This is a genomic window from Bacteroides sp. 3_1_13 (assembly GCF_001185845.1).
GTDB lineage: Bacteria > Bacteroidota > Bacteroidia > Bacteroidales > Bacteroidaceae > Bacteroides > Bacteroides xylanisolvens.
On record NZ_KQ236955.1, the window covers coordinates 1,433,063 to 1,548,405 of the forward strand.

At 41.0% G+C, this 115,343-nt stretch carries 72 protein-coding genes, 1 tRNA gene and 2 pseudogenes (2 of these 75 running past the window's edge); 24 read left to right on the forward strand and 51 right to left on the reverse strand.

All coding sequences use genetic code 11. The annotated features are described in order from the left end of the window. Positions 1-61: the final stretch of an aminotransferase class V-fold PLP-dependent enzyme gene (locus HMPREF9009_RS05220; RefSeq protein ID WP_049701630.1), read on the forward strand. The gene continues 1,151 nt to the left of window position 1, outside the view; the window shows 61 of its 1,212 coding nt (coding positions 1,152-1,212); its start codon lies beyond the left edge, outside the window; the stop codon is at positions 59-61. A 291-nt stretch (positions 62-352) separates the two neighbouring features. Continuing rightward, positions 353-679, forward strand: a complete 327-nt coding sequence (locus HMPREF9009_RS05225) for a heavy metal-binding domain-containing protein (protein ID WP_004315412.1) — start codon at positions 353-355, stop codon at positions 677-679. 107 nt (positions 680-786) lie between these two features. On the opposite strand, the gene HMPREF9009_RS05230 is transcribed toward HMPREF9009_RS05225, so the two are convergent. Further along, complete coding sequence (locus tag HMPREF9009_RS05230) at positions 787-2,976, reverse strand: alpha-galactosidase (RefSeq protein ID WP_049701631.1); 2,190 nt, start codon at positions 2,974-2,976, stop codon at positions 787-789. Positions 2,977-3,058: 82 nt separating this feature from the next. Next, a complete protein-coding gene (locus HMPREF9009_RS05235; protein WP_049701632.1) occupies positions 3,059-5,449 on the reverse strand; it encodes a TonB-dependent receptor in 2,391 nt (796 codons plus the stop codon). Positions 5,450-5,693: 244 nt separating this feature from the next. Here HMPREF9009_RS05235 and HMPREF9009_RS05240 point away from each other — a divergent pair, with 244 nt between their 5' ends. The 4 genes from HMPREF9009_RS05240 to HMPREF9009_RS05255 all read left to right on the forward strand — a co-directional run bounded on the left by HMPREF9009_RS05240 (position 5,694) and on the right by HMPREF9009_RS05255 (position 14,261). Next, entirely contained in the window at positions 5,694-8,645 is a 2,952-nt protein-coding gene (locus HMPREF9009_RS05240) for a two-component regulator propeller domain-containing protein (protein WP_049701633.1), read from the forward strand. Between the two features lie 996 nt (positions 8,646-9,641). Then, the gene (locus HMPREF9009_RS05245; protein ID WP_032812021.1) at positions 9,642-11,846 is read left to right on the forward strand and encodes a sodium-translocating pyrophosphatase; all 2,205 of its coding nucleotides are present in this window, start codon (positions 9,642-9,644) and stop codon (positions 11,844-11,846) included. 90 nt (positions 11,847-11,936) lie between these two features. After that, a complete protein-coding gene (locus HMPREF9009_RS05250; RefSeq protein ID WP_008024096.1) occupies positions 11,937-12,539 on the forward strand; it encodes a ribonuclease HII in 603 nt (200 codons plus the stop codon). A gap of 180 nt (positions 12,540-12,719) precedes the next feature. Next, entirely contained in the window at positions 12,720-14,261 is a 1,542-nt protein-coding gene (locus HMPREF9009_RS05255; RefSeq protein ID WP_049701634.1) for a DUF5723 family protein, read from the forward strand. 139 nt (positions 14,262-14,400) lie between these two features. On the opposite strand, the gene HMPREF9009_RS05260 is transcribed toward HMPREF9009_RS05255, so the two are convergent. Beyond that, positions 14,401-15,330, reverse strand: coding sequence for a magnesium transporter CorA family protein (locus tag HMPREF9009_RS05260; RefSeq protein WP_008770430.1), 930 nt, complete (start codon positions 15,328-15,330; stop codon positions 14,401-14,403). A 347-nt stretch (positions 15,331-15,677) separates the two neighbouring features. Between HMPREF9009_RS05260 and gpmI the strand changes: the two genes are divergently transcribed. Both gpmI and HMPREF9009_RS05270 read left to right on the forward strand, forming a co-directional pair. Next, positions 15,678-17,192, forward strand: a complete 1,515-nt coding sequence (gene gpmI, locus HMPREF9009_RS05265; protein WP_049701635.1) for a 2,3-bisphosphoglycerate-independent phosphoglycerate mutase — start codon at positions 15,678-15,680, stop codon at positions 17,190-17,192. A 66-nt stretch (positions 17,193-17,258) separates the two neighbouring features. Beyond that, the gene (locus HMPREF9009_RS05270) at positions 17,259-17,840 is read left to right on the forward strand and encodes a DUF3109 family protein (RefSeq protein WP_049701636.1); all 582 of its coding nucleotides are present in this window, start codon (positions 17,259-17,261) and stop codon (positions 17,838-17,840) included. Positions 17,841-18,258: 418 nt separating this feature from the next. Here HMPREF9009_RS05270 and gyrB read toward each other — a convergent pair whose 3' ends face one another. From gyrB to HMPREF9009_RS05290, 3 genes are all read right to left on the reverse strand, one after another. Further along, positions 18,259-20,217 (reverse strand): DNA topoisomerase (ATP-hydrolyzing) subunit B, encoded by a 1,959-nt coding sequence (gene gyrB, locus HMPREF9009_RS05280; protein ID WP_049701638.1) that lies wholly within the window; start codon positions 20,215-20,217, stop codon positions 18,259-18,261. 198 nt (positions 20,218-20,415) lie between these two features. Then, positions 20,416-20,670 (reverse strand): 30S ribosomal protein S20, encoded by a 255-nt coding sequence (rpsT, locus tag HMPREF9009_RS05285; RefSeq protein WP_004309474.1) that lies wholly within the window; start codon positions 20,668-20,670, stop codon positions 20,416-20,418. A gap of 42 nt (positions 20,671-20,712) precedes the next feature. Further along, a tRNA-Glu gene (locus HMPREF9009_RS05290) sits at positions 20,713-20,784 on the reverse strand. A gap of 521 nt (positions 20,785-21,305) precedes the next feature. On the opposite strand from HMPREF9009_RS05290, the gene recO reads away from it, so the two are divergent. The 3 genes from recO to HMPREF9009_RS05305 all read left to right on the forward strand — a co-directional run bounded on the left by recO (position 21,306) and on the right by HMPREF9009_RS05305 (position 24,328). After that, the gene (gene recO, locus HMPREF9009_RS05295) at positions 21,306-22,034 is read left to right on the forward strand and encodes a DNA repair protein RecO (RefSeq protein WP_004309477.1); all 729 of its coding nucleotides are present in this window, start codon (positions 21,306-21,308) and stop codon (positions 22,032-22,034) included. A 94-nt stretch (positions 22,035-22,128) separates the two neighbouring features. Beyond that, positions 22,129-23,076: a hypothetical protein gene (locus HMPREF9009_RS05300; protein WP_049701639.1), complete on the forward strand. Its 948-nt coding sequence runs from the start codon at positions 22,129-22,131 to the stop codon at positions 23,074-23,076. A gap of 22 nt (positions 23,077-23,098) precedes the next feature. Next, positions 23,099-24,328, forward strand: coding sequence for an acyloxyacyl hydrolase (locus HMPREF9009_RS05305; RefSeq protein WP_049701640.1), 1,230 nt, complete (start codon positions 23,099-23,101; stop codon positions 24,326-24,328). Between the two features lie 35 nt (positions 24,329-24,363). Here HMPREF9009_RS05305 and HMPREF9009_RS05310 read toward each other — a convergent pair whose 3' ends face one another. The 22 genes from HMPREF9009_RS05310 to HMPREF9009_RS05415 form a co-directional block, all read right to left on the reverse strand. After that, complete coding sequence (locus HMPREF9009_RS05310) at positions 24,364-26,103, reverse strand: ATP-binding protein (protein ID WP_049701641.1); 1,740 nt, start codon at positions 26,101-26,103, stop codon at positions 24,364-24,366. Positions 26,104-26,339: 236 nt separating this feature from the next. Next, on the reverse strand, positions 26,340-27,587 hold the full coding sequence (locus HMPREF9009_RS05315; protein WP_049701642.1) for a C10 family peptidase: 1,248 nt from the start codon (positions 27,585-27,587) through the stop codon (positions 26,340-26,342). Between the two features lie 19 nt (positions 27,588-27,606). Further along, positions 27,607-28,323 carry a hypothetical protein gene (locus HMPREF9009_RS05320; protein ID WP_049702258.1) on the reverse strand — a complete coding sequence of 239 codons (717 nt, stop codon included), beginning with the start codon at positions 28,321-28,323 and terminating at the stop codon, positions 27,607-27,609. Between the two features lie 23 nt (positions 28,324-28,346). Beyond that, a complete protein-coding gene (locus HMPREF9009_RS05325; RefSeq protein ID WP_049701643.1) occupies positions 28,347-29,096 on the reverse strand; it encodes a hypothetical protein in 750 nt (249 codons plus the stop codon). Positions 29,097-29,176: 80 nt separating this feature from the next. Next, on the reverse strand, positions 29,177-29,902 hold the full coding sequence (locus tag HMPREF9009_RS05330; RefSeq protein WP_008024106.1) for a DUF5036 family protein: 726 nt from the start codon (positions 29,900-29,902) through the stop codon (positions 29,177-29,179). 28 nt (positions 29,903-29,930) lie between these two features. Continuing rightward, positions 29,931-30,518, reverse strand: coding sequence for a hypothetical protein (locus HMPREF9009_RS05335; protein WP_008024107.1), 588 nt, complete (start codon positions 30,516-30,518; stop codon positions 29,931-29,933). A gap of 375 nt (positions 30,519-30,893) precedes the next feature. Beyond that, entirely contained in the window at positions 30,894-32,591 is a 1,698-nt protein-coding gene (locus HMPREF9009_RS05340) for a tetratricopeptide repeat protein (protein ID WP_008024110.1), read from the reverse strand. Positions 32,592-33,345: 754 nt separating this feature from the next. Then, positions 33,346-33,795, reverse strand: a complete 450-nt coding sequence (locus tag HMPREF9009_RS05345; RefSeq protein WP_004315398.1) for a GatB/YqeY domain-containing protein — start codon at positions 33,793-33,795, stop codon at positions 33,346-33,348. 86 nt (positions 33,796-33,881) lie between these two features. Beyond that, a complete protein-coding gene (gene ftsZ, locus HMPREF9009_RS05350) occupies positions 33,882-35,192 on the reverse strand; it encodes a cell division protein FtsZ (RefSeq protein WP_004309506.1) in 1,311 nt (436 codons plus the stop codon). A gap of 132 nt (positions 35,193-35,324) precedes the next feature. After that, positions 35,325-36,782 (reverse strand): cell division protein FtsA, encoded by a 1,458-nt coding sequence (gene ftsA, locus HMPREF9009_RS05355; protein ID WP_049701644.1) that lies wholly within the window; start codon positions 36,780-36,782, stop codon positions 35,325-35,327. Positions 36,783-36,881: 99 nt separating this feature from the next. Then, positions 36,882-37,619: a cell division protein FtsQ/DivIB gene (locus HMPREF9009_RS05360; RefSeq protein WP_049701645.1), complete on the reverse strand. Its 738-nt coding sequence runs from the start codon at positions 37,617-37,619 to the stop codon at positions 36,882-36,884. 75 nt (positions 37,620-37,694) lie between these two features. Then, positions 37,695-39,095, reverse strand: a complete 1,401-nt coding sequence (gene murC / locus HMPREF9009_RS05365) for a UDP-N-acetylmuramate--L-alanine ligase (RefSeq protein WP_004315394.1) — start codon at positions 39,093-39,095, stop codon at positions 37,695-37,697. A gap of 113 nt (positions 39,096-39,208) precedes the next feature. After that, the gene (gene murG, locus HMPREF9009_RS05370; RefSeq protein WP_049701646.1) at positions 39,209-40,327 is read right to left on the reverse strand and encodes an undecaprenyldiphospho-muramoylpentapeptide beta-N-acetylglucosaminyltransferase; all 1,119 of its coding nucleotides are present in this window, start codon (positions 40,325-40,327) and stop codon (positions 39,209-39,211) included. 59 nt (positions 40,328-40,386) lie between these two features. After that, positions 40,387-41,709, reverse strand: coding sequence for an FtsW/RodA/SpoVE family cell cycle protein (locus tag HMPREF9009_RS05375; RefSeq protein ID WP_008024120.1), 1,323 nt, complete (start codon positions 41,707-41,709; stop codon positions 40,387-40,389). Positions 41,710-41,741: 32 nt separating this feature from the next. Then, positions 41,742-43,076 (reverse strand): UDP-N-acetylmuramoyl-L-alanine--D-glutamate ligase, encoded by a 1,335-nt coding sequence (gene murD, locus HMPREF9009_RS05380; RefSeq protein ID WP_049701647.1) that lies wholly within the window; start codon positions 43,074-43,076, stop codon positions 41,742-41,744. Between the two features lie 139 nt (positions 43,077-43,215). Next, on the reverse strand, positions 43,216-44,484 hold the full coding sequence (locus HMPREF9009_RS05385; protein ID WP_049701648.1) for a phospho-N-acetylmuramoyl-pentapeptide-transferase: 1,269 nt from the start codon (positions 44,482-44,484) through the stop codon (positions 43,216-43,218). Positions 44,485-44,573: 89 nt separating this feature from the next. Further along, the gene (locus HMPREF9009_RS05390) at positions 44,574-46,022 is read right to left on the reverse strand and encodes a UDP-N-acetylmuramoyl-L-alanyl-D-glutamate--2,6-diaminopimelate ligase (RefSeq protein ID WP_009039160.1); all 1,449 of its coding nucleotides are present in this window, start codon (positions 46,020-46,022) and stop codon (positions 44,574-44,576) included. A 29-nt stretch (positions 46,023-46,051) separates the two neighbouring features. Then, on the reverse strand, positions 46,052-48,178 hold the full coding sequence (locus HMPREF9009_RS05395) for a penicillin-binding protein (protein WP_004315385.1): 2,127 nt from the start codon (positions 48,176-48,178) through the stop codon (positions 46,052-46,054). A gap of 72 nt (positions 48,179-48,250) precedes the next feature. After that, positions 48,251-48,607, reverse strand: coding sequence for an FtsL-like putative cell division protein (locus tag HMPREF9009_RS05400; RefSeq protein WP_004315383.1), 357 nt, complete (start codon positions 48,605-48,607; stop codon positions 48,251-48,253). Positions 48,608-48,613: 6 nt separating this feature from the next. Next, a complete protein-coding gene (gene rsmH / locus HMPREF9009_RS05405; RefSeq protein ID WP_049702259.1) occupies positions 48,614-49,528 on the reverse strand; it encodes a 16S rRNA (cytosine(1402)-N(4))-methyltransferase RsmH in 915 nt (304 codons plus the stop codon). After that, positions 49,515-49,985 (reverse strand): division/cell wall cluster transcriptional repressor MraZ, encoded by a 471-nt coding sequence (gene mraZ / locus HMPREF9009_RS05410; RefSeq protein ID WP_004315379.1) that lies wholly within the window; start codon positions 49,983-49,985, stop codon positions 49,515-49,517. Before mraZ ends, rsmH begins: the two co-directional genes overlap by 14 nt. A gap of 462 nt (positions 49,986-50,447) precedes the next feature. After that, on the reverse strand, positions 50,448-50,951 hold the full coding sequence (locus HMPREF9009_RS05415; protein ID WP_004315377.1) for an RNA polymerase sigma factor: 504 nt from the start codon (positions 50,949-50,951) through the stop codon (positions 50,448-50,450). A 258-nt stretch (positions 50,952-51,209) separates the two neighbouring features. On the opposite strand from HMPREF9009_RS05415, the gene HMPREF9009_RS05420 reads away from it, so the two are divergent. Together HMPREF9009_RS05420 and HMPREF9009_RS05425 are read left to right on the forward strand one after the other, a co-directional pair. Then, positions 51,210-52,028: a 1-acyl-sn-glycerol-3-phosphate acyltransferase gene (locus HMPREF9009_RS05420; protein WP_049701649.1), complete on the forward strand. Its 819-nt coding sequence runs from the start codon at positions 51,210-51,212 to the stop codon at positions 52,026-52,028. A gap of 26 nt (positions 52,029-52,054) precedes the next feature. Then, complete coding sequence (locus HMPREF9009_RS05425) at positions 52,055-53,071, forward strand: GNAT family N-acetyltransferase (RefSeq protein WP_004315373.1); 1,017 nt, start codon at positions 52,055-52,057, stop codon at positions 53,069-53,071. Here the strand turns inward: HMPREF9009_RS05425 and HMPREF9009_RS05430 are convergent. Continuing rightward, on the reverse strand, positions 53,043-54,389 hold the full coding sequence (locus HMPREF9009_RS05430) for a deoxyguanosinetriphosphate triphosphohydrolase (protein ID WP_008642786.1): 1,347 nt from the start codon (positions 54,387-54,389) through the stop codon (positions 53,043-53,045). The two genes, HMPREF9009_RS05425 and HMPREF9009_RS05430, sit on opposite strands and share 29 nt — an antisense overlap. 124 nt (positions 54,390-54,513) lie before the next feature. Here HMPREF9009_RS05430 and dut point away from each other — a divergent pair, with 124 nt between their 5' ends. The 5 genes from dut to HMPREF9009_RS05455 are packed head-to-tail and all read left to right on the forward strand — an operon-like array spanning position 54,514 to position 62,651. Further along, on the forward strand, positions 54,514-54,945 hold the full coding sequence (dut, locus tag HMPREF9009_RS05435; protein ID WP_004309527.1) for a dUTP diphosphatase: 432 nt from the start codon (positions 54,514-54,516) through the stop codon (positions 54,943-54,945). 23 nt (positions 54,946-54,968) lie between these two features. Next, complete coding sequence (locus HMPREF9009_RS05440) at positions 54,969-56,741, forward strand: tetratricopeptide repeat protein (protein ID WP_049701650.1); 1,773 nt, start codon at positions 54,969-54,971, stop codon at positions 56,739-56,741. After that, positions 56,738-57,316: a lipoprotein insertase outer membrane protein LolB1 gene (locus tag HMPREF9009_RS05445; protein WP_049701651.1), complete on the forward strand. Its 579-nt coding sequence runs from the start codon at positions 56,738-56,740 to the stop codon at positions 57,314-57,316. Before HMPREF9009_RS05440 ends, HMPREF9009_RS05445 begins: the two co-directional genes overlap by 4 nt. Further along, positions 57,313-58,614, forward strand: a complete 1,302-nt coding sequence (locus HMPREF9009_RS05450) for a murein hydrolase activator EnvC family protein (protein WP_049701652.1) — start codon at positions 57,313-57,315, stop codon at positions 58,612-58,614. Before HMPREF9009_RS05445 ends, HMPREF9009_RS05450 begins: the two co-directional genes overlap by 4 nt. Before the next feature lie 20 nt (positions 58,615-58,634). After that, positions 58,635-62,651 carry a hybrid sensor histidine kinase/response regulator transcription factor gene (locus HMPREF9009_RS05455; RefSeq protein ID WP_049701653.1) on the forward strand — a complete coding sequence of 1,339 codons (4,017 nt, stop codon included), beginning with the start codon at positions 58,635-58,637 and terminating at the stop codon, positions 62,649-62,651. Between the two features lie 120 nt (positions 62,652-62,771). Here HMPREF9009_RS05455 and HMPREF9009_RS05460 read toward each other — a convergent pair whose 3' ends face one another. The 22 genes and pseudogenes from HMPREF9009_RS05460 to HMPREF9009_RS05565 form a co-directional block, all read right to left on the reverse strand. Further along, positions 62,772-64,457, reverse strand: coding sequence for an arylsulfatase (locus HMPREF9009_RS05460; RefSeq protein WP_049701654.1), 1,686 nt, complete (start codon positions 64,455-64,457; stop codon positions 62,772-62,774). A gap of 37 nt (positions 64,458-64,494) precedes the next feature. Continuing rightward, entirely contained in the window at positions 64,495-65,847 is a 1,353-nt protein-coding gene (locus HMPREF9009_RS05465) for a sulfatase family protein (RefSeq protein ID WP_049701655.1), read from the reverse strand. Between the two features lie 240 nt (positions 65,848-66,087). Continuing rightward, positions 66,088-67,029 (reverse strand): hypothetical protein, encoded by a 942-nt coding sequence (locus tag HMPREF9009_RS05470; protein WP_049701656.1) that lies wholly within the window; start codon positions 67,027-67,029, stop codon positions 66,088-66,090. Positions 67,030-67,063: 34 nt separating this feature from the next. After that, positions 67,064-68,773, reverse strand: a complete 1,710-nt coding sequence (locus tag HMPREF9009_RS05475; protein WP_049701657.1) for a RagB/SusD family nutrient uptake outer membrane protein — start codon at positions 68,771-68,773, stop codon at positions 67,064-67,066. Positions 68,774-68,792: 19 nt separating this feature from the next. Next, complete coding sequence (locus HMPREF9009_RS05480) at positions 68,793-71,909, reverse strand: SusC/RagA family TonB-linked outer membrane protein (RefSeq protein WP_008024150.1); 3,117 nt, start codon at positions 71,907-71,909, stop codon at positions 68,793-68,795. Between the two features lie 32 nt (positions 71,910-71,941). Further along, positions 71,942-73,696 carry a RagB/SusD family nutrient uptake outer membrane protein gene (locus HMPREF9009_RS05485; protein ID WP_049701658.1) on the reverse strand — a complete coding sequence of 585 codons (1,755 nt, stop codon included), beginning with the start codon at positions 73,694-73,696 and terminating at the stop codon, positions 71,942-71,944. Between the two features lie 4 nt (positions 73,697-73,700). Beyond that, positions 73,701-76,508, reverse strand: coding sequence for a SusC/RagA family TonB-linked outer membrane protein (locus HMPREF9009_RS05490; protein WP_049701659.1), 2,808 nt, complete (start codon positions 76,506-76,508; stop codon positions 73,701-73,703). Between the two features lie 170 nt (positions 76,509-76,678). After that, positions 76,679-77,617: a DUF1735 domain-containing protein gene (locus HMPREF9009_RS05495; RefSeq protein ID WP_049701660.1), complete on the reverse strand. Its 939-nt coding sequence runs from the start codon at positions 77,615-77,617 to the stop codon at positions 76,679-76,681. Between the two features lie 14 nt (positions 77,618-77,631). After that, on the reverse strand, positions 77,632-79,428 hold the full coding sequence (locus HMPREF9009_RS05500; protein ID WP_049701661.1) for a RagB/SusD family nutrient uptake outer membrane protein: 1,797 nt from the start codon (positions 79,426-79,428) through the stop codon (positions 77,632-77,634). 19 nt (positions 79,429-79,447) lie between these two features. Continuing rightward, positions 79,448-82,519: a SusC/RagA family TonB-linked outer membrane protein gene (locus HMPREF9009_RS05505; protein WP_049701662.1), complete on the reverse strand. Its 3,072-nt coding sequence runs from the start codon at positions 82,517-82,519 to the stop codon at positions 79,448-79,450. A gap of 18 nt (positions 82,520-82,537) precedes the next feature. Beyond that, the gene (locus HMPREF9009_RS05510) at positions 82,538-84,418 is read right to left on the reverse strand and encodes a RagB/SusD family nutrient uptake outer membrane protein (protein WP_004298172.1); all 1,881 of its coding nucleotides are present in this window, start codon (positions 84,416-84,418) and stop codon (positions 82,538-82,540) included. A gap of 21 nt (positions 84,419-84,439) precedes the next feature. After that, complete coding sequence (locus tag HMPREF9009_RS05515; RefSeq protein WP_049701663.1) at positions 84,440-87,592, reverse strand: SusC/RagA family TonB-linked outer membrane protein; 3,153 nt, start codon at positions 87,590-87,592, stop codon at positions 84,440-84,442. Between the two features lie 243 nt (positions 87,593-87,835). Continuing rightward, a pseudogene (locus HMPREF9009_RS05520) lies at positions 87,836-88,444 on the reverse strand (glutaminase domain-containing protein); the annotation flags it as partial. A 274-nt stretch (positions 88,445-88,718) separates the two neighbouring features. Beyond that, positions 88,719-89,876, reverse strand: coding sequence for an ATP-binding protein (locus HMPREF9009_RS05525; protein WP_049701665.1), 1,158 nt, complete (start codon positions 89,874-89,876; stop codon positions 88,719-88,721). 362 nt (positions 89,877-90,238) lie between these two features. Further along, positions 90,239-91,711, reverse strand: coding sequence for a glycoside hydrolase family 76 protein (locus HMPREF9009_RS05530; RefSeq protein WP_049701666.1), 1,473 nt, complete (start codon positions 91,709-91,711; stop codon positions 90,239-90,241). Between the two features lie 98 nt (positions 91,712-91,809). After that, on the reverse strand, positions 91,810-92,835 hold the full coding sequence (locus tag HMPREF9009_RS05535; protein ID WP_008024164.1) for a DUF4973 domain-containing protein: 1,026 nt from the start codon (positions 92,833-92,835) through the stop codon (positions 91,810-91,812). Between the two features lie 17 nt (positions 92,836-92,852). Then, positions 92,853-94,904, reverse strand: coding sequence for a RagB/SusD family nutrient uptake outer membrane protein (locus tag HMPREF9009_RS05540; RefSeq protein ID WP_049702260.1), 2,052 nt, complete (start codon positions 94,902-94,904; stop codon positions 92,853-92,855). Between the two features lie 12 nt (positions 94,905-94,916). Next, positions 94,917-98,042, reverse strand: a complete 3,126-nt coding sequence (locus HMPREF9009_RS05545) for a SusC/RagA family TonB-linked outer membrane protein (protein ID WP_008024168.1) — start codon at positions 98,040-98,042, stop codon at positions 94,917-94,919. A 13-nt stretch (positions 98,043-98,055) separates the two neighbouring features. Beyond that, entirely contained in the window at positions 98,056-99,606 is a 1,551-nt protein-coding gene (locus HMPREF9009_RS05550; RefSeq protein ID WP_008024170.1) for an IPT/TIG domain-containing protein, read from the reverse strand. Between the two features lie 72 nt (positions 99,607-99,678). Further along, a complete protein-coding gene (locus HMPREF9009_RS24805) occupies positions 99,679-101,481 on the reverse strand; it encodes a family 43 glycosylhydrolase (protein ID WP_232313582.1) in 1,803 nt (600 codons plus the stop codon). Positions 101,482-101,548: 67 nt separating this feature from the next. Then, positions 101,549-102,160, reverse strand: a pseudogene (locus HMPREF9009_RS05560) (glutaminase domain-containing protein); the annotation flags it as partial. A 713-nt stretch (positions 102,161-102,873) separates the two neighbouring features. Next, positions 102,874-104,157 carry a site-specific integrase gene (locus tag HMPREF9009_RS05565; protein ID WP_008024175.1) on the reverse strand — a complete coding sequence of 428 codons (1,284 nt, stop codon included), beginning with the start codon at positions 104,155-104,157 and terminating at the stop codon, positions 102,874-102,876. Between the two features lie 535 nt (positions 104,158-104,692). Between HMPREF9009_RS05565 and HMPREF9009_RS05570 the strand changes: the two genes are divergently transcribed. The 6 genes from HMPREF9009_RS05570 to HMPREF9009_RS05595 form a co-directional block, all read left to right on the forward strand. Next, positions 104,693-107,215, forward strand: a complete 2,523-nt coding sequence (locus HMPREF9009_RS05570) for a glutaminase family protein (RefSeq protein ID WP_049701668.1) — start codon at positions 104,693-104,695, stop codon at positions 107,213-107,215. A gap of 18 nt (positions 107,216-107,233) precedes the next feature. After that, the gene (locus tag HMPREF9009_RS05575; RefSeq protein WP_004298154.1) at positions 107,234-108,718 is read left to right on the forward strand and encodes an IPT/TIG domain-containing protein; all 1,485 of its coding nucleotides are present in this window, start codon (positions 107,234-107,236) and stop codon (positions 108,716-108,718) included. 21 nt (positions 108,719-108,739) lie between these two features. Beyond that, positions 108,740-111,862 carry a SusC/RagA family TonB-linked outer membrane protein gene (locus HMPREF9009_RS05580; RefSeq protein WP_049702262.1) on the forward strand — a complete coding sequence of 1,041 codons (3,123 nt, stop codon included), beginning with the start codon at positions 108,740-108,742 and terminating at the stop codon, positions 111,860-111,862. 15 nt (positions 111,863-111,877) lie between these two features. Continuing rightward, positions 111,878-113,926 (forward strand): RagB/SusD family nutrient uptake outer membrane protein, encoded by a 2,049-nt coding sequence (locus tag HMPREF9009_RS05585; protein WP_004298159.1) that lies wholly within the window; start codon positions 111,878-111,880, stop codon positions 113,924-113,926. 16 nt (positions 113,927-113,942) lie between these two features. Further along, positions 113,943-114,941 (forward strand): DUF4973 domain-containing protein, encoded by a 999-nt coding sequence (locus HMPREF9009_RS05590; RefSeq protein ID WP_049702263.1) that lies wholly within the window; start codon positions 113,943-113,945, stop codon positions 114,939-114,941. Between the two features lie 238 nt (positions 114,942-115,179). Then, positions 115,180-115,343: the 5' portion of a type IV toxin-antitoxin system AbiEi family antitoxin domain-containing protein gene (locus HMPREF9009_RS05595; RefSeq protein WP_049702264.1), read on the forward strand. 643 nt of this gene lie beyond the right edge of the window; 164 of the gene's 807 nt are visible here — the first part of the coding sequence; it begins with the start codon at positions 115,180-115,182; its stop codon lies off the right edge, out of view.

Below are 115,343 nucleotides of genomic sequence, written 5' to 3' on the forward strand. Positions count from 1 at the left end.
TACGAAATCGGAAATAGATACATTGGTGGCGGGAATTGAACGCGTCAGCAAGATGTTCTAACAATATAAGCCGCTATTCCTGTGGGATGGCGGCTTTTTTTATTCTTTAACTAAAAAAAGATGCCTTCAAGTGCAGTGATTTGCACTTTTGTGCGTCTAATAGGTAAAGAAACAAAATGTTCATTGAATATTAGGAGGGTCGTGAGACCATGCTCATATTATATAAATTCTCTCTCTTTAACATTAATCGCAGCTATATCGTAAGAAATTACGGTGTAGCTGCAACTTTTTTAGGGGGACTTGCGTCTAACTAAATACATATAACTTACAGATAACTAATAAAGAAAAAACTATGCTGATGACAACCACTCCCATCATTGAGGGAAAACGAATAGTGAAATATTATGGAATAGTTTCCGGAGAGACAATCATAGGTGCCAATGTATTCCGTGACTTGTTTGCAAGTATTCGGGATATTGTGGGTGGTCGTTCCGGTTCTTATGAAGAAGTGCTGCGTATGGCAAAAGATACAGCATTGAAGGAAATGGAGGCACAAGCAGCTCAAATGGGAGCTAATGCCGTGATAGGTGTTGATTTGGATTATGAGACAGTTGGAGGTAGTGGCAGTATGCTGATGGTGACTGCTAACGGCACAGCCGTAAAGATTGAAGAGGATTAATTGATTATTGTTTTTTTACTACAGAGAACACGGAAGACGCAGCGCATATAATTTGTTTATTATCAATGATATAAAACGCTGTGTCCTCCGTACTTCTGTGGTGAATATTATTCGGCAGTCAGCTCAATCACACGGCTGAAAGCCTGATTGGTAGTGAAAGCATTGATTCCTACTTTCATCAGATAATCTCCTGAATAAGTCTTCTCATTAGCAGCAAGATTCGATTTAGAGTTCGGCATCAGGTTGATTTCTTTCACCTTATACATTTTCTTCGCATCCAATCCCTGAAGTTTAACCGGGAGCAGCTTCTCACCGAAACGTGGGTGGATATCGTAGGTATAAAGCACTGCTTTGTTCTTGTCCGGTGCGGCGTACATGACAGACATGTGATTACCATCGTATGGAGAAACCAGTCTGTACTGGTCACCATCCAGAATCACTTTCTTCAGACGCGTCCAGTTGGCAACTGCGTTTTGGCAAAAAGTCTGTTCGTCCGCATTCAGCTCTTTCAGTCCGAGGTCGAAGCCCAGTTTACACATACTTGCTACATCGGTACGGAATTTCACGCTTGTCTTCTTGTTCCAGCTGGTTACGTGTGCGTCCATTGCTTTGGCAGGGAAGATTTGTGAGAATCCCCATTGGATAAACAGACGCTCTATCGGGTCTGTATTGTCACTGCACCAGAATTCTGTGAAGTATTTCAATGCTTCGTAGTCGCAACGGGCGCCACCGCCGGAGCAAAGCATCATCGGTACGTTCGGATATTTGTCTTTGATACGTTCCAATACATTATATATACCACGTACATGGTCGATATAAAGTTGTCCTTGTTTATTCTTCAAATAGGGAGAATAAATATTTGTGATGGGAGAGTTGCAGTCCCATTTAAAGAAAGCCACTTCCGGGTTCGCTGTCAGGATGTTATCCACTACGCCAAACACAAAATCCTGTACTTTCGGATTGCTAAGATCGAGCACCAGTTGGTTACGGTAATAGTATGTTTCGCGATTGGGCAGTGTGATAGCCCAGTCAGGATGCTTCTCGAACAATTCACTTTTGGGGTTTATCATCTCCGGTTCGATCCAGATACCGAATTTCACTCCGGCTTCTTTGGCAGACTTCACGAGTGCGGGAATACCGCCCGGCAGTTTGGATTTCATCACTTCCCAGTCACCCAGTCCGGCATTGTCGCTGTTGCGAGGATGCTTGTTGCCGAACCAGCCATCATCCAACAAGAACATATCTACACCCAGATGTTTGGCTTCTTTCATCAGTTCGGCAAGCAGTTTCTCATCGAATTTGAAGTACGTATTTTCCCAGTTATTCAATAAAGTCATGCGGTCGCCTTGTCCGTCTTTCAGTTGGTGGTTGCGTGCCCATGCGTGGAGGTTGCGGCTGGCTTCGCCCGTACCGTTGTTGCTGAAAGTAAAGATGAATTCGGGAGTGGTAAATACTTCGTTCGGTTTTAGTTCATAATCAGATGCGTACGGGTTAATGGCGGGGATGACGCGGAGATTGCCTACGTTGTCCACTTCAAAGGTAAACTGGAAGTTGCCTGTCCATCCGATAGTCCCTAACATGGCACGTCCTTGTGTTTCCTGTGCCGGTTGTTCAAAACCAAGTTCGAAGAACGGGTGGGTATGCATGGCGGCACGGCTTCCCAGTTTGGTGTCGATCACCTTTTTGCCGAACAATAGAGGTTGCGTGCTCATTTGTGCTTCTTTAGCCCAGTCGCTGCTGAATTCAGTCAGATAATACTCGTTTCCCGAGAAATAAAGCATGGTCGAAGCATAACGCCAGATGGTGACAGGTTTCTTTTCAGCATGTTTGATTTCACTCCACGTCTTGATGACGTTTTCTTTCGGATAAGCGATGTAATGCAGCGTGACTTCCACCGGGTACTGATCGTCTTTCAGTTGGATGACTGTCTCCGTTCCGCCTGCCACTGCTTTTTGTTCGGAAGATACATAACGGAGAATCGTGCTCGGGTTTCCATCATTGTGCGTGATTGCTACAGCCGGTTCAAAATAATCCTCGGCGCCGGAGCCCGGATATACTTCCCATCCACGGGTGGATACGCTGCCGTCACTTCCTCCTTTCACGTATGGAGAAAAGTTGTTGATGTCTTTCTCGTTCAGTAACTTATCGCCCAGATAAGCCTGATAAAGTCGTCCGTTGGGAGCTACTTGGAGAATTAAGTCTGTGTTGTCCGTTGCGATGCGGATAACGTTCTTTTCCTGGGCATTCACTTGTGCCAGGGTAAACAATGCCGTAAGTAATACGAAAAGTTTCTTCATGGTTTTTTAATAATTAATTAGGTATTAGTTAGTTCGTGGGCATATAATGCCACAAAGATAATTATAATTCGTTTGGTATGAACTAGAATTTGATGCTTGCGCTAAATTCTACGGTGAATGGGCGTAAATAATTTCCACTCATATAATTTCCGGCGTACTGGGCAGCTTCTTCTTTCGTAATCAGTTCCGAACCGTTGATGGTTCCGCTGGCTCCTTTCTGATTCAGGAAGTTGATGACTGTTGCACCTAGAGACAGATGTTTGTTTACGTTCCAGTTGATTCCTCCGAACGTTTCCCAGCGACCGTTGAAGTAGAGCGCTTCCTGAAGATTGGCGTACGTCTTGCCGAAATAGCGGAAACTAAGCCAGAGGCGTAAGTCTTTCGTGATGTTGTAGCTTGGGTCGAGTTCGACAAGTATCTGCGGGATCTCTTTTACGATCATTCCGTTGGCATTGACAGACATCTCCGAGCCATCGTTGAAAGTGACACTTGCGTTATAGTTCTTGTAAACAGGCTTCTGATACGTGAACAGGGCATGCAGATGGAAACCTTTGAACGGGTCGATCTCGGCAGAAGTGGTCCATCCCAGTGTTTTGATATTATAGATAAGCAAAACGGTCTTTCCTTCTTCCGTTCCCGGTTTCGTGAGGTTTTGCTGGTCGATGTTATTGGATTTAGAGATATAGGTCACCATAGAGGTGAGGTTGATCCAATGGTTCTTGTAGAACAGACCGCCACGGATTAACGGTATGGTGACCCGTTTGTATTGTTCTTCCGTAGGACCTGTTCCGGCGTATTCGTTGATACGGGGGAAGCGGGTGGCTACTGTTCCGTCGGCAGTCAGCCCGAATTGCCGGGTTACGTTGTAAGTGGCGCGGAGCGTGGCGGCGTAGTTCAGTTTGTCTTTTATCACTTTGGCAGGATGAACACTGCGCGGGGTGGTGATGATATTTCCTGTTTCTTTCTCTTTATGATAAGTGGTAAAGTCGCCGATGTGGAAGTTCGGGAAACGGGAAGCGGATATCTGGTCGGCACTCATCCGGTAATATTCGAGGCGTCCGCCATAATAGATGTTGAATTTGGGAGTTACCTGCCAGTTGTCTGTAAGGTAGAGGGCGAGTTTGTTTTCATATCCCATTGTATATTCGGGGCTAAGCTCGTTGTAGCCGTATGTCTGCACGTGTTGACCGGTCAGTGTGGGATCTAGGGAACTTGTTGCGGTGGAAGTGAGCAGTTGTGGATAGTTCTCTACGGTAGCCATCCATTGCAGAGAAGAGGAGTGGTAGTCAAGATGATAATACCATTCGTTCAATCCCAGGCGCAAATCATGGTTGCCGAAAGTCTTGTTTAGTTCGGAAGTAATCAGGAAGTTTTTCACTTTACCTACGTGCAACCAGGTGCGGCGGCCTTCTGCGAGTCCTTCATACGGATGGCCGTTGGATAATGTAAAACCAGCGTCGGCAGTTACTTCGCTGATGGTGCTTCCTCCGAAATCCACATAGTTGGCGCGTGGGGCATCCATATATTTCAGGTTGAATTTCCACAGCAGGTCGTTTTGGAAACGATAATCAGCAATCAGTGCTATTTCATTGGCACGGTTTTCCGAGCCGTCGCCTAAATTCCATGTTTTCATTTTCCCGTCTCTCACGTCCATGTATTCAAAAGAACCGTTTTGCGGGACATACGAATTCGTTCCCAGTTTGAAGCCGTCTATCTCTTTCACCGAGCCGTCGCCGACATAGATAAAAGGAGCGGCATTGGCATAACTGCCCGGATTCTCACTGCGGGAATGTTTGTAGAGCAGGGATATTTTGCCCCGTCCGTTGTTGAAGAGGCGGGTCAGGCCGGCATGATAGATCTCGGTGCGGTCTGTGTAGTTTGTGAATTTGAGGTCGAAGCTTCCCGGATCGAAGTTCTGATAGATGCTTGCGGTGTAGAGCCAATGGTCGTTGATGGCTCCTGAAACATTGAAATCGAAGTTCTGCATTCCGAAATGATTGGTCCGGTAGTTGAAGATACCTTGAAAATCCTTTTGTCCCAGTTTGCTGAAGGAGTTGACGGAGTAAGCGATGTTACCGGTGGTGATGGCCGACTCGGAAGGAGATAAAAGTCCTACTTCTCCCAGGCTGCTGTCGCTGCGCCAATGGGCGGCGAGCTTGTGAACGGCCGAGGAATAGACGGCGGGAAGCCCATTCTCATATACATTAACGTCCTCGCTGGGAAGCCCGATTTGAATTTCGCGGGGTTTGTTGGCGTCGGAAGCATTCAGCATCACATTGCGTTCGCCTTCTTCTGCTTCTTTTTTAGAAGGGTTGGCAGGTTCTTTTGAGAGATTGGCAGGGATTGTGTCCTGCTTCATTTCGGTTCGGTTCGTCTTTTTCTTTTGATCCTGAATGTTCGCTGCATTCCCGTTGGAGGGAATCAGTTGCAACAGGGTTGCTAGAGCAAGGCAACTAAAGGTTACTTTTTTCATTACTTGTATTCATTTTAAGATTTTGGAAGTTCACGTCGGTTGTGTCATTTTGACGAAGGCAAAGATAGGGGGAGGAGAAACAGGTGGCTATACTCTCTTTTGTCAAGATGTGCAAGAGATGTTTCAAATGTATGATAGCGCCCTTGTGGTGCGACATTTATTGCCATCCTTGCAACAAATGTTTCATCCTTCCTATGCATTTAGCGTAAAAAAAACTATATTTGTCGCTATCTAATATCTGTGTATGAAAAGGAATCTGCTGCTTTTTCTTCTTTCTGTTTGTTTCTTCCTTCCGGACTTTGCCGCGACGGGGCAGTATAACTTTATCCGTGTAGATGGTGGAAGCGGTCTTTCGAACAGTCATGTCAAGTCTATTATTCAAGATAGTTACGGTTTTATCTGGTTGGGTACCCGCAATGGACTTAACCGCTACGACGGAGTGTCGATGAAGCTTTATAATTGTTATGACGAGACTTTGCAACATGGCAATCAGGTCATATCCGCTCTTTTTGAAGATAATCATCGGCAGTTGTGGATAGGCACGGACGATGGTGTCTATATTCAAGACCTTGCCACCGGGAAGTTTTCTTTTTTTGATGCCCGTACAGAGAGCGGAGAACAAATCAGATACAACTGGATTGAGGATATACTGGCAGACCATTCGGGAAATATATGGGTGAATGCGCCCAATCAGGGAGTTTTCCGCTATCAGGTGGAGACGGGGAAGCTGTTCCGCTACATTCCTTGTCCCGGTAAAGATAAAAGTAAGGACTTTCCGCAATCCATCTGTGTGGATAAAGACGGTACGATTTGGGTCGGTACGTACGGAGCGGGAATCTACCGTTATAGCCCGGAACAGGATAAATTTGTGGCGTATGCCACAGAGGCGCTTAAAGGAGATTTCATATTTACTCTGTGTGATTATGGCGATGAACTGATTGTCGGTGTGCATGAAGAGGAATTGAAACGGTTCAATAAGAAGACAGGGGAGGTGAGCGTGTTCCCTGCGCCAGAAGTGCATCGAAAGATTATTCGTTACGCAGTTTGCTTTGGAGACGAATTATGGGTGGGAACTCAAAATGGTGTTTATGTGATTAATGAGAAACAGAATAGTGTGCAACATATCCCTGCCGATGCCGGAGGAAAGTATGGGCTTGGTGATGCTATCGTGGATAAGATTTATCGCGATCGTGAAGGAGGAACTTGGATCTGTACGCAATTTGGAGGAGCCAGTTATCTGCCTGTACGCTCACTCGACTTTTCTGTTTATCTTCCGGGGGCGCCCGGTACGGTCTGCGGACGTCGCATCAGTGAATTGGCGGAAGGAAAAGACGGGACAGTGTGGATTAGTACGCAGGATGGCGGGGTTTGTTATTGGAATCCAAAGGCGCAGACTTTCGTAAAAGTTCCCGAATCACCGGACCGTCAGAATGTATTGAGCTTGTTTGCTTCGGATGATTTAGTCGGGGCGGGTTACTTTAAAGGAGGTATTGATCTGATAATTCCGGGGACAGCCTCTTCCGCTTCTTCTTCCATTTCTTCTTCGACTTTTTCATCTTTGACTTCTTCTTCTACTACTGTATCTCCTGTTTCTGTTGCCTCCTCTGCCATTTCTACCACAAACATTTTTCGAGGGCAGGTTCATACATTCTATCCCGCACAACTCGGCATCAGTGAAGGTTCGGTGTTTGCCCTTTATCGTGACCGTGGGGGAGTCATCTGGCTGGGCGATGGTTGGAACATCTTCCGTTCGGCCGACAAAGGGCGGACTTTTGAGAAGATGGAACAATTCGGTTATGCTTATATGCGTGACATCCTCGAAGATAAATCCGGCAATATATGGGTCGCAACAATGGGTAATGGCATATTCCGGTATAATCCGCAGACGGATCAGATGGTCAAGTATCAATGTGTACCGGGAGACAGCACTTCTATCGGAACGAATGAAGTGACAGGCATTTCGGAGGATAGCAAAGGTCTTCTCTGGTTTTCTACGGATCGGGGAGGGTTATTGTGTTTTAACCCCGAAACGGGCAGGTTCCGGACATACACTAAAGCGAACGGTCTTCCGGACAACGTGACCTATAAAGTGGTGGAAGACGCACAACATCGCATCTGGTTCGGAACAGACCGTGGACTGGTTTGCCTTCATCCGGAAACAGACAGCCTGCAAATCTTTACCCGAAACGATGGGCTGCCTGATAATCAGTTTAATTATAAATCGGCTTTGGCTGCCTCTGATGGGACTATCTGGATGGGGACCATCAACGGACTTGTCTCTTTTAATCCGCAGATTGTCCGCCGGAACACATTTGTCCCTCCGGTCTACATCACCGGAATGTATGTACAAGGACGTGAAACTCCTTTCCCGGCAGATGGCGTGCAATTGCCTTACCGTTCTAATGTCGGCTTTGATTTCGTTGCTTTAAGTTATACATCGCCGGGCGCAAACCGTTATGCTTATAAAATGGAAGGTATAGACAACGACTGGAACTATACGTCTGCTGCACATACTGCGTCTTATGCCCAGCTTCCGCCGGGAGACTATCTGTTTCGTGTGCGTGGCAGTAATAATGATGGTGTCTGGAATCAGGAAGAAGCCACTTTGTCGGTACGTATTCTTCCACCCTGGTGGCGTACAGTGTGGGCGTACCTTATCTATATTATTGTTGTATCCGGTAGTTTTGTACTGACCCTTCGTGCTTATCGCCGCCGTGAAGTGCAGAAGATACGTGAACAGCAATTATTGGCGGAACTGGCGCGTGAGCGCGAATCCCACCGTACGCATGAGATGTTTATTAATCAGATCACTTACGGCGCCTGCACTCCGCAAGGGGATGCCATGTCACGGGCGGACGAGCAACTGATGTCTCAATTGATAGCCAAAGTGCGTGAGAATCTTTCCGATGCCAACTATAATGTGGAAGCATTAGCTGCTGCTATGAATATGTCCCGCTCCAGCCTTCACCGTAAAATTAAGGCATTGACCGACCTTTCTTCACTCGATTTTATCCGTATCATCCGGCTAAAACATGCTGCGGAATTGTTGCAGGAGGGAGAACTGCGCATCAATGAAATTTGTGACAGGGTAGGATTTCAGTCACCTTCTTACTTCGCCAAAGTATTTCAGAAACAATTTGGAGTCACTCCTACAGAGTTTGCCCAGCAGAATAAGCAGAGAATAACAGATAGTTAGTAGTTATTGACTATTATTCGTTGTCTCTTTGTTTGAATTTGAACTGAAATTAGTTCATTTCCGTACAGTTTTGATTCTTTTCACCACAGAGGACATGGAGGACACAGAGGTGAATTTGTTTTATGACTTACGGTTGTGACCCTAATTTTGATGCGTAATCCTCCTACTATAAAGTTGAAAAAACATGAAAACATCTGCCACCTGCAACGAAAAGCGTGTAATGCACTAGTTGATAAATAGTTGGAGCGTTGCAGATACCTGCGGCAGATAGGTTGCAGATACTTTATCTGCAACACAGTATAAACCTTACATAAGCTAATTCTCCATGAGTGCAAAAGTTTATTGTATACATTAACTTCCCGTTTCCAGGCGGGGAACTGTCGTTTCCGGCGTTAGAAATTACAGTTTCTACGGTAGGAAACGAGAGTTTCTAAGGCGGGACACTACAGTTTCTACGTAAGGATACTGTCGTTTCCCCGTAGAGATACCAAAATTTCTCCATAGAGTCACCCCAATTATCCCATAGCTTTGCATAAAGGAATCAAGGCTTTTTCTTTGATTATATAACGTGTTGCAGATACTTTATCTGCAACCTATCTGCCACAGGTATCTGCAACGCTACAACTACCTATCAACTAGTGCATTACACGCGTTTCGTTGCAGATGGCAGATGTTTTTATGTTTTTCAACTTTATAGTAGGAAAAACTTTCATTCATTTCCGTATCGTTTCTGGTTAAATGGGAATTTAATTCAGACAGAAGAACATAAGAACAAAAAATAGAATAGCCGTTCAATAAGCAACAGAAATAATTTTCAAAGCGCAGCTTTTATGTTCTTTTGTTCTTATGTCTAAAAATAACTACCATCTGCTCATTTGTCCAAAGAGACGTATAAAAAATAGAATGATTCAACTCTGTAAATTCTTTCTTTTTTACTTGCTTATTTCGATTGATTTCCATACTTTTAGCCTCCGTAATCCTTTAAAAATTGACCCTATGGACAACATTCTTTTCTGGCTCGTTCCAGTCGCTTCCGTGTTAGCCCTCTGCTTTGCTTATTACTTTCATAAGCAAATGATGAAAGAGAGTGAAGGTACACCCCAAATGATAAAAATAGCTGCTGCTGTACGCAAAGGAGCTATGTCTTATCTAAAGCAACAATACAAAATAGTAGGTTGGGTATTCTTGGGGCTGGTTATTTTGTTTTCAATTATGGCTTATGGCTTTCATGTACAGAATGCATGGGTTCCCATTGCTTTCCTTACAGGTGGATTCTTCTCCGGGCTTTCCGGATTTCTGGGGATGAAGACGGCGACATACGCGTCCGCTCGTACCGCTAATGCTGCCCGTACTTCTCTGAATGCAGGATTAAGAATTGCTTTCCGAAGTGGTGCCGTGATGGGACTGGTGGTCGTTGGCCTGGGACTGCTCGATATATCTTTTTGGTATCTGTTGCTAAATGCAGTGATTCCTGCTGATGCACTGACACCTACTCATAAACTCTGTGTAATCACTACCACCATGCTGACATTTGGTATGGGAGCTTCTACCCAGGCGCTCTTTGCCCGTGTAGGCGGTGGTATCTATACAAAGGCAGCCGATGTCGGAGCCGACTTGGTAGGCAAAGTAGAAGCCGGAATCCCGGAAGATGACCCTCGTAATCCTGCCACTATTGCCGATAATGTGGGTGATAATGTAGGCGACGTGGCTGGTATGGGAGCCGATTTATACGAATCTTACTGTGGCTCGATTCTGGCAACAGCCGCACTGGGTGCTGCTGCTTTTATCCATTCGGCAGATACAGTGATGCAATTCAAGGCAGTGATCGCCCCGATGCTGATTGCGGCTGTTGGTATTATCCTTTCTATTATAGGTATATTCGCTGTCCGTACCAAGGAGAATGCGACAATGAAGGACCTGCTCGGTTCGTTGGCTTTCGGTACGAATCTTAGTTCCGTATTAATTGTTGCTGCTACATTCCTTATTCTGTGGCTTCTGCAACTTGATAACTGGATTTGGATTTCTTGTGCCGTAGTAGTCGGACTATTGGTAGGTATTATCATCGGACGTTCTACAGAATATTATACTTCCCAATCCTATCGCCCTACCCAGAAACTAAGTGAAAGCGGTAAGACCGGACCCGCCACCGTAATTATCTCCGGTATCGGTTTAGGTATGCTTTCTACGGCTATTCCGGTAATTGCAGTCGTGATTGGTATCATTGCTTCTTATCTGTTGGCTTCCGCCGGCGATTTTGCCAATGTCGGTATGGGACTGTATGGAATCGGTATTGCGGCTGTCGGCATGCTTTCTACTTTAGGTATCACTCTGGCAACGGATGCTTACGGCCCGATTGCGGATAATGCAGGAGGTAACGCGGAAATGTCCGGCTTGGGTGCCGAAGTCCGCAAACGTACCGATGCGCTCGATTCATTGGGGAATACAACTGCTGCCACCGGAAAAGGTTTTGCAATCGGTTCCGCTGCATTGACAGGGTTGGCTTTGCTGGCTTCTTATATTGAAGAAATCCGAATCGGCCTTACACGGCTTGGTAATGTAGATCTGACCTTTGCGGATGGTAGCTCCATCAGTGTGGCGAATGCTACTTTTATCGACTTCATGGATTATTATGAAGTACATCTGATGAATCCGAAAGTTCTTTCGGGTATGTTCCTCGGTTCCATGATGGCTTTCCTGTTCTGTGGATTGACAATGAATGCCGTAGGACGTGCAGCAGGGCACATGGTAGATGAAGTACGTCGCCAATTCCGTGAAATAAAGGGTATTTTGACAGGAGAAGCGGAGCCGGATTACGAACGTTGTGTTGCAATATCAACAAAAGGTGCGCAACGTGAAATGGTTGTGCCTTCCTTAATCGCTATTATTGCCCCTATCCTTACAGGTCTTATTTTCGGTGTTCCCGGTGTGCTCGGTTTGCTGATTGGTGGCTTGAGCAGTGGCTTCGTACTGGCTATCTTTATGGCTAATGCCGGTGGTGCATGGGATAATGCAAAGAAATATGTAGAAGAAGGAAACTTTGGAGGAAAAGGCGGTGAAGTTCATAAAGCAACCGTAGTAGGAGATACCGTGGGCGATCCGTTTAAAGATACATCCGGGCCGAGCTTGAATATCTTAATAAAGCTAATGAGCATGGTAGCCATTGTAATGGCAGGGCTTACTGTTGCTTGGAGTTTATTCTAAAAAAAGTAGGAAAGAAGTAAGAAAAAGGAGGCAAAACAAGTCTCCTTTTTTAATTTGAATTACCTTTGTGTCAAAATAGAAGCGATAAATATGTTATTACCTTATTTAAACGAGAATTTGATTGAAGCCGGATGTGATGAGGCCGGTCGTGGATGTTTGGCGGGAGCAGTATACGCTGCTGCGGTTATTCTTCCGAAAGATTTTAAGAATGAACTGTTGAATGATTCCAAGCAACTGTCGGAAAAGCAACGTTATGCACTACGTGAGGTAATAGAGAAGGAAGCGATAGCCTGGGCGGTTGGCGTCGTGTCACCGGAAGAAATTGATGAAATAAATATCCTGCGGGCTTCTTTCTTAGCTATGCACCGTGCAGTGGACCAACTGACTACCCGCCCACAGCATTTACTAATCGACGGAAACCGTTTCACTAAATATCCCGACATCCCCCATACCACGGTAGTGAAAGGCGACGGGAAATATCTTTCAATAGCTGCGGCTTCTATTTTAGCCAAAACATACAGAGATGATTATATGAACCGTCTCCACGAAGAGTTTCCTTATTATGACTGGGATCACAATAAAGGCTACCCAACTAAAAAACATCGCGCCGCCATTGCCGAACGTGGAACCACTCCTTACCATCGAATGACGTTCAATCTATTAGGAGATGGACAGCTAACTTTGAACTTCTAAAGTCACTTTGTTTCATTTTGCACAAACATTCTACATTTTTTTGCAAAATAAGCACGATTTTGTTACGGATAACCCTAAAATTGTTCTGTTTAGGCTGAAAAAGTGTTGCCTAGTGCTTTTATTTGTTATTGAAATACTATATCTTTGCAAACAATAATAAGAATTAAAAAGTTTAAAATCATGGCAACGAACAAACTATTGTGGTCTTCTAAAATCATTGGGGTATTTTTTATGATGTTGGTTTGCACTCTTTCTGCAAATGCACAGTTTTTACGTACTTCTTATTTCATGGAAGGTACCCATTATCGTCAACAACTAAATCCGGCTTTAACACCGACGAAAGGTTATTTCAACCTTCCGGTAATTGGTGCAGTTAATGCAACTGTTGGTTCTACTTCATTAGGTTATCAGGATATCATCGATATTATTGATGATGGTGACGATTTCTATACTAAACCAGATTTTATGAATCGTCTGAAAGATAATAATAAGTTGAATGTGAACTTCAGTACGGAAATTCTTTCTGCAGGATGGTATAAAGGTAAAAACTTCTGGTCATTCAATATCGGTCTGCGTACAGATATCGGTGCTAACTTGACAAAATCTATGTTTACCTTCTTGAATGAGATGGATGGAATAGAAGATAATTGGAGAAATAGTAACTATGATATTAGCAATCAACAACTGAATATAAATGCTTACGCTGAAGTTGGCTTAGGACTTTCACGTCAAATCAATAGTCGTTTGACGGTGGGTGCTAGAGTGAAAGCTTTGCTGGGTATTGGTAATATGGATTTGAAACTTAATAATGTGGCAATGAACGCTAGTTTGCCTAGTGATGCCCGTATTAGTCAATTACAGGATCCTGCATATTTATCAGGTTTGGGTGTTGACGATATAACGAAGTTAAGAAGTGAAATTGAGAGCTACCATGCTAATCTGGCAGTAGATGCTCATTTGGAAAGTTCTTTCAAGGGATTGAATTTGAAAAAGGAAGATGGACAAGACTATATTAGTGATTTCGAATTTGAAAGTAAAGATATGGGAATCGCAGGTTACGGTTTTGGTATTGACTTGGGAGCATCTTATAAGATTATGGATAATCTGACTGTATCTGCTTCTATTTTGGACTTGGGATTTATATCATGGTCGAAAAGTAGCACTCAAATAGCTAATGCTAAAGCAGCAGGTATTGATATGAAGGGAAGTGACTATACATCAGGTATTGATCCTAATGATATCCCTGGAAGTATTACTGCTATTGAAAATAACATAAAGAATTTGCAGACGGATGCCAATGGATATATGGAACGTGTTAGTGGCGGTGATGTACTTGACTACGACATGTTACAACTTAGGACGGAAGAAGCAAGCAAGTCTCGCAAGTCTCGTCTGGCTTCTACATTAGTATTAGGTGCAGAATACGGATTTTTCAATAACAAACTGGCTGTTGGCGCATTGTCTACAACTCGTTTTGTGCAACCCGATGCACTTACTGAATTAACATTCTCTGCAAACTACCGTCCGAAAAGTTGGTTCAATGTAGCACTTAGTTATTCAGTTATCCAGTCAGCCGGTAAATCTTTCGGTTTGGGTCTGAAATTAGGTCCTGTGTTTGTCGGAACTGACTACATGTTCTTAGGAAAGAACTCTAACTCTGTTAATGGATTCGTTGGGGTATCTATTCCGTTGGGTGGAAGAAAAGCAAATAAAGAAGGATAAAATATTTTAATTTCTCTCTCTAAACATTCTCTTTTAATTAATTCTCTATAGAATAAAAAACGTATAATTACAGCTTACCGTCATAAAGAATCCTTATAAAGGATCATAGATGGTAAGCTGTTTTTTTATGTTCCTCCTTTTAGAACCATTTAATCTTCCGGAATATCACAAACGCAAGCGTTGACAATCCGATGGAAAAGAGCACGATCAAAGAGAAGGCAAAGGGCACTTCTTCCAGGTGAATATCCACATTCATGCCATAGAAACTGGCAATCAATGTCGGAAGCATCAGGACGATGGAGAGGCTTGTCATACGTTTCATGATCGTATTCACATTATTGGAGATAATAGACGCAAAAGCATCCATTGTCCCTGTGAGGATATCACTGTAAATATTCACCGTATTGAGCGCCTGTTTCAGCTCGATAATTACATCTTCCACTAATTCAGTGTCCAGATAATCCGTATCCTGAAAAATAGTCCTTAACTTACCGATCATCACTTCATTTCCACGGATGGAAGTGTTGAAGTAGACAAGTGTTTTCTGCAGTCTCATCAGACGAAGCAGGTCCTCGTTACGGATGCTTCGTTCCAGTTCCTTTTCTGCGGCACTGATGTCTATGTTTATCTGCTTTAGATATTTCAGGAACCACACAGCAGAAGAATAGATTAACCGGAAAATCAGATCTAGCTTGTTGCGTACAACGATCCCTTTTCGACGGGTATGCTCTATGAAATCCGGTAACAAATCCGTGTTGTGATAACAGACGGACACAATAATCTCGTTATTGGTAATAATTCCAATCGGTACAGTGTCGAAAGGCAGACTGCCATTCTGTTTGTTCACTACCGGGATACGAAGAATTGTCAACAACCAGTTGCCTTCCGTATCCGTACGCGGACGTTCGTCCGTGTCGGCTATATCGTTCAGAAATGATTCGGGTACGTTGAGAGTTTGAGTTAGAAATTCAAAGTCGTCATTGTTTGGGCATACTACATTTACCCAGCTGTTGGGAAGCCATTGTGCTTTTTCCACAAAGCCAGCCTCACAATAAAGATACGTTCTCATCTTATTGCCTCCTTTCGTTTGTTTGACACGAGCAGAGGCATCAGTCTTCAATGGCTCTGTTCGCTTTAATTAATACTAGTTGTGCACGTTCGCGGGTTTGAATCGTCCATATTTCTATGATTTTAATTTAAAAGCGATGCAAAGGTACGGAAAAATGAAGTAAGTTCCGCCTTTTGTATCCTGTTTTTCGATAAACAGGTTGAAAGTTGTTTTACAAAGTAAGAAAAAGCCCCATAGCCTGATACACTTCTGCCCTGTAACTTAACATAGATTAAACGTTTACGTAACCATCTTTTTTGTACCTTTGCGCCCGAAAATCAGTGTGATAATTTAAATATTAAAATATTATGAGTAAGAAAGCCCTTTTAATGATCCTCGATGGTTGGGGATTAGGTGACCAAAAGAAAGACGACGTAATCTTCAACACTCCCACTCCTTATTGGGATTATCTGATGAGTACTTATCCTCACTCTCAACTTCAGGCAAGCGGTGAAAACGTAGGTTTGCCCGACGGACAGATGGGTAACTCGGAAGTAGGTCACTTGAATATCGGTGCCGGACGCGTGGTTTATCAGGACTTGGTGAAAATCAATCGTGCATGTGCGGACAATAGCATCATGAAAAATCCTGAAATCGTTTCTGCTTTCTCTTATGCAAAAGAAAACGGAAAGAATATTCACTTTATGGGGCTGACTTCTAACGGTGGTGTACACAGCTCACTCGTTCATCTCTTCAAACTTTGCGATATCGCAAAAGAATATAACATCAACAATACATTTATCCACTGCTTCATGGATGGCCGTGATACTGACCCGAAGAGTGGTAAAGGCTTTATCGAAGAACTTTCTGCACACTGCGAGAAATCAGCAGGAAAGATTGCTTCTATCATCGGCCGTTATTATGCAATGGACCGTGACAAGCGTTGGGAACGTGTAAAAGAAGCATACGACCTGCTCGTAAACGGTGTAGGCAAGAAAGCTACTGATATGGTTCAGGCAATGCAGGAATCTTACGACGAAGGCGTGACAGACGAATTCATCAAACCGATTGTAAACGCTAACTGTGACGGAACAATCAAAGAGGGTGATGTAGTGATCTTCTTCAACTACCGTAACGACCGTGCCAAAGAGTTGACTGTCGTACTGACTCAACAAGATATGCCGGAAGCTGGCATGCATACCATCCCGGGGCTGCAATATTACTGTATGACTCCGTATGATGCATCTTTCAAAGGTGTTCATATCTTGTTCGACAAAGAAAACGTATCCAACACATTGGGCGAATATCTTGCTTCCAAAGGCTTGAGCCAACTTCATATCGCTGAAACAGAAAAGTATGCTCACGTAACATTCTTCTTCAACGGTGGACGTGAAACTCCGTTCGATAAAGAAGAACGTATCCTTGTTCCTTCTCCAAAAGTTGCTACTTATGACTTGAAGCCGGAAATGAGTGCTTTTGAAGTAAAAGATAAACTGGTGGCTGCTATCAACGAGAACAAATATGATTTCATTGTAGTGAATTTTGCTAATGGTGACATGGTTGGCCATACCGGTATTTACGAAGCAATCGAGAAAGCGGTTGTTGCTGTAGACGCTTGTGTGAAAGATGTAATCGAAGCCGTTAAAGCACAAGATTACGAAGCAATTATCATTGCCGATCATGGTAATGCTGACCATGCTTTGAACGAAGACGGTACTCCGAACACTGCTCACTCTTTGAACCCTGTTCCTTGTGTTTACGTGACAGAGAACAAGGCTGCGAAAGTAGAAGATGGTCGTTTGGCAGATGTTGCTCCAACTATTCTGAAGATTATGGGGCTGGCTGCTCCGGCTGAAATGGACGGAAACGTTTTGATTAAGTAATTTAGATTTCTATAATTGGGAGGGCGGAGTTCTACTCCGCCCTTTTTGTCTCACATAAGGTTTAAAATGATACAAATAGGTGATGTAGTAGTGTCTCTTGATGTATTTCAGGAGAAGTTCCTTTGCGATTTGGGCGCTTGTAAGGGGGCCTGTTGCATTGAAGGCGATGCCGGTGCTCCGGTAGAGCTGGACGAGGTGATGGAGTTGGAAGAAGTTTTGCCGATTATTTGGGATGAACTGGCTCCGGAAGCACGTGCGGTGATTGAAGAGCAAGGAGTAGTATATACGGATGAGGAAGGTGATCTGGTGACTTCTATTGTTAATAATAAAGACTGTGTGTTTACCTGCTACGATGAGAAAGGCTGTTGCTACTGTGCTATTGAGAAGGCTTATCGGGAGGGGAAAACAGATTTCTATAAACCGGTGTCCTGTCATCTTTATCCTATCCGGATCGGCGATTACGGACCCTATAAAGCGGTGAATTATAATCGTTGGGACGTATGTAAAGCAGCGGTTTTGCTGGGGAAAAAAGAGAATCTTCCCGTATATCAGTTTTTGAAAGAGCCTTTAATCCGTAAGTTCGGTGAAGAATGGTACAAAGAGCTGGTCACTGTTGCTGAAGAACTGAAAAAGCAACAATATATTTAAATTCTCTTCCGATTCTTGCGTATGCAATATAGCTGATAAAGCAAAATGCACAATGCGATTATGATTCCGCATGCCGGCATAACCCATGCTTCCGGATGGATAATAATCAAGAAGATACAAGTCGCGATCACGCAGGAAGTCAGTACAATAAGAAACAACCTGATCTTTGCAAATAACGGATTGGGCGCAGTAGTTTTCATTTTCATAGTTATGTTTTCTTTGCTTTTTATGCAAGATAGTGATTTTGTATGGAAAACGTTTCTGCTGTTAGGTTTTATTAAGAGATGGGCGGTTGAACGATTCGAACATGAAAGCCCCTTCAGATAAAAGAAAAACGCCGATCGAAGGATGTTCCTTCGCCATCGGCGTTTCCTCGTTGTAAGATGTGAGGTTGGTTTATAAAAACGTAATATTAAAATTATGCATCGATATTTGCATACGTTGCATTCTCTTCAATAAACTCGCGGCGTGGCCCTACATCTTCACCCATCAACATAGAGAAGATATAATCAGCTTCTGCGGCGTTGTCAATATTTACTTGTTTCAGCATACGGTTTTCAGGGTCCATAGTTGTTTCCCACAACTGCTGGGCGTTCATCTCACCCAAACCTTTGTAGCGTTGTGTATGAATTGCATTTTCTGAACCACCACCGTAAGTGTCAATAAACTTTTGGCGTTGTGCGTCTGTCCAGCAATACTCTTCTACTTTACCCTTTTTGCAGAGGTAGAGCGGGGGAGTAGCAATGTACAGATAACCGTTCTGGATAACCTGCGGCATATAACGGAAGAAGAACGTCATGATCAGTGTGTCGATGTGAGAACCATCGACGTCGGCATCGGTCATGATGATAATCTTGTGATAGCGCAGCTTCTGTATGTTTGCTTCCTTGCTGTCTTCATCAGTTCCGATAGTCACACCGAGAGCTGTGTAGATATTGCGGATTTCATCACTTTCCAAAGCCTTATGATACATGGCTTTTTCTACGTTCAGAATCTTACCGCGTAATGGGAGGATCGCCTGGAACATACGGTTACGTCCCTGTTTGGCAGTACCACCTGCCGAGTCTCCCTCGACGAGGAACAATTCACATTTTGAAGGATCCTTATCCGAACAGTCGGCCAATTTACCCGGCAGACCACCACCCGACATCGGCGACTTGCGTTGTACCATTTCACGGGCTTTTCTTGCAGCGTGACGTGCAGTAGCGGCAAGAATCACTTTGTCGACAATTGTTTTGGCTTCCTTCGGATGTTCTTCCAGATAATATGCTAATACTTCGCCCACTGCCTGGTCAACAGCACCCATCACTTCGTTGTTACCCAACTTTGTTTTAGTCTGTCCTTCAAACTGTGGTTCAGCTACTTTTACAGAAATAACGGCAGTCAAACCTTCACGGAAGTCATCCCCCGAAATTTCAACTTTCACCTTTTCCAGCATTTTGCTGTCTTCGGCGTATTTTTTCAACGTACGAGTCAGCGCACGGCGGAAACCTGCCAAGTGTGTACCACCTTCAATGGTGTTGATATTGTTGACGTATGAGTGAACGTTTTCGGAGAATCCGGTATTGTACATGATAGCCACTTCAATAGGAATTCCCTGTTTTTCGGAGTTCAGATAGATCACATCGTTAATCAAGTGCTCGCGTGAAGATTCGATAAAACGTACGAACTCTCTCAAACCTTCTTCTGAATAGAACTGCTCGCTCTTGAAACTTCCATCTTCGTTCACCACCCGACGGTCAGTCAGAGAGATGCGAAGACCGGCGTTCAGATAAGCCAATTCGCGCAGACGTGAAGCCAGAATCTTGTAGTCGTATACTGTTTCAGTAAAGATGGTATCGTCCGGCCAGAATTGCTGGCGGGTTCCCGTAATGTCGGCTGTACCGACTTCCTTTACAGAATAAAGCGGTTTGCCGATCTCGTATTCCTGCTGATAGATTTTACCATCACGGAATACTTGCGTAGTCATGTGGGTAGACAGCGCGTTTACGCAGGACATACCTACACCGTGCAAACCTCCGGATACTTTGTAAGAACCCTTGTCGAATTTACCTCCGGCGTGCAATACGGTCATGGCAACTTCCAGTGCCGACTTCTTTTCTTTCTCGTGATAGTCAACCGGAATACCGCGTCCGTTGTCCTGTACTGTGATTGAATTGTCTTCGTTGATTGTTACTTCGATATGGTCGCAATAGCCGGCCAATGCTTCGTCGATAGAGTTGTCAACGATTTCGTATACTAAGTGGTGAAGTCCCTTGACGCTGATGTCACCAATGTACATCGCAGGGCGTTTTCTTACTGCTTCAAGACCTTCCAATACTTGGATACTATCCGCAGAATAAGACCCGTTATTGGGAGTGATTTGTTCTTCGCTCATAATTGCCTTTCTAACTTTAATAACAGAGCAAATATAGTGAAAATTGTCGACTTGACGAAGAATAATCAGTGAAAAATAAAGAATGCGCGCGGTTTCTCTGTATTCTTGATAGGTTTGATATTCAGTGGGTTATAAACAAGAAAGGCCGAACTTAAAAGTTCAGCCTGGATGCTATATAGAATTGTTAAATTCTTGTTATTAAGCGAGCTTGTTGATGTAAAGAGCCAACTTAGATTTCAGATTGTTAGCTTTGTTTTTGTGAATGATGTTCACTTTAGCCAACTTATCCAACATCTTTGTAATGCCTGGGTACATTGCAACTGCTTCTGCTTTATCAGTAGTTGCACGAAGCTTTCTAACAGCATTTCTCATGGTCTTGCCATAATATCTGTTGTGAAGTCTTCTTGTCTCTTCTTGTCTGATTCTTTTCAGTGATGATTTATGATTTGCCATCTCGACTAATCTATTTTTTTAGTTCTTTATTCTTTTAACTTGTAGCCCGTGGGGGAATCGAACCCCCCTTTCAAGAATGAAAATCTTGCGTCCTAACCGATAGACGAACGGGCCATCCTGTTGTAGCATTTCTGCTTTTTGCTTTCTCGAATCTGTGTTTGTTTCTCGATTGCGGATGCAAAGGTAGGAACTTTTTTGAAACTGGCAAATGATTCATAGAAAAATTTTCAATGAATATGTGTTTTTTTTCACAGATGTCTTTCTTTTTGGCTGATATTCAGTGAAATATATGGTTGTGATTTTTATATAAAAAAATCTCTCCTGTGAAAAACAGTAGGAAGCATGTTTTCTTACCACCTTATTATATATAGCGAAATAAAAAAGCTGCTTATTGGTAACTTCTTTTGTAACTAAATGAATCTTTAGGCGACTAACGGAACAAATACCGGAGACGATGAATGATAACAAAGAATTTATAGGCATACTGCTACAAAATAAGCGTATTATTTATAAGGTTTGTGCTCATGTACGCGCAAGATAAGGAAGTGGAAGCGATATTTAACGGCGTATGTCTCCGATTATTTTGTGTTTTTTTGTAGCTTTGCTTCGGATTGGAAACGAGATAAATATCGGTTATGCTGCAAAAGACGAAAGGAATAGTTCTTCATACATTGAAATACAATGATACATCTATCATTGTGGATATGTATACAGAGTTGTCCGGCAGGGCTTCTTTTCTTGTAACAGTGCCCCGTTCGCGGAAAGCGGCTGTGAAATCCGTACTTTTCCAGCCCTTGTCTTTTATTGAGTTCGAGGCCGACTATCGCCCCAATGCAACTCTTTATCGTGTGAAAGAAGCGAAATCCTTTTATCCTTTTTCTTCCATTCCATACGATCCGTATAAGTCTTCGATGGCACTTTTTCTGTCGGAGTTTCTTTACAGGGCTATCCGGGAGGAGGCGGAGAATCGTCCGTTATTTGCTTATCTGCAACATTCCATCATTTGGCTGGATGAGTGTGGAGACGGCTTTGCCAATTTTCATCTGGTGTTCTTGATGCGTCTTTCCCGTTTTCTGGGACTTTATCCGAATCTGGAGGATTATCATACCGGCGATTACTTTGATTTATTGAATGCCTGCTTCACTTCTATTCGTCCCCAACTACATTCCTCTTATATCAATCCCGAAGAGGCTGCCCGTCTCCGTCAACTGATGCGCATGAACTATGAGACAATGCATCTCTTTGGCATGAGCCGTGCGGAGCGTACCCGTTGCCTGACGATTATGAATGATTATTACCGCTTGCATCTGCCCGACTTCCCGGCATTGAAATCATTGGAGGTGTTGAAAGAACTGTTTGATTAATTAGTAATTTCTTGCAGGTTTGTATGCTGTTCCTGAAAATATATGTTACTTTTGTCGGTAGAGAACAAAAGAGAATGAACAAGCGAGAAACAATATGAAAAGATTCCTGTACCTGACGGTCTGTTTTTTTATCCTAGGGAAGTTTTATGGTTGTAACGGAGACGTGTTTGTCGACGACTTCCGTTCTTCCGATTCCGAACTGACGCTGGACGGGAACGGGGATGTTGCCACTATTCAATTTGCAGCTGCCAATTGGGATTGGATGTATGTAGCCTTCGATTTTCCCATTCAATATAACATATATGATGCGGACAATCGCCTGATAACAACCGACCAAGGTCCATCGCTGAACGGGTTGGGAAAGATTGTGTGCACCGGAGAGATGATTGATTTCACCATCGAACGCGTTCATCCCAAAGAAGTGAAGATAACGGTGGGCGAGAATGCCCTTTCCGCTCCTTTTCAATTCCAGCTCAGGGCGAGCAACGAGTATGAGTGGCAGGAGATATACGTTGAGATTTCTCCGGCAGACAGATATGTGATGGATAGTATCATTTATTCTTTGGATGCATACTCTTACGATCCGGAAAACAAGATAGAGAAAAAAGAAGGTGTCTCCTTTCATAACTTAGCAGATGGTTCGTCTACATACACGCTTTTTCCTTTCGAGTCTTTTTACCATTTTATGAGATTTAAAAGCGATGTGCCCGAAGCTTTTCAATTACTGGGCGAAGCCGGTCTGACAGTGGAAATACCAAGCATGAAAGATGGATATTTAGGGATGAACGGTAAACGGGTGCCGTTCATTTCTGCGCAACAAATGTTGCCTTGCTCCAATACGGAGCAGAAGAAAGACATAATCCCTCCCCGGACTTCTCGATACTACACCCTATCGATGGTGTATGATTGGTTGGAAACGAGATATACCCTTTATGTTTCTCACCCCAAAACCAAGAAACAACGAATCGTAACCGGCACGTTGCATAGCGAAATGCCTGTAAAATACTATATAACACACAAGGATATCCCTTTCAACAACTAACCGATCAAGAACTAATATATCAATGATTAGAAATAGGAACGCCATACGGTTGCTGTGCCTCCTTTGCCTTCTGGTGCATCCGGCAATCAACGCAAATCTGGAAGCCCAGACAATCATCGGGCAACGGAACGACAGCGTCAGCCATCCCCTGATCCGCCATCAGCTTGGCTTCGACCTCCGTCCGGGATATATCGTTTCCACCCATAGTTTTCTGCAAGGAGACAATGCGCAGCAAAAGAAAATCGACCAATCGCTTTCCTTCCATTTCAAGTACGCTTTCAGATTCAGCAAGGAATCCAACCTCGGCAGGCTCTTTCCCCATACCTATCAGGGTATTGGCATTTCCTACCATACTTTCTTTAATCCCGCTGAATTGGGAAATCCCGTGTCGGTATACGTTTTTCAAGGGTCACGTATCGCGCAACTGTCCCCCCGTCTGTCGTTCGATTACGAATGGAACTTCGGGGCTTCTTTTGGCTGGAAGAAATATGATGAACTATCCAATCCGCAAAACGTGCTGATTGGCTCCAAGATCAATGCGTACATCAATCTCGGCTTTTTGCTGAACTGGCAAGTTCACAAGTACTGGAAACTGGCGGCAGGTGTAGATCTCACCCATTTTTCCAATGGAAACACGCATTATCCCAATGGCGGTCTTAATGTTATCGGAGGAAGAATCGGCATCGTACGTACTTTGGGCGAAACGGATGAGGCGGCCGGTTCCATCACTCCCGGACGGCTCTTTATAAAACCTCACGTCAGCTATGACCTAGTGGTCTACGGAGCCACCCGCAAAAGAGGACTGATCGGAGACGATGTGTCGAGTATGATTCCCGGTTCGTTCGGTGTGGCGGGCATCAATTTCGCCCCGATGTATAATTTCAACAACTATTTTCGGGCAGGGCTTTCTGCGGATGCGCAATATGATGAGAGTGCCAATCTTAAAGAGTATAGAGTGGGCGAGTATTACTCGGGCGATTTGAAGTTTCATCGTCCTCCTTTCCGCGAGCAGTTTTCCGTAGGTTTATCTCTTCGGGCAGAGCTGGTGATGCCTGTTTTCTCTATCAATGTCGGCGTCGGTCGGAACCTGATATACAGCGGTGATGATACAAAAGGGTTCTACCAAGTTCTGGCTCTCAAGACTTATGTCACCCGTCATTTGTTTCTACACGTGGGGTATCAGTTGAGCAAATTTAAAGACCCCAACAATCTGATGCTGGGGCTTGGATATAGATTCCATGATAAACGATGAAAGAGTATGATAAGGTATAGGGAGGGCTTAGCTGTTTATGCCTCTTCCACTTTCACCAGTTTCCAACCCTGAAATACCAATGCGATGCATTTCAATTCTGTCGTTCCCTTGTCATGCCTGATCCATTCGCTTGCCGCATACTGTTTCAGTTGCGTTTTTGCATCAGACAGTAGCTTTTTGATTTCAGCATCCGAAGCGTCCCGTTTGGCGTATTTCACTTCAATGCAGTAGCTGTATGCCATGTCGGGAAGCTGCATCAGGCGGGGGTGGAGGAAGATGTCGGCATATCCTTTGTTGCTTTCGTATTCGGGGCGTGCGATATAGTAACTATTTAGTCCCAGATAAGCGAGAATGAAAGCTTTCACGTGTGCTTCCCCCTCTATAAATTCACGGATGCTGCTTTGGTTGTTCAGGCGTTCGACGATATATTCGAAGTAAGGATTCCAATCACCTTCGTATGCCATTTCATACATCAGTATGTTTAGCTTTTCCACTTCCAAATTGAGACCGGAGCTATCTTTGTAGATGTCTATCATGTATCCATAGAGTTGCTCGCGCACCGTTTGGTTGGGGATGGAGAGTATATTCATCGGGCCTCTAGTGCCGTTGATGGTAAGCATACCATAATAATAGAGGAGACTCTTGAAGTATTCGGTTTTTATAATATTCTCGGCCGGGAAACTGTCGGCAATGATTCCGCTAGTGGCGCCCTTCTCTACTATTTCCTGTACGACACTTGCATTTTCTCCAAAAGTCTTGTCTACGCGGATAAGGTGGCGCAGTTTGTTATAGTCGGTACGGATGTTGGCATCGAGCATTGTGTTGGGTATGCGCATGTTTAGCAGATAGCGGTTCATGAAGTAGAGCACCATGTCCGAATTGTACATGGACGGTTCGTCCAGTGCTTCGGTGGAAAAGCAATAATTATCATACCACGGTTTCATGATTTCTATCAGTTCGTCTGTAGAGTGCGGTAGGTCCCGGCGTTCTTTGTAATAATCTATCAAATCGCGCACTTCGTATTCGTTGAAACCTATCATATTATTAAATATGGAGTTGCTGCTATAATTATCCGCAATGTTGAATCCGCTTGTCAGGTCGTCCATTGTCACAGGACTGACTCCCGTGAGGAAGATTCGCTCGATGACAGAGTTTGAATAATCCTTCACTACCTTGAGGAATCCGCGGAAGAATCCGTTGCCGTGGGTGATGCTGTGATAACGTTCATTGCCGTAATCTACCAGAATGTTATTGGCGAAGTTGTCATATTCGTCAAGGATAAGATATATTTTCAATCCTTTGCTTTTGGCGGACAAGCATAAGAATCCCAATATCTCGGCTGCGGTATCATATTTTTCCAGTTCTTCTGCGATATTTTTCCCTAATAGGTCACTATAATCTTTGGCAAAAGCACTCATCACCAGTTTACAATAGGTATTGAAAGTCTGTTTCAAAGTCTCCATATCGCTGGCTACACTGCTGAAGTTGAGCGTCAACACCAGATATTTGTTACGGTTGGGCGTGGGATGTTTGCCTATATATAATTCTCCGAAGCTTTCCTCGAACTTGTCTTTCTTGTTGATGTCGTAGTAAAGACCCAGCATGTTCAGGAAAAGACTCTTCCCGAAACGACGGGGACGGACAAAGAAAAAGAAACGGCTTATATTTTCTACTTTCTCTATATATTGGGTTTTATCTACATAATAATAACCATCACGGATGATAGACTCGAAGTCCGTCATCCCGTATGGTATTTTCTTGATTGCTGCCTCCATAATTGCCCTTTTTAATTATAGAGAACAAAGTTAGCTTATTTTCTTCTATCCGACAATCAAATAGAGACTTATTCCAGCGTTGGTTGTAAATTTGCCGAAGGGGAAAACTATTTCCCCTTCTTAGTTTCTATTGACTGTTCATCTCTTTCATCGCAGGATTGAGTATATATGTCTTGCAAATATAAAAAGTGATAAAAGAGGTGGACAACTAATGTGTAAATAACGTTGTTTTGAGTTTATCGGTTTCTTATATTAGCGATTATACCAAGATTTATGTCTCTATAAAAATAACCACCGGGCTCAAATACTATGCTTCCGTTATCATTAACCATGTAATAGCCATTAAAACTCTCATTCATACCAAAGTTACAATGGAGGTAAACGGAGTTTTCTTCATTAATGGCATATCCATCAACTAAAAAAGCGACTTTGTCTAGGTCACCTACGAAAACAGGATAAAGAGAAAGTAGGGATTTTTTTACAACTTCTAAATTCCAGCTTTGATCATTATCGCAAGTCAGTCCGCATTGAGAAGTATTTATTTGTCTTGAAATATTTCTTATTGGGGTTTTCACTGCAATAACAGAATTTACAATCTCGGTGGAAGGTCCAGTAGCAGTCCATTTATCATAATTATAACATTCTCCCCATACAGGATATGCACCAATTGTATTGTAGACATATTTTAGTAAAGTTGCGATCATTTTTTCATTGGATTGTGTCGCTTCTTTTTCCATGGTTAATATTTCCCAATTTATATTTATTCCGTCAATGTTTAAATAAGGTCTTAAATATGCCATAGCTTGGGCAATAGCAATAGAAGCTTGTCCTGTAGGATAGTTGCCATATAGAGCTCCTCCAGGTCTGTTAGGAGATATGCGTTCATAACGTTCTACGAAAGCTTGAGGCAATAGTTGGTTATATGGAGTAAATTGATGCCAGTTTGTTCTGCAAAATGGTACAATCATTACGCTTACTTCCCCAGGTATAGACTCTACTGGACGAGAACGTGTTGATGATGTATCTTTGTAGTTTTGAATTTTTTCCATTAAAATATTTTTGGCCATTTGCATCATTATGTTGGGCCCTAAAGAGACTTGATAAACCGAATCATTGAATGAAGGTATATATGCGAGTACTTTTTGGAATCTTTTATCTCCGGAAACAATAATTCTCCCATTCTTCGGACCGTTATTTATTTCTATTTCATAAATTAAGGGGAGTTTTTCACTTGATAAAGCTCTTGTTTTTTCAGAAGCGTGTAGCCTATATGTACTTTTTATACCAAATGCAGTATTATTATCTCTAGTTCGTGGTTCGGATGTTACAGATTCGTGAAACGTTTTGGCAATTGTAAGTGCCTCACTTTCTGACAAATCATAAAGACTACTATTAGTTTCTATATTAATCTCTTTGTCTAGTTCCTCTGTACATGCTGAAATTGATACAGCAAAAATGATACATATAAATATGTTTTTTCTCATAATGTTTTTGTTTACTTAATTATTCAATTGCTGATAGAAAACATTGGATTTTTGCACCTCTTACAGATGCATTCGGATATTTTGATTTATACTTTTCAGTAAAGTCTAATACAATGATAATTGTATGGTCGTTTACTACGGCGAATCCGTGTTTAGATATGTTGTTAAAGTTTAAGGTAAGGCTGTCTTTATCCCATTCGTAGGTTCCGACCTTTTTATTATTGTCATAGTCGGATGAAGAATAATCAATTTCCACAGCTTTAGTATCTTTATCAAAAGAGTATAGTATTCCCGTTCGGTTCTTGGCAATTTCTTTTAATTCGCTCTCTATTATTTCTCGAATGTGCAGGTCACCACCATTTATCCAAGTGCTGGAGGAATCTCCTTTTTCTATGAACTTTCCGGAAAGGTAGTCGGAAATAACTTCAATCTCTGCAAAATTATCAGGATTTCTTAAGTCACGCAGATATATGGAAGTGTTTCCTACACTGTTTCCTGTGATTAGGATTGCCTTATTGTCATTTTGCGGTTCAACTGTTGCTATTCGAGGATTCTCAGACTGTAATCCAAGCCCTATTTGGAATTTTTCTAAATCAGACAATATATATACAATTCTTTTTTCTCCTGCTAAAATATGTATGGAGTTGCTACTTAATTCAATGGATTCACAATTTAGTTTGTCTTCGTTTGAGCAGCTAATTGTAAATATACAGAATATCAGAAATAACAGTTTCACTTGTCTATCTACTTTTGTATCAATCAAAATGTAAGCCCTCCTAATTGAATTATTCCATTATCCTTCCAAATATAATTAACTTTTACTTCTGTGATACCGGCATCAGGATACCGTTGCTGATATTCTACTGTTTTATCACTCTGTAGGATATATCCGTATGACATTCCTGTGGCAAATTTAAAACCGAATTTCTCTGTTTTATTATCATACATTAGGGTTAAAGAGGTAATGTTCCATTCGTATGTACCTTCTTTGAATATTCCCGAATCAGTTTTCATTGTGAACTTTTTGGTTTCTTGATTGAATGTATAAGTGGCACCGATGAATGGCTTTTCTTTTTCTCGTAACTCAATTTCTATCTCTGGAGGGATTCTTAGATCTATTGCTTTTATTATTATTCCCGGAGAACCAGGATGACCTTCGAACGGAATTCCCCAATTGATAATTTCCGAGCTGTTGAAGTATATTACATATACGTAGATCTCACATACTATCTTATTATTGTCAGTATCAATAAGTCGTATCATGGTGCTCCCACTTTTGTATGTAGCGATGCATACGCCCATTTCGTCAAGAGTTGCAGTTGCAATTTCTTGATCTTCTGATTCTAACTTATAGTTGTGCTCTGTTAAGTCTGTTTCTATGATGACATGCCTTGTGTCTCCTTCCCATATAGAAACTGATTCCTTTTCAACTTCGTATGGTTGTTCTTCAGAGCAACCATACGAAGATGCCAGTAATAATACGAATAGTAAAAATCTATCAATTCTCATACTTTTAAATGTTTGTTGCAAATATATGCTAATATGGGTGATAATCCCTTTGTTTTACTGGCTAATAAAGTCTTTATTGCTTATTCCACGTGGACTTCTACGATCGTAAAGACATTGTTTGAACGGATATAAAGGTCAAATGTTCCATAAGGTCCGTTGACAATGTCAGGTGCTTTAGTTAGGGTTATTCTTAATTTGTTATTGGCATATGTTACATTTAATCCTTTTATACCTGCGCTATGTTCTTTCAAGAAAAACTCAATATCTTGGGGTAATGCTAATTCAACCGTTTCACCTATGCGGTAAAGGCTTCCAATATTATACCTATATGCAGGCAGTCCATTATTGTTAGGGAAAACAGATATATATTTTACAATTGCACCGATATTCATGTCACTATTTACTATTTTAGATACAACATAGGCTTGATAATAACTTGTTTCTACTTGAATAGCGTAATTGCCTGACGGAAAATCTATCAGTGTATTTTTATTAAAAATCTGATAAATATGCCCGGGTGTAACCGCCACTTCGTGTGTGAGGTTGGTTAACGAGGGCAGAATATTTGCTCCAACTCCTGCGCCATTTCCTACGTCAGAAATGAAATTTTTAGATGTGATAAAATTATTGGCTTCATTGATGTAAACATTTGATTCACCTAAATAGGTTTTTCCATTATGCTCATTAAGCATATTGAGTGTGATGGTGTCTGCCGGATCATCTGGTGTGTCATCATCACTACAATTAACGAAACACATAGTACAAAGGGATAATAAGAAAATCCCAACTATTTTCTTTGTATTCATTTTTTTAATTTCTTAATTTATCAGGAACTTAGTTTGACTTGTTGCTTAGAAATATTTTATCGATATAATAGTCAATACTCTTTGAAGTATTGCGGAATAATAGTTGAAGCTTGTATTTCCCTTTAGGATATTCTTCTTGAGAAGGTAAAAAGAACCTTATTTTGGCGCTTTCATGAGAAGGTATTAAATATCCAAGATCATTTTTTACATAATTATCCGGATAAACTAAAGGAATCCATGAATTATTACTTTCTCTATAGTGCAAGAAAGTATTGCTAATATAGATAATTGTATCGTTTGTATTATTAGTAATTTCTGTTTTCAAGAATCCGTCTTTTGAGCAGGGGGCTTTTAATAAAAAGCGCACTTTTATATTCTCATTTTCTCTTGTAATAAATTCTTTCCCTTGCATTTGTTTTTCTTCTACAATCGTTTCTCCTGGCTCGATGGAATTAATGAAATGTGATATATCCATTTTATATGAATTAAGAGAGTCGATACTATTCTCATAATCAAAGTTCACAGTATTTCTTGAATTACTTGTTTTATTATGACAACTGATTAACATGAATAAAACGATTCCATTGGTTATCAAAATAGATATTAATTTGAGCATAAATTAAATATGAAATGAATTAGATAAGTTACTTATCCAACCTATTTGTGAATATTATTTAAAATAGGCATTTAATTTTGATGCTATATTATCAACCTTAACAAATATAGATGTAAAAGTTATACTTCCTTTAGATCTATACTCTGATAGATTGTTAGCTTTCATTGTCATGAATGAAATACTAATTAATAATAGTGCAATACTTAGTTTTCTCATATCTTTAATTGTTTTTGCAAATTTACGGAGAAATGAGGGGGGAAGCAAGTAAAGTATGTTTTTGAACGTGGACAAACAGACTTTGATAATCAGTTGTTTATGGCTTTTTACGTGGACATTATCTTATGCTACAGATTGTTTCTACTGAAAACATGATTATTAGTGTATATTTTCGATTAAGTATTCATATAATGTAGCATTATTATCTGGTAATGTGATATCTAGTTTTCTTCTAAGTCTAAGACGTCTTTTTCTTACTGAATCAACTGTTATATTTAATAATTTTGCTTCAGTGTTAGTGTCGAACCCATACATGTAAAGACAGCAATATTGAAAGTCTTGTTCTGATAAATCCGGACATAGACTATATATGTATTTATAAAGACTTGGATAGATCTGTGTTATTTCATCTGTGATAAGTTTCCATTGTTTTTCTGTTATTAATGGCTTATCATTTCTTGGTTTATTTTTATTTGCCAGGTATGTTAGCTCCTTGAATAGTGGTGAGTTCTCTAGAGATTTATTTTGTAATTCCTTGTAATTGGCACTTAGAAGATTTATTTCTTCCTGCATTTTATTATAGTTCTCATTTTTCTCTTTGAGTGTGTCTGACAATCTTTTTTTCTTTTCCAATTCTAATGACACATAGAGCAAATTTTCTTTTATCTGGTTTAATTCATCCCGTTGTCTTTGAATTTTTTCTTTTGCTTTTTTGCGATATAATAGGTATCCTACCATTATAAACAGTAACGTTATAATGCAGATAATTGAAATTATAATGTAGCTTTGTTGCTTAATTTTTAATCTATCGACTTCTTTGCTGATTTTTAGGTGATTATATTTGGATTCTATATCTAGTATTTTGGATTGGCTATCTGCATATACAATAGAATCTACCATATTAACATATTCTTCCAGATTGACAAGAGCTTCTTTATAGTTTTCTTCTGCATTATAAATTTGATAATATAGATATTTAATGCTACATGTATATTGGGGGTTATCCTGTGGGATCTTGGATAATAATTCTTTAGCTTTATTAATGGAACCTGATGTCGTATATAAGTCAATCAATGCTACATAGTCGGGCATTTTCTCTCTTCCCGTCAATAATGCTTTGAGGAGATATTTTTCGGCTTTATCATATTTATTTTGCATTGCATAGATGTTTCCTAAAGCATTGTTGATTGATGCAGTAACTTCGATATTTTTAGTTTTATTTGCTACAGAATCAGCTATAATTAGAATATGTAGAGCATGTGATAATGAATCCATTTCTGCATATTCACGTCCAATATCTCTTAATGCACAAGCATAACTATCTGTATTCTTTTCTTTTTTGAAGTATTCGGCAGCAATCTCATATCTTTTGATAGCCTCTGTTCGCATGATTTTTTCTCGATATAGATCGCCTATATAGTCATAGGTATATCCAATGAGGTTATTGAGCTTGTTTTTTTCTGCAATGTCCAGTGCATTAGTATAAATAGACATTGCTTTATCATAATCTCCATCAGCAAAATAGGAACGACCTAAATAAATCAAAATTTGCACTTGTTCGTCAGGGCTACCATGTGAGGAATACCATTCATAGGCTCTTTCTAATTGGTAAGTTGGTAGGATGCTATTAAAAATTTCGTCTGTAATCTTTCCTGATAACATACACCAGCGTGCAAAAGTTTTGTCGTCTAGTTTTTCAGGAGATGATATGCTGTTTAGTAGGTTGGATGCGCTGTCAGGATTTATGGCAATGGCTTTTTCTACTTCATTTAGCAGTCTGTCAGATACGGATTGTTGTTTGTTGCATCCTGATAGCACTAATATAGATGTTATAATTATAGCAATACTCTTTCTCATTTGTCTGTCGTGGTTTAGTTTCGTTGTAAAAGTAATCTTTATTTTCTATATTATGCTCTTTTATAGGGAGATTATTTTAGTTCGGGGAAATAATAATTAGTACTGTCTATATCATACATTAAATTAATTTCAAATCTGCTTTTACTTTATTAAGTTCATGTGATCTAATTTGATTATTTCCCAGCTATTAATAGACTCTTTCTTATTTATAGTGAGAAAAGTTCCTTTCTATTAATACCTAAATTACTTTACTATAATTCTAAACTTGTTTTTCATTAATCGCAATCTATAATTGCAAGTTGCAATTATATAAATGAAGCTTTTGATTTTATAAATGAAAGCTTTGTTTATAAAAACAAAAGCTTCATTTAGAGATTGCCTTTAATGTTAGTAATCTTTTCTATTAGTGAAAAGGAAGTTTGGCATCAATAGAGAATAAGTTTATATCTAATAGATTGGAATCAGTCTATTAATCAAAATTCGGCAGAAAGATATAGTGAATCGGGTGAAACCTATGTGAAAGCCAGCCCTTCACCCGAAATCCCTTTATTCATCGATGTTTCAGAGTGGTGAAGGAGGTGAATGTCATGTTTAAAGAAAAGTTGCAGATGTGTGTAAGATAAAACATCTTGCACGCATCTGCAACGGTATCTTGCATAGGTTTATACTGCTATTAATCAAATAGATAAACTCTGGTTAGTGTAAGATGCAAGATAAAATCGAACACTAAAAGGTTCTGTGGAAGTTCCGGAAGTTATCCCAAAAGCTCTTTTACTTTTGCGGAAATGGCACGTCCTTCTGCAAGCCCTGCCAGCTTCTTGGAGGCAACTCCCATGACCTTACCCATGTCTTTACCGCTCGTAGCACCTGTCTCTGCGATAATTTCCTTCAAAGCAGCTTCCAGTTCTTCGGCACTCATCTGTTTCGGCAGGTATTTTTCCATAACGGCTACCTGACCCAATTCTACGTCAGCCAAGTCCTGACGACCCTGTCCGATATAGATTTCAGCAGAATCTTTTCCTTGTTTTACAAGTTTCTGGATAATCTTCAGAGCTGCGTCATCTGTCAATATATCGTTAGCTCCCGGAGCTGTCTTAGCTTCGAGGAAGAACTTCTTTATATTTCTCAAAGTTTCGAGGGCTACTTTATCTTTCGCCTTCATTGCGTTTTTAATGTCTTCGCTGACTTGTTCGAATAAATCCATACTATTATAATTAAAAATTAAAGATTGAAAATTAGATCTGAAGCTTGATGCTGTGGGACTATAATTTTCGTTCTTAAGCTCTTTCTTTAGAATGTAATTACGCCGTTATCATCCGTAGCTTCTTCTGTTGCCACTTCTTCTTCCAATGCAGCTTTTGTCCGGATTTTAGTAAGAGTCGTCTTATCACGCATGTACGTGGGAGAATCTTCTACCATGGCGATGATATCGTCGTTGTCCAAATCTTCCGTGTTGAAAAGATAGATGTGACGGCGTTTGCGGAGGCTCTTGCTTCCGATATTGCTGGCACTTTCTCCGTATGCCTTGCGGATACGTTCTTTGTTCTTCTCTTTCTCTTCTTCCAGTTGCAGTTGGCGTTCTTCCTCTTCCTGGCTGCGTGCAGCATGCAGGCTGTCCATTCCGGGGACGTCTTCTACACCGAATCCGGTTGCCAATACGGTGATCTTTACTTTGGTATCCAGTGAGTTGTCGATGGCAACACCCCAGATCACTTCCACTCCTTCGCGGAACTTGCTCATGAACTCGTGTATCTCGTTCATCTCCTCCATCATTAGCTCGGATGACGGGCAGAAAGAAACGTTCAACATAACCTTTTTGGCATTGAAAATATCGTTGTTGTTGAGCAACGGAGAATGCAGGGCATCGTCGATTGCTTTCGTCACACGATTTTCTCCTTCGCCGAATCCGGTACTCATGATCGCTACTCCGCCATCTTTCAGGATGGTTTTCACATCGGCAAAGTCGAGGTTGACCGTACCACGCATGGTGATAATCTCGGCAATACTCTTGGCAGCGATGGAAAGAGTGTCATCGGCTTTGCCGAAGGCATTCATAAAGGTAAGGTCGGCGTATATTTCGCGCAGGCGTTCGTTGTTGATAACCAATAGGGCATCAACATGCTGGGCGATACGTTCGACGCCGTCCAGTGCCTGGATGATTTTCTTTTCTCCTTCGAAGATAAAGGGGATGGTGACGATACCGACAGTCAGAATATCCATTTCCTTCGCAATGCGGGCGATGACCGGGGCAGCTCCTGTTCCGGTTCCTCCTCCCATTCCGGCGGTGATGAATACCATCTTGGTGCCGTCGTTCAGTTGTGCCTTGATATCTTCTATACTTTCTTCAGCGGCGTCGCGTGCCCGTTCGGGACGGTTGCCGGCTCCAAGCCCTTGCGTGATGCTACGGCCCAGTTGCAGTTTCACCGGGACAGGTGATTCGGCCAATGCCTGGTTGTCCGTGTTGCAAAGAACGAACGTTACATCATGGATGCCTTCCCGGTACATGTGGTTTACAGCATTACCACCACCACCACCTACACCAATCACTTTGATGATCTTCGGTGAATCTGTCGGGAAATCGAATTGTACTATCTCGTCCATAATAATATGATTTCTGATTTATGATTTCTGGTTTCTGAACTCTGATTTTTGAATCTTGATTTATAAGTTATGATTTATGATTTATGATATAGCGCGCAGCCAACTCATAAATCATAATTCATAAATCATAAATCACTTCATATCGTCGTCGGAGAAGATTTCTTTCGTCAACGAGTCGATCTTGCGCTGAATCCAGCTCGGACCGGCTTCTCTTTTCCGTCTTTCCTTCTCTTCCTTTTCCTTTTGCTTGCGAAGTTTTTCCGCTTCTTTAGCAGCTAACTTGGCTTCACGCTCTTCTTCCTCTTTCTTGAGGCGGGCGAGGCGGGCCTGTTCCTTCAGCTCCTGGTCGTCTTCAAATATGTCTGCGGTCCTATGCACTTCCGGCTCCGGTTTGGAGACTGGCGGTACAGGAGCAGCAGCTTGCGGGGCGGTTTCAGTCAGGCAACAGTTTTGGTTCCCTTCAAACAGGAGACCGAACAATGTGTTCTGTGAACCGTCTTTTTTTAGTATATTGTTGGGGGCATGGACCGTATTGCGTGGAAGTTTCGCCATCCGTATCTTTTCTATCTTGCTGCGTTTGCGCAAGGTTTCGTCCAAGTTCTTCAGGTTGGCGCCTCCTCCTGTTAGGATAAGTCCTGCCAGCAGTTTGTCTTCGTAGCCGGATAGCTGAATCTGGTTCCATACGTTGGCAACGATTTCTTCGGCACGGGCTTCGATGATATTATTAAGGTCTGCCACTTTGATGATACGGTTGTCATCCTCCAGTTTGCAGGTAGCTTCTTCCTCTTGTTCGGGGTCTTCTTCGTAGAGCGCGTCACCATAGGCTTTTTTCAGGCGTTCGGCTTCTTCCTCCTCCATTTGCAGGGTGGTGATGTCACGCGTGATGCTGTTGCCTCCCAAAGGTAATACGGTGAGGAAGCGGAGAATGTTATTCTTATATACAGAGATGGTAGTCGTATCTGCTCCGAAGTCGATCAGTGCACAACCCGAACGGCGTTCGCTTTCTGTCAGTACGGCATTGGCTGTTACTAGCGGGGCGATCAGTTGGTCGGCAATGTCGATTTTTGCCTGTTGGAAGCAATGCTCCAGATTCTTGCGTACGGAAGCACGGGCAACGATGTTGAGGAAACGTCCTTCGATGTGGCTTCCTACCAGACCTACCGGGTTGGCTTGCAGATTATTGCCCACCTTGTATTCTTGCGGAGCTACGTCCAGTATATCCATATCAACCACCGGGATGGCAATGTTCTCATCACCGATAGCGCTTACAAGTTCTTCGGATATGATGGCTTCTTCTTCCAGGTCGCGGCTTACTACATTGCGGACTGTGCGGAGTGATTGTCCGCCGATGCCTACATATACCTTGGCAATTGAGTTTTTCAACTCACCTTCCAGTCTGTTGATGATCGAGGTCAGGCTTTGCGCTGTTTTGTCCAGATTGAAAATAACTCCTTTACGAATAAACGTAGAAGAGTCTTCCTGGGCATACGCTAATACCTGCATACTTCCGTCACTGTTCTTTCTTCCGGCCACACCGGTTATCTTCGATGAACCAAGTTCAATAGCGGCGATAAATTCTGTTGTTGCCATATATATTTATTTACGATTTTACGATTTACAATTTACGATTGAAAAAAGATTGTTCACTCCTCATCTGTCAACTATCAATTATCAACTATCATTTATTATCTATTCTCGTTTGGTGCAGATAATCTGGTTGTTGAATTCGAGATTGATACGCGAATATTTGTTCCAGCCTACCCGGTTGAGTCCTTTCTTGTAGAACTCCTTCAAACGTGCCAGTTTATCTTCAAAGTTTTCCAGTTTTCCGAGATAGACGAGATGGTCTCCCACACGCGGCACCAATTCGATGTTCTGGTCGGGCAACACATGAATCTGTTCTATCTGGGCGTCCCAGAATTTATTATTATGCAAAAATACACCAAACTTATATAAATCCTTCATTGCAAACGACTTTTCTACGTTTCCGGTGACAATTACCCGGTGAGCGACGCATTTTGCATCCGGTGGCATGACGGTTCCTTTGTTGTCAAGGTAGTAATTCTGACCGTTGAAGCTCATCACCCGAAGAATAGGGATACGTTGTGTCACTTCCACGCATACTTTGCCGCTGGGTGTTTTGTAACACTCGGCTTCGTCAATTAACGGATGTTTGCTTAGTTCCCGTTCCAGTGACTTGGTAGAGATGCGCTCCATCTTCTTCCCGATGGGGTAGATCCCTTTGTGCTGAAGGATACCTTTCAGCTCTTCTTTGGTGATGAAGCCGGCGTATGCGGTATCCTTGATAACCAATTCCATGTCACGGCAGGTCTGGTCGGCAGGCTTGCGGTTGAATGCGGTGATAGCTACGGCGAGGTAGGCTATAAGCACCAGCATGACGATGGATAGAAGGATTCTCTTTACCATAGTTTTTTTATTAATGAAGAATTAAGAATGAAGAATGAAGAATTGCTGCGCATCAATACGCTGGATAGAGATTCTTCATTCTTCATTATTCATTCTTAATTTTTTTGTTTCTAATAGTTCCTTTATTTCAGGGACATAGTTGTCAATGTCTCCAGCCCCTAAAGTGATTAATACTTCAATGTTTTTATCTTTCAGAATGTTCAGTATATCTTCCTTTTTGCACATACTTTTTTCAATGCCCGGACGGAGATTGTCATAAATCAGTTTGCTGGTGACGCCCGGAATCGGTGCTTCACGTGCCGGATAGATGTCTACCAGAATCACTTCGTCGAGTAGCGACAGGCTATCGGCAAAATCTTGATAGAAGTCGCGGGTGCGGGTATAGAGATGTGGCTGGAAGATGGCTGTGATCTTCTTGTCTTTGTAAAGTTCGCGCATAGACAACACGCTCTGTTTGATTTCAGAGGGGTGGTGGGCGTAGTCACTCAAAAAGACGATACGGTCGTTCTTGATCTTGAAGTCGAACCGGCGGTCTACTCCGCGGAAACTTGCCATGCCTCTTTTTATTTCTTCATCGGTCACCCCGTTAAGGTGTGCCAATGCCATGGCGGCTACGCCGTTTTCTATGTTGATGCTAACTGGAATTCCCAGTTGAATATCGTTGATACGGGTGTCCGGGGCAACAAAGTCGATGAATATTTCTCCGTTTCCGATGCGGATGTTTTCTGCATGGAAGTCGCCTTCGTCACGTGAGTAAGTATAGACACGAACACCCGGCTGCACTTTCGGTTGCAGGGAGATGCCTTTGCGGATAATCAGTGCGCCACCCGGTTGGATAAGCGTGGTATAATGCTCGAAACTTTCCAGGTAGGCTTGTTCTGTGCCGTAGATGTCCAAATGATCGGGGTCGGTAGATGTAATTACGGTCATATAGGGCGACAGCCAGTGGAAAGAACGGTCGAACTCATCTGCTTCAATCACCGTGTAAGGGCTTGTTTGAGAGAGTAGCAGGTTGGTGCCGTAGTTCTTCGAGATTCCTCCGAGAAAAGCGGTACATTCCACGTGCGATTGATGGAGCAAATGGGCTGTCATCGTCGATGTGGTTGTTTTTCCGTGAGTACCTGCCACGCACAGACCTTTGCTCGAATGGGTAATTGTTCCCAATACTTGGGCGCGTTTCTGTATTTCGAATCCGTTGTTGCGGAAATAAACGATTTCTTCATGTTCCTGCGGAACGGCGGGCGTGTATATGACTAACGTGCTTTCCTTGTCTTTGCAGGCTTCGGGAATCAGGTCGACGTTTTCTTCATAATGTATTTGTGCACCTTCAGCGATCAGGGTTTCAGTCAATGGAGTAGGGGTACGGTCGTATCCGGCCACTATCTTTCCTTTGAAGAGAAAGTAGCGTACAAGTGCACTCATACCGATGCCACCGGCACCTACGAAATAGACTGATTTTATCGTTTCTATATTCATTTCTTCTGTTTTTTATTTTAGTACGGATTACGTCGTTTGATCCCGGAGCTATACCGCTACTTCAACCTGTGTGCAATCCGATAATCTATTTATCTGTTTTTTGCTTCTGTTTATCAGCTCTTTGCTTCCGCCAGTTTGATAACCTCCTGTGCGATGATGCTCGCAGAATCGGGCAAAGCCAGCTTGGCGATATTCTCTGTCAGTTCTTTCAGTTTCTGTTCGTCATTGACGGTGGATAATGCTACATCCATCAAGGTTGTTTCCGCTTCACTGTCTTTGACGTAGATAGCTGCCTGCTTATTCACCAATGCTAAGGCATTCTTAGTCTGATGGTCTTCCGCTACGTTGGGAGAAGGCACTAAGATAACAGGTTTATGTAACAGGCAGAACTCTGAAATGGAACCTGCCCCTGCACGGGAAATCACAAGATCGGCTGCTGCGTATGCGGCTGCCATGTCTTTGATGAAATCCGTTACATATAAGTTCGGAAGTGCGCCTGCAGCTTTCACGGCTTCTTTCACTTGCGGGTAATAGTATTTGCCCGTTTGCCAGATGAATTGCACGTCCGTGTTTTCTTTGATGGTTGCCAGTCCGGCTGTCAGCGTATTGTTGATGGTACGTGCACCCAGACTGCCGCCTACAATCAGAATCGTTTTTTTGCCGGGCTGTAAGTTGAAGGAGCGCAATGCTTCTTCTTTAGACGGCATATCCTTTGTCAGGTTTTGGCGGACAGGATTCCCCGTCATAATAATCTTGTCGGCAGGGAAGAACTTTTCCATTCCGTCATAAGCTACACAAATCACTTTTGCTTTCTGTGCCAGGAGCTTATTGGTCACTCCGGCATAAGAGTTTTGTTCCTGGATTAATGTCGGTACTCCCATCATTCCGGCAGTCTTCAATGTAGGTCCGCTTGCATATCCGCCTACGCCTACCGCCACTTGTGGGCGGAAGTCTTTGATAACTTTGCGTGCTTTCCACTGGCTGCGCATCAGTTTAATCAATACAGATACATTTTTCCATAAACGTTTGCGGTCGAATCCGGCAATCGGAAGCCCGATAATACGGTAGCCTGCATCGGGAACCCGTTGCATTTCCATACGTCCTTCAGCACCTACAAAGAGAATTTCTGCGTCGGGGCGTAGCTCTATTATAGCGTTTGCGATAGAGACGGCAGGAAAGATATGCCCTCCTGTTCCTCCACCACTGATAATAATTCTAAGTTCTTTTTCCATCCTAATTCTTTTTCTATCCGTTGTTCAACGTTTTTCGTTCACCACTCACCGTTCACCACTCACCGTTTATCAATATCATGCTCATCTTCAAACTTGGCATCGCTGTTCAGAATCTGTGCTGTCGGTTCGGCGGCAGTCTGTGCCTCGGAACTTGCAGCTGCATCTGCCTCTAATTGCAGTTGGATCTGTGCATCGTGCGCTTTTTGTTCTTCCAGATGGGCGGTATATCGGCTTACACTTAATATCATACCGATATAAGCGCAGTTGATTAACGTACTTGTACCTCCTTTGCTGACTAAAGGCAGGGGCTGGCCGGTGACGGGGAATAATCCGACGGCAACCATCATATTCAATATTGCTTGCGATACCAGTAGCAACGCAATGCCCATAACGAGAAAGGCGGGGAAGGTTCGCTCGCATTTCTGGGCGATTCGTCCGGCTCGCATCAGCAGCCATAGATAGAGGAACACCACAAATATTCCTCCGATTAATCCCATTTCTTCAATCACAATCGCAAAGATAAAATCGGAGAATGCCTGACTAAGGAAGTCACGTTGTATCGAGTTTCCCGGACCTTTGCCGACTACGTGGCTGGTAGCAATGGCGATGCGTGCATGCGCCACCTGTGCATCTTTGTCAATATCAAATTTGGCAGCCGGCACTTCCTCCTTCTCAAAGAAGCCGGAAACACGATTCTGCCACGTTTCGAAACGGTGAAGTCCCGGAGTGTTATGCAGCGTTTTGGCGGGAATAGCCATCAGTATACCTACGGCAACACCGCCCACAAGTGCCAATATTCCCAACATTCCAAATAGCTTTTTTGCTGACACCCGGCCGATAAACATCATCATGCATACTACTCCGAAAAGCAGCATTGCTGTCGAAAGGTTTTCCGGTGCGATAAGCAGGAATACCAGTCCGGTGAGGATCATGATATATTTGAAGGCGTTCGGGTTGGCTCCGTATTCGTCCTGCCTTTTGGACAGGATGAATGAGACGGCAATGATAACCGCCATCTTTGCCAATTCCGAAGGCTGGAACTGTAATCCCATAAAGGTCATCCAGCGGGCTGCCCCGTTGACACGGTCCCCTGTGATGATACCCATCAGCGTGACAAATGCCAATAGAACCAGGGAAATCGGATACAGAAAGACCGGAAATACCTGGAACCATTTGTAGGGAACATTATGCAGAAACACTACTACCACAGCACCTACCATCAGGATGATGGAGTGTTGTGTAATCGGTCCCCAATGGTCGCCACTTTTGTAAGTCAGTGTCGACGCTGCCGAGAACACCTCGATAATAGAGATGAGGCAGAGACAGAGGAAGATAATCCAGATTACCTTGTCACCTTTGAATATGTTCTTTAATAAATCCAATCTTGTAGCAATTAAAAATTAATAATTAGAAATTAAAGGGCGCGGACACATTCCTTAAACTGGTCGCCACGGTCTTCATAGCTCTTGAAGAGGTCGAAAGAGGCGCAACAAGGACTCAATAATACCGTTTCACCTTTCTTTGCCAGTTTGTAGGCTGCTTCTACGGCGTCCTTCATTCCGGTTTGTACGTCTGCTACGGGCAGGCCGAAACGGTCGAAGAATTCGTGAAGTTTTTCGTTATGAAGTCCCAGGTATACCAGTGCCGAACACTTTTCGCGTACCAGGTCTTCAATTTCAGTATAGTCGTTGCCTTTGTCTTTACCACCGAGAATCAATACCGTTTTGGTAGTCATGCTTTGCAGGGCATACCAGCAGGAGTTGACATTCGTTGCTTTAGAGTCGTTGATAAAATCAATTCCGCGGACACGTGCCACCTTTTCCAACCGATGCTCTACTCCCTTGAAGTCGGAGAGGGCTTTACGGATGTTTTCTTTGGCGATGCCGGCAAGGTTTGCCGAGATACCGGCGGCTAAAGAATTATATAAGTTATGTTGCCCTGTCAGAGCCAGTTCTTCCTGTTCCATGTTGAAGGCAATCGGTTCGGTGATTTTCACTTCGTGGTCTTCTACGTATGCGATTGCTCCGTCTTCTTTTACAGCGGCAAAAGGATACAGGTGAGCTTTCAGACCATGTTTCGCCAGTTCTTGTCTGATGATCGGGTCGTCATTCCAGAAGATGAAAGCATCGTCCGGGGTTTGGTTTTGGGTAATGCGGAATTTTGCGTCGATGTAATTCTGCATACAGTGGTCGTAGCGATCAAGATGGTCCGGAGTGATGTTCATCAATACGGCGATGTTCGCACGGAAGTTATACATATTATCCAGCTGGAAAGAGCTAAGTTCGATAATATAATAGTCATGGTAATCTTCGGCTACCTGCAAAGCAAGACTTTTGCCGATGTTGCCTGCCAAACCTACGTTCAGACCTGCGCTTTTGAAAATGTGGTAGATCAGGGAAGTTGTTGTAGTCTTTCCGTTAGAACCTGTAATACAGATCATTTTGGCATCAGTATAGCGTCCGGCAAACTCAATCTCGGAGATCACCGGTGTGCCTTGAACTTTCAGTTTCAGGATGATTGGGGCATCATTCGGGATACCGGGGCTTTTGATAACCTCGTCGGCATTCAGAATGAGCTCTTCGGTATGGTGTCCTTCTTCCCAGGCAATATGATGGCTGTCGAGAAGTTCCTTATATTTGTCCTTGATGGCGGACATGTCCGAAACAAACGTCTCAAATCCTTTTACTTTTGCGAGTACGGCTGCACCTGCGCCGCTTTCGCCAGCTCCTAAAATTACAATTCTTTTCATCTACAATAATGTGCCCTTGTTTTCTAATCGATTGATTTATCTATTAGCTGCGCACATCTTTTAAAAGTTAATAATCGGGTTGATACTCTCTATAAAAACTTGGCTTCCGAATGGAAACCCGGCTCCGGCATCTTGCCGGTTATCTTATTTTTAATGTTATAATTGTTATAGCCGCCAATACAATCGTTACAATCCAGAAACGGACGGTAATCTTTGATTCGTGGAACAGCTGGTCGGGCTTGGTGAATTTCACCGTACATCCCGGCTCGATCAGACTCATTGAAGTACGGAAATGATCGTGAATCGGTGTGCGCTTGAACAAACGCTGCTTTACACCTTTCCGCTTTCCTGCCTTATAATAAGCCCGTTGCAGGATTACCGACAGATTCTCTACCAGGAATACACCGCAAAGAATCGGTATCAGTAACTCTTTGTGGATGATGATGGCGAACACTGCGATGATACCGCCAATGGTGAGGCTGCCTGTGTCTCCCATAAATACTTGTGCCGGATAAGCGTTGTACCATAAGAAACCGATAAGCGCACCGATGAAAGCACAGATATAGATTACCAGTTCTTCCGACCCCGGAATATACATAATATTCAGATAGCCTGCGAACTCGATATGTGACGATACATACGCCAATATCCCCAGCGTTGCGCCGATAATGGCCGAGTTTCCGGCCGCCATTCCGTCCATACCGTCATTCAGGTTGGCACCGTTTGATACGGCAGTAACCACGATGATTGTAACGATGACAAACAAAATCCATCCGGCTGTTTGCGCATGCTCGCCCATGAAAGAAACCAAATCGGCATAATCAAGGTTATTGCTCTTGAAAAAAGGAATCGTTGTCTGGGTCGATTTCAAATCATTGGTTCCGTGTATCACTTCCATCTCCTGTCCCGGATTATGAACTTCGATATTCTCACGGATCACTACGTCCGGGCTTAGATACAGAGTCATTCCGACAATTAAACCTAAACCGACCTGACCGATAATCTTGAACTTGCCATGCAAACCTTCTTTGTCTTTTTTAAAGATCTTGATATAGTCGTCTGCGAAGCCGAGCGATCCCAACCATACGGTGGTTATCAGCATCAATATCATATATATATTATGCAGTTTACCCAGCAACAGACAAGGAATCAGGATGGCTACGATGATGATAACACCTCCCATGCTCGGCACGCCTACTTTGTTGACGCCGAACGGGTCCGTTTTAGCATCACGCTGCGTTTCTGTGATTTGTTTCCTTTTGAGTAGGTTGATGAACTTGTCTCCCCAGATACTTGAAATAAGTAACGCGAGGATCACCGCCATCAAAGCACGGAATGAAGTATATCCGAACATTCCCGCTCCTGGAAAATTGAGCTTATGTAGCCATTCAAATAGATAATATAACATAAATAATTTGCCAATTTATTGATGTGTTGCTATGTCGCTTCTGCCGGATGAATACCGGAGCCGGTCGGCATATTAGCACAATCTATTCATTATTTAAAAATTTCTTTGAGTACTTCTTTATCGTCAAAATGATGTTTTACTCCTTTTATCTCCTGGTAATTCTCGTGTCCTTTTCCGGCAACGAGGATTACATCTCCTTTTTCTGCCAGCATGCAAGCCGTGCGAATCGCTTCTTTGCGGTCGGCAATGCTTAGCGTTTTCTTCATATCCTCCGCATCCAGTCCGGCAAGCATATCGTTGATGATGTCTTGCGGCTCTTCGAAGCGCGGATTGTCTGAAGTGATGATGACGCGGTCGCTGGCTTTAGCAGCTTCCTTTGCCATGATGGGACGTTTGCCCTTATCACGGTTGCCACCGGCACCCACCACTGTAATCACTTTTCCTTTTCCTTCAAGTACTCCATGTATGGCATTCAATACATTAATAAGTGCATCCGGAGTATGCGCATAATCTACAATCGCTGTAACTCCCTGTGGAGAACGGACCGCATCGAAACGTCCGGCTACCGGATGAAGCGTACTAAGAGCCACAAGCACCTCTTCTTCTTTCTTGCCCAACAGAACGGCTGCCCCGAATACTGCCAGCAAATTGGAAGCATTGAACTTGCCGATAAACTGAACTGCCAACTCGTGGTTGTTGAAGTCGAGCAACATTCCTTCAAAATGAGACTCCAATACCCGCCCTTTAAAGTCACAAAGGCTTCTCAATGAATAAGTATAGACCTTAGAACGTGTGTTCTGTGTCATCACCAGTCCGTTCTTATCGTCCAGATTAGTCAGGCTGAATGCGCTTTTCGGCAGATCGTCAAAGAACTTCTTCTTTGCTTTCAGATAATTCTCTACTGTTTTATGATAGTCGAGATGGTCGCGGGTCAGATTGGTAAAGATCCCTCCTGCATACTTTAATCCACTGATACGTTTCTGTGCAATGGAGTGTGAACTGACTTCCATGAAAACATATTTGCATCCTTCATCCGCCATTCGTCCCAATAGACGGTTCAACGTGATGGGGTCGGGTGTGGTATGCTCTGTCGGGATCGGTTCATCGTCGATATAATTACAAACGGTAGAAATCAATCCTACCTTATATCCGAAATAACGGAATGTATTATATAATAAGGTGGCGATTGTTGTTTTTCCGTTCGTTCCGGTAACGCCAACCAGTTCCATCTTGGAAGTGGGGTCGCCGTAGAAAGTAGTAGCAATCTTTCCTACTGCATCTTCACTGTCTTTGACTTGTATATAAGTGATCCCCGCAACAGGTTCTTCCGGCATATCCTCGCAGAGGATAGCAGTCGCTCCTTTCGCTATGGCAGCAGGTATGTAGGCGTGGCCGTCGGCTTGTGTGCCGCGCATTGCCATGAACAGTTGGCCGGCTTCCACTAGACGGGAGTCAATATTGACTCCGGTGATTTCTATGTCTGAATCTCCGGCTACCTCTACCGGTTGGATCGCTTTCAGTAACTCCTTTAATAACATCACTCTATTTAATTTTTAATCTTTATTTTTTACTTTAGCGTCAGCGTCACCGTTTGTCCCTTCTTTACGATGGTTCCATTGGCTATCGACTGGCTTTTCACTTTGCCTACCCCGACCAGATTGACTTTCAATCCTTTGCTTTCCAACAAGTAGACAGCGTCTTTCGCTCCCATACCTATCACGCTCGGCACAAAGTTCTGCATATTGCTCCGGCTTTCAAGAACCACAGCTTGCGGAGCAACGTGCGTATTCCCCCACACTTCTTTTCCTGAATCGGCAACTTTACCTTGTATATTAATCTCCAGCTCCTCCAATACCCGTTGAGCTTCGCGCATCTCTCCGGCTTTTACATTCGGAATGACTACGGAATTGGTGTCAATCGCATTGGTAAGCGGCAACCGCAGGTCTTTGGCATACACTCTTTCTGCAATCTTGCTGAATACACTACCTGCCATCAAACCTCCCGAAGCCGGCAAGCCCGGTTTCTGGATAGAGACAATCATACTATATTTAGGTGCCTCTGACGGAAAATATCCGCAGAAACTAACCAGGTAATTCGTTCTTCCCGTTTTGTATCCGGCTGCCCCCTGTGAAATCTGCGCCGTTCCCGTTTTGCCTGAAACGTGGAACTGCTTACTCCCTGCAGGCTTGGCAAGTCCCTCACCAACCACTTTCCGCAGTATTTCACGAATTTGTGCCAAAGTCTTATCCGAACAAATCTTAGGATTGATAACCTCTGTCGGATATTCTTTCACGACTTCCCCGTCTTTCACGGCAGCTTTGACAAATTTCGGACGTACACTGACTCCATTGTTGGCTATTCCGTTGTAGAACGTCAGAATATTGATTGGTGGAACCTGTGTCTCATATCCGATACTCATCCACGGCAAAGTGGTCTTTGCAAAATAACGTTCTTTCGGACCACGGATATTCGGCTTCCCTTCTCCTGAAATCTGTAGGTGGAGCGGTTGGTCGATACTCATCCGTTTTAACCCGTCTACGAATTTCTGTGGATTGCTACCATAGAAATGATCTATAATATAAGAGGTACCGACGTTGGACGAAACTCCCAGAATTTCTGTAACAGTCAGCTTCCCATATCCTCCACGGTGCCAGTTGTGGTCTTTCATGACACGTCCGTACATCGGCATCTGTCCGTTGCCGGTGTCTACCACATAGTCCGGAGTAATCTTGCCGTCTTCGAGAGCTACCATAATAGAAGCCGTCTTGAAAGTGGACCCCGGCTCAAGCATATCACTGATGGCATTGTTACGCATTTCGTAATACTCGCCGTCCTTACCTTGCATCATGTTGACGATCGCTTTCACTTCTCCGGTAGCTACTTCCATCAATACCACCACGCCTACGCTGGCATTCAGCTCTTTCAGCTTGTCTACCAATGCTTTCTCGCAAATATCCTGCATGCCTACGTCAATGGTACTAATCAAATCGCAACCGTCAACCGGCGGCACATCGACAATGTTCAGGTATTTGTTCATCACTTTTTGGCGGTGCGTCAGTCCGTCCCGTCCTTTCAGGATAGTGTCGAAAGCAAGTTCGATACCATTTCTGGCTCCTTTGGCTGTATCTGCATACACATCTCCCAGCGTACGGGCAGCCAGTGAACCGAAAGGTTTCTTGCGCTGATTGTATGCTAATTCTTTAAATCCGCCTTTATACCGGTTCAAACAGAAGACGGGCAGTCTCTTTACCTCTTTATATTGTATATAGGAAATACGTTTCGGATAAATCAGATAATTACGGCTTTTTGCCTGGCGTCCTTTCTTGAGGTGTGCTTTGAATTGGGCTGCACTCCTGTCCGGGAATATTTTGTGAAGTCCGATACAGATGGAATCCATATTGGCATTGAGGATGGAGTCCCGGCGTGCCTGATCTTTCCGTCTGCGTTTTTCGTCCTTCTCACCGGACATAAAGTCCATATAGATTCTGTACTCGGGTAGCGAACTGGCCATCAGTTTACCGTCAGAAGAAATAATGTTTCCGCGATTAGGTTTCACCGTCACATTCTCTTTTACGAAACGATCAGCCACATCCTGCCAGTATTGTCGTTCGGCAAACATGGTGATGCCTGCTTTTACAACAATAGCTATTCCTATCAACGCCATCAACAGGATGACGAAGAAGTAACGGGTCATTATGTTCTTTTTATTAACTGCCACAGTATTTGTCTTTTAAAAACTCTCAATTCTCAACTCTCCACTCTCCACTTATTTAATAAGGTAAGGAGGATGGGTTGATGTTTGCAAATCGCTTTCCTTATTTGATATATAATCTTCAATGCGTGACTGGCGGCTCTTCTCCATCAGTTCCGAGCTGCGCGTCAGTGCGTCGTATTTAATGTCTATCAATTCCTTTTTCAGCCGGTCTATCTCGATCTGTTGCTGTTGACTGGCATAACGATTGTGAATGTAGAAGATGATGAATACCATGATAAGTACCAGCAACTTCGTTTGACGGCGGAAAAAATCGGTAGCCAGAATGTCTCCACCCAGAATACTCTTCAGCGAGGTGCGGTTTTTCTTCTTGCCCTCTTCTGTTTTCTTATTTACTACTTCTTCTTCCATATCTTTCTATTTCTTTTCTGCAATTCGTAATTTGGCACTTCTCGACCGTGGGTTCCGTTCTATTTCTGCCTCGTCGGGAACGATTACCTTATTATTGACAAGGCGGAAAGGCGTTTGCAGATTTCCGAAGAAGTCGGATTCTGCTTTTCCTTCTACGTTGCCCGTCTTCATGATGTTTTTCACCATGCGGTCTTCCAATGAATGATAAGTGATTACCACCAGTCTGCCGCCCGGCTTTAATGCTTCCGTAGCTGCCAGCAACATCTCTTTCAGCGCTTCCATCTCTTGATTTACTTCGATCCGCAGTGCCTGGAACACTTTTGCCAGCTCTTTCTTTTCGCGTTCACGACCGAAAAGCGGTTTGATGATTTCCAGAAACTCACCGATAGTCCGGATGTACTGCCCGCTTCTGGCTTTAACGATGACAGAAGCCAGTTTGCGGCTATTCTTCAGCTCTCCGTACAGGTAGAGGAGGTTTGCAAGACGTTCTTCCTCGTAAGTATTCACGATGTCTGCTGCCGTAATTCCGGCACGCTTGTTCATACGCATATCCAGCGCTCCGTCGAAACGGAAAGAAAAGCCGCGTTCGCTATCATCGAAATGATGGGATGATACGCCGAGGTCGGCCAGGATTGCATCCACCTGCTCGATGTTGTGATAGCGCAGGAAATTTTGCAGGTAACGGAAGTTGCTGCGCACGAAGATGAAGTGAGGATCGTTGACAATGTTCCGTTCAGCGTCCTCGTCCTGGTCGAATCCCAATAAACGTCCGCCTTCTCCGAGTCGTGAAAGTATCTCGCGCGAATGTCCCGCTCCTCCGAATGTAACGTCTACATACGTTCCGTCCGGTTGGATATTCATCCCGTCAACGCTTTCTTTCAGCAATACAGGTACATGGTATGTCAATTCATCTTTCTCCATCTTGTCTATTATCATCGTTCATAATTTCTTCTAATGCTGCACCGAACTCTTCAGGCGACATGAAAGGCTGTTCTGCCCGCTCTTTCGCCCAGATCTCTATCTTATTGTCGATGCCGATAAAACGTATATCTCCATGAATACTGCAAATCTGCAAATATCGTTTGGGGATTAATATACGTCCGTTGCTGTCAGGTGTCACCACTTCAACGTCGCTCACAAACTGTCTGAAAATGAGTTGGTGTTTGCTGTTCCATTTGTTCAGCCTGCTGCGAAGCTCGTTCAACTCCTCGTTCCACACGCTCTCGGGGTACAGGGTCAAACAGTCCTGAAATACGTCTTTACGCATAATAAGCCTCTCTTCGGAAGCTGCTTGTAGTTGCTTCCTGAAGGTAGCGGGTATGAACACCCTTCCTTTGGCGTCCGCCCTGGCTTCAATATTTCCTAAAAAACGTATCATTACCTTATTATAATAAGCGACCGTAAAAGTATGAAATTCCCCACAATTCCCCACAACTTTCCATAAAAAACTTTCAGAGAAGTTTTCAACAGAATGTTAAATGTCTATTTGCTTGAAAATGATGCGGCTTTGGGAGTAGTCTGCTGGTGGGGGAGTTATGGCAGTAAAACGGGAAAAAATGTCTGTATAGGTGAATTTTAAATAATAGGGTAGTGAAGACTTCTTTTGATGCAATAGGAACTTGTACGACACCCGGGTCTCATCATACCTGACACCCGGGTGTCAGACCCATTGAGACCCGGGTGTTGTAGGTGTTGAGACCCGGGTGTCGTGCAACTAATCTTAGTAATAAAAGAAAAGGCAGAATATACCGGAGTATTTCTGCCTTTTAATCATTATCAAAACTAAAATCTGTATTAAAGAAGTATGTGATCCGAGATCACCAATTTATATAGTTAAGGTCTAGCGGAAGTCTTTCAATTCTTCCTGTAATTTCTGGCGCGTGAAGAAAATACGGCTCTTTACTGTGCCTAGCGGGAGGTTCAGTTTTTCCGCAATCTCACGGTATTTGAATCCTGAAACGTGCATGGCGAACGGAACTCTGTATTCTTTGGGGAGTTTGTTGACTACACGGTGCATCTCTTTCAGGTCGTATGCTCTTTCTGTACTTTCTGAACTTCCGTCCTGTGGTAAATTCAGATGATAAAGATTATCCGTCTGATCGACGAATGTCTGGTCGCGGACTACCTTGCGGTAGTTGTTTATAAATATGTTGCGCATGATGGTATACATCCATCCTTTGAAATTTGTATCAGGGGTATATTTATCTTCATTATCTAATGCTTTTAATGATGTCTCCTGCAACAAATCGTTTGCTTCTTCACGGTCAGTTGTCAGTTTATAAGCGAAGCGTAGTAATTCATCTTGTACTCCTACTAAATCTTTTCTGAAGCTTAAACTTTTCATATGTGTTGCTTTTTAAAGGTGAATATTCGTTTGTTAGTTTCGATGTTGCAAGTTTACGTGAATTTCTGAAACCCGATAGGGGGAAATCCGACGTTTTTATGCCCGAAAACTATCCGCGGATAGTTTTTAGGTTGTTTTTGATAGTTTTTGGGTGGTATTTTTTTATCTTCTGAACTTAAATCCTGCATTTTCTACCAAATTATTGCGATTAATAAAAAAGAACCGTTAATTTTGTGCCATCATTTTTATTTGAAAAGAATGACTGATGACTCTTTATTTTTGATTGATGTCGATAAGATACTTCGGACAAAGGCTCCGAAGCATTATAAGTACATCCCTAAATTCGTGGTTTCTTATCTGAAGAAAATTGTTCATCAGGATGAAATTAATGTATTCCTGAATGAGTCGAAGGATAGATTGGGTGTGGACTTTCTGGAGGCATGTATGGGCTTTTTGGATGCGAAAGTGGACGTAAAAGGCATTGAGAATTTGCCTAAGGATGGATTGTATACTTTTGTGTCCAATCATCCGTTAGGCGGACAGGACGGTGTTGCGCTTGGTTATGTGTTGGGAAAGCACTATGACGGGAAAGTGAAATACCTGGTGAATGATTTGTTGATGAATCTACGCGGATTGGCTCCCCTTTGCATACCTATTAATAAAACCGGCAAACAGGCAAAAGACTTCCCGAAAATGGTGGAAGCCGGATTTCAGTCGGATGACCAGCTGATAATGTTCCCTGCCGGACTGTGTTCGCGTCGTCAGAATGGAGTCATTCGTGACCTGGAATGGAAAAAGACATTTGTAGTAAAGAGCATACAAGTAAAACGTGATGTAATACCCGTGCATTTCGGCGGTAGGAATTCTGATTTCTTCTACAACTTGGCAAATATTTGCAAGGCATTGGGTATCAAGTTTAACATCGCTATGTTGTATCTTGCGGATGAAATGTTTAAGAATCGCCACAAAACTTTTACTGTCACTTTTGGCAAACCCATACCCTGGCAGACTTTTGATAAATCGAAAACCCCTGCGCAGTGGGCTGAATACGTAAAGGATATTGTTTATAAACTGTAACTGATAGAACAACTATAACAAGGAATATGGAAGAGATTATTAAACCGGTAAGCAAAGAGCTGCTGAAGGCAGAATTGACGGAAGACAAACGCTTACGAATGACGAATAAGAGTAATAATCAGATTTATATTATTACTCATCAGAATGCTCCTAATGTAATGAGAGAGATTGGTCGTTTGCGTGAAATAGCTTTCCGTGCTGCTGGTGGAGGTACAGGCCTGTCAATGGATATTGATGAATACGACACGATGGAACACCCCTATAAGCAGTTGATCGTATGGAATCCGGAAGCGGAAGAAATTCTGGGTGGTTACCGGTATCTGCTTGGTACGGACGTGCGTTTTGATGAAAAAGGCGCGCCAATTCTGGCTACTTCCCACATGTTTCATTTTTCTGATGCTTTTATTAAAGAATACCTGCCGCAGACAATTGAGCTGGGGCGTTCGTTTGTTACGCTTGAATATCAGTCTACCCGTGCCGGAAGCAAAGGATTGTTCGCTTTGGATAATCTGTGGGACGGGTTGGGAGCGTTGACCGTGGTTATGCCGAATGTGAAGTATTTCTTTGGTAAGGTGACCATGTATCCAAGCTACCATCGTCGTGGCCGTGATATGATTCTTCATTTCCTCAAGAAACATTTTTATGATAAAGAGAAACTTGTTACTCCGATTGAGCCTCTGCAACTTGAGACTTCCGAAGAAGAGTTGAACGCATTGTTCTGTAAGAGTACTTTTAAAGAGGACTATAAGATATTGAATTGTGAAATCCGTAAATTGGGCTATAATATTCCTCCGTTGGTAAATGCGTATATGAGCTTAAGCCCTACGATGCGTATGTTCGGAACAGCTGTCAATTACGAGTTCGGTGATGTGGAAGAAACCGGTATCCTGATTGCTGTAGACGAAATTCTTGAAGATAAACGAATTCGACACATCCAGACGTTTATTGAAAGCCATCCGGATGCGTTGAGATTGTCTTCTTGTGAAGGGGAAGAGGTTTTTACTCCTAAAGTGGTTACACCGCAGGCAGACTGTTCCCGTTAATTTTACGATAAAGATCAAGAGCAAAGACGTCGGTCATTCCCGATATATAGTCAAGTACCGCCTGTATTCTTTCATAGAGTACGGGCGAATTTATATTGTATTGGCTGGATACCCGGTCGATCAGGAGTTTGGAATAAGCCTTTTCGGGTGAGGTTACGGCGTCTATCATCAATTCGAGTAAGGTGCTGATGATGCGGAATCCCGCTAGCTCGATATCCAGTACGTCCCGTGAACGGTAGATTTTATTGATAGATACTTCGACGCTGTGTTTGTAGGCTGCTGCCGGACGTTCGGCTATGCGCTTGATTAGTGATCCTTCGAACGTGCCGGACAGTATTTCTTGTTCATGATCTAAAAAGACACGGGTACACTCCCGGATCAATAAACCGATGACGGAAGAACGCAGGTAGGCGATTTGCTCGTTGACATCATTGACAATCAGGAATGTTTTCCGGAGATGTTCCTGTCGCTCTTCGCTGAAATAGGTCATTAATAGTTCTTTGGTTTCTTCAGTGGTGAGAATCTTCAGCTTATATGCATCCTCAATATCCATCATCTGATAGCAAATATCGTCTGCCGCTTCCACTAAATAGACTAGTGGGTGGCGTGCATACTTCAAAGGATGCTCGTTGAGCAAGGTCAGTCCTAATTCAGTTGCTATTTTTTGGAAACTTTCTTCTTCGCTGACGAAGAATCCAAACTTCGATTTGGTTCCTGCAAGGCTCGATGAAAAGGGATATTTCACGATAGAAGCTAGAGTGGTATATGTCAGGACGAATCCGCCTTTGCGACGTCCTTCAAACTGATGTGTCAGTATTCGGAACGCATTTGCATTTCCTTCAAAATGTGTCAAATCTTCCCATTCCATCGGAGAAAGTTGCTCGCCGTTCGGCTGCTTTTCTTTCAGGCGAACTCCTTTTCCTTCAGAGAAAAAAGTAGAAATAGCCTTTTCACCTGAATGACCGAAAGGTGGATTTCCCAAATCGTGTGCCAGGCAAGCGGCCGAGACGATAGAACCGATCTCCGGCAGGAAAGAATCTTGAAGTTCCGGATGACGTTCCAGAAGTGCTTTGGCAACATCGTCCCCGAGTGAACGGCCAACGCTGGCTACTTCGAGACTGTGCGTAAGTCGGTTGTGTACAAAAACGCTGCCCGGAAGAGGGAATACTTGCGTCTTGTTCTGTAATCTGCGGAAAGGAGCCGAAAAAATGAGACGGTCATAGTCCCGTTGGAATTCGGATCGGTTTTCCTGTCGTTCTTCATGGAATTCTTCCATCCCGAAACGTTTCGCTGATATTAGTTGTTTCCAATTCATCATTTTATTTACGATTTGACTATTTACTATTTACAATTTAGGGAACGGTACATTATTTAACTGCAAACTTAACTATTTTTCAGTTCAAAATGTGTATTTTCGCCCGTTAAATAGTAAACATGCATTTATGAATATTCAAGTTATCAATAAATCGAAGCATCCGCTTCCGGCTTATGCCACCGAATTGTCCGCAGGAATGGATATCCGTGCTAATCTTTCTGAACCTATCACATTGGAACCGTTGCAACGTTGTCTGGTGCCGACTGGATTGTATATCGCTTTGCCGAAGGGATTTGAGGCGCAAGTTCGTCCACGTAGCGGGCTGGCGATAAAGAAAGGTATCACAGTACTTAATTCTCCGGGTACGATTGATGCGGATTATCGTGGAGAAGTTTGTGTCATTTTAGTCAATCTCTCGTCCGAGGCTTTTGTTATTGAAGATGGCGAACGTATCGCGCAGATGGTGATAGCAAAGCACGAACAGCCTGTATGGCAGGAAGTGGAGGTGCTGGATGAAACGGAACGCGGAGCCGGTGGCTTCGGACATACCGGAGTATGATGAATGCTTAATCGAAAAATAGAATGAAGATAAAAATAGGATGGCTGTTCGTGACGGTGTTAGTGCTCACTTCGTGTGGGGGAACCCGTTCTATGCGTACAGCAAAAACAGCAGTGAAGGCAGATGCATCCTTTTCGGTAAAAGAATCATTGCTTCCTGCTGAACAACAGCGTAAATATGACTACTTCTTTTTGGAAGCCATGCGGATGAAAGAAAAGAATGAGTATGATGCGGCATTTGGATTGTTACAGCATTGTCTGGATATCAATCCGAACGCTTCTTCGGCGCTTTATGAAATATCGCAGTATTATATGTTCCTCCGCCAGGTGCCGCAAGGTCAGGCGGCTTTGGAGCAGGCGGTGGCTTTTGCTCCTGATAATTTCTGGTACAGCCAGGGGCTGGTCAGCCTGTATCAGCAACAGAACGAGTTGGATAAGGCTGTAACGTTGCTTGAGAAAATGGTAACCCGTTTCCCGTCAAAGCAGGAGCCTTTGTTCAGTCTTCTTGATATTTACAGTCGTCAGGAGAAATATAACGATGTCATTTCTACGTTGAACCGTTTAGAGAAACGCTTGGGTAAGAATGAGCAGCTTTCTATGGAGAAATTCCGTATTTATCTTCAGATGAAAGATGATAAGAAGGCATTTCAGGAAATCGAAAGTCTGGTACAGGAATATCCGATGGATATGCGTTATCAGGTGATATTGGGAGATGTGTATCTTCAGAATGGAAAAAAGCAGGAAGCATACGATGCATATCAGAAGGTCCTGGCGGTAGAGCCTGACAATCCGATGGCTCTTTTTTCAATGGCTTCTTATTATGAACAGACCGGACAGAAAGAGTTGTATCAACAGCAGTTGGATACTTTATTGCTGAATAAGAAGGTGACTTCGGATACCAAAATCAGTGTTATGAGACAGGTGATTGTGGAAAACGAACAGTCGTCTGCCAAAGATAGCACTCAAGTGATTGCCTTGTTCGACCGGATGATGAAGCAGGATATAGATGATCCGCAGATTCCGATGCTTTATTCTCAATACCTGTTGTCGAAGAATATGGAACAAGAGGCTGTGCCGGTATTGGAGCAGGTGGTTGATCTGGACCCTACCAATAAGGCTGCCCGTTTGATGCTGGTTAATGCGGCGGTGAAAAAGGAAGACTACAAGCAAATTATCAAAGTCTGTGAACCCGGTATTGAAGCTACTCCGGATGCGTTGGCGCTTTATTATTATCTGGCTATTGCTTATCATCAGGCAGAACAGACGGATAGTGTATTGAGTGTTTGCAGCAGGGCATTGGAACACGTAACTGCTGATACCCAAAAAGAAGTCATTTCGGATTTCTATTCAATTATGGGGGATGTTTATCATACCAAGAAACAGATGGCGGAGGCATACGCTGCTTACGATTCGTCTTTGGTGTACAATCCTTCCAATATTGGCGCATTGAACAATTATGCTTATTATCTGTCTGTGGAACGTCGTGACTTGGACAAGGCGGAGGAGATGAGTTATAAAACGGTGAAAGCCGAACCTAATAATTCGACCTATCTCGATACTTATGCATGGATTCTTTTTGAAAAGGGAAACTATGCCGAAGCCCGTATCTATATTGACAATGCAATGAAGAACGACGGCGAGAAGAGCGATGTGATTGTGGAGCATTGCGGAGATATTTATTTTATGACCGGCGATGTGGAAGGTGCGTTGAAATATTGGAAGAAGGCACTGGAAATGGGTAGCGAGTCGAAAACGTTGAAACAGAAAATAGAGAAGAAGAAATATATTGCGGAATGAAAAGAATCATTTATCTACTGTTGTTGGTGGTATTGGTGTTGGCCGGCTGTAAGAGTTCGAAGCACTTGGCAACTTCGGAAACTAAGACTTCAACAAAGGCTCCGACATCCAGTTACCTGGCTTCCAAGCTTCAGTTGACTATTCCCGGCAAGAAGGGAAGTATGTCTGTAGGGGGAACCATGAAGATGAAAACTCATGAGCGGGTACAAATCTCCTTATTGATGCCTATTCTGCGTACGGAAGTGGCACGTATAGAAGTTACTCCCGACGAAGTTTTATTGGTAGACAGGATGAATAAACGCTTTGTTCGTGCCACTAAAGCTGAATTGAAAAATGTATTGTCGAAGAATGTGGAGTTTTCCCGTTTGGAAAAGATATTGATGGATGCCTCTCTTCCTGGTGGAAAGACAGAGCTGACAGGAAAAGATATAGGAATTCCTTCATTAGAAAAGGCTAAAGTCCAACTTTATGAGTTTTCCACACAAGAGTTTTCAATGACTCCGACGGAACTGACGTCCAAATACAACCAGATTCCCTTGGAAGAATTAGTAAAAATGCTGGTAGCTTTATTATGATGAAACGTTTCTTTGTTATTCTAATCAGTTGCCTGTGGTTGGCAGTTCCTCTTTTCGCTCAATCGAACAAGTTGATTCGTGAGCTGGAAAGTAAACGCGGTGCGCTGCAAAAGCAGATTGCCGAATCGGAATCTATATTGAAGGATACAAAGAAAGATGTGGGAAGTCAGTTGAATAGTCTGGCTGTGTTGACCGGACAGATTGAAGAGCGGAAACGCTATATCATGGCTATCAACAATGATGTGGAGGCTATCCAGCGTGAGTTGGCTTCGTTGGAGCGCCAGTTGAGAGGCTTGGAGAAGGATTTGAAAGATAAAAAGAAGAAATATGAAGCTTCTGTCCAGTACTTGTATAAGAATAAGTCGATAGAGGAGAAGCTCATGTTTATTTTTTCGGCAAAGAATCTGGGGCAGACTTATCGGCGTATGCGATATGTTCGTGAATATGCCACTTATCAACGTCTGCAAGGGGAAGAAATCCTAAAGAAACAGGAGCAGATACGCAAGAAGAAAGCGGAACGTCAGCAAGTGAAAGCCGTCAAAGAAAACCTGCTGCAAGAACGTGAGAGCGAAAAGGTGAAGTTGGAAGAGCAGGAAAAAGAGAAACGCACGTTGGTGACTAATCTGCAAAAGAAGCAGAAAGGATTGCAGAATGAGATAAATAAAAAACGCAGGGAAGCCAATCAGTTGAATGCCCGCATCGATAAATTAATTGCAGAAGAAATAGAGCGTGCCCGTAAGCGTGCGCAGGAAGAAGCTCGTCGTGAAGCGGCTGCCCGTAAGAAAGAAGAAAGCAAGGAGGGAAAATCCGCCGCAACGGAAACAGCCGCCAAATCGAAACCTCTTGAGGCTTATACCATGAGTAAGGCGGATCGGGAATTGTCGGGTAACTTTGCTGCGAATCGCGGGAAATTGCCAATGCCTATATCCGGCGCTTATATTATCACCAGCCGTTACGGACAATATGCCGTAGAGGGTTTGCGCAACGTGAAACTGGATAACAAGGGTATTGATATTCAGGGAAAACCGGGTGCACAGGCACGTGCCATTTTTGATGGAAAGGTGGCGGCTGTGTTCCAATTGAACGGATTATTTAATATCCTCATTCGTCATGGCAATTATATTTCTGTTTATTGCAATCTTTCTTCTGCCTCTGTCAAAGCCGGTGATACGGTGAAGACGAAGCAATCCATCGGTCAGGTCTTTTCTGACGGTACGGATAATGGACGGACGGTATTGCACTTCCAGTTGCGTAGGGAGAAAGAAAAGTTGAATCCTGAACCTTGGCTGAACCGATAATTGAATAAAAAACACGTAGAATGAAGTTAACTAAAATACTAATATGCTTGCTGATCTTCTGGACCGGAACACTATCCGCGTCTCCTTATTTTTCGTTCAAGAAATATCAGGTAGAAGATGGATTGTCTCATAATACCGTGTGGTGCGCCCTTCAAGATAGTTATGGCTTTATCTGGTTGGGTACCAGTGACGGACTGAACCGTTATGACGGGCGGGGCAATAAAGTGTATCGGAATGTTCTCAACGAAAAGTTCTCATTAGAAAACAATTTTGTAGAAGCCTTGATAGAGGTGGACAAGAATCTCTGGGTTGGAACAAACTCCGGACTTTATATTTATGACCGAGATACCGATCGTTTCTCTTACTTTGATAAAACGACGCAGTATAATGTGTATATCAGCAGTGAGATTAAAAAGATTATCAAGACGGAAAACGGTCTTATCTGGATTGCGACTTTGGGACAGGGATTTTTTATTTATGATCCGAAAACAGAGGTGCTGACTCAAAATAGTGTTCAGACGTCTTTTGTATGGGACCTCTGTCAGAGCGCTGATCGGAAGAGGGTCTATATATCTTCCTTACAGGAAGGACTTTTGTGCTTTGACGAAAACGGCAAGTTTCTTCGGACGTATGAAATCTCATTAGATATAAATGCTTCCGATAGTTATAAAGTGAACTGTATTCAGAATATCGATGGAGATATTTGGATTGGTGCGGGAAGTAATCTATTGAGCCGTTTGGATGAACGAACTGAAGCTATAGACAATTATAGTGGTTCGGCGTTTAATTTCGGAGCTGTTCATTGTTTGTTGAAGTATACGGATAAAGAGCTGTTGGTAGGAACGGATAACGGGCTTTATCTATTCGATCAAAATACAAACACATTTCAGCGGGCGGATAATCCGGCCGATCCGAGAAGTTTGAGCGACCAGACTATCAATGGAATGATGTGGGATGCCGAAGGGGCTCTTTGGGTGTTGACCAATTTGGGTGGGATCAACTATATGTCCAAGCAGACTAAACGTTTTGATTATTATTCGCCTGCCTATCTGTCCGGAGTGCCGGGAGCGGGGGAGGTCGTTGCTCCTTTCTGTGAGAATAAAGATGGGAATATCTGGATTGGAACTCAAAGCGGTTTGTATTTCTTCAATGTTGCCACCCGGGAACTTTCTCCTTATGCAATAGGAGGAGCTGAAAATCAAAAGTATGACATCCGTTCTTTAATGCTGGATGGCGACTATTTATGGATCGGTACTTATGCCGGAGGAATACGGGTTATCAATTTACGCACAGGGGCAGTGAAAGCCTATACTCATTCTCGTGGAATTCCCAATACGATTTGTAGCAACGATGTGTTGTGTATTTATAAAGGACGAAAAGGACAAATTTATGTAGGAACGAGTTGGGGATTGTGTTGTTATGACCCGGTTCGAGATAACTTTATGACCATCACAAGCATCGGTTCAATGGTTTCTGTTGTCGATATCTATGAGGATATGTACAATCATCTCTGGATTGCGACTTCCAATAGTGGTGTGTTTTCTTACAATACAATGAATGCTCATTGGAAACATTATCAGCATGAACGGGAAGACTCGACTACGATCACCAGTAATTCGGTCATTACTTTATTTGAAGATGCGAAAGGAACCATGTGGTTTGGAACGAATGGGGGAGGACTGTGTTCTTTTGATGCTAAAGAGAAAAGATTCATTGAGTTTGATCCGCATAATACTTTATTACCTAACAAGGTTATTTATGCGATTGAGCAAGATCAGGGAGGTGATTTCTGGGTATCCAGTAATGCCGGAATCTTTAAGATTAATCCTGTTACCAAAGATCATTTCCGCCAGTTCACGATTAATGACGGCTTGCAAGGGAATCAGTTTATAGCTCGATCTTCATTGAAATCATCCGAAGGAAAATTGTATTTTGGTGGGATCAACGGCTTTAATGTATTTCAGCCGGAACAGTTTGTAGATAACAAATATATTCCTCCGGTTTATGTGACCGATATCCGGTTGCCTTATCAAACCGACGAGCAGGAGGTGAAGAAACTGCTTCAGTTGGATAAACCGCTTTATATGGCTGATAAGGTGACTTTATCTTATGAAAACAATAGTTTCTCCATCCGTTTTGTCGCTCTTAGTTTTGAAGATCCGGGGAAGAACCGGTATTCTTACATACTTCGGGGAGTGGACAAGGAGTGGATTCTGAATACTGATAATAATATGGCTTCTTACACCAATTTACCTCCCGGTGAGTATCTGTTCGAAGTCAGAGGCTCTAATAATGATCGCCAGTGGAATGAGAATACTATCACTTTAAAGGTGGTGATTACTCCTCCCTGGTGGCGTAGTACCTTTGCTTACTTCGTTTATGTCCTCATGCTGTTGGGATGGATCGGTTGGATGGCTTGGCGATGGAATCTCCGTGTTAAACGCAAATATAAGCGGCGGATGGAAAAATATCAGATTACCAAGGAACAGGAAGTTTACAAGTCGAAGATTAGCTTTTTCATCAATCTGGTGCATGAAATACGTACTCCGCTTAGTTTGATACGGCTTCCTTTGGAAAAATTATTGGAGAAAGAACGTGAAGGAAAAGATCTCAAGTATTTGTCTGTGATAGATAAGAATGTAAATTATCTGCTGGGGATTACTAATGAATTGCTTGATTTTCAGAAAATGGAGAGTGGTACGCTGCATCTGAATTTGAAAAAGAGTGATATTAAAGAACTTGTCAGTGACGTTTATAATCAGTTTACAAGTCCTGCTGAATTAAAAGGTATTGATTTGCAACTGATCGTGCCCGAACAAGAGCTGGTGTCTACGGTGGATAAGGACAAATTAAGTAAGATTCTTGTCAATCTGATGGGAAATGCCATCAAATATGCGCATGCGCGTATTGACTTGAAGCTGCTTGTCACTGATGGGGGATATGAGATACAAGTGAACGATGATGGTCCCGGAATACCAAATGAACAGAAACAAAAGATATTTGAGGCTTTCTATCAACTGCCTGACGATAAGGTGGCCACAGCAGTAGGCACTGGCATCGGATTGGCTTTTGCGAAGTCTTTGGCAGAAGCTCATCAGGGAGATTTGCGTCTGGAAGATAATATTGGAGGTGGTTCTTCGTTTATACTGTCTCTTCCGGTCAAAGAGTGGGAGACGGAAAAAACGAGCGATATTGTAGAAATATCCCCGGAGCATGCGGATGCTTCTGAAACGATTTCTTCGGAGTATTCAGGGAAGAAGTTTACAGTTCTGTTGGTTGAGGATAATGTTGATTTGCTGAATCTGACTCGTGAGTCATTGGCAGAGTGGTTCCGTGTGTTGAGGGCTTCCAACGGTCGTGAAGCACTTGAAGTGCTTGCGAAGGAAAATGTGGATGTGATAGTGAGTGACGTAATGATGCCGGAGATGGATGGGCTGGAACTTTGCAGCAAGGTGAAGTCTGAAATCTCTTATTCACATATTCCGGTTATTTTGTTGACGGCGAAAACCACTTTGGAGTCTAAAGTCGAAGGACTTGAATGTGGAGCGGATGTATATGTTGAGAAACCATTCTCTGTTAAACAGCTCCGTATGCAGATCGAGAATCTGTTGAAGTTGAGGCAGTCTTTCCATAAATTGATGGTGAGCTTGGCAGGAGATACGGTTGCTGTTTCGACAACGGATTTTGCGATGTCTCAAAAGGATTGTGAGTTTATAGCGAAGATACAGGGAGTAATAGCCGAACAGTTGGCGGATGAGAACTTCTCGATAGATACTTTGGCGGAACAGATGAATATGAGCCGTTCTAATTTTTATCGGAAGATAAAGGCTTTGTCCGGAATGTCGCCTAATGATTATTTGAAGACACTTCGTATGAATAGAGCTGCTGAACTGATAATGGGCGGTACCCGTATTTCAGAAGTGGCAGTGCAGGTAGGATTTACTTCTTCTTCTTATTTTGCGAAATGTTTTAAAGCGCAATATGGTGTACTGCCTAAGGAATATACAGGTCAGCCTCCGATTTCAGGTGAGGCTTGATAAAGAAGGGATAAAAGCATATAAAAAAACTCCTGTCGTGCAATATCATTGGATATTTTCCGACAGGAGTCAAATATAAAATAATTAATCGAGTACTCTTTCTTATTAATTGAGTAGGCTTTATTTCTTTTTTTGTCCCGGGTAAGGCTCTACCATGCAACGTTTAGCCCATGCTTCATAAGCCTTTGTCATTTCAGCTACTTTTTCAGGGTATTGTGCTGCTAGATTATGCATTTCGCTCCGGTCCTCATTCAGGTTGTATAATTCCCATTTAGCGTTTTCTCCCGGGCGAACCAGTTTCCAACCGTCATTAGAGAGGAATGCACGTTCATTGTAATGTTCGAATCCAAGGTAGTCATGTCCTTCACGATGTCCGGTCTTGAAAATAGGAACCAGACTCTTGCCTTCCAATGGAATGATGTCATTTCCTTTATATTTGGTAGGATAAGTGGCGCCTGCCATATCGATACAAGTAGCCATGATATCCATCACATGTCCGATTTCGGGAGTCGTTTTGCCGACATTCTTCTTGATACCTTTTGGCCAGTGGGCAATCATCGGAGTACAGATTCCTCCTTCATAAGATTTGGCTTTCCAGAAACGGAACGGTGTATTGGCTACGTTTGCCCAGCGTGCTCCCAGTGAAGCATAAGTTGTTTCCGGGCCAGGCAGCACTTCTTTGTTATGAGGATAAACCATTTTCTCCCCTTTACGTGTCATATCAGGACGGTCGTTTTCTCCGGGAGAGTAGTTCTGACAATCTTCATTGCTGCATCCATTGTCGGAAAGGAATAAAATCAGTGTATTTTCAAGTTGTCCTGTCTTTTCCAGAGCATCGATTACTTGTCCTATTCCCTGGTCCATACGGTCGATCATGGCAGCATGAACAGCCATGGCACGAGCATCCCATTCAGCATGTGGGTTATCTTCCCATTTATCTTTGAACTGTCTATCAGACAGGAAATTATCCATGTTAGGGAATATACCCAGTTGTTTCTGACGTTCGTAACGGGCGTTACGGATAGCTTCCCAGCCTACTTTATAGGTATCCTTATATTTTTCAATATCTTCCGGCAGTGCATGCAATGGCCAGTGTGGTGCTGTGTAAGCCAGGTACATAAAGAATGGTTTATCGTCTTTGGCATACTCTTTCACTTCTTTCACTGCACGGTCTGAAAGCGCCTGTGTGATGTAATATCCGTCGGGTACTTCTTTCACGGGTACTTCACCTTCTACCAGACTGAATGGGTCAAAATAGTCTACTACTCCGTAGATAGTACCATAGTGGTTATCAAATCCGCGATTCACCGGATAATGACAAAGATCAGAATAGGTTTCGTGGTATACGTGATGTGCGAGCCATTCGCGTTGGTCTTTGCGTAGTGGAGTTTCTGCGATGTGCCATTTACCTACCATGCTGGTAGCATATCCTGATTCTTTCAATACCTCTGCGATGGTAACGGCATTGCGTGAGAGTGTTCCCCGGTAACCCGGCAGGTGGTCATCGAAGGTCATACGTCCGATTCCTGCCTGATGTTGATAAAGTCCTGTCAACAGGGAAGCACGCGTCGGACAACTCCGGCTGGTGTTATAGAAATGATTGAAACGTACTCCTTGTTTTGCCAGTTTGTCCAGATTAGGTGTGTGGATTTCACTACCGTAGCATCCCAGGTCGGAATAGCCTAGGTCATCTGCAAGAATTACCAGGATATTGGGTCTTTGATCGGACTTTTTTCCTTTGGCCTCTGCTGCAGAATGTCCAGCAACCATCAAGGCGGTTGGTAATAGTAAAAATTTAGAATTCATAAGTTTAATGTTGGTTTATAATTTGTTTTTCACTGTATTACTCTTTTCCTTTGTCTTTGTTTTCCTCAAACCATTTACATACTTTCTTGCTCAACTTGGCAACCAAATCAGGATGCTCATTTGCGATATTATTCTTTTCGAACTTATCCTTTTCCATATCATATAGTTGTGCATCGCTTCCGTCACCGTTTACTAATAATTTCCATTTTCCACTGCGTATAGCTAAATGGGGGCTTCTGTCATAAGGGTTTCCTGGAAAGCCAAAATGTTTGTTTCGTCCGAAGTCCCACATTAAATCAGTCTTGCGTTTAGCTTCCGATTTACCGAGAAGAACTTTTGCATAGTTCTGCCCATCACCTTTATAGCCTTTTTCTGTTTTGATTCCGGCTACTGAACAGAGAGTCGGATATAAATCTACAGCACATAACACAGACTCGTTATTTACCTGTCCGGCTTTAATTTTCTTGGGGTATCTGATGATGAAAGGCATACGAATACCACCTTCATAAAGACTATTTTTAGTTCCTCTCAAATAAGCGGAACGTACAGACTTAAAGCTGGGTGCAGGGCCATTGTCGCTAGTGAAAATAATGATTGTGTTTTCCGCCAGCCCCATATCATCCAGTGCTTTGATAAAACGTCCAAGCTGTTTGTCCATTTCAGCAAGGACGGGAGCAAATGCTTCTTGTGTTTCCCAGCTTTTTCTTTCCTTTTGTTTGAATTCCGGTACCCAAGGGGTATGCATATCATCCGGCCATAGATTCAGGAAAAAAGGTTCGCCTTTATGCTTTTTTACAAACTCAATGCTCTTATCTACAAAGTATTCCGTTCGTCTCCAGCGTTTCACGCTGTCTTTATCCGACCAGATCCATTTGGTAGCAGTGATTGCTGGTTCCGGGTCCGGGCTTTCGTAGGTTGATATGTATTCGTCAAAACCGTAATTCTTAATAGAAGGAGCGTTATGTACGTCGCGTCCGCCTCCCATGTGCCATTTTCCGATGTGTCCTGTTGAGTAACCTGCATTTTGGAAAGCACGTGCCATGGAGGGTAACTTATCATCAAGGAAATTACGTTGTTCGCATCTCTTATTAGCAGCTTTGTCGTTCAGGAAAGTGTTGATTCCCACTTCAAGAGGAAAGAGACCTGTGGTCAATCCACAGCGAGACGGAGAACTAACCGGCGCAGAAGAATAATACTGGTTGAATAATAACCCGTCTTGTGCTAGCCTGTCAATATTAGGTGTAGGAGCGAATTTGCCTCCATAACAACCTATGTCACCGATACCCATATCATCGATATAGATAATTACTACATTAGGTTTTGTTTCTGCTTGTGTGTTAGCAATGGGGAGTAAGGCTCCCAGCCAGGGTAAATGTTTTTTCAGATTCATAATTATTGTGATTTAATTAACTTTAGTTTTTCATGATGACTTTTCGCAAAAGTAGGGAAGATATCAGAGAAGGAAGGAAAAATACTAATCAATAAAGGAAAAAAAATGGTAGAATGATAGATTTCTTCTTTCTTCTATTGAGAAAACACGAATAGAGAAGCTCGTAGAAACCGAAAACTTCTCTATTCTTCTAATTATTCTATGATACGATCATTGGAGAAAGTATCTTGAATGGGAGCTTTACTTCGCCACGGTTTTAGTCAGTAATTGTACCCATGAGTATTTAGTGTTTTCTACCCAATTATCCGGTGAGACTTCGATAGTACCAGTTTTTGCTGTTATTTTTTGTATGCAAATCAATCCTTTCTTTCCATTGGCAGTTTTGAACAGGTAAACTTTATCTGCCTGAATAGCTAAGACTTCGGAGGTTGGATCTGCCAGATTTTCTATCGGAGTTGCATCTACCTGGGAGATTGCATTAAATTCTGCTTGTGATAAAGAGGTTTCAGCAAATAATGTGTGTTGTAAACCATTAATTGTCATCAAGCCATAATCACTTCTTTTAGCAGGTGAAACAAGAGCAGGTACAGCTTCGCTTCCTGAAGGCAAGATAATATCTCCGAGTGAGAAATCGACTTCGTTTGCATATTTCATGGCATCAGCAGCCATATAGGTGCGTCCAAGAAGCCATGTTGCATAGTAACAACCATAATAAGCCGAAGCTGTCTCTACTATTTCTCCATCTTTTCCATAATCCGGATCGGAGAATAAAACGGAAGGAGTAATCTCTACCAATAACTTACGTTGGTAAGTATTACCGTCGGTACCTAAAACGACTACTGTAATACAGGCATTCTCTTTTAAAGAAGTAAACTTGTAAGTTGTCTCGTAATTAGCGGTTCCGTCTTCAAATGACCGGGCAGTTTCTTCTATCAGGCTCCCTTGTATTCCAGTCTTGGAGTCTGCCTGATAAATTTCAAAACTCATGATTTCTCCCTGTACTTTGACGGTTGCCGTGTATTCTGCAACTCCTTTCTCTAATGATACTCTATTGTTTTGATCGACACCTGTAAATTCAATCTTGACAGGTGCTTCATAATCAACTTCATATTTATCTGCACAACCGAATAATCCAAATAAACTGATTGACAGAATTAATGCAATTATACTATTTGTTTTCATGACTTTATTTTTTTAAGTAAACATTCTATTTAGATTAGTATCCTGGATTCTGATAGATATTCGGGCAGTTATTAACTTCACTCTGTGGTATTGGGGCCAAGTTCATACGCTCGTTATAATTTCGTGTATCTAAAGTTACCCGCTGATATCCACCGTTAATTTTCTTTATTCCGACAGCCGGTAATCTCATAACATCTTTTGCTATCAGCCATCTTCTTATATCAAAGAATCGATGATCTTCAAAACAAAGCTCTACACGGCGTTCTTTGCGTATGCGTTCCCGAAGGGTCGCCTGATTATAATCAGTGGCCAGTAAGTCTGTCGTGATACCGGCACGGCGGCGTATCCTGTTAAGCTGGGCTATTGCTTTTTCTCTGGCTGTATTTGTGTCTTCGGCCTCATTCTCGGCTTCTGCATAATCGAGCAGGATTTCTGCATATCTCATCATTGGAAAGTCCATGTAAGTGGTACCACCTTTTCGATGATCGATACGGTCATCCAGGAACTTTGTCAGGAAGTATCCGCTTCCCCATCTATATGATTTTGACAGGTCTATTGTAGCTGGCTTACCGTTGACTAAAGGCCAGGTAGCACCATCACATAGAATACTCTGTGCCAAACGGGGATCCCTGTTAGCATAAGGAGAATTTTCATTGTAACCGGAGTTCGGGTTAATAATAGCTTTCGTATTTGATTCATAACCGAGGATGGGTTGTGAACCGTCAAGCATATCATAGCAATCTACCAGCCATTGATTGGGACAAGTCACTAACTCTTTGTTTACGTTCCAAGGGTCAAAAGCAGGCATTGTTCCGTAGAGGTCGTTTGTTGGTGCACGAAGAAATGCCATAATCGTTTCACCATTGGTACGGGTATTAAATAATCGCGTGTAGCTTTTTTCCGGAGTAGTTGGATCTTCATATAAACGATAAAAGTCTCCTCCATCAGCATATTCAATCATATCATAAGCTGCATCTGCTGCTTCCTTCCAAGTTACTCCGGAAGCTTTATGCAAGGGACTTGCTGCATAAAGCAACGTACGTGCCAAGTATCCTAAAGCCGCTCCTCGGGTCGCTCTGCCGTAATCTGGTGCATCGTATTTATCGGGTAATACTCCCGGTTCTGAAAGTTCTTTGAATTCATTAGCAATCCAACGGACTGTAGTTTCTAACGATTCACGCTTGATCTCATCATAAAGCAATGGGTCGAGTTCTTTGTCTCCGATTACTAATGCTCCATAAAAGCGAAATAGTTCATGATGATACAGTGCACGTAAAAAACGTACTTGGTTTTTCAGGGCTATTTTTTCTGAATCTTCCAGTGGTGAACGGTCTACGTTATTTAGAAATGTGTTTGCAGAGCGGATAGCTTTATAGTAGAATGTCCATGGATGGGCATCGCCAATCAAACCTTTGGAAGCATCAATTCCCCCTTTTATAAATTTTTCAAGTTCGGATATGACTGCACCTCCGGCACGGGTTGTATTTCCGGCTCCATCGTCCGTTGCATTGTCAAGCATACAAGGCGACTTTCCTATATTTCCTAAGAATCCGAAGCTTCCCTGCCGATCTCTTCCCATGCGCATACGTGCATACAAGTCGTATGCAACTTTGCGGGTCAATGTAATGTCCGAATAAACCTTCTCTGTATCTGTAAGATCCAGCTCGGTTTCTTTCATCAGGCTATCTGCACTACAACTGGTAAGCAGGATAGCCGTTATAAAGGATATAAATAGTTTTCTCATAAATTACTTGTTTCAAACATTAGAAATTCAGGTTGATACCAAAATTTATTACTTTTTGTTGTGGATAGAATTGCCCGTTACTATTGTTCGGTGATTCAGGGTCTACCTTCTTTACATTATCCCATGTAAGGAGATTATAGGCATTAGTATATACTCTGAGTGAACGTATTCCGATTTTTTTCAAAAGTTTGCGGGGAATAGTGTAACCTAACTGAATATTTTTCAAACGCAAGTATTTGGAGTCTTTCAACCAATAATCCGATTTATAATAATTGGGATGTGTGGCAGTGGCTGCTTTGGTGAAACGTGGATATGTCGCAGTTGCAGCTGTTTCCGGTGTCCATCTTCCGATATGCTCTTCGTAATAGTTACCCCAAGAATTATCCCATGCGATATCTCCTTGCAGATAAATGGATGAACGGGTAGCACCCTGAAGTAATACACTGAAATCAAATCCTTTCCAGTTCAAACCGGCGGTAAGGGAAAAAGTCATCTCGGGCACCGGATTATAGCCGATAGGAGCCTGATCGTTGGAGTCAATCACTCCATCATGATTCAAATCCTTATACTTAATATCCCCTGGTCGGCTTACTTGTCCGAATTGAACGGGGGAACTTGCTACATCTTCATAAGAACTAAAGAATCCGTCGGAAATATAGCCGATGAACTGTCCGATAGGATTGCCGGTCTGTGACATATAGGAATAGGGTTTCACTGACTCACTTTTCTCCACAATCTTATTATGGGCATATCCGTAAATCGCTTTTACGGAATATCCAAAATCTCCTTTTTGATCTTGATAGCCTATTTCCAGATCGTATCCTTGATTTGTTACGACACCATAGTTTATAGGAGCCAGTCCGTTTGAACCGGCTGCTTGAGAATATCTTTCCGGCTCACATAGGATGTTACTACGACGTTCTTTAAAAAAGTCGATATTGGCGGATATTTTGTCTTTCAACCATTTTGTCTCAATTCCTAAGTTGTATTTCCGTGCAATTTCCCAAGTGATATTTTCATTGGCACTTTTTCCTTGAATCAGACCTGTAATTGCAGGATTCTGAGTTTCTCCAAAAGTATAACCTAGTCCATTATCATATCCTGAACGATAGTAGTAAGAGAAACTTCCCAGCTTGTCATTTCCAACTTCACCATAAGAGAAGCGTAGTTTTGTAAAACTTAAGATTGGGTTTTCTTTAAAGAAAGGTTCATTAGTGAGTACCCATCCCATTGATGCAGCAGGGAAAAGCTGATAGCGGTGTCCTTCTGCAAAACGGTTTGAACCGTTATAGCCGGCGTTGATTTCGAATAGATAACGATTCTCATAATCATAGTTAACACGTCCTACTAAAGCCTGATAGATATGGGGCACGTAAGAATAACGTCCACCGGGAGTGGAGGTGTAACTCATATTGTAAAGAACTAATCCGGATATGTTATGTCCTGAGAAGGATTGTTTATAACGAACTGCTGCTTCAGCATATTTGCGATGTGTAGCTGCTGTTTTATTAGTGGCTTTTGTAGGCAGCACCATTTCAAGTCCCTGTTTATAAGTTTCGGCTATCGGGTTATATTGATAAATGTTTGGACGTTGTTGTATGCTGCGGTTATTGTTCCAGCCGGCATCATAAGAGAACTTTCCATCGATGCTTAATCCTTTCAATAGTTTTCTTAGGTTATATTTGAAAACGAAATCTGTCTCGAGTTTATTGCTAAAATTGAGGAAAAATCCTGAATAGCATAATGTTACGAGTGGATTCTGTCTCCATATACCATCGGCAGCGGCATAAGTACCGTTTGCATTCAAGATTGGGAAAGCTTGGGGAGAATTACGGTAGAACATACCAAATAGTCGTAGTGCTTCATCTCCGTTGGCATCATAACCGTATGGGCGGTTCTGACTCCCGAAACGATAAGCAAGATTCACGGATACTTTGAAATCTTCAGTCAGGTTGATATCAATATTCGAACGGGTAGTGAGCCTGTTGTACCTATATTCTGAATCATACCCTTCTTTGTATAAGCCTTTAGCTACATCGGGCGAGGCTGCTAAAAGAGCTTGTATCGTTTCATGTTCTTTAATTTTGTCTACATCTGTCTCAAACATACCAGTCTGCGTGAAATATCCCACAGAGACAAAGTAACGTACTGTCTTGTTTCCACCGGATAAGTTGACGTTGTATTTTTGTTGGAAACCGTTCTTCGTAAACATATCTACAAAGTCGTTGTCCGGGTGTGTAAACGGACTTTTCTGGGTACGATAGAGATAGTTATCATACTCTGACAGGAAAATTCCACGGGTATTGCCGGTATCAGATGGGTCAAAGCCATCATTGATGGCACCCTCACGCATGAATCTTGAAACGGACTCTGCATTTTGTGTTTGGGATATACGATTGAAGGAAGTAATACCGAATTCAGATGAGAAGGATATTCGAGTCTCTCCCTCACGACCTCTCCGGGTAGTTACCAATATTACACCATTTGCTCCTCGTACACCGTATACGGCTGTTGCAGAAGCATCCTTTAACACGGAGATAGTTTCTATATCATCAGGGTCGATTTGTGCCATAGGCCGTTCTACCCCGTCAATCAGTACTAAAGGGCTAGAATCGTTCAATGAAGCGCGACCACGAATAAACATTGTAGCCTGATCACCGCCGGGACGTCCGCTCTCTTGCCGGGTTACCAGTCCTGGGATGCGGCCACCTAAAGCGTTTGTGACACTTGATACAGGCATGCTTTTCAAGTCTTCAGTTCCGACATTAGAAATTGAACCGGTCAGAGATACTTTTTTCTGTGTTCCATATCCCACCACAACAACTTCATCTAATTGTGCAATGTCTTCTTCCAAGGTGACATTGATAAAAGGATGATTCTTTTTTATGGCAATAGATTGTTCTATAAAGCCGATCATTGAGATAAGAAGTGTTTGCTCTGCTTCGTTGGACAATGTAAGAGTAAATTTTCCATCCAAACCAGTCACTATTCCATTATTAGTCCCTTTCTGAAGGACAGTAGCGCCAATCATCTCCATTCCTTGGGCATCTTTAACAATTCCGCTAACTTTGGTTTGTGCACAGACATGCCAGATGGAGCTGGTTAAGCATATGAATAATATTATTATCTTTTTCATGTTTTCTATCTATTAAATAGTTTTGATGCCCGTTACCAACCTGGATTCTGTTGGATGGAAGGGCTTTCCTTGATTACTTTCAGAGGAATAGGATGATAATACATGTAATCTTTAAAATTGCGTGCTTCATCTACTGTAATGCGTGTATAATGAAGCCCGGAAGCATTTTCTTCTACTTTCATTCCGATAATAGGTTCTCTAAGTTGATTGCCATCCATCCAACGTCGCAAATCGAAGTAACGATGTTCTTCAAAACAGAGTTCGATACGGCGTTCTTGTTTCACTTTTTCCATAAAGTTGTTATCTGTCACCCCATTAAGAAATTTATCATTTGTTCCGAATCCTGCTCTGGTACGTATTTTTTGTACGGCTTCTATTGCTGTCAAACCATAGCCTTCTGGATCCGCACTCATGCCGTAAGCGTGATGCATGGCTTCTGCGTAGGAAAGTAGGATATCAGATAAGCGAATCATCGGGAATAAGTGGAAAACGGTACCCACATTGGCCTGTCCGAAGTTCAGTGTTTTGTCCAGGAATTTAGCTAAATAATATCCTGTATTGGTCGAACGGTTCTTTACTTGGTTGAGTCCGTCTATGGTTGTGTTATCGCTAATTCGCGTATAAATGGTATTCTTTCCATAAACCGAACCGTCATATCCGATAATTGCTGTCAAACGCGGGTCTCTGTTAGTATACATGCTTGCACCGTCAGAAGAATGGGTATAATCGCTTCCATCTTTCATGGTAAATGCATCGATCAATTGCTGTGAAGGTACTGTACCTCCTCCCTGATCTTTTGAGATTGTAGGGGGATAATGTCTGTTTTCCAGAGCATTGTCCTTAGCAGCCGTATAGAATAGGATATATTCCGGATTAGGATTGGCATTGATAAAGATCTTGTCGTACGTCTTAGCAGCAGTAAGAGCTATCAAACTATATTTTTTACTTCCATCCGGAGATATTGTTCCGTCTGCATTTAGATTGATTACATCTGCACAAGCTTTGGCTGCAAGTTTCCAACGTTCCGTCACATCCGAGCCGTCAGTGTAGCCTAGTAGTGGATCGTTATTATCTGTTCTGTTGTAGAGTGGACTTGCGGCATAGAGTAATGTCTTGGCTTTAATAGCAAGTGCCATTCCTTTAGTCATACGGCCATAAGAACCATTCCCACCTTCCGGATCAACTTTCAATACAGCGGCAGCACTCTCACATAACTGTACGATGTGATTGACGCAGTCTTTGAAAGAGTCTCTTGCCTTTGTCTGCAGTTCAGGATCGTTAACTTCGTAAATACGATCGACGATAGGAAAGCCTCCGTAGTGTCTTAACAGGTTAAACTCAAATAAGGCTTGTAAACATTCAGTTTCCGCACAATAGGTATCTTTAAATGCCTGGATGTCTTCTTCTGTCTTATTTTGTAACACCAAGTCAGCCTCACGCAAATACTTGCGGGCAAAAATGGCTTGTTGAATTCCCTTGTATGACTTATTCCAACATTCTTCAATCGGATTTGAAGAAGTGATATACCCACGAGACAACTTATGAATATCCGAATCTATGATTGTACTTATTCCATCATTGGTGGCTGCATCTAAAAAGGCATTTCCTACGTGGTTGAAGCCTTCGGGAATATATGCATACACCTGATTAATCGGTTTCAGATAGTTCTGTTCATTCGTAAAAATATCATCAGGCTGGGCCCAGTCATAGGGCATGTCATCCAGATAATCACAACCGGAAAATGTTAGTGTTGCGCTTATTGTCAAATAAATTATCGATTTTTTCATGCTATCAGAATTTTAAGGAACAACCTATACTCATGTTTCTCGTCAAAGGAGCTGCCAGTGAAGGAGCTTCAGGATCAACCCATTTATATTTTGTCCAGGTAATCAGATTCGTTCCGCTAAGGAAAAGTCTCAATCCCTTAAGATGGATTTTCTGTATCATTTTTGTAGGAAAGTCATAGGCAACTTCCAGTGTTTTTAATCTTAAGAAATCAGCATCCTTCACATTTAATGTACTTATCTGCCTGTTATTAAGATTGGCATTGTCCAGTGTTGTTAAACGTGGGAATGTTGCATTCTGGTGTTCGGGTGTCCAGTAATCAAGTTGATGCTCAAATATGGTTCCGTTATCTGTGAAAGGATTCATCACTATGTCCGAATATTGACGAGAGACTTTTGCTGCTCCTTGAAATAATGCGGTGATCGAAAATCCTTTGTAGCCGACTCCTAAGTTAATACCATACATAATTCTGGGAATGTCTCCGTAACCGATAGGCACCATATCGTTTACGTCAATCTGTCCGTCTTTGTTTATATCTTCATAACGTACATCACCTGGTTGGACATCAGAGAATGTTTGTACAGGAGAGGCTGCTATTTCTTCCCAAGAATTGAAAAAGCCTTTTGCAATGTATCCTCGATTTTCTCCTAAAGGCCGTCCCTGATTCTTCAACCATTCGTATGGCTGATCTACTTCACCGTTTGCAATCAGTTCATTCGTAGAATAAGAGAATGTACCACCTATGAAATAGCTCCAGTCTGCAATATTTGAATTCCACATGGCAGATAAGTCTACTCCATGGCTATTGATTTTGCCTATATTCTGCTTAAATTCCTTTACATTGCCGACAAGAGAACTGATTTTGTTATTTACTACATACATATCATGACGGTTGTCTTTAAAAAATTCTGCTGTAACAGATAACCGGTCTGAAAATAGTCGGGTATCTATTCCGATATTCAGAATTCTGGCTTTCTCCCAAGTCAATCCGGGATTTGGAAGTATATCCTGAATGTATCCTCCAAGCTTTGTTCCCATGTTTACCCCTGTGATATAGACTTCGTTTTGCGGCCACATACGTCCCCTGTAATAAAAGGCGTCTACGCCGGATGAGTTGCCGACTTGTCCATAAGATGCTTTTAGCTTCAGGTAGGGCACTATTTTTTTTGCATCTTTCCAGAAAGATTCGTTAGAAACAGTCCATCCGGCAGATATTGTAGGGAAGAAACCGAATTTGTGTCCCGGACCAAATTTGTGAGATCCCTGATAAGCTCCGATAACATCGATGCCATATCTTTTATCATAATTATAGCCGAACCAACCATTTACGCTTTGGAATCGGGTTGGCAATACCATTTCATCATTGCTTTCATATTGTTCATAGAAAGCTAAAGCCGAAACTCCATGTTTTCCAAAGGTACGGTTATAATCTAATTGAGCCACGATACCGGTCCGGCGGAAAGAACTGGTATTATCTACCTTGTTTATCATCGAGTCATCCTCGCGGGTCCGGCGGAGAACATCTTCATTCGTGGCATCCTTTTCGTAATATGCGAAAGTTATTGTACGTCTGATAGAAGAAATTGTGCGTGAATCCATGGATAGAGCAACAGAAGCTTTTAATCCCTCTGTTATGAAGGAAAGATCCTGTGAGAGTTTTGTACGGAAAGAACCATACAATTGTTTGTCCTGGAAGTAGCCGGAGCGATTTAGCATTGCCCATGGATTTTCACGGAATGCATTTCCTGCTACAATTTTCCCATCTTCTGCATTGATAACATTACCGTATTGATCTGTATATCCTTGGTCATTGTACCATTCTGGGAAGATTCCTTGCGGTAATGTGACTAGATTTTTATAGATATTTTCGGCTCCGCTGCCAGGGCCATTCTGACTTTGATACCAGCCATACAGATTTACATCCAGTTGGGTAGTGCGAGTTACGGCAAAATCGATATTGGAACGGATATTAAACCGTTCAGCAGAGTGATTGGTATTATAATCATGTGAATCATCTGTATTGAAGTAGCCATTGTTACGAGTATACATTGCATTCACGAAATATGTACTTTTTTCTGTTCCTCCTTGGATATTAAGATTATAGCGCTGGCTCCATCGGATATCCTTCAAATATTTATCAGCCCAATCTACATTGGGATATAAAATGGAATTAGGATCATTCTTAGCATAATTCATTATATCATAGTTTGAATACAAGGGATCCAGATTGTCATTATGGCGGGCTATGTTGTGCTGTTTTGCATAATCGGCTGCGTTTAATGATTTTAATTCTTTAAGTGGTTGTTGAGCTATAATTTGAGCTGTCAATTCAACCTGTGGTTTTCCCTTTGCTCCCTTACGAGTTGTAACCAGAATAGCTCCACTGCCTGCACGCATTCCATATAAGGCTGTTGCTGCAGCATCTTTCAATACGGTAATTGATTCTACTTCGTGTGATGACAAAACAGCAAAATCCCGTTCCTGTCCATCAACCAGTACTAATACATCGGGCGAATTACTTCTTTGTCCTCTTATCCAGAATGAATTCTGTTCATTCACTAATCCACCACCTTGCACTTGTCGGGCAAAATAACCAGGTACCAGTCCGGCTAATACTGCCGAAAGATTTGTAACAGGTAGATTGCGTAACTGTTTACCCGAGATTGTATAGGCTGAACCGTTATAATCTCCCATAGGGAGTACACGATATCCTAAGTCCAAGGGTACATCTTCTTTGTTTTGGACATTTTGTGCCTGGCATATCAAATAGCCAGGAAGTAGCCCAACCAACAACATTTTCTTTAAGAACTTCATACGTATAAATTTTGAGTTAACACCATAGTAGATTGATTGATGATGAGGTCACCTCATTTATCACCTTCAGTGTGGTGACGATTGCTGATAGGTGTATGAGAAGCCATTTTATTGTTATCATTTTGAGACATGAGAAACCAATATAGTTCCCCATGTCTCAAGTTTTTAGATTACTTCCATGATTCTACTCGTAAATCATTCACAGGATCGCGACGTAACACTAATTGTTCTTTCACTTTATAGCGTTTGCCTGCCAATTCATAGGTGTAATTCAGGTTGATTTCCGGACAAGGTTTGTCTCCACTGTTGAAGGTGTAAGTCGGACTTTGGGCAATGTAGCTGCCATTTCCTTCAATGATTGTAACTCCTCCTTCTATACCTTCTATTTGAACATTGTAGTCTGAACCAGATTCGCCGTTGTTGTCGATTGTCAACTGGAAACGATTGATGTTGCTTTTTGCTAAGTTTGCTACTCCGGGTCTTAACAATTTATTTTTCGCGAGAGTACTTAGTTCCAATGTATTATTATTTATCAAGTCTTTTTCTTTATACACCACAGTGGTACCTTCTATTGTATTTCCATTATCGTCTACTTCACTTACTTCACCTTGAAGGTAGTAAACTCCGGAAAAGGAACTGACATACTTGATTGCTACAATAGAATAATCCGCTCCCTCGCGAATAGTGTTCATGGAACTTTCTGTAACTTTGAAAGGGAGAGCATAATGGGTAGTCAGACTTAACGGATCTGTATAAAAAGCATCTGTAAACTTGATTTCAACATCTGCTACAGGTAAATTAGATTTCCGCACTTTAAATATCTCCGGATCTTCCAATATGTAATACTCTTCGGGAAGAAGTGTAAGAGGAGTACCCTCTAATAAAGAAGCATCCAAGGTAAATTTAGCCCAATCATTCATGTCAACTTCTCGTTTACCTCCTAATGATACTCCTACATATATAGGCATGTCACGGTCTGATATTACTGTACGCAATGGGTTCTGTAAAGCAAAACCAACATTTGTAGTTTCATAATCATGCGTATAATCTTCATAGCAAGACGATAAACAAGTCGTCAAAGCAAGCAATATTATTTTTGCAATTTTCATAATCGTATATAATATTAGTTATTATTCCACCCCATATTATTTTTGAGGTTTGGGTTCTTTAATAATTCGTCGTTAGGTAACGGCAAATAGTAATAGCGAAGTGCATCCAACGGACGTTGTTCTATTTCTTTTATTTCATAAGAAAGACCGTTGTCTGTTCTTGTCACTTGTATTCCTTCAATAGTGGTATCTAGGGGAAGTAAACAGCGGCGTAAATCCCAAAAACGGTGATCTTCGAAAGCAAATTCTATACGACGTTCATTTTGGATTAATTTCCGGAATGCTGCTTTTCCTTCAGAAGCTACTTCTGACAAATAGGTAGCATCTGTGATACCACCTGATTTTTCACGTATGATTTTTAAGACATCATAAGCACTATATTTACAGTCGTCACCTTTACTTTCAGGTCCCCATGCTTCATTGGCGGCTTCTGCATAATTCAGCCAAACTTCTGTTTTACGTAATAATGGGTTAAAGTGCCGAGAATTCAATGTTTGAATCGGATCCAGCATATTTTTTTGTGTAGTAGACAAGAACTTAGATAAATAATATCCCGAACGACTGGCATAAATGTGAAAACTCTCTGAATCTTTTCCACCTTCAGATACATCAATGTTTGAGTTATAAGCTCCAAATTTTTTTCCTTGATAATATAGATTCATATTGAATCGGTTATCTCTAGCTATCAAATACGGATCTTGCTCATCATATAATGAACGTGAATCTGTTATTGGATAACCATTTTTGGCAGGAAAGGCGGCAGCTAAATTATGGGAAGGAATTGTTTGTGCATTTCCCAAATAAAAAGGAGGATAGTGTCGGCTTTCCATACCATGTACAAGTCCCATGTAGGTGCGGAAAATAAAATCGGCCGGGGTATCACTGCCAGCGTCAGCCAAATCTTTAGCAGCCATCGCTGTAAAGGTATAGTTTATCCCTGCGTCTTTGAGCACTTCATTGGCAAAAAGAGCAGCACGCTCCCAACCAGCTTGATAAGTAGCTTCATTTAATACAGTAAAATTACCCATGCCATTTATTTGAATTACATCCTTGTCTTGATAAGCCGGACTTGCTGCATAGAGCAAAGTTCTTGCTTTAAGAGCATTTGCCGCTAATCCGCAAGCTCTACCAATTTTAGATTTTCCGACAACTACATCATCTCCTGTGTAAGTTACAGGCAAACGTCTTGCAGCTTCTTCACAGTCGGAAACAATCTGGCTGACGCAATCTTTATACGAGTCACGTTTAAACAGGCTCGGCTTCGCAGATTCCTTATCACCAATGAAATGGTTGGTGATCGTATATCCCAATGCTTCTCCTTCGTCTGTTCGTCCTCCATAAGTTTGTAACAATTTGAAGCTGCACCATGCTCTTAAAAAATAGGCTTCGCCAAGTAAACGAGTCTTTATTGCCTGATCAGTTTCTTTACTTACACGATTGTATATTACATCATCTGTAACTCCTTTTTCCATGAATAGATTGATGCTTTGTATCTTATCATACATATTGTCCCAATTTCCAAGTGGATTTGTTGATCGGCTGAATGCTCCCATGCTAGCCCGGTATACACTCGAACCATAATTTCGGGTTAGTGCATTGTCTGTTGCAGCATCTAAGAAATTATCATCATAATGATCCGGAACAACCATTAAATCTGCATATACTTGCGTCAAAACGGCTTGTGCCATATCGGGATTAGTCCATACGGTCTCACTGGACCATTCATTTGTCAATTTAGGGTCAAGCAGATCTTCACAAGAAACAATACTTCCCCAAACACAGGCTAACAGTATTAATTTGCTTATTTTCATATTTGCATATTTTTTAAGTTTAGAAAGAGACGGATAAACCGCCGGTTACAGTCATATAGGCCGGATAATTTGTGATTCCGGCATTTAATCTTTCCGGGTCCAGATCCTTTATTTTAGAGAAGGTAAGCAAATTTGTACCACGTACGAATAGTTTACATTTGTTTGCAAAGAATCTACCTGCCTTATTTTCAAATGTATAACTAAGTTCTATATTTTTCAAACGGAAAAATGAGCCATTCTCTGTCCAGAAACTGGAATCACGAAAGTTATTGCTTTCTGTCGTTGTTGTTAATCGGGGCATTGTACCTGAAGGATTATTAACCTCATGGTAGCGATTTAATGCTAATTCAGAGTATCCATTCAGACCATTATTCCAATAATAAGCGTTTGTACATAATTGAGTAATACCTGTATGAAGAGTTCCTAACATATAAAGTCCAAACCCTTTGTATTTGAGGTCTACATTGATTCCCCAAGTGGTTACAGGAAAACTTTGCCCTAGGCTCATACGGTCATTATCATCTACAATCCCATTGTTGTTTAAGTCAGCGTATGCAATATCGCCGTTTTGATATATACCGTATGATTGTAATGAGTGATCTTCTAATGGAATGTCTTTTCCAAATAATCCTAGTGCTTGTAAGCCAAAAATAGTACTAGTAGGCCGTCCAATGGCTTTACGATAGCTTTCCACTCCTTCTATTTCATTCCATTTATCTAATTTATTTTTTGAATAAGTCATATTGGCTCCGACTGTGTATAAAAAGTCCCGTCCGATATTCCCTTTCCAGTTGATTGCAATATCTATACCTTGATTAGTCACTTGGCCGATATTTTCATACATGGTATAATTCCCTGCTGTAGCGGCATATTGGGCGTTATTCACTCCGATGATATCTTTTCTACATTCATGGAAATAATTGAGTTCTGTGCTTAGGCGATTATTAAAGAATAATCCTTCGATACCAATATTAAACTCTTGAGAGTATTCCCATGTTAAATCAGGATTTCCCCAGCGAGCTAAACTAACTTTATGATCTGTTTGATCCTGGAAGAAATTATAGTTGCCATTATTATTCCAACCAGTTTGATACAAGAAGAATCCAGTATTACCTGTATAGCCTAATACACCGAAACTTGCTTTTAGCTTCAGAAAGTTAACAGCCTTTACTTCTTTCATGAAACTTTCGTTAGAAATTATCCATGAAGCTCCTACAGCCGGAGAAAAGAAAAAACGATCGTTTTTATCAAATTTGTTGGACCCCATACCAGCCAGAGTTAGCTCGGCTAGATAGCGTTTGTCATAACTATAGTTTAAACGCAGAGAGATGTTGGCATCTTTAAAATCTTGTGTCATTCCTGTCATCTCATTCTTTGTATACCGGAATGCGCCAATTGCTGAAAAGTCATGCACTCCTAATGTGCGTTCATATCCTATATCTGCACGCATACCAAAATAGCGGTAGGTATTATTGGAGGCTATCTTTTGCGTTTTGGGCAAATCCAGCTTTTTCATCTGTGTATATCGGGTGATAGTTTCACCGTCTAAATCACTATAAGTGTCAATGGCATAGGTCGGATAAGTATTCCTTAATTCTTGACGTAAGTAACTATAATTGTCAAAAGTTACATAAGCATTAAATGTCAATCCCTTAACGTATTTATTGAAGTCAAAATTTGCTCCAAGGTTTGTTTGGCTATTTACATACCTTTCGGAAGTGTCACCTCCATAAACCATATCTGCATATAAATTGTCTACTATCCGTGTGCTGGCTCCGAAGAATGGCGTGCCATCTTCATTGGGGGTAAACTGTCCCGATAATGTTTCATTAGGAATAATGAAAGGGTACTCATTGGGACGATTAGAAGATAATGTACTGAATATGCCTGCACCATCTTTTGCTCCCCAGTTTTTCAGTTCCACACGAGCTGCAACATCTGCTGTTACTGTAAGAAAATCGGTGATTTTAATATCCAGATTACCACGTGCATTCATACGGTGTAAAGCCGAACGTTCTCCAACTTTTTCTAATCCGGAACCACCAGTATATCCACCAACTAATGCGTATTTCACACCTTCATTACCTCCATTAAACTCAATTGTACCTTTTCGGTAGATATTTTGGTTTAATAAGAACTCATTGTAATAATCAACATTTGGATACAATACATCATTGACTCCACTACTATTTCTGTATCCTTCTAATTGCGTGTCAGTATAATAAGGATTCATCCCATCGTTTATACGAGCTTCATTAAACAATTTTGAATAGTTGTAGGAATCCAGATACTTAGGTACACGTGTAGAGGGCTGTATACCGTATTCTACCCCGACACGAACAATTCGTTTATGAGCTTCTCCTCTTTTAGTACGTACCAAGACCACTCCGTTTGTGGCAGCTGCTCCATACAGGATTTTGGCTGTAGCATCTTTTAAAACTTCGATGGATTCTATTTCTTCCGGTAAAATATCATCTATCGGGCGTTCTATTCCGTCAATAATAACCAAGGCCGTATTTGTTCCATTATTGTGTTGTCCACGTACATATAATGTTGATGTGTTATAGCCCAAGCCGCCATCACCGGAAATAGCAATTAGTCCGGCAGCCTGTCCTTGTAAGGCATTGGATAATTGTAAATCAGGGTATTTTAATACATTTTCCATAGATAACTTGGATACTGTACCTACCAGGTCCCGCTGATACGTTTTTCCACCGTCTGCACGTTCGTGTATGTCCCTTTCTGAAGCATATAGATCTTCATTTTGTAATTTGATGACAGTGGGTTGTTCTTTTGCGAGGTTTATTACAACATCTTTATAACCGAACGCTTCAATTAATAAGGTTCCATCAGCTTTTGTTTTGAGTGCAAATTTTCCATTTGCATCTGTATAGTTTATAATAGAACCTTCACCGCTCAATACTGTTACTCCGCTTAGCGGTTTACCTGTGTTGTCTGTCACCAGCCCTTTCACTTCAATAAGGGCTGTTTTTTTCTTTTTAGGTTTATCCTGTGCTTCTAGCGAAGTGGCTATGCCGGATAATATAGCAGTGACAAACAGAATAAATATGAATTTATTATATCTTTTCATTTGATTAAGCCATTTTAATTACCAATATGGGTTTTGTTGCAAATTATTCAATGCGTCTACGTCATGTTGAGGCAAAGGATACCAGTAATTCTTCTTTGTAAAAGAACGCACTTCCGGAGTTATATCGATTTGTTCATAATCATAAGTCAATGTAGACTTATCCGTGATACTTCCATGATTAGATTCTCGTGGTGTGAATAATGCTCCTTTAATAGGATAAGTATCCTTGAATGTTTCTTCCAAGATCATCCAGCGGCGGATATCCCACCAACGATGATTTTCAAACATTAATTCTACGGCACGCTCACGGCGATAAGCTGCACGGAATTTATCAGGATCGGCTACAATATCTGATGGCAGATCTGTTAAGCCAATTCGTCTGCGAAGAATATTAATAGCTTCTGCAGCTGATATAGGACATCCTTCAATAGTTGCCGTAGCACTTCCACAACCCTCAAATAGCGCTTCTGCATAATCTAAATAAATTTGCGAAGCACGGATATATATGGTGAGGAAGCGATAGTCCCACCAACAGTTCGGATTGTTCTTTTCAAGATACTGATTGCATTCCGGCCACATGAACTTTTTACACATAAATCCTGTGAACATTCGTTTGTTGCAGTCTTTTTGAGTTAACATGTGCTGATAGGCTGCTCCTCCTTTGTAGGTTGTAATGTAATAGGTACGTCCATCAGCGTAATGTCCCCAAGTTGTTCCAGGTAAAAGTATGTTGTTGTAGAAACGGGGATCACGATCCTCAAATGGTTTATGGTCATAGTCAAGTGCATAGCCGCTTCGTGGGTCATCAATCGGGTAATAAATACCGTCTGCTCCCTTCTTGTCAAACATGTTGACGATATTCAAACTTGGGCAGCACATGGAATTTCCATCTGGTCCCGAACCGAATGCAAGATCCTCATATTGCCAGAATGTGCGGATAGTGCGTTTTTGGTTTTGATTAGCAGCGTTAGGAAATTGTCGCTTGACCCAAATGTATTCCGGTTGATGCACAGGTGGATATTTAAAATAGAAAACATTCGTATATTCTTCTTTACTAGCCAAACCATAGGGATAAGGGGCAGACTTGCTTCCATCCATATAACGTATTACTTCATAAGCTGATTTTGCTGCGGATTTTGCGCGTTCCGTGTCATAGCCTTTGTTTTCTGTAGAATTTAAATCATTCTGCATCAATGGACTTGCATCAAACAACTGTGCCCATTCTTTAAGTGCCATTGCTGCAATTTTTGTGGGTCTTCCATAGTTTGGATCATCCCAACTGTCAGGTAACATGTAGATTGCTTTTTGTATATCTTCCATCATCCAGTCGTGTGATTCATGGTAGGTCATACGGGGAATATCATCATCTCCACCTTCAAAGACCTTGTCAATAATAGGCATCCCCCCATATCTTTTGATTATCTGAAAGTAGAACCAAGAACGATAGAAATAAGCTTGTCCCAGAATCTCATTTTTTTGTTCAGGTGTCAAAGGAGCCTTATCGATATCATTAATAATGCGGTTATTGATACGCAACGCCTTATATGATCGAGATATAGCTGTACTTCCAGCATTACCGATTTCGAAAGTCTTATTTGATTTGGCATTACTTAACCAGTTTCCGGAATGTAAAGTAAAAACGGCAGATGAATTATCTGTAGTTGCCATTTCGTCTGCAAAGAGACCGACAAATGCGCGTCCATTTTCCCAATTATCCATCACCATAACATTTTCCAATTGGTTGAAAGATTGGTCTAAGAAACCTCGTAAGGAATAGTAATCCCTAAAGATATCATCTTCTGTCAATCCTACATCTTCCCTTTTATCTAAGAAGTCTTCACAGCTTGTCATCCCGCCAAGAATGAAAACTGAACAGATATATAATAATACTTTTCTCATCTTTATTTCTTTTGAATATGATTAAAATGAAACTCTTAGTCCTAAAGTGTAAGTACGGACAATCGGATAGCTGCCAACACCTCCTGTTTCAGGGTCCACGCGTTTGTCCCCTTTCCAGAAGGTTAGTAAATTATTCCCGTTCATGTAAACCTGAAGATTAGAGATATGGGCTTCACTCAACCATTTTTTAGGGAATGTATATCCTATCTCCATGTTCTTTAATCGTATATACGAATAGTCGGAATAGCGATAAGTACTTTCCACTTTGTTGTATGTATTGTTCAAGTGTGTAGCAGGTCGCATAACACCCGATGAATTAGCTGTTTCCGGCGTCCATCGTTCCATGGATTTTGGTTGAACACGTATGTTTGAAGCTGGAAAATCCCACAGATATTGATCGAACTGTAACTTATATATATTGCGTGGCGAATAGAGCATTGCACTGAAGTTAAGTCCTTTCCAATTGAACCCGAAAGAAAATCCGATGGTAGTCAATGGGTAATTCAATTCGTCTACAACTACCTTGTCGTTTGAGTTGATTATCCCGTCTCCATTGAAGTCTATATAGATAAGGTCTCCCGGAATTACTTGTGATGCTGTAGTACCATTTATAGCTGTTTGTGCGTAATTGAACACATCGTCTATCGAACCATAATTACCGACCGCAATAAAACGGTTTTGATAATCAATCGGTTTACCTGCAGCTTTCAAGTGCTCATCCGCATTTCTAGGATCATCTTTATAGACAATCCGGTTTTCGCTGGCTGCAAAAGTTAAAGCTCCCCAGTAATTAAAATTACGTCCGATTTTGTCATTCCAGCGTAACTCTAATTCTAAACCATGATTTTTCGTTTCTCCTCGGTTGATAGCGTTAAAAGTAGCTCCTACAATGGAAGATGTGGTTTGTGGAGTCATTAGAATATCTTTACGATTCTCTTTAAATAAATCCAAAGTTAAATCTAACTTATTCCATAAGCCAATTTCTATTCCAAAGTTATGTTTAGTCGCTTTTTCCCATGTTGAAGTCAAGTTAGCAATATCTCCTTCTGTATAGAGCGGGCTATGTGTGACTCCTTGTGTATTTCCTAATTCAATACTTCCTAAAGAATTAAATAATTGGATGTAATTCCAACGTGCAGCAGCTGCATCACTACCGACTTTTCCGTATGAATATCTAAATTTTAGGTTAGTCAGCACATCTCCAACATGTTTCTTTATAAAAGGTTCTTCTGAAGCACGCCATCCCAAAGAATAGGAAGGGAACAGGCCGAAGCGTTGTCCTCGGGCAAATTTTTCCGAACCTGTATAAGAGATATTCATCTCTGCCAAATAACGTTCTTTCCAGTTATAAGTAACACGTCCCACCCATTCTTCACGATAACTTGGGAATTTGATAACTTTATCATCTTTTGAATCAGATACTTGACGGTTCATCAGAGCTAACGCTGTTACATTATGACTCCCGAATGAACGATTATATTCCACAGAGAATTCGTAATATAACTTACGATTATAACCATCCAAATTATCATAAGAAACGTTGGGAGGGAGTTCAATATCCTCATCATTTGGCCATCGTTTTTCCAAAATCATGGGGTAAGTGAGGGAACCATCTGCATTGACTGTCGGATTAGAATAATCATATTCGCGATGGTATTTAATAATACTGTTTCTGGATTCAAAATCATTGTTACCCCAAATTTCACCAGTCTTTATACTAGAACGAGTAGTGGAAGCAGAGGTGTATGAAACTTTAGCGGCAGCTTTTAGTCCTTTAGTTAGAAAGTCCAGTTTTTGTTCCAAACGAACATCATACCATCCTTGAAAGGTTTTATACAGTTGTGATCCATTTGTATTCATATTACAAACAGGATTATAGCCGGCAGTAGATCCATCTCCCCAATAGCCATCACTATACTTTATCGGGAAGGAATTGGTTGGTGCCGCAATGATTCTAGTGTACACATCATCAGCAAAATTGTCATTGCGGTATCCCATTTTCCCTGCAATATTTACTGATAAGGAAGTCGTTTTAGTTAAATTAAAATCTAAATTTGAACGCCAGTTATAACGGCGATAGTAGTTCCTTGGATCAAAATTCTCCTGTTTCTGTAAATCATAAATATCACCGTCATTTTGATAACCGATGGAGGCGAAGTAACGCATGAAATTGGTTCCTCCGCTGATATTCACATTATATTGTTGGGAAAAACCTGGTTTAACCAACTCATCCCACCAGTCTACTTGTGGAAAGACATCATTATAAGGGCCGTAGTTGCCTGTATCAAAAGCATTTGACCAAGCATTGATGACAGATTGTTTAATTTGTTGATTCCAGTTGTTGTCATTAGCTACAGCTTCATTATACATTTTCATAGATGTAACATAATCTGCCCATTCCATATTTGCAGTAGTCTGTTTAATACCAAAGCTTGTAGAAAAATTGATGTTTGGTTTCTTATCTTGTCCGCGTTTGGTTGTTAACAATATTACACCATTTGCACCTCGAACCCCATATACAGCTGTAGCAGAAGCGTCTTTTAGAATAGATATAGACTCGATTTCATTCATGTCAACATCGTTCATATCCCTTTCTATACCATCCACTAATACTAAAGGGTCAGAGTTTTGCCAGGAAGCCTTACCACGAATGTACATTTTGGTATCACTTGCTCCAGGCTTGCCTGACGTATTGATAGCTACCAAACCATTTAGTTTGCCTTGTAAAGCTTCTGATACAGAAGTAATATTACCTCCTTTCAACAATTCTTCTCCTTTAGTTTGGGTAATGGCGCCTACACTTGATACCTTTTTCTGAATACCATAACCTACTACCACTACTTCTTCTAGTTGCTTGCTGTCTTCTTCCAGAGAAATGATAGGCTCTTTTTTCAGATCATCCACTTTGATTTTCTTTTCTTGATAGCCGATATAAGAGATTTTGAGTACGGCATTAGCAGCTACAGATAGCGTAAACCGACCATCTATGTCAGAAATGGTACCATTCGAAGTGCCTTCAACAGTAATATTTACTCCTATTAAAGGTTCATTACTTTTTGCATCTACAATTTGCCCTTTAATGCTATGATTCTGTCCCCAAAGTAGAGGAGGAGAGAGTAGCAGAGCTAGAAAGAGTAGACACATCCACTTAAATTCCAAGTTTTGATGTTTCATAGTAATAACGTTAAAAAGTTGTGTGTATAAAAAACATTCTTATTTCTTTTTTTCTGTTTTGGGTAAGGTTCTACTATACAGCGTTTAGCCCATATTTTGTAAGCCTTTGTCATTTCAACTACTTTTTGCCATAGCATTATTGATGAACAATAATGCTATGGGCAAAATGAGATAATTTGATTTTATAGTAATATTCTTTAAAGATCTCATATGCATAAATTTGAAGTAAACGTCGTGCTAACTTTATTGATTATTCTGAACTTTATCCATTAATACCTTCATCCAGTATCCTCCGATCACCGAACGGGCTCTGAAGCCTACCCATCTACCGCTGTCTGTATGGTGCCAGTCGCTGATAGGTACACGAGAGACTGTTTCATTGATATATTTATAGACAGGATCAGAGAATTTCTGGAAAGTTTCCTTATCTGATGACATAGCTGCCGTCCACATGATCCAGTCGGATTTTGTGTATTCTTTACGAGAATCCAAAGGGAGTCCATAAGGATTCTGTTTTGTTAGATAATAATTGAGCTCTTTTCCAATTACATTATTAGGAAATAAATTCAGATTCCACAACTTATCCCAAACCATATTGTATTTTTGGCTCCAGGTATCTTTACGGTCAAAAGCCAGACGGTAATGATCTCCCTCATTCGCCATTTCTTCCCATTTCACCGCCATTTTCTTGGCTATAGCCGCATATTTGTCTGCTACATCATTCAATCCGAGCATCCGAGCAATTTCACTGTATCCGGCCACTCCCATGATCGCTTTCACGGAAAGATTGGCATTATGAGCCCAATGTCCGGCGAAGTCATCCGTGCAAAGTTGGTTTTCCGGGTCCTGTCCAGACTAAGTTTTTTTTAGTTATTTAGTTTATTATCAGATATGTATAGCTAACATGTCTTGTTTCTGTGTTGTAATTAGTTGGTTTTTCGAGTGTTTTTGTAGTCTATAAAAATGATTTATTTCTAGGATTTGGGGTATCCCAGATTGTTTCAACAAATTCTAATTTTAGAATAAAATATCAACAGTTCATGCATGATAAAGAAATAATATATCCCCAAATGTAGTTTCAGGGATCAAATAAGATGGAATAAAGACATGATATATTAGTGGCGGTTTAAAACAGACTAAAATGATTCCATCCATTCACTTGACCGACAGATGTTTTTATATCCTTATCTCCATTATAAATCGCGAAACATTGTTCCGTTGGAGTATTAGATAGTTTAGCCCATTTTGAAATACCTTTAAAGAAATCCGGTGAATAAGTTGCTCCTGATTTGATTTCATAGGCATACTGTTTCCCGCCAACCATTCTTAATAAGTCAACCTCATTGCCAGTACTATCACGCCAAAATGATAATCCCGGTTCAACACCTCTATTATAGGATTCTTTTACAAATTCATTGATGACAAGATTTTCAAACAATCCTCCACGTAAAAAATGAGTAGTTATTTGTTCTGCATTTTGTATGTCAAGTAAAGAACAGGCTAGCCCTGTATCATAAAAATATAACTTAGGAGTTTTTACCAATCGTTTGGCATAATTGTTATAATCAGGTTTCAGTAAATAACAGATATAACTTGCTTCTAATATAGATAACCAGTTAGTAGCTGCTGTGACAGAAATTCCACATTCATTTGCTAATGATGAAAGATTTAATAATTGCCCTATGCGACCTGCACATAATTTGAGGAATTTAATAAATTTACTTAGATCCCCAATATTACGTAATAATCTCACATCTCTTTCTACATATGTTTGTATATAGAAAGGATAATAATCATCCGGATTTATAGCTTTATCATAAATACGTGGATAAGCTCCCTTAAAAACTTCTTCATTTACACTGGATGGCAATATTTCTCCTTTTTCCATTTCATAATGCGAAAACGGTAGTAGCTTGAGTACTGCCGTACGTCCAGCTAATGATTGATTCACACTTTCCATTAATAAGAAGTTATGAGATCCGGCCAGCATATACATACCTTCTTTATTCTCTTTATCGGTATGCGTTTGGATATAAGAGAAAAGTGACGGAACTCTTTGAACTTCATCGATAATTGTTTTATCCGGGTAGGTGGAAAGAAATCCTCTCGGATCATCTGTAGCAAATAGTCTCATATCAGGATCTTCCAAAGACACATACTCATAGTCCTGAAAGGAATTCCTCAATAATGTTGATTTTCCAGATTGTCTAGGTCCTGTCAATGTAACAATCGGATATTTATTTGCCATTTCAATTAGCTTGGATTTCAGTATTCGTTCTATCATTGCTGCTCTTATTTTACTGTTTGCAAATTTAATCTTTAAAAGTGAATTTGCAAAACTTCTCTGTTTTTTAATTTAAAGTTCTCTATTTATATTAGATTATATTAGATCTTTTATAATCATATCTGCAGCATACTATAAGTAATTATAATTTAAGCAGCCTGTCATTGAGCTGGATTTAAACAATGGCAAGCTGCTTATTATTTATCTTATATTCAATAATATACCTTCTATCTGTTCTACGGAGCGTATCAAAGCTATTTTAGCATCAAAGAATTTCTTAAAAACAAGAACTTACATTCAACAACTGATTCGCATGAATAATTAAGGTTGCATTGCTTCATTTTAAACAGTGATGCTTATGACTAATTATTTTCTAGTGCTGTATTCAATCGGAGAACACCTTCCAAAAGAGAAGCTCCACTTGCTTGTGCGCCCATAGAAGCAATATTTCCAGTAAATATGGATCCCCAATAATAGTTACAATACATTTCCGGATAAGTTCCACGAGTCAAGTTTGCGCTCAACGTTTCTGCATTTTTTCGCAGGAAAAGAATCAGATTCTGCCTAAGTGTACTATTAGCAGCTTCATCCAATGCCAAATTGACTATATAAGGAATCAAAACAGCTTTAAAGATGCTTTGGTCCATAGACGGACCTTCATTACGCAAAATGCCATTAGTTAAGCACCTATCACTGGTTGTGACATAGCTAATTACTTTTTCTGCACATGTCAGATAATATTTTTCATTTGTAATATGATACAATTGCCTACTTGCTTCTCCATACGTACCTTGCGTATAGGTTAAAGGAGGTTCCTCTATTCTACCATCTCCCAATGTTAAGTAATTATTGTCGTAGGCAAATTTATGGAGTATTTTAGCATCTGATAAATACTTGTCTTCGTTGTATTTCTTATACAATTTGGTAGCAATCAAAGCACCGGGAGCATTGGTACATATATTCCGGCTTCGCCCATTAGAATTATTTTCATTATTCCAAGGAAGTCCAGTTCCTTTATCATCTGTCCATTTTCGTGTAATAATGTAAGTGTCATACAACCTCTTGGCTGTATCGGCAAACTTATTATCGTCTAACACTTCTGACATTCGCAATAAAGTCAGACCAATCCAACACATATCATCAGTATATGGATTTGAAAAGCCTGTAGGATCGTTGTTGTCGTGATGATAATTATTTCCATGATTTTGAAACCATCTTTCAAAATATTCTTTATATGTCGCAGCCAATATAGGATTATTATCTTTGATACGTTCATAAGAATACAATACCACATCAATAGCATGAGCCTGTTGCCAATAAATATAAGTATTAGCCGAATTTCCAGATATATTTTGGGGGGATACCCAAAACGTTCCTTTCGTTTTATCCATAAACTGTTCAATAAGTACATACGTACAACTATCTGCCAAAGGTACTCCCTTATTCGATGGAATAGCAGTAATGGTAACTCTTTCTGATTTTCTTCCGTAGTTATCCACCACAACAACAGATATGAAATAAGGCTCTGCGGATGTCAACCGGAGTAAATACCCTTCTCCTTTCTGAATCGTATTCACTCTTTTTTCGTCATTGGAACCTTTCTGCTTATAATAGATCTCTACCCCTAGCATATTGGTCACAGTAATCGGATTCGTCCATGTTAGATAAAGTTCATTGGGATTTTGTGTAATCTTAGCCTTCAAATTCGTCACTGGTGTAATAGTTATTTGCGAAGTATCGGTGCTACCCTCTATTGTATTGGTATCCTGTTCATTTGTTTCCCCACAGGCAATACATGAAAATATAAAAATTAAAAACAATACATATTTATTCATTGCGATTAATAATAAACGACTGAAATGCTATGGATATTTACAAATATCCATAGCATTTACAATCCCCATTTATAGTTTATTTATTCTTTGACCAACCTTTAATTTCCTTCTTCCCATTCGATAGCTTGGTCTTCATCCGGAATTTGAGTATTGATTTGACGTTCTAATGTCAACGAACCCATTACATGAAATTCAGTTTCGACACCGGGAATCGTTGTATAGTCTTTGAACGTATAGTTGATATTATTGATAATAATGGTTCGGTGCATTAAGTAGGGACGGATAGCGTCCATTGACTCCGTGATACTGTAAGAAGCAGTGATCTCATTATTAAAATCATCTTTACCGAGCGCAAACTGCATTTTATTATTTGGATCTGCCGGAGAAAGCGTTACTGTTCCATTATTGTTGAATTTTGCTTTAATCCGATACCCTTTCCTGTCTTGACGAGTTTCATCAAATAAACCTGCATAGAAGAATAACGTTTCATCGTCAACTACATACATCATGACATAATTTTTCACGTATGGTGCATCTGTTTCTGAACCATTCAAATATGTTTTGTAATTTACAGCACTATAATTTCCTGAATAATCATTGAATGGCATCACACGAAGCAATGCCTTCCGATAGTGCTTTCGATAGTTTGGGGTATAGTTTCCATCAGGTGATTCTTCGATAGTCAATGGTAATACCCATTTGTCTGATAAGTCGATGCCCTCCATTGAAAAGTCGATAGGCATTAATGCTACATCTTGCCCGGCATTGATCTGCACCGTTTCTGAATGAGAGTAGAATTTTTTTGGCAATACTTGATAGTACAAGTCGGTACGATTATTGAAGCGTTCTTGGTTTAGTACTTTTAAGGTATCTGTATCCAAACCAACATGTACTGTAATGTTACGTTCATTGGTGGTAGATCCGCTCACAATGATTGGTAACTGAAATGTCGTCTTTTCATTACCAGATCTATAGCGTACATTGATTCGAGACACACCATCACTGTTAATGGGAGCTTTAAATGATATATAATGTGTAAACTGTTCATTTTCCCATTCATCATTGCACGAACTACATAAGCCGGCTATGGGTAACAGATATAATAAGATATTTTTCAGTTTCATATTCTAGTTTTTTTAGATTAATCATTGTAGGTCCATCCCGGGTTTTGGGTCAGAAGTTTATTTCGTTTCAGTTCACTGTGCTTGATGGGCCAAAAATACATTTTCGGTGAGAAAGTAGCAGAAAGATTTGATATAGGAACCGGTGTGTGGAACAGGTCTTTATTGGCATTACTCATAAATGTATAACAACCGTAAACAGGCATTGCTTCCTCTACTTCCGCATCTTTCCAGCGTCGAAGATCATAGTAGCGTTTTCCTTCAGCAAAGAGCTCAATCTGACGTTCGCGTTTTAGTTTGATGCGAAATTTAATCGGGTTACTATATGTATCTGCATCATAATCGGGCACCCCGGCACGCATGCGTATTGGTTTTATACCTGTACGCATATCTTCTACGTTGCGGCTGATTGTGTAAGTGATGGAGCCATCCCAAGAAGGAACTTCATAACTAGCAGTCAATTCATTCAAAGCTTCTGCATACATCAGCAGGATATCAGCATATCGAATAGCTGGTTCATCTTTATCTTTTACCTTGGCTGCATCGCTATTATAATAGGTGTCATCAGGATGCACATACTTAGCTACCCCAATGCCGGTGCGCAACCAGAACATACTATTTGCATAACCATTTCCATCTCCGCGATAATAGAATACTTGTTGATCTTGATTCTGAACTTCTGGTTCATTACCTAGATGCCAGTACATACCGTTATAAGCAATGGACGCATAGAAACGTGGTTCACGTTCAGCATATTGCAAAGATACTCCATTTGGAAGCGGTTTGTGATCTGTATTATTTGTTGTATAACCAGTTGTGCGAGGGCGATTATCTATGCGTCCTTGATAAGCTGGAGTGCCTGCATATTCAGAGTTCATTCCCGGACAGTCAGTGCCATCGCTCATATAATAGGCATCTACCTGTTTCATGGTGGCACCGTGCGTATTCCATCCTTTAGCTACAGTGGGCAATTGATGAATGACCATATCTTTGATGCGTTCACCGGAAATATTCTTTCCACGAGTAAAAATCAATTCCGGATTGTCCATAGCAGTTACCTGTCCGTTGAATAGAGAACGATAAGATTCGAACGGATCAATATTCTGCCAACCTTCGGGAAAATTTTTATAACTATATTCCGGGTGAATCGGAGGAGCGATGGTAGCAGGAAAAGCAATAGAATGAGTCGACCGGAAATCGGCTGTATAAATATGGTAAACGCCTAGTCCCATTACATCTTTGCAAGCAGCTGCTGCTTTAGCCCATTTACTGTTGTCGTATACAGGATTTAATAAACGTTTCCCGTCACGGTTGGTCATTTGCTGTGCATACGCATCATCGTTGCCATTCATTAGCGGACTTGCAGCATAAAGCATTGCCAAAGCACGGGTAGCTAAGGCGGCACCGCGAGTAGGACGGGTAATGGAAAGCTGGTCTCTTTTCAAAGGTAAACCCTGTGCTGCCAAGACCATCTCTTTAGCGATATAATCTACACATTCATCGTATGTATTGCGGGGAAGTTCCAAATCTTCGTATGACTGATTGTAATCAAAACCCTCATCTGGAACCAGTGGAATAGGACCATACTTCCGGAGTAACAACCAATAGTAATAGGCACGAACAAAGCGGGCTTGTGCTTTGAGGTCAATGATTTCCTCCGCACTATGCTCAATGCTCATATCTGCATACTGGATGAAAATAGAAGCCTGTCGAATACCATTATAACAACGGTTCCAAGTATCTTGGAAAGTGTTTTCATCGTATGCTCCTTCACGGAATTTATTATAAGATAAAGCACCGCCTTTGGTTGCATCCACTGTAACATCATCATCGCCATAATACATGCAATCATCAAACACAAAAGGTGTATTACGTTTACTTGCAACATCACAACATTGTCCCAACAAATAGGTATACGCCTGTGCCAACCATTGTTCTGTTTTTTTATAGTCGGTAAAAACTTTATCAATTGTTTCTCTATCCTCAAAAATGTAATCAGAATCCAAATAATCGGAACAAGAAGTGGAACTGATCGCAAAAATTGCGACTAATAGTATATATATTTTTTTCATATCATTAATCATTTATAAGTTAACGCTCAAACCTAACGTTACGGATTTGGACAATGGATATTTCTCTCCATTATTGCTACCCATCTCCGGGTCCCAGAGTTTGAAACTAGACCATGTAAGTAAATTGGTTCCAGTCAAGAAAATACGTACATTATTAAAATGTATTTTGTTAACCAGTGCTTTGGGAAGTGTGTAGCCAATATCAACCGTTTTCAGACGTACGTAGGAACCGTCACGCAACCAGTAAGTAGAGTTGCGGTAGTTATTAGTATAAGCATAAATCGTTGTATTTCCATTTCCTTGGTCCGTGTAACTTAGGCGGGGGAAAGTAGCATTGGGATCCTCGTTGGCTGCAATACCTAATTTCTCGGCAGTATCCGCATCTACCCAGCGATTGTCCAAAGTTCCTTTAATAATATTACCCCATTGCCCTTCGCTGAAAGCTCTGATACATTTCCCGGACAAGAAAAACTGCGACTTGCCCGCGCCTTGAAAATGCAAATTGACATCAAGTCCTTTCCATTTAACAGAAAGCCCAAGACCATAAATCAGATTCGGACGATTAGTAGCTCCTACTGCTACAATATCGTTGTCATCCACTACACCATCACCATTTACATCTTTGTATTTAATATCACCGGGCATTACAGGACCATACTTTTGAGTAGGACTATTGCGAATATCATCGTAATCCTTGAACAGTCCTAATGCAATCAATCCTTTATTCTGGTTCACTCGATAGCCCTTTTGCATTTGATAGGGATATACATTGTTAGCTTCGTCTCTTTCAATAATCTCATTTTTGCTGTAAGTCATATTACCACGTACTGTCAAACTTACCTGATTGAACCTCTGTTTGAAAGAGAAATTGCCATCGAATCCCTTGGAATTTACTTTACCGACATTTGCAAAAGGACTCTTTCCTTGCAGGCCAATCATGCCAGGCAAATACTGGCGTTGCATGAAAATTCCGCTACGACTTTCATCAAAGTAATCAACTGTCAATTTGAATTTATCATCAAACAAAGCCAAATCTACTCCCAGGTCTTTCTTCGTTGCCACTTCCCAACTAACTTGGTCGGAAGCTAGTTCTGTGTAAGTTAATCCTGTGAATCCATAAGAACTACCGTAGTTTGCCCAATCATAACTATTGCCTTCGCCAATTGCGTACAGATAAGGGAAACGTACATCTGCATTGTTATGACGAATCTTATCATTACCTACTTTACCATAAGAGAAACGCACTTTGAACATACCCATCCATTTCCAATTCTTTTTGATAAATGATTCTTCTGCAATGTTCCATGCTAAAGAGTATGCTGGGAAGAAACCGAAGCGATGTCCTTTTGCGAAATTCTCCGAACCATTATAGCCGAAGTTGAAATCTACGAAATATCGATAGTTCCAGTTATACGCAATTCGCCCTGCCAATCCTTGATTACGTCTGTTGACACCATTTTTCAGATCATCACCTAAGTCTTGTGTTTTGATGTACGAGTCCTGTGTGTATTTCAACGTAGCATTGAGATGATGTGCCTTAAAACCGCGTTCCCAATTAAGCATCATATCTAAAAATTCACGACGGTTACCGCTAGAACCACTTTCTTGATGCATATTGCTACTGTCCGAAATTTTCTTGAATACCAAATTTCCATTTTCATCGCGTGAACGTTCGGCACTCCATTGCTCAGGCCATTTACGACGATTGATGTGATTGTTATTATAGGTATCATAGCCGAAGCGTCCAACAAATTTCAGACCTTTGGTGATAAACTTCAAATTCTGTTCCAACGTAATATTTGTCTGAATCACATTTTCCCAGTTTTCATTGAATCCAGTCTGTGTAGCTGCTACCCATGGGTTTGTTTTGTTGCCTGTACCTACTGCCGGAACACGACCGTTGGAATAAAGTAAAGGAGTACGAATGGCGGTATAGCCAAAAAGTTCACCCCATACATCTGCATCACCCAGTCCCGGACTGTTTCTCTTAGATAACCAACCGGATACACCTAACTTTAATAGTGTAGTTTTCGTGATATCAATATCTGTATTCAGACGATAGTTGTAACGACGATAGTTTGCATTAGTGTTGTAATCGTCTTTCAACGCTTTATCAGTGTTGTACATGCCTTCTTCATCAAGGTAACTAATAGAGGCGTAATACCGTGCAGTAGAACCACCACCGCTTAAATTCAGGTTAACGCGGTGTTGCCATGAGCCTTTCCTCAACAATAAATCCATCCAATCCACATTCGGATAGAGATCTGGGTCTAATCCGTTTTTTAGAATCTCCAGTTCCTCCGGTTGATATACAGGTTCATAATTGCGTGTAATTCGTGACTCATTCAATAGGTTTGCATACGAAATCCCGTCTTCAAATTCAGGTGTAATAGTGCGCATGTTGTAGGTGGTTTGTGCCTTTATGTCGATCTTGATTTTTCCGGATTTACCATGTTTAGTGTTAATCAATACAACGCCATTAGCTCCTTTAGAACCGTATATTGCAGTAGCGGAAGCATCTTTCAAGATAGAAAAGTCTTGAATATCCTCAATGTTGATTTCATCCATGCTACGTTCGAACCCATCTACCAAAATATAAGCACCGGTTCCAGCTCCAAATGTGGAAATACCGCGAATCCAGAATTCTGAAACATTTTGTCCTGGTTGACCGGAAGTCTGGCGGGCTAATACACCTGCAACGTTACCTGCCAAAGCATTAACAACACTAGACGACGGATTAGCCATCAGATGTTCCATGTCTACTGTAGTGATGGCACCGGTTTGTACCAATTTACGTTGTGCACCGGTACCTGTGATTACAACCTCATCAATAGTAGTAGCTACATCTTCTTCCATTTTTATATTGACCGAACGCTGTTCCTTAATCAATACTTCTTGTGTCTTATATCCAATATATGAGAAGACCAGTCGGTTATAAGGTTCTACTTTAATGGTATATTTCCCGTTGATATCAGTAATGGCTCCTAATCCGGGAACATCCTTGACGATAATATTCACACCAATAAGCGGTTCCTTATTACTGTCAGAAACAATACCCGATACAGTAACAGTTTTCTGAGCCATTGTGTCGGTTACTACACATAGCAACAGTATACATAAAATTGTTATTTTTTTCATTTTTATACGGTGTTTATTCATTAATATCTTCTTCAGGCACATCTTCTTCAAGGCCAATCTTTCTGATTCGATAGTTGTTGGCGTCTCCCACATATATCGTATTATCACGCTCATCCCACGCAATTCCTTTAGGCCGGTTAAAACGTGCATCTTCTCGTAAGCGGCCATTTGCATACCCCCATGGGTTTGAATTCAAACTAGCGCTACCACGTCCGGCATAGGTAGTCACTTGACCCAAAGGAGACAAGATACGAATGGCATGATTATGCCTGTCTGTCAAATAGAAGTCATATTCATCCGAATTTCCGGCATATTCTGGGTTCTTTACAAATACACCAGAGTAGGGATTACCGAATCGAGCCTGATTACCGACCCCATCCTGATAAACATAAGTGTCTTTGTTACTATTAACACCTGCAATGACATAGGGAGCGGTAAAGGTTTCCCCATTGAAATCTGAGCGAAGAATATAATTGCGATTGATGACCATGAAATAAGCATATTTACCAGTTGGATGAATCATAATATTGAACTCCCATTCTTTGTCTTGCACTTTTAATATTGTTTGAGCGGCATCATCTGCTGTACCAGGTCTGACAGGGGTTGTTCTCTTTCCTGTTGCAAATTCCTCTATAACATATTTCTTTACCCGATAAAGCAGACTGTTCTGGTAATTGGAGAAGTAGAGGTCGCCAGTAGTAGGATGTATTGCAGCAGCTTGGCATCCTTGGTTCTGTGCGATCACCCTTCCATTGCCCCACGTGAACCCACACGGCTTCGTTCCTCCTTCAATTCGATCGAACATCATAACAGCCGTACTATTAACATTTCCTTGCGCTAATCCTACAATCATGTGATATTTTCCATTGTCATCTTTATAGAAATCAATGGTTCGGCAACGCTGTGAGCCTACAAATGAGTTCTTGGGAATCATTGTATAGACCTGCTTGTTTGTGAAGTCAAAACAACGAATACCTTGTCCTACACCTTCAGCGTCTCCTGCGTCTTCTGCATCATATAACAAATTATGGTCCTCCGGGTCCCAAGTCATAAAACAGGGATTCGTAATGGAGCCACAATCATTAAACGGACCATCTTTTGCTGAATTGGAACCTTGCTCACTAGTTGCACCACACAAGGAACTTACCACCACTTGGCGTTGATATTCAAACTTAACTTCGGCTACCTCGGCTGAATAGATTTCTTCTCCTTGTTTGATAGTTACTTGGATTTCACCCGAATAAGCCTTCGTTGGTACAATACAATATATGACAGTTGATTGTACGTTGACCACAGGCGCCTTCTGTCCGCCGATAGTGACTTCTATCAGAGACGGGTCATTGCCGAAGTTTTCTCCATAAATAAGAATCTTCTGACCTGCAGCACCATTAGTCGGACTGATTTCCTTGACACTAATAGGAAGCTGCGGATTAAAGGGACTGCCACCACTTCCTTGAGCCGGAGTGACTTCTTTTCCATTATCGCAACTCTGTAATAGAAAAGTGGTCAATGTAAACATTGCCCATAAAATGCCCAAACAGGCTTTCATTACTTTTTGTTTCATAATAAATTAGATTAAATATGTTAATAAAATCGCATAAGCAATAAGTGTTACTTGTTTTTCTGTATAGGATATTTATTTCTGAAAGTAGGGTGCCACTTCCAAGATGGAAGGTGCGTTACTCTTGACGGAAGGCCATCCATCGTTACTCCAAATCAGTTTATCCATTAAAACATATCTTCCGTTTTCGGCTTCTTTCTTCTTGTAACCGTGGTAGATGATCCAGTCAGTTCCTACATCATCCTGAACCAGAATGGAGTTATGTCCAGGTCCTGCCCAGGTTTCATTGCCACTCATAATGATTTCACAATAATCATACAACATATCCCTTCCTGTCTTATCTAAATAAGGTCCAAGCACATTCTTTGAACGCCCTACCACAGTTTGATATGTACTGGTTGCTCCATTACAACAAGTTCCTATGGAAGCAAACAAGTAATAATATTCTCCACGTTTGTATATGTTGGTCCCTTCAAAACGATTTCCACAAATACGCTTCTTCAGGACTGGGGTTCCATCCGTTTTTTTCTTTATTTCCAGACCATTATCCGTGAGTTCTGTAGCATAGATACCCCGAAAACTTCCCCAAAACATATATTTTTTGCCATTGTCTTCATAAAAGAACTGGTCAATAGAATTTTGTACCCCAATCACTTTCGAGTCGATCAAACACCCTTTGTCTATAAATGGTCCTAGAGGAGAGTCTGACACAGCAACTCCTACATTACTTCTCCACTCATCTCCCCATATAGCCCATGAATAATAAAGCACATAATGATTATTGAAATAACGTATCTCTGGTGCCCAAATATTGTGGTCGCCACCCCAAGTGGGGCGAGTAGCATCCGTGAAAGCTGTACCCTTATACTCCCAATTCACCAAATCTTTGGAACGATAAATAGGAACATTTCGAGTATTCTCTGTTCCATAGAGATAGAAATAACCATCTTGGGCACGAATTACTGTAGGATCTGGTGCGCTAAAAGCAATAATCGGATTGCAATAACCACGCACTAATGTCAATATCCGGACAGACTTATCTATTAACACTGTTTCGCTATCAGCATTCGTTAGACACAGAGGAAGTAGATAGTACGTAGGATGTAGTTTGGTTGATTGAATAGTTAATTTCGTAGAAGCTTGATTATTCCCTGCAGAATAAGTCAATCCACCAAGAGTATACGAGTCATCAGGTAGCAGCTCATAAGATGTTCCATGAGCTGCATTATAATCATTTACCAACTGTACAGCCTCTGGTGCAACACTTAACGTACAATGAAATGTACTCTGGTTTGTGCCACTAAAATCATAATAAGATTTAATGTCTACTTCTACTTTTTCTTGGTTTAATAGTATTTCTCCGCTAATACTCTCCAACTTGACAATAGCTGCTTGGACATCTATCGTAAGAAGTAAATTTCTTTTGTTTTCTTGAGCGCTAACCGATGCACTTTCTAACCGAAGAGGGAGTACATAATTAGTTTTTTCCCTCTTCCATCTTGAGAAGATTTCAGAGGAATGAAATTGAATTTCTATACTTTTTTGTTTCTCATTCGCTTTCAGTGTTAACATTTCCTCTAGCTGATAAAGATCTTCTGGAAGCAGTTGAAAGTTTGTTCCATTGTTAGAATTATAAGCTTTCAATTCACTGTCACTCCAAGTTTTCAATCGAACAGATATCTCTCCATTCAAAAGGGTACTCTTGCAAACAAGCACATTGTATGAAACGAAATTCTGGTCGGGCACTAGATTCAAATTCTGGAATCCATTCTGTTGTAAATACACAGATACATTAGTCTCATCTCCTTCTTTTCCATTCGACTCTTCATTATTATCGCTTGTCGAACAGGAAAACCAGAATAGTGTGCTCAATAGCATTACTAGATTCCATCGAAGAATTGATACAGTAGATAAGTTACACATAATATCACTCCCTAATAGAAAATTACTTGCTACCACTTAATTTATTCATTAACACTTGCATCCAGTATCCTCCAATCACGGAGCGTGCTCTGAAGCCAACCCACTTACCACTATCAGTATGATGCCAGTCACTGATAGGTACACGAGATACTGTCTCGTTAATATATTTATAGACAGGATCAGAAAATTTCTGGAAAGTTTCTTTGTCTGATGACATAGCTGCCGTCCACATGATCCAATCGGATTTGGTATATTCTTTGCGGGAATCCAAAGGAAGTCCGTAAAGATTCTGTTTAGTCAGGTAATAATTGAGCTCTTTTTCGATTACATTGTTAGGGAATAGGTTCAAATTCCACAACTTATCCCACACCATATTATACTTTTGGCTCCAAGTGTTCTTACGGTCAAAAGCCAAACGGTAGTGATCGCCTTCATTTGCCATTTTTTCCCATTTCATCGCCATTTCTTGGGCTATTAAAGCATATTTGTCTGCTACATCATTCAATCCGAGCATACGAGCCATTTCGCTGTATCCAGCTACCCCCATGATAGCTTTTACAGAAAGATTGGCATTGTGGGCCCAATGGCCTGCAAAATCATCTGTACAAAGTTGATTCTCTGGGTCCTGTCCAAACTAAATTACTATTTATTAATCATTTGAAATACAGATAATTATCTTTGGTCTGTATTGTCTTTGTGTTGTTATGGCTATTAAATGAAGTACAAAATTCTAACTTATGAGCAGACTTTTAATAAATAAAAAGTTAATGGATAAATGTAGTGGTAGTCTAAGATGAGAAATGGACTAATCTGAAAAAATGAATATTTTTCCTCTCTCTTTTTCCATTTATCCATGTAATTTCTTTTATGACATAAAAACTAGCAGCATTTTAAGATATTAAAAATCAAATAGATTGAATAATTGCTCTTGTTGAATAAATTCGACGTAAATAAAGCCTTCTGGAATGATTTATCTATCTTTTTATGCTATTTTGCAGAGAAATGTTATTGTGTGATAGCTTAAGGTAATAAGGAAAGTAGATGTTAGAACCCCATTCAGGAGTCCATAGTGTGGTTTATTTTAAACCAATAAGTAGTTTCTTTTAAAGGTAGGAGATGTTCCTTTTAAACCAACGACTTGTTTCATTATATCAAAACATCTTTTTGATAGTAGGAAAAAGTACATATTTATAAAGAATTATGCTATATATATTCAATAAAAGGAATATATATGATGTAAATGTGACTTTCTTTTTTCTATTTAGCAATTCAATAGAATCTTAATTCTTCTGCATACATGAAAAATGGAACATAATTTGAAATAACTAAGATAAAATCTTTCAATCTTTACCTGGCAAGTTTAGCTCGAAGTTCTTTTAGTCTTTTTGCAGCCTGTAGATTATCCACCTTTATATATCTCATGAATGCAGATGGACTCTTATGCCCGGATATGCGCATAAGTTCTCCGGCAGGAAAGCCGGATAAATACATATTTGTGCAAAACGATCGTCGGCAAGTATGAGAAGAGATCATCTCCCATTTTTCATAGACTCTCTTTTCCCGTTCTTTCCCTTTCTTGCGAACAACTTCGATCTTCTGTTTTAGTTTTGCCCTTCGCCCTAATTCTTTAACCCTTTCGTTGAATATATATCTAGGAATTTTAGGTAAATCATAGTTGTACTTCTTGAGTATTTCCGGTACATAATCGATCATAGGGATTATGACAGCTTTATGCACTTTTCTCTGTTTGAGATTTATAATCTCATTATCTAAGTCAATATGTTCGGGACTTAATGTTGAGAGATCACTATATCGTAGTCCTGTAAAACACCCAGTAATAAAAACATCTCTAATCTCTTCCAATTGCTTATCATCTGACAAGTCTAACTCGTGTATTGTTGAAAGTTCCTTTTCACTTAAATAAATAGCATCAGTTTCTTCTTCTACGACCTTAAAATGCTTCAAGTCAATTGGAGGAATAACTCCTTTATCTATTTGATAATTAACAAACCCTTTTAACAAACGTACAATTTTTCCTGCAGAATTAGTGAGTAAGCCAACACTCCCATCGGGCTTTATAACCTTATAAAATAAATAGTCCATGAATTCATTATAAAATATAAGATTCAGGTTATGAAAAGTAATTGGTTGCGATGAATGTTCTTTGAAAGCAATCAGATGTTTGCGAAGTGTTCGGTAGTCTTTTATTTGGTCTGCAGAAACAACAGGAGCCTTTTCTGTAATATATCTTTCTAATGCGTCAAATATATCTACCCGATTAGGACGTAACTCATATTCTCTATTCTTTTTTAATTCAAGTAAAACAAAATCTACGGTTGGACTTATTCCGTTAATCTTAGCATATGTAAGGATTTCTCCAAGCTTAGACGTTATTCTAATCAGGCAGGCATCAATCTCATCATAGTTTGGACAAGCGCGCTTAATCCATCTCTTTTTAGAATCCCAGTGTTCCGGTTTAATACTGTATCCGGTAGAGATGAGCGTACGCTTAGTTCGATTGTAGTTATATCGAACATAAAGGACAGTAGTCCCTTCTCGAGTGACGTACCTAGGTTTAATATATGGAGTATATTTTGCGATAGTAAAATCTGTATTGCTTTCGTATTGCAAAGTTACAAAAGCTATCCGAAATGAGCAATATCTCATCGTTAAAAGCTAGAACCTCCAAAAACATTGTACTATCTTAAAAAAAGTGGATAAATATTGCTCAAAAAGGAAAAAAACTACTCAAATCACACTGTAGGAGACTAATGTTACACTTTAAAAACATTCGAAACATGAAAAAAGAATAGATTTTGTCCTTTCTTGAACACAGATTTTCCTAATCTTTAGCATTAATTCCATTATTTTGTAGCGTTACAAATAAAATGCTATGGAAAAACAAATGGATTTGTATGATTCCTGGGTCCTACCTGAAACACACAATTCTATATAAACTTTTCCTCTAGCATTTATAAATATTCGACAGTACTGATTTTAATATATTATTTAGGTATAGCGATAAGAAAGGTAAGATTGCATTTAAAAGGTAATAGTAAGAAGGTAAAAAGAGAAATAAAAGAAAACGTAGGGTTTGTTTTTCTTTATAGGTAAACAAGATTGTAGATGGGTAACCTTAAAATTGTAGATTAATTAGAAAATATTTATGAAGAAACTACTAACAGTAATGGCCTTTTCGGTCGGTTTATTCGCAAATGCTCAAACCGGCAACTTATTTAAACCAGTAAAAGAGGTAGCGCTACGTACTCCGTCGGTACCTATCGTTGTTTCAGATCCTCACTTCTCTATCTGGTCTCCTTATGATAAATTAATGGAAGGAAGTACAGAACACTGGACTACAGCTAAGAAGCCATTAGTAGGGGCTTTACGCGTAGATGGTAAAGTGTATCGTTTCCTAGGTAAAGATCAAGTAGCTCTAATACCTATTGCTCCCATGACAAATGTGGAACGTTGGGAGGCTGCATATACTAATAGTCAACCTGCAAATGGATGGCAAGAATTCCAGTTTGATGATAGTAGTTGGAAAAAAGGTAAAGCAGCTTTCGGTAGCCGTGATATGCCACGTGTTCGCACAGAGTGGAAAGGAGATAATACAGATATTTATATCCGACGTACATTTGAAATAAATGATTTGGATTTAACAGAGAATATTTTTCTTATTTATTCTCATGACGATGTATTCGAATTATATTTAAATGGAGAAAAACTGGTTGCTACAGATCTCGTATGGAAGAATAATGTAAACCTAAAACTTTCAGATGAAGCCAAGAAAAAACTTCGTAATGGCAAAAATGTGATTGCAGCGCATTGTCATAACACAACTGGAGGATCTTATGTGGATTTTGGTTTATATCGTGAAAAGAAAAATGCAGTAACATTTGAAAATGAGGCTGTACAGAAATCGGTAGATGTACTAGCCACTTCCAGTTACTATACATTCACCTGCGGACCTGTCGAATTAGATGTTGTATTTACAGCGCCTCAATTGATAGATGACTTGGATTTGTTGTCAACTCCGATTAACTACATCTCCTATCGTGTGCGTCCTCTTGATAAAAAAGAGCATGATGTACAATTCTATATAGAAACGACTCCGGTATTAGCAGTGAATGAGACTACTCAGCCTACTATTGCACGTACATTATCGAAAAATGGTATTAGTTATGTAGAAGCTGGCACCATCAACCAGCCGATATGTGATCGTAAAGGTGATTTGATTTGTGCTGACTGGGGATATGTATATCTTGGTAGTGTAAATGGAGCAGGAAAATCTATAAGTTTGGGTGACTATAGCGGAATGAAGGAAGCTTTTGTTAAAAATGGAACTTTAGCTTCAAGTAAAACCAAATGGATTACTCGTCGGGAAGAAAATACTCCTGCAATGGCTTATGTACATAATTTTGGAACTGTTACCAAAGATGGTAAAGATGGTTTCTTGATGATCGGTTATGATGACATTTATTCCATTGAATATATGTATGAGAAACGTATGGGATATTGGAAACATGATGGTAAAGTAACGATTTTTGATGCTTTCGAAAAACTAAGAGATAACTATCAATCCATTATGGAGCGTTGTCGTGCACTTGATGAACTTATTTATAGCGATGCAGAAAAAGCAGGTGGTAAAAAATATGCAGAAATATGTTCTGCTTCATATCGTCAAGTGATTTCCGCCCATAAACTTTTCACAGACAAAGAAGGTAACCTGATGTGGTTCTCTAAAGAGAATAACAGTAATGGTTGTATCAATACAGTCGATCTGACCTATCCGTCCGCCCCTTTGTTCCTCGTTTATAATCCAGATTTGGAAAAAGCCATGATGACTAGCATTTTCGAATATAGTGCAAGTGGGCGTTGGAATAAACCTTTTGCAGCACATGACCTTGGCACTTATCCAATAGCTAATGGACAAGTTTATGGTGGTGACATGCCGATTGAAGAAAGTGGTAATATGGTGATTCTAACTGCAGCTATTTCAAAAATTGAAGGTAATGCCGATTATGCTAAGAAATATTGGGACATTTTGACGACATGGACTAATTATTTAGTAGAGTATGGACAGGACCCGGAAAACCAACTTTGCACGGATGACTTCGCCGGACATTGGGCTCATAATGCCAATCTTTCAGTGAAAGCCATCATGGGAGTGGCCGGATACAGCGAAATGGCTCGGATGCTCGGATTAAATGATGTAGCAGACAAATATGCGGCTATAGCCAAGAAAATGGCGGTGAAATGGGAAGAAATGGCAAATGAAGGTAGTCATTACCGTTTGGCTTTTGACAGAAAGAACACTTGGAGTCAAAAATATAACATGGTTTGGGATAAGTTATGGAACCTGAATTTATTTCCTAACGATGTAATCGGAAAAGAAATAAACTATTACTTGACAAAGCAGAATCCTTACGGGCTTCCTCTGGACTCTCGTAAAGAATACACAAAATCCGACTGGATAATGTGGACGGCAGCTATGTCTCCGGATCAAGTAACCTTTGAAAAGTTCTCTGATCCTGTCTATAAATACATTAACGAGACCGTGTCACGTGTGCCTATCAGTGATTGGCACCATACCGACAGCGGTAAATGGGTAGGCTTCAGAGCGCGTTCGGTGATCGGAGGATACTGGATGAAAGTGTTAATGGATAAAGTTCAGAATAATCAATAATTTTAAATCTAGTGTATTATGAAATGTAAAACTATGAAACATGGGAACATAGGACTACAATGCATGATGTTGGCATTCATCTTTACAGTCTGTTTCAGCAGTTGTAAAGACGACAAAGATACAACTGCAGCCCCTTATGATCCAAGTCAACCAGTAGAGGTAACGGACTTTACCCCTAAATCAGGAGGAACAAAAGTACGTATGATTATTTATGGTAGTAATTTTGGCATTGATCCCTCTATTATTTCAGTTAGGGTAGGTGGAAAAGAAGCTAAGGTTATTAGTGTAGAAGGCAATTGTTTATATTGCATTACTCCAGACCAGTGTTATGAAGGTACGATAGAACTAACAGTCGGCGAAACCCCAACTGTAACTATACCACAGAAATATAAATATGTCCAACAGATGCTTGTCACTACTTTATGTGGCTATGTGGATGAACTAGGAAATGGAGAAATAAAAAAAGAAGGTCCATTTAATGATTGTGGAAAGATAGATTCTCCTACGTGGTTTTCATTTGATCCAAAATTTCCGAATCTTCTTTATTTAACCCAAGACAATGGTGATCAAGGTAAAAAGCCTATACGAATTTTAGATTTAGAAAGAGAATACATAACGACTGGATTGGCTGCCGGAAGTGATGGAGTAGGACGTTTTCGCAGTATTACCTGGACATTAGATGGTGATACAATGATAATTGCATGCTCAAAAGGAGATGTTAATGGTGCAAGTAACATCTTCATGACTCGCCAAGGTAACTTTTTGGATCAGAAACGATTGACTACCGGTAATGGATGCCAAGCTTCTGCTGTGCATCCCAGAAATGGAGAATTATATTATAATAACTTCGGAGAAGGTATGGTGATAAGATATGATTATCACAAGTGGGGAATAAACAATAATAAGGAACATCAAGAAAAGCTGTACGCTATTCAAGATATAGATTGGGAATTCAATTATATCATTCACCCATCCGGAAAGTATGCATATATAGTGGTAATAAACCGTCACTATATCCTCCGTGCAAACTATGATGAAGACAAGAAAACATTTACCAATCCGTATGTCGTATGCGGAGCACCAGGTCAAGCTGGCTATGATGATAAAATTGGAGCTAAGGCGCGATTAAGCAGACCCTACCAAGGAGTGTTTGTCAAGAATCCAGAGTATAAGGCAGCCGGAAAAGATGAAATTTACGATTTTTACTTTACTGATCGTGATAATCATTGTATTCGAAAGCTGACACCAGACGGAATTACTTCAACTTTTGCAGGACGAGGAAGCGTTGGTATGAATATACATGCCAATGGTTATGTAGATGGGGCATTACGCGAAGAGGCTCGTTTTGATTCTCCAGCCGCATTGGCATACGATGAAGTAAACAATATATTTTATGTGGGAGATGTAAATAATCATCGTATCCGTAAAATTGCTTTGGAAAAAATACCGGAAGACCTCATTAGAGACCAATCAGATAAAAGAATATCGGATGAAGTTAAATAATAACCGAATAATATGGAATGCATAAATATTAAGAAATTGATAACTTTCTGTCTATTATTGATTTCTATAAGCGTTTTTGCGCAAAAAAAGATAGAAGTTACAGGAATTGTAACAGATGAGAATAAGGAACCACTGATTGGTGTGAATGTAACAGTAAAAGACCAGGCTGGCTTGGGAGCTATCACAGATATTAACGGACGTTACAAAATAAATGTTGAAGAATATTCAAGGCTGCTCTTTTCATATATTGGATTTGATAAACAGGAAGTGCTGATAAAGCAGCAACGTATAGTGAATATTACAATGAAAGAAGCCAATGCAAGAGAGATTGATGAAGTTGTCATCACCGGAACAGGCGTGCAGAAAAAACTGACGGTGACAGGAGCGGTAACGACTGTAAATGTAGACGACCTGAAATCAAATCCTTCAGCAAACCTCTCAAATGCTTTGGCAGGTAATGTAGCAGGTATTCTCGCCATGCAGACATCAGGGCAGCCGGGAGTGAATACTTCTGAATTCTGGATTCGGGGTATCTCCACTTTCGGAGCAAACAATTCTGCGCTGGTATTAGTTGATGGATTTGAACGTAGCCTGGACGAAATGAATATAGAGGACATTGAGTCTTTCACTGTATTGAAAGATGCTTCTACGACAGCTATATATGGTCCCCGTGGTGCTAACGGGGTAATCTTGATTACCTCCAAACACGGTAAAGCCGGTAAAATCAATATAAACGCAAAAGTTGAAACGTCTTACAACACACGCACCATTACACCCGAATTTGCAGACGGTTACACTTACGCACGCATGATGAATGAATCACGCATTACTCGTAATAAAGAACCTATATACCAAGATGATGAATTGGAGCTTTTACGATTAGGACTTGATCCTGATCTTTATCCGAATGTGGATTGGAAGGATGTGTTGCTGAAAGATGGAGCGATGACTTATCGTGCTAATGTGAACATGAATGGTGGTGGGGCTACTGCACGCTATTTTGTTTCACTTAGTTATATCAGCGAAGGAGGAATGTATAAAACAGACGACGCTATGCGTGAGGATTATAATAGCAACCCAAGTAGTCAACGTTGGAATTATCGATTGAACACGGACATTGATATAACTAAAAGTACTCTCCTGAAAGTTGGAGTTTCCGGTTCTTTAAAGAAACGAAATGCACCGGGACAAGGGGAAAATGTATGGAAATCATTGATGAATCAAAATCCGATTAGTGTTCCATTGATGTATTCTAACGGCTATATACCGGCATTTGGTAAAGAAGATGATCGCTCGAACCCATGGGTGCTTGCTACGCAAACTGGATACAAAGAGTTTTGGAATAATAAAGTACAGACAAACATTTCTTTGGAACAAAAACTGGATTTTATAACAAAAGGGCTACGCTTTGAAGGACGTTTTGGATTTGACATCAATAATGATAATGAAATCAACCACAAGAAAATGCCTGAAACATGGCGTGCACAACGTTTCCGTAATTCGGCGGGCGAAATAGTGTATGATCGACAAAGGGAAGAACAGAAGATGGAACAGACCAGTAAGTCATCAGGTAATCGCAGAGAGTTCCTCGAAGCTTTTTTACAGTATAATCGTGGATTTAAAGAACACCATGTAGGAGCAACTCTCAAATATAGCCAGGATGCTTATAAAACAACTGTTGATGTTGGTACAGATGTAAAAAACAGTATTGCCAAACGTCATATGGGAATAGCCGGACGAGCCAGTTACAACTGGAATTACCGTTATTTCGTCGATTTCAATTTTGGATACAACGGTTCGGAGAACTTTGCTGACGGACATCGGTTCGGTTTTTTTCCTGCATTTTCTGTTGCTTGGAATATAGCTGAAGAAAAATTGATCAAGGATCATCTGAAATGGATGAACATGTTTAAACTACGTTATTCATACGGAAAAGTCGGAAATGATCAGTTGGGAACACGCTTTCCTTATTTATATACCATTTCCGGTAAGTATACAGAAAAAGTGGATGACAAAGATGTAGAAAAGATATTCCCCGGATGGAATTGGGGAGATTACGGATACGATAAAAAGTTTGATGGTATGACATATAGCATGTTGGCTTCCGAAAATGTAACATGGGAAATTGCTACCAAACATGATTTTGGAGTAGATTTATCTCTATTTAATGATAAATTGACAGCTACAGTCGATTATTTCCACGAGCAACGTGATGGCATTTACATGGAGCGAAAATTTCTTCCAGGTATGGTAGGTATCGTAAGAAGTAATCCTAAAGCCAATGTCGGTAGTGTATTATCTGAAGGATTTGACGGTCATTTTGCTTACAAACAAAAGTTAGGTAAAGTAAATCTCACCATTCGAGGTAATATGACTTATAGTAAGAATGAAATTCTGGAGAGAGATGAAACAAATACTGTCTATCCTTATCAATTAGAAAAAGGATATCGTGTCAATCAGGCAAAAGGACTTATTGCGTTAGGTCTGTTCAAAGATTACGATGATATTCGTAATAGTCCTAAACAACAGTTTGGTAAAGTACAGCCAGGTGACATCAAGTATAAGGATGTGAATGGTGACGGGGTCATTAATGATGGAGATAAAGCGGCTATTGGAGCCACTACCAAACCGAACTTGATTTACGGATTTGGTATTTCGGCACAATGGAGAGGACTTGACTTCAATGTTCACTTTCAAGGAGCCGGCAAGTCTTCATTCTTTATTGAGGGCTCTACCGTATATGCTTTCAAAGACAACCAATGGGGAAACGTATTGGAGAATTTGGTGGAAAATCGCTGGGTGGATGCAGAAACTGCTGCCAGGTTTGGTATTCCTGCTAATGAAAATCCAAATGCTTCGTATCCTCGTTTAAGTTTCGGTGGAAATGATAACAATTTCCGGAAGTCTACATTTTGGTTGCGTGATGGTTCTTATTTGCGATTAAAAACTCTGGAAGTTGGCTATACTTTACCTAAAACAGTTGTAAACAAACTGAAATTTAATAAGATACGCGTATTCTTTATCGGAACGAACTTATTGACATTCGCTAAATTCAAAGAATGGGATCCTGAACTCGGTAGTTCTACAGGTACCGAGTATCCACTTTCCAAAGTCTTTTCTCTAGGTTTATCTGTTAATATCTAATTTAATATACGTGAAATGAGAAGAATATATTATATATGCATATATATCCTATTAGGAGTAGGAATTGCATCCTGTGCGGACAACTTGGATTCTGACAAGTATTTCAAAGACCGCATGTTACTTGAAGATGTGTTTACTGATGAAACACGGACAGAAAGGTGGTTAGCACATGCTTTTTCATATCTGTCAGGAGAAAATATGGATGTTTCCAGTAAAGATAATAATCTGTTCTGCTTTGCCGATGATATTTATTTCGGTGACCGTGATGATTATAAAACATTTAAGAACGGTACATATAATGAAGGCTTCCGACATTCTTGGGGAGCAAGCTATAAAGGCATTCGTCAAGCTTCTATTTTTATTCAAAATGTTGACATGAATATGAAGATTACGGAACAGGAAAAAGCAGACTTTAAAGCACAAGCGCGCTTCGTAAGAGCTTATTACTACTGGCTTTTACTTCGTAGGTATGGTCCTATACCTTTGTTGCCGGACGAAGGACTTGATTACACTGATAGTTATGAAGGTTTGGCACGGCAACGCAATACTTATGACGAATGTGCCAACTACATTGCTTCCGAAATGGCTTTAGCTGCAAAAGATTTACCATTGGAGAGAGGAACCAACCACATAGCTCGTCCAACCAGAGGAGCCGCTCTAGCTGCGCGTGCCAAAGTGTTACTGTATGCGGCAAGTCCGATAAACAATCCTCGCCCGGAAGATACAGAAAGATTTACTGACTTGGTGGACCATGATGGTAAATGTCTCATTGCGCAGGAATATGACGAATATAAATGGGCAAAAGCTGCTGCAGCTGCACTTGATGTGATGAAACTCGGGCAATATGAGTTGCATTATTCGTTAGCAAAGACAGAATCAAGTCCAGGCTTTCCTAAAACCGTTACTCCCTATCAAGATAACGATTTCTCGAAACAGGATTGGCCGGATGGGTACAAAAATATAGATCCGTTTGAGTCATACCGTTCGCTCTTTGATGGTGATTTAGCAGCCTCAGATAATAAAGAATTGATTTTTACACGTGGTAAAAATCAGGGTGACCGTGATCTGGCGGATATGGTCAGGCATCAACTCCCATCAATTTATGGTGGTTGGAATACACATGGTATGACACAAAAACAATGTGATGCCTATTATATGGCTAATGGGGATGATTGTCCGGGTAAAGAACGTGAATTAAATATTCCTGGTCGTAGTGACATGCGCGAACGTGCAAATGGATTTGTCAGCAAAACAGAAGCAGGAACTGAAGGATATGAACACTTACGTGCTGGAGTCTCCAAGCAATATGCCGGGCGTGAACCTCGCTTCTACGCTTCCGTCGGATTTAATGGAGCTATATGGCCTATGCTACAAAATTCATCCCTAACCCCTGCCCAGCCGGTAGATGTACAAATATTCTATTATCGTGGTAATGGTAATGGATATACGAATACAAATTTCTGGTTACGTAGTGGAATAGGAATTATGAAATTTGTCAGTCCGGATGATACAGCAGTAGGCAAAATAAACGACCGCATCACTAAAAAACCAGAGCCTGCAATCCGCTACGCAGAAATATTACTGATATATGCGGAAGCTTTGAATGAGCTGGAAGATGGATCCACGTATGACATTTCGTCGTGGGATGGCTCTACTAGTTATTCCATCAAGCGTGACATTAATGAAATGAAGAAGGGGATTCGACCGATTCGCTGCCGTGCCGGTGTGCCTGATTATGATCTTACTACTATATATGGGAATAAGGATGAATTTCGTAAGAAGTTGAAACGTGAGCGCCAAATTGAATTAATGGGTGAGGGGCATCGATATTTTGATTTACGTAGATGGAAGGATGCTCCGGTGGAAGAGGCAATGAAAGTATATGGATGCAATACGTTAATGACTGATTCGGAAGATCAAAAAGTTCTATTTCATTCTCCTGTGGTTATAAACGATCTGCCTTCAACCTTCTCGCGCAAACTATATTTCTGGCCTATTAGCCATGATGAGTTAAAACGGAATAATTTGTTAACCCAGAATCCTGGATGGACATATAATGATTAATATAAAAAAGTATAATATGAAAACTATATATAATTGTTGGATTGTATTGTCCGTTTTGCTATTAGCTACATCTTGTAATGATGAATGGACAGAAGAACAGTATAAGCAATACATATCTTTTGCAGCTCCCATAAACGATCAGGGTGTCATGAACATCTATGTGCGGTATAAAACAGATGGTAAAGTAACGTATAAGTTACCTCTAACAGTGAGTGGAACCACTATGAATTCTCAAGATCTGGATGTACATGTCGCCATAGATCCAGATACTTTGAATATTATGAATCAGGAACGTTTTAGTACACGAACTGAATTGTTCTATGAGCTATTGGATGAGAAGTTTTACAGTTTTTCTGAATCGGTTCATATCCCTGCCGACTCTTATGCGGAAACTATGAATATTGATTTTACATTAAACGGAATTGACATGGTAGAAAAATGGGTATTACCTCTGACTATAGTTGATGATGCTTCTTATAATTATATGAGTCATCCGCGTAAGAATTATGCAAAAGCACTCTTAAGGGTTATTCCGTTCAATGATTATTCAGGAAGTTATAGTACAACTACTATGGAAGTGTTTTTTCGTAATCCGGATGGAAGCATTGATAAAAAGCCAATGGTTGCCAATTCACGTACTGCATACGTAGTAGACGAAAATACAATTTTCTTTTACGCAGGTTTAGTCGGTGAGAATTTAGACAAAGAGATACGCCGTACCTACAAAATATATATGCAATTTGATCAGGAAACAAAAACATTGAAAGTATGGCCGGAAGATGATAGGATTAATTTCGAATTGTTTGGTACACCTGATTACAGTGTTGCGGTAATTAAAGATGCTACTCGTCCATACTTGGAACATCATTATGTCTCCTTTTCGATTGAGTATAATTATGATGACATTACTTCTGCTCCGGGAGCAATAGTGCCATATAAAGTAAAAGGTACATTAACGCTTGAACGTAACATCAATACCCAAATACCAGATGAAGATCAACAGATTGAGTGGTAATATTAGTCTTTACTAGAAGAGGTTAAAGAAATACGTCTGAAAGGATTTCCCCCCTGTTACAAAACAGTTGTAGCAGGGGGAAACTTCATTTTAAGGCATTTCTCGAATAGTCACTTTTAATGATTAAGACAAAAATAAGCTATTCTTTCGATGATATATTAATGGATAAAATGCCTGTTTTTAATGCAAAAGTAATCTATTTATGATTATCTTTGCATTGAATTTAGCATATCAAGAAATGACAGTAAGAGAATGGATCAGAGAAAAAGAAATCAATGGGACTTCAACTTTTAGTGTTGAAGAGCTTCGTTCTTGTTTCATTGCTTCATCAGAACAAGTAATTAAGAATGAACTTTACCGATTAAAAATGCAGGGCAAAATTTTGTCTGTTTATAAAGGATT

Bases quoted from the DNA above. Each gene is read 5' to 3' on its own strand.
- HMPREF9009_RS05300 (WP_049701639.1), top strand. From the start codon at position 22,129: ATGAAAAGATTCCTGTACCTGACGGTCTGTTTTTTTATCCTAGGGAAG.
- HMPREF9009_RS05430 (WP_008642786.1), bottom strand. From the start codon at position 54,389: ATGATGAATTGGAAACAACTAATATCAGCGAAACGTTTCGGGATGGAA.
- HMPREF9009_RS05505 (WP_049701662.1), bottom strand. From the start codon at position 82,519: ATGAAAAGATATAATAAATTCATATTTATTCTGTTTGTCACTGCTATA.
- gyrB (WP_049701638.1), bottom strand. From the start codon at position 20,217: ATGAGCGAAGAACAAATCACTCCCAATAACGGGTCTTATTCTGCGGAT.
- HMPREF9009_RS05545 (WP_008024168.1), bottom strand. From the start codon at position 98,042: ATGAAAAAAATAACAATTTTATGTATACTGTTGCTATGTGTAGTAACC.
- recO (WP_004309477.1), top strand. From the start codon at position 21,306: ATGCTGCAAAAGACGAAAGGAATAGTTCTTCATACATTGAAATACAAT.
- mraZ (WP_004315379.1), bottom strand. From the start codon at position 49,985: ATGATACGTTTTTTAGGAAATATTGAAGCCAGGGCGGACGCCAAAGGA.
- HMPREF9009_RS05510 (WP_004298172.1), bottom strand. From the start codon at position 84,418: ATGAGAAAAGTATTATTATATATCTGTTCAGTTTTCATTCTTGGCGGG.
- HMPREF9009_RS05400 (WP_004315383.1), bottom strand. From the start codon at position 48,607: ATGGAAGAAGAAGTAGTAAATAAGAAAACAGAAGAGGGCAAGAAGAAA.
- HMPREF9009_RS05250 (WP_008024096.1), top strand. From the start codon at position 11,937: ATGTTATTACCTTATTTAAACGAGAATTTGATTGAAGCCGGATGTGAT.
- HMPREF9009_RS05455 (WP_049701653.1), top strand. From the start codon at position 58,635: ATGAAGTTAACTAAAATACTAATATGCTTGCTGATCTTCTGGACCGGA.
- murC (WP_004315394.1), bottom strand. From the start codon at position 39,095: ATGAATATAGAAACGATAAAATCAGTCTATTTCGTAGGTGCCGGTGGC.
- HMPREF9009_RS05575 (WP_004298154.1), top strand. From the start codon at position 107,234: ATGAAATGTAAAACTATGAAACATGGGAACATAGGACTACAATGCATG.
- HMPREF9009_RS05475 (WP_049701657.1), bottom strand. From the start codon at position 68,773: ATGAGAAAACTATTTATATCCTTTATAACGGCTATCCTGCTTACCAGT.
- ftsA (WP_049701644.1), bottom strand. From the start codon at position 36,782: ATGGCAACAACAGAATTTATCGCCGCTATTGAACTTGGTTCATCGAAG.
- HMPREF9009_RS05245 (WP_032812021.1), top strand. From the start codon at position 9,642: ATGGACAACATTCTTTTCTGGCTCGTTCCAGTCGCTTCCGTGTTAGCC.
- HMPREF9009_RS05440 (WP_049701650.1), top strand. From the start codon at position 54,969: ATGAAGATAAAAATAGGATGGCTGTTCGTGACGGTGTTAGTGCTCACT.
- dut (WP_004309527.1), top strand. From the start codon at position 54,514: ATGAATATTCAAGTTATCAATAAATCGAAGCATCCGCTTCCGGCTTAT.
- HMPREF9009_RS05590 (WP_049702263.1), top strand. From the start codon at position 113,943: ATGAAAACTATATATAATTGTTGGATTGTATTGTCCGTTTTGCTATTA.
- HMPREF9009_RS05465 (WP_049701655.1), bottom strand. From the start codon at position 65,847: ATGAATCTGAAAAAACATTTACCCTGGCTGGGAGCCTTACTCCCCATT.
- HMPREF9009_RS05445 (WP_049701651.1), top strand. From the start codon at position 56,738: ATGAAAAGAATCATTTATCTACTGTTGTTGGTGGTATTGGTGTTGGCC.
- HMPREF9009_RS05325 (WP_049701643.1), bottom strand. From the start codon at position 29,096: ATGAGAATTGATAGATTTTTACTATTCGTATTATTACTGGCATCTTCG.
- HMPREF9009_RS05230 (WP_049701631.1), bottom strand. From the start codon at position 2,976: ATGAAGAAACTTTTCGTATTACTTACGGCATTGTTTACCCTGGCACAA.
- HMPREF9009_RS05335 (WP_008024107.1), bottom strand. From the start codon at position 30,518: ATGCTCAAATTAATATCTATTTTGATAACCAATGGAATCGTTTTATTC.
- HMPREF9009_RS05310 (WP_049701641.1), bottom strand. From the start codon at position 26,103: ATGGAGGCAGCAATCAAGAAAATACCATACGGGATGACGGACTTCGAG.
- HMPREF9009_RS05500 (WP_049701661.1), bottom strand. From the start codon at position 79,428: ATGAAAATAAGCAAATTAATACTGTTAGCCTGTGTTTGGGGAAGTATT.
- HMPREF9009_RS05540 (WP_049702260.1), bottom strand. From the start codon at position 94,904: ATGAAAAAAATATATATACTATTAGTCGCAATTTTTGCGATCAGTTCC.
- HMPREF9009_RS05305 (WP_049701640.1), top strand. From the start codon at position 23,099: ATGATTAGAAATAGGAACGCCATACGGTTGCTGTGCCTCCTTTGCCTT.
- HMPREF9009_RS05480 (WP_008024150.1), bottom strand. From the start codon at position 71,909: ATGAAAAAGATAATAATATTATTCATATGCTTAACCAGCTCCATCTGG.
- HMPREF9009_RS05360 (WP_049701645.1), bottom strand. From the start codon at position 37,619: ATGGTAAAGAGAATCCTTCTATCCATCGTCATGCTGGTGCTTATAGCC.
- HMPREF9009_RS05530 (WP_049701666.1), bottom strand. From the start codon at position 91,711: ATGAATAAATATGTATTGTTTTTAATTTTTATATTTTCATGTATTGCC.
- HMPREF9009_RS05515 (WP_049701663.1), bottom strand. From the start codon at position 87,592: ATGAAACATCAAAACTTGGAATTTAAGTGGATGTGTCTACTCTTTCTA.
- HMPREF9009_RS05385 (WP_049701648.1), bottom strand. From the start codon at position 44,484: ATGTTATATTATCTATTTGAATGGCTACATAAGCTCAATTTTCCAGGA.
- HMPREF9009_RS05525 (WP_049701665.1), bottom strand. From the start codon at position 89,876: ATGATAGAACGAATACTGAAATCCAAGCTAATTGAAATGGCAAATAAA.
- HMPREF9009_RS05255 (WP_049701634.1), top strand. From the start codon at position 12,720: ATGGCAACGAACAAACTATTGTGGTCTTCTAAAATCATTGGGGTATTT.
- HMPREF9009_RS05460 (WP_049701654.1), bottom strand. From the start codon at position 64,457: ATGAATTCTAAATTTTTACTATTACCAACCGCCTTGATGGTTGCTGGA.
- HMPREF9009_RS05390 (WP_009039160.1), bottom strand. From the start codon at position 46,022: ATGTTATTAAAGGAGTTACTGAAAGCGATCCAACCGGTAGAGGTAGCC.
- HMPREF9009_RS05415 (WP_004315377.1), bottom strand. From the start codon at position 50,951: ATGAAAAGTTTAAGCTTCAGAAAAGATTTAGTAGGAGTACAAGATGAA.
- HMPREF9009_RS05550 (WP_008024170.1), bottom strand. From the start codon at position 99,606: ATGAAACAAAAAGTAATGAAAGCCTGTTTGGGCATTTTATGGGCAATG.
- rpsT (WP_004309474.1), bottom strand. From the start codon at position 20,670: ATGGCAAATCATAAATCATCACTGAAAAGAATCAGACAAGAAGAGACA.
- gpmI (WP_049701635.1), top strand. From the start codon at position 15,678: ATGAGTAAGAAAGCCCTTTTAATGATCCTCGATGGTTGGGGATTAGGT.
- HMPREF9009_RS05235 (WP_049701632.1), bottom strand. From the start codon at position 5,449: ATGAAAAAAGTAACCTTTAGTTGCCTTGCTCTAGCAACCCTGTTGCAA.
- HMPREF9009_RS05570 (WP_049701668.1), top strand. From the start codon at position 104,693: ATGAAGAAACTACTAACAGTAATGGCCTTTTCGGTCGGTTTATTCGCA.
- HMPREF9009_RS05535 (WP_008024164.1), bottom strand. From the start codon at position 92,835: ATGAAACTGAAAAATATCTTATTATATCTGTTACCCATAGCCGGCTTA.
- HMPREF9009_RS05420 (WP_049701649.1), top strand. From the start codon at position 51,210: ATGACTGATGACTCTTTATTTTTGATTGATGTCGATAAGATACTTCGG.
- HMPREF9009_RS05225 (WP_004315412.1), top strand. From the start codon at position 353: ATGCTGATGACAACCACTCCCATCATTGAGGGAAAACGAATAGTGAAA.
- HMPREF9009_RS05345 (WP_004315398.1), bottom strand. From the start codon at position 33,795: ATGGATTTATTCGAACAAGTCAGCGAAGACATTAAAAACGCAATGAAG.
- HMPREF9009_RS24805 (WP_232313582.1), bottom strand. From the start codon at position 101,481: ATGCTATTGAGCACACTATTCTGGTTTTCCTGTTCGACAAGCGATAAT.
- HMPREF9009_RS05485 (WP_049701658.1), bottom strand. From the start codon at position 73,696: ATGAAAAAATCGATAATTTATTTGACAATAAGCGCAACACTAACATTT.
- HMPREF9009_RS05330 (WP_008024106.1), bottom strand. From the start codon at position 29,902: ATGAATACAAAGAAAATAGTTGGGATTTTCTTATTATCCCTTTGTACT.
- HMPREF9009_RS05240 (WP_049701633.1), top strand. From the start codon at position 5,694: ATGAAAAGGAATCTGCTGCTTTTTCTTCTTTCTGTTTGTTTCTTCCTT.
- HMPREF9009_RS05495 (WP_049701660.1), bottom strand. From the start codon at position 77,617: ATGAAAATTGCAAAAATAATATTGCTTGCTTTGACGACTTGTTTATCG.
- HMPREF9009_RS05340 (WP_008024110.1), bottom strand. From the start codon at position 32,591: ATGAGAAAGAGTATTGCTATAATTATAACATCTATATTAGTGCTATCA.
- ftsZ (WP_004309506.1), bottom strand. From the start codon at position 35,192: ATGGACGAGATAGTACAATTCGATTTCCCGACAGATTCACCGAAGATC.
- HMPREF9009_RS05425 (WP_004315373.1), top strand. From the start codon at position 52,055: ATGGAAGAGATTATTAAACCGGTAAGCAAAGAGCTGCTGAAGGCAGAA.
- HMPREF9009_RS05315 (WP_049701642.1), bottom strand. From the start codon at position 27,587: ATGAGAAAAAACATATTTATATGTATCATTTTTGCTGTATCAATTTCA.
- HMPREF9009_RS05395 (WP_004315385.1), bottom strand. From the start codon at position 48,178: ATGACCCGTTACTTCTTCGTCATCCTGTTGATGGCGTTGATAGGAATA.
- murD (WP_049701647.1), bottom strand. From the start codon at position 43,076: ATGAAAAGAATTGTAATTTTAGGAGCTGGCGAAAGCGGCGCAGGTGCA.
- HMPREF9009_RS05490 (WP_049701659.1), bottom strand. From the start codon at position 76,508: ATGAAGTTCTTAAAGAAAATGTTGTTGGTTGGGCTACTTCCTGGCTAT.
- HMPREF9009_RS05270 (WP_049701636.1), top strand. From the start codon at position 17,259: ATGATACAAATAGGTGATGTAGTAGTGTCTCTTGATGTATTTCAGGAG.
- HMPREF9009_RS05450 (WP_049701652.1), top strand. From the start codon at position 57,313: ATGATGAAACGTTTCTTTGTTATTCTAATCAGTTGCCTGTGGTTGGCA.
- HMPREF9009_RS05260 (WP_008770430.1), bottom strand. From the start codon at position 15,330: ATGAGAACGTATCTTTATTGTGAGGCTGGCTTTGTGGAAAAAGCACAA.
- HMPREF9009_RS05585 (WP_004298159.1), top strand. From the start codon at position 111,878: ATGAGAAGAATATATTATATATGCATATATATCCTATTAGGAGTAGGA.
- rsmH (WP_049702259.1), bottom strand. From the start codon at position 49,528: ATGGAGAAAGATGAATTGACATACCATGTACCTGTATTGCTGAAAGAA.
- HMPREF9009_RS05470 (WP_049701656.1), bottom strand. From the start codon at position 67,029: ATGAAAACAAATAGTATAATTGCATTAATTCTGTCAATCAGTTTATTT.
- murG (WP_049701646.1), bottom strand. From the start codon at position 40,327: ATGGAAAAAGAACTTAGAATTATTATCAGTGGTGGAGGAACAGGAGGG.